General features: G+C 39.9%; 103 protein-coding genes, 2 tRNA genes and 3 rRNA genes (1 of these 108 only partly in view). 26 read left to right on the forward strand and 82 right to left on the reverse strand.

Annotated features, from left to right (window positions below; all coding sequences use genetic code 11):
- Positions 1-159: 159 nt before the first annotated feature.
- The 5 genes from rrf to X781_RS09490 form a co-directional block, all read right to left on the reverse strand.
- A 5S ribosomal RNA gene (gene rrf, locus X781_RS09470) occupies positions 160-275 on the reverse strand.
- A gap of 145 nt (positions 276-420) precedes the next feature.
- Positions 421-3321: ribosomal RNA gene (locus X781_RS09475) — 23S ribosomal RNA — on the reverse strand.
- Between the two features lie 312 nt (positions 3322-3633).
- A tRNA-Ala gene (locus X781_RS09480) sits at positions 3634-3709 on the reverse strand.
- 50 nt (positions 3710-3759) lie between these two features.
- Positions 3760-3836 (reverse strand) — tRNA-Ile (locus X781_RS09485).
- Positions 3837-3945: 109 nt separating this feature from the next.
- Positions 3946-5485, reverse strand: a 16S ribosomal RNA gene (locus tag X781_RS09490).
- The 16S, 23S and 5S rRNA genes sit together here with 2 tRNA genes alongside, the layout of an rRNA operon.
- 521 nt (positions 5486-6006) lie before the next feature.
- Between X781_RS09490 and tal the strand changes: the two genes are divergently transcribed.
- Complete coding sequence (gene tal, locus X781_RS09495) at positions 6007-6954, forward strand: transaldolase (protein WP_025236638.1); 948 nt, start codon at positions 6007-6009, stop codon at positions 6952-6954.
- Positions 6955-7022: 68 nt separating this feature from the next.
- On the opposite strand, the gene X781_RS09500 is transcribed toward tal, so the two are convergent.
- The 9 genes from X781_RS09500 to rlmKL all read right to left on the reverse strand — a co-directional run bounded on the left by X781_RS09500 (position 7023) and on the right by rlmKL (position 18229).
- Positions 7023-7340, reverse strand: coding sequence for a DUF2322 family protein (locus X781_RS09500; protein WP_025236639.1), 318 nt, complete (start codon positions 7338-7340; stop codon positions 7023-7025).
- A gap of 64 nt (positions 7341-7404) precedes the next feature.
- Complete coding sequence (locus X781_RS09505) at positions 7405-9492, reverse strand: TonB-dependent siderophore receptor (protein ID WP_025236640.1); 2088 nt, start codon at positions 9490-9492, stop codon at positions 7405-7407.
- 102 nt (positions 9493-9594) lie between these two features.
- On the reverse strand, positions 9595-11574 hold the full coding sequence (gene fhuB, locus X781_RS09510; protein ID WP_051411629.1) for a Fe(3+)-hydroxamate ABC transporter permease FhuB: 1980 nt from the start codon (positions 11572-11574) through the stop codon (positions 9595-9597).
- Positions 11568-12461 (reverse strand): iron-siderophore ABC transporter substrate-binding protein, encoded by an 894-nt coding sequence (locus X781_RS09515; protein ID WP_081732118.1) that lies wholly within the window; start codon positions 12459-12461, stop codon positions 11568-11570. Before X781_RS09515 ends, fhuB begins: the two co-directional genes overlap by 7 nt.
- Positions 12461-13225, reverse strand: a complete 765-nt coding sequence (locus tag X781_RS09520) for an ABC transporter ATP-binding protein (protein ID WP_025236643.1) — start codon at positions 13223-13225, stop codon at positions 12461-12463. The genes X781_RS09515 and X781_RS09520 overlap by 1 nt, the downstream gene beginning before the upstream one ends.
- 140 nt (positions 13226-13365) lie before the next feature.
- Complete coding sequence (gene nagA, locus X781_RS09525; protein WP_025236644.1) at positions 13366-14511, reverse strand: N-acetylglucosamine-6-phosphate deacetylase; 1146 nt, start codon at positions 14509-14511, stop codon at positions 13366-13368.
- Between the two features lie 76 nt (positions 14512-14587).
- Positions 14588-15382 (reverse strand): glucosamine-6-phosphate deaminase, encoded by a 795-nt coding sequence (gene nagB, locus X781_RS09530; protein ID WP_025236645.1) that lies wholly within the window; start codon positions 15380-15382, stop codon positions 14588-14590.
- A 166-nt stretch (positions 15383-15548) separates the two neighbouring features.
- On the reverse strand, positions 15549-16028 hold the full coding sequence (gene trmL, locus X781_RS09535; RefSeq protein ID WP_025236646.1) for a tRNA (uridine(34)/cytosine(34)/5-carboxymethylaminomethyluridine(34)-2'-O)-methyltransferase TrmL: 480 nt from the start codon (positions 16026-16028) through the stop codon (positions 15549-15551).
- 56 nt (positions 16029-16084) lie between these two features.
- Positions 16085-18229, reverse strand: a complete 2145-nt coding sequence (gene rlmKL / locus X781_RS09540; RefSeq protein ID WP_025236647.1) for a bifunctional 23S rRNA (guanine(2069)-N(7))-methyltransferase RlmK/23S rRNA (guanine(2445)-N(2))-methyltransferase RlmL — start codon at positions 18227-18229, stop codon at positions 16085-16087.
- A 204-nt stretch (positions 18230-18433) separates the two neighbouring features.
- Between rlmKL and narL the strand changes: the two genes are divergently transcribed.
- Positions 18434-19063, forward strand: coding sequence for a two-component system response regulator NarL (narL, locus tag X781_RS09545; RefSeq protein WP_025236648.1), 630 nt, complete (start codon positions 18434-18436; stop codon positions 19061-19063).
- A gap of 45 nt (positions 19064-19108) precedes the next feature.
- Here narL and X781_RS09550 read toward each other — a convergent pair whose 3' ends face one another.
- From X781_RS09550 to rbsD, 6 genes are all read right to left on the reverse strand, one after another.
- Positions 19109-20119, reverse strand: a complete 1011-nt coding sequence (locus X781_RS09550) for a substrate-binding domain-containing protein (protein ID WP_025236649.1) — start codon at positions 20117-20119, stop codon at positions 19109-19111.
- A 31-nt stretch (positions 20120-20150) separates the two neighbouring features.
- Positions 20151-21068, reverse strand: coding sequence for a ribokinase (rbsK, locus tag X781_RS09555; RefSeq protein ID WP_025236650.1), 918 nt, complete (start codon positions 21066-21068; stop codon positions 20151-20153).
- 94 nt (positions 21069-21162) lie between these two features.
- On the reverse strand, positions 21163-22041 hold the full coding sequence (gene rbsB / locus X781_RS09560; protein WP_025236651.1) for a ribose ABC transporter substrate-binding protein RbsB: 879 nt from the start codon (positions 22039-22041) through the stop codon (positions 21163-21165).
- Between the two features lie 22 nt (positions 22042-22063).
- Positions 22064-23032 (reverse strand): ribose ABC transporter permease, encoded by a 969-nt coding sequence (rbsC, locus tag X781_RS09565; RefSeq protein WP_025236652.1) that lies wholly within the window; start codon positions 23030-23032, stop codon positions 22064-22066.
- Between the two features lie 9 nt (positions 23033-23041).
- The gene (gene rbsA, locus X781_RS09570) at positions 23042-24538 is read right to left on the reverse strand and encodes a ribose ABC transporter ATP-binding protein RbsA (RefSeq protein WP_025236653.1); all 1497 of its coding nucleotides are present in this window, start codon (positions 24536-24538) and stop codon (positions 23042-23044) included.
- Positions 24539-24547: 9 nt separating this feature from the next.
- Positions 24548-24967, reverse strand: coding sequence for a D-ribose pyranase (gene rbsD, locus X781_RS09575; RefSeq protein ID WP_025236654.1), 420 nt, complete (start codon positions 24965-24967; stop codon positions 24548-24550).
- A gap of 231 nt (positions 24968-25198) precedes the next feature.
- Between rbsD and X781_RS12080 the strand changes: the two genes are divergently transcribed.
- Positions 25199-25459 carry a YfhL family 4Fe-4S dicluster ferredoxin gene (locus X781_RS12080; RefSeq protein WP_081732119.1) on the forward strand — a complete coding sequence of 87 codons (261 nt, stop codon included), beginning with the start codon at positions 25199-25201 and terminating at the stop codon, positions 25457-25459.
- A gap of 31 nt (positions 25460-25490) precedes the next feature.
- Here the strand turns inward: X781_RS12080 and ygfZ are convergent, their stop codons facing one another.
- The gene (gene ygfZ, locus X781_RS09585) at positions 25491-26378 is read right to left on the reverse strand and encodes a CAF17-like 4Fe-4S cluster assembly/insertion protein YgfZ (RefSeq protein ID WP_025236656.1); all 888 of its coding nucleotides are present in this window, start codon (positions 26376-26378) and stop codon (positions 25491-25493) included.
- 9 nt (positions 26379-26387) lie between these two features.
- Complete coding sequence (locus tag X781_RS09590) at positions 26388-27251, reverse strand: YicC/YloC family endoribonuclease (RefSeq protein WP_025236657.1); 864 nt, start codon at positions 27249-27251, stop codon at positions 26388-26390.
- A 129-nt stretch (positions 27252-27380) separates the two neighbouring features.
- Between X781_RS09590 and rph the strand changes: the two genes are divergently transcribed.
- Positions 27381-28097, forward strand: a complete 717-nt coding sequence (gene rph, locus X781_RS09595; protein ID WP_025236658.1) for a ribonuclease PH — start codon at positions 27381-27383, stop codon at positions 28095-28097.
- A gap of 83 nt (positions 28098-28180) precedes the next feature.
- Here the strand turns inward: rph and X781_RS09600 are convergent, their stop codons facing one another.
- From X781_RS09600 to X781_RS09615, 4 genes are all read right to left on the reverse strand, one after another.
- Positions 28181-28882 (reverse strand): LutC/YkgG family protein, encoded by a 702-nt coding sequence (locus X781_RS09600; RefSeq protein ID WP_025236659.1) that lies wholly within the window; start codon positions 28880-28882, stop codon positions 28181-28183.
- A 13-nt stretch (positions 28883-28895) separates the two neighbouring features.
- On the reverse strand, positions 28896-30305 hold the full coding sequence (locus X781_RS09605; RefSeq protein WP_025236660.1) for a LutB/LldF family L-lactate oxidation iron-sulfur protein: 1410 nt from the start codon (positions 30303-30305) through the stop codon (positions 28896-28898).
- Between the two features lies 1 nt (position 30306).
- On the reverse strand, positions 30307-31038 hold the full coding sequence (locus X781_RS09610; RefSeq protein WP_025236661.1) for a (Fe-S)-binding protein: 732 nt from the start codon (positions 31036-31038) through the stop codon (positions 30307-30309).
- A gap of 140 nt (positions 31039-31178) precedes the next feature.
- Positions 31179-32783: an L-lactate permease gene (locus tag X781_RS09615; protein WP_025236662.1), complete on the reverse strand. Its 1605-nt coding sequence runs from the start codon at positions 32781-32783 to the stop codon at positions 31179-31181.
- A gap of 289 nt (positions 32784-33072) precedes the next feature.
- Between X781_RS09615 and X781_RS09620 the strand changes: the two genes are divergently transcribed.
- Entirely contained in the window at positions 33073-33828 is a 756-nt protein-coding gene (locus X781_RS09620; protein WP_025236663.1) for an SIMPL domain-containing protein, read from the forward strand.
- Positions 33829-33877: 49 nt separating this feature from the next.
- Here the strand turns inward: X781_RS09620 and ychF are convergent, their stop codons facing one another.
- The 3 genes from ychF to X781_RS09635 form a co-directional block, all read right to left on the reverse strand.
- The gene (gene ychF, locus X781_RS09625; RefSeq protein WP_025236664.1) at positions 33878-34969 is read right to left on the reverse strand and encodes a redox-regulated ATPase YchF; all 1092 of its coding nucleotides are present in this window, start codon (positions 34967-34969) and stop codon (positions 33878-33880) included.
- Positions 34970-35083: 114 nt separating this feature from the next.
- The gene (gene pth / locus X781_RS09630; protein ID WP_025236665.1) at positions 35084-35668 is read right to left on the reverse strand and encodes an aminoacyl-tRNA hydrolase; all 585 of its coding nucleotides are present in this window, start codon (positions 35666-35668) and stop codon (positions 35084-35086) included.
- A gap of 71 nt (positions 35669-35739) precedes the next feature.
- Entirely contained in the window at positions 35740-36609 is an 870-nt protein-coding gene (locus tag X781_RS09635; protein ID WP_235068745.1) for a D-alanyl-D-alanine carboxypeptidase family protein, read from the reverse strand.
- A 203-nt stretch (positions 36610-36812) separates the two neighbouring features.
- Here X781_RS09635 and prfC point away from each other — a divergent pair, with 203 nt between their 5' ends.
- The 6 genes from prfC (at position 36813) to X781_RS09665 (ending at position 44317) form a co-directional block, all read left to right on the forward strand.
- On the forward strand, positions 36813-38393 hold the full coding sequence (gene prfC, locus X781_RS09640; RefSeq protein WP_025236667.1) for a peptide chain release factor 3: 1581 nt from the start codon (positions 36813-36815) through the stop codon (positions 38391-38393).
- Positions 38394-38473: 80 nt separating this feature from the next.
- Complete coding sequence (locus X781_RS09645; protein WP_025236668.1) at positions 38474-39235, forward strand: phosphodiester glycosidase family protein; 762 nt, start codon at positions 38474-38476, stop codon at positions 39233-39235.
- A 130-nt stretch (positions 39236-39365) separates the two neighbouring features.
- A complete protein-coding gene (locus X781_RS09650) occupies positions 39366-40949 on the forward strand; it encodes an ABC transporter substrate-binding protein (protein WP_025236669.1) in 1584 nt (527 codons plus the stop codon).
- Positions 40950-41177: 228 nt separating this feature from the next.
- Positions 41178-42110: an ABC transporter permease gene (locus X781_RS09655; protein ID WP_025236670.1), complete on the forward strand. Its 933-nt coding sequence runs from the start codon at positions 41178-41180 to the stop codon at positions 42108-42110.
- Between the two features lie 9 nt (positions 42111-42119).
- Positions 42120-42902, forward strand: coding sequence for an ABC transporter permease (locus X781_RS09660; RefSeq protein WP_025236671.1), 783 nt, complete (start codon positions 42120-42122; stop codon positions 42900-42902).
- Positions 42899-44317 (forward strand): ABC transporter ATP-binding protein, encoded by a 1419-nt coding sequence (locus X781_RS09665; RefSeq protein ID WP_025236672.1) that lies wholly within the window; start codon positions 42899-42901, stop codon positions 44315-44317. Before X781_RS09660 ends, X781_RS09665 begins: the two co-directional genes overlap by 4 nt.
- 42 nt (positions 44318-44359) lie before the next feature.
- Here the strand turns inward: X781_RS09665 and rlmB are convergent, their stop codons facing one another.
- The 4 genes from rlmB to ribF form a co-directional block, all read right to left on the reverse strand.
- Positions 44360-45103 carry a 23S rRNA (guanosine(2251)-2'-O)-methyltransferase RlmB gene (gene rlmB, locus X781_RS09670; RefSeq protein ID WP_025236673.1) on the reverse strand — a complete coding sequence of 248 codons (744 nt, stop codon included), beginning with the start codon at positions 45101-45103 and terminating at the stop codon, positions 44360-44362.
- Positions 45104-45156: 53 nt separating this feature from the next.
- The gene (gene pssA / locus X781_RS09675) at positions 45157-46524 is read right to left on the reverse strand and encodes a CDP-diacylglycerol--serine O-phosphatidyltransferase (protein WP_025236674.1); all 1368 of its coding nucleotides are present in this window, start codon (positions 46522-46524) and stop codon (positions 45157-45159) included.
- A 361-nt stretch (positions 46525-46885) separates the two neighbouring features.
- The gene (gene ileS / locus X781_RS09680) at positions 46886-49696 is read right to left on the reverse strand and encodes an isoleucine--tRNA ligase (protein WP_025236675.1); all 2811 of its coding nucleotides are present in this window, start codon (positions 49694-49696) and stop codon (positions 46886-46888) included.
- Positions 49697-49794: 98 nt separating this feature from the next.
- The gene (gene ribF / locus X781_RS09685; protein ID WP_025236676.1) at positions 49795-50757 is read right to left on the reverse strand and encodes a bifunctional riboflavin kinase/FAD synthetase; all 963 of its coding nucleotides are present in this window, start codon (positions 50755-50757) and stop codon (positions 49795-49797) included.
- 190 nt (positions 50758-50947) lie between these two features.
- Between ribF and nadR the strand changes: the two genes are divergently transcribed.
- From nadR to X781_RS09705, 4 genes are all read left to right on the forward strand, one after another.
- A complete protein-coding gene (gene nadR, locus X781_RS09690; RefSeq protein ID WP_025236677.1) occupies positions 50948-52222 on the forward strand; it encodes a multifunctional transcriptional regulator/nicotinamide-nucleotide adenylyltransferase/ribosylnicotinamide kinase NadR in 1275 nt (424 codons plus the stop codon).
- Between the two features lie 11 nt (positions 52223-52233).
- Complete coding sequence (locus X781_RS09695) at positions 52234-52926, forward strand: metallophosphoesterase family protein (RefSeq protein WP_025236678.1); 693 nt, start codon at positions 52234-52236, stop codon at positions 52924-52926.
- A 130-nt stretch (positions 52927-53056) separates the two neighbouring features.
- Positions 53057-53773 (forward strand): two-component system response regulator ArcA, encoded by a 717-nt coding sequence (arcA, locus tag X781_RS09700; protein ID WP_025236679.1) that lies wholly within the window; start codon positions 53057-53059, stop codon positions 53771-53773.
- Between the two features lie 17 nt (positions 53774-53790).
- Positions 53791-54309 carry a porin family protein gene (locus X781_RS09705; protein ID WP_025236680.1) on the forward strand — a complete coding sequence of 173 codons (519 nt, stop codon included), beginning with the start codon at positions 53791-53793 and terminating at the stop codon, positions 54307-54309.
- Between the two features lie 86 nt (positions 54310-54395).
- On the opposite strand, the gene serA is transcribed toward X781_RS09705, so the two are convergent.
- The 9 genes from serA to tsaA form a co-directional block, all read right to left on the reverse strand.
- A complete protein-coding gene (gene serA / locus X781_RS09710) occupies positions 54396-55625 on the reverse strand; it encodes a phosphoglycerate dehydrogenase (RefSeq protein ID WP_025236681.1) in 1230 nt (409 codons plus the stop codon).
- A gap of 36 nt (positions 55626-55661) precedes the next feature.
- Entirely contained in the window at positions 55662-56321 is a 660-nt protein-coding gene (gene rpiA / locus X781_RS09715; protein ID WP_025236682.1) for a ribose-5-phosphate isomerase RpiA, read from the reverse strand.
- A 68-nt stretch (positions 56322-56389) separates the two neighbouring features.
- Positions 56390-57724, reverse strand: a complete 1335-nt coding sequence (gene glmM, locus X781_RS09720; protein ID WP_025236683.1) for a phosphoglucosamine mutase — start codon at positions 57722-57724, stop codon at positions 56390-56392.
- A 15-nt stretch (positions 57725-57739) separates the two neighbouring features.
- On the reverse strand, positions 57740-59266 hold the full coding sequence (gene ilvA, locus X781_RS09725; protein ID WP_414625547.1) for a threonine ammonia-lyase, biosynthetic: 1527 nt from the start codon (positions 59264-59266) through the stop codon (positions 57740-57742).
- 124 nt (positions 59267-59390) lie between these two features.
- Positions 59391-59978: a peptidylprolyl isomerase gene (gene slyD / locus X781_RS09730; RefSeq protein ID WP_025236685.1), complete on the reverse strand. Its 588-nt coding sequence runs from the start codon at positions 59976-59978 to the stop codon at positions 59391-59393.
- Positions 59979-60080: 102 nt separating this feature from the next.
- A complete protein-coding gene (locus X781_RS12420; protein WP_200865312.1) occupies positions 60081-60221 on the reverse strand; it encodes a hypothetical protein in 141 nt (46 codons plus the stop codon).
- 74 nt (positions 60222-60295) lie between these two features.
- The gene (gene aqpZ, locus X781_RS09735) at positions 60296-60982 is read right to left on the reverse strand and encodes an aquaporin Z (RefSeq protein ID WP_025236686.1); all 687 of its coding nucleotides are present in this window, start codon (positions 60980-60982) and stop codon (positions 60296-60298) included.
- Positions 60983-61170: 188 nt separating this feature from the next.
- Entirely contained in the window at positions 61171-61926 is a 756-nt protein-coding gene (locus tag X781_RS09740; protein WP_025236687.1) for an SIMPL domain-containing protein, read from the reverse strand.
- A gap of 60 nt (positions 61927-61986) precedes the next feature.
- Entirely contained in the window at positions 61987-62724 is a 738-nt protein-coding gene (gene tsaA / locus X781_RS09745; RefSeq protein WP_025236688.1) for a tRNA (N6-threonylcarbamoyladenosine(37)-N6)-methyltransferase TrmO, read from the reverse strand.
- A gap of 59 nt (positions 62725-62783) precedes the next feature.
- Between tsaA and X781_RS09750 the strand changes: the two genes are divergently transcribed.
- Positions 62784-63692 (forward strand): 1,4-dihydroxy-2-naphthoate polyprenyltransferase, encoded by a 909-nt coding sequence (locus X781_RS09750; protein ID WP_025236689.1) that lies wholly within the window; start codon positions 62784-62786, stop codon positions 63690-63692.
- 76 nt (positions 63693-63768) lie between these two features.
- Here the strand turns inward: X781_RS09750 and X781_RS09755 are convergent, their stop codons facing one another.
- The 4 genes from X781_RS09755 to rpsU all read right to left on the reverse strand — a co-directional run bounded on the left by X781_RS09755 (position 63769) and on the right by rpsU (position 68951).
- A complete protein-coding gene (locus X781_RS09755) occupies positions 63769-64758 on the reverse strand; it encodes a DUF3298 domain-containing protein (protein WP_025236690.1) in 990 nt (329 codons plus the stop codon).
- A gap of 93 nt (positions 64759-64851) precedes the next feature.
- On the reverse strand, positions 64852-66723 hold the full coding sequence (gene rpoD / locus X781_RS09760; protein ID WP_025236691.1) for an RNA polymerase sigma factor RpoD: 1872 nt from the start codon (positions 66721-66723) through the stop codon (positions 64852-64854).
- A gap of 93 nt (positions 66724-66816) precedes the next feature.
- A complete protein-coding gene (gene dnaG, locus X781_RS09765) occupies positions 66817-68580 on the reverse strand; it encodes a DNA primase (RefSeq protein WP_025236692.1) in 1764 nt (587 codons plus the stop codon).
- Between the two features lie 155 nt (positions 68581-68735).
- The gene (rpsU, locus tag X781_RS09770; protein WP_006252283.1) at positions 68736-68951 is read right to left on the reverse strand and encodes a 30S ribosomal protein S21; all 216 of its coding nucleotides are present in this window, start codon (positions 68949-68951) and stop codon (positions 68736-68738) included.
- Positions 68952-69189: 238 nt separating this feature from the next.
- On the opposite strand from rpsU, the gene X781_RS09775 reads away from it, so the two are divergent.
- Positions 69190-70443 carry an O-antigen ligase family protein gene (locus X781_RS09775; RefSeq protein ID WP_038644023.1) on the forward strand — a complete coding sequence of 418 codons (1254 nt, stop codon included), beginning with the start codon at positions 69190-69192 and terminating at the stop codon, positions 70441-70443.
- 40 nt (positions 70444-70483) lie between these two features.
- Here the strand turns inward: X781_RS09775 and X781_RS09780 are convergent, their stop codons facing one another.
- From X781_RS09780 to X781_RS09835, 12 genes are read right to left on the reverse strand one after another with little or no spacing between them, the layout of a single operon-like run.
- Positions 70484-71755 carry a sugar transferase gene (locus X781_RS09780; protein WP_038644024.1) on the reverse strand — a complete coding sequence of 424 codons (1272 nt, stop codon included), beginning with the start codon at positions 71753-71755 and terminating at the stop codon, positions 70484-70486.
- A 3-nt stretch (positions 71756-71758) separates the two neighbouring features.
- Positions 71759-72568 (reverse strand): glycosyltransferase family 2 protein, encoded by an 810-nt coding sequence (locus tag X781_RS09785; RefSeq protein ID WP_025236695.1) that lies wholly within the window; start codon positions 72566-72568, stop codon positions 71759-71761.
- A gap of 10 nt (positions 72569-72578) precedes the next feature.
- Positions 72579-73343 carry a hypothetical protein gene (locus tag X781_RS09790; protein WP_025236696.1) on the reverse strand — a complete coding sequence of 255 codons (765 nt, stop codon included), beginning with the start codon at positions 73341-73343 and terminating at the stop codon, positions 72579-72581.
- Positions 73343-73984 (reverse strand): haloacid dehalogenase-like hydrolase, encoded by a 642-nt coding sequence (locus X781_RS09795; protein WP_025236697.1) that lies wholly within the window; start codon positions 73982-73984, stop codon positions 73343-73345. Before X781_RS09795 ends, X781_RS09790 begins: the two co-directional genes overlap by 1 nt.
- A 7-nt stretch (positions 73985-73991) precedes the next feature.
- A complete protein-coding gene (locus tag X781_RS09800) occupies positions 73992-75323 on the reverse strand; it encodes an oligosaccharide repeat unit polymerase (protein WP_025236698.1) in 1332 nt (443 codons plus the stop codon).
- A 1-nt stretch (position 75324) separates the two neighbouring features.
- Positions 75325-76218 (reverse strand): glycosyltransferase family 2 protein, encoded by an 894-nt coding sequence (locus tag X781_RS09805; protein ID WP_025236699.1) that lies wholly within the window; start codon positions 76216-76218, stop codon positions 75325-75327.
- A gap of 13 nt (positions 76219-76231) precedes the next feature.
- Complete coding sequence (locus X781_RS09810) at positions 76232-77482, reverse strand: O-antigen translocase (RefSeq protein ID WP_038644027.1); 1251 nt, start codon at positions 77480-77482, stop codon at positions 76232-76234.
- A gap of 5 nt (positions 77483-77487) precedes the next feature.
- Complete coding sequence (locus X781_RS09815; RefSeq protein WP_025236700.1) at positions 77488-78600, reverse strand: DegT/DnrJ/EryC1/StrS family aminotransferase; 1113 nt, start codon at positions 78598-78600, stop codon at positions 77488-77490.
- Between the two features lie 8 nt (positions 78601-78608).
- Entirely contained in the window at positions 78609-79454 is an 846-nt protein-coding gene (locus X781_RS12620; protein WP_025236701.1) for a WxcM-like domain-containing protein, read from the reverse strand.
- Positions 79451-80320 carry a glucose-1-phosphate thymidylyltransferase RfbA gene (gene rfbA / locus X781_RS09825; protein WP_025236702.1) on the reverse strand — a complete coding sequence of 290 codons (870 nt, stop codon included), beginning with the start codon at positions 80318-80320 and terminating at the stop codon, positions 79451-79453. Before rfbA ends, X781_RS12620 begins: the two co-directional genes overlap by 4 nt.
- A gap of 40 nt (positions 80321-80360) precedes the next feature.
- Positions 80361-81434, reverse strand: a complete 1074-nt coding sequence (gene rfbB / locus X781_RS09830; RefSeq protein ID WP_025236703.1) for a dTDP-glucose 4,6-dehydratase — start codon at positions 81432-81434, stop codon at positions 80361-80363.
- Between the two features lie 13 nt (positions 81435-81447).
- Positions 81448-82578, reverse strand: a complete 1131-nt coding sequence (locus X781_RS09835) for an LPS O-antigen chain length determinant protein WzzB (protein ID WP_025236704.1) — start codon at positions 82576-82578, stop codon at positions 81448-81450.
- Positions 82579-82727: 149 nt separating this feature from the next.
- On the opposite strand from X781_RS09835, the gene erpA reads away from it, so the two are divergent.
- Complete coding sequence (gene erpA, locus X781_RS09840) at positions 82728-83069, forward strand: iron-sulfur cluster insertion protein ErpA (protein WP_025236705.1); 342 nt, start codon at positions 82728-82730, stop codon at positions 83067-83069.
- Between the two features lie 56 nt (positions 83070-83125).
- Here erpA and yidD read toward each other — a convergent pair whose 3' ends face one another.
- The 3 genes from yidD to rpmH are packed head-to-tail and all read right to left on the reverse strand — an operon-like array spanning position 83126 to position 83946.
- On the reverse strand, positions 83126-83452 hold the full coding sequence (yidD, locus tag X781_RS12090; protein ID WP_081732120.1) for a membrane protein insertion efficiency factor YidD: 327 nt from the start codon (positions 83450-83452) through the stop codon (positions 83126-83128).
- The gene (rnpA, locus tag X781_RS09845; protein ID WP_081732121.1) at positions 83401-83775 is read right to left on the reverse strand and encodes a ribonuclease P protein component; all 375 of its coding nucleotides are present in this window, start codon (positions 83773-83775) and stop codon (positions 83401-83403) included. The genes yidD and rnpA overlap by 52 nt, the downstream gene beginning before the upstream one ends.
- Before the next feature lie 36 nt (positions 83776-83811).
- Complete coding sequence (gene rpmH / locus X781_RS09850; protein ID WP_005599701.1) at positions 83812-83946, reverse strand: 50S ribosomal protein L34; 135 nt, start codon at positions 83944-83946, stop codon at positions 83812-83814.
- A gap of 245 nt (positions 83947-84191) precedes the next feature.
- Here rpmH and hemH point away from each other — a divergent pair, with 245 nt between their 5' ends.
- Positions 84192-85151: a ferrochelatase gene (hemH, locus tag X781_RS09855; protein ID WP_025236707.1), complete on the forward strand. Its 960-nt coding sequence runs from the start codon at positions 84192-84194 to the stop codon at positions 85149-85151.
- A gap of 62 nt (positions 85152-85213) precedes the next feature.
- On the opposite strand, the gene spoT is transcribed toward hemH, so the two are convergent.
- The 10 genes from spoT to ptsH all read right to left on the reverse strand — a co-directional run bounded on the left by spoT (position 85214) and on the right by ptsH (position 96294).
- Positions 85214-87328 carry a bifunctional GTP diphosphokinase/guanosine-3',5'-bis pyrophosphate 3'-pyrophosphohydrolase gene (spoT, locus tag X781_RS09860; RefSeq protein WP_038644029.1) on the reverse strand — a complete coding sequence of 705 codons (2115 nt, stop codon included), beginning with the start codon at positions 87326-87328 and terminating at the stop codon, positions 85214-85216.
- Between the two features lie 106 nt (positions 87329-87434).
- Positions 87435-87716 carry a DNA-directed RNA polymerase subunit omega gene (gene rpoZ / locus X781_RS09865; RefSeq protein ID WP_025216583.1) on the reverse strand — a complete coding sequence of 94 codons (282 nt, stop codon included), beginning with the start codon at positions 87714-87716 and terminating at the stop codon, positions 87435-87437.
- Positions 87717-87817: 101 nt separating this feature from the next.
- Entirely contained in the window at positions 87818-88315 is a 498-nt protein-coding gene (locus X781_RS09870; protein WP_025236708.1) for a thioredoxin family protein, read from the reverse strand.
- A gap of 10 nt (positions 88316-88325) precedes the next feature.
- Entirely contained in the window at positions 88326-89339 is a 1014-nt protein-coding gene (locus tag X781_RS09875) for a LacI family DNA-binding transcriptional regulator (RefSeq protein ID WP_025236709.1), read from the reverse strand.
- Positions 89340-89384: 45 nt separating this feature from the next.
- Complete coding sequence (locus tag X781_RS09880) at positions 89385-90815, reverse strand: glycoside hydrolase family 32 protein (protein WP_025236710.1); 1431 nt, start codon at positions 90813-90815, stop codon at positions 89385-89387.
- Positions 90816-90875: 60 nt separating this feature from the next.
- Positions 90876-91799: an aminoimidazole riboside kinase gene (locus X781_RS09885; RefSeq protein WP_025236711.1), complete on the reverse strand. Its 924-nt coding sequence runs from the start codon at positions 91797-91799 to the stop codon at positions 90876-90878.
- 180 nt (positions 91800-91979) lie between these two features.
- Positions 91980-93407 (reverse strand): tRNA (N6-isopentenyl adenosine(37)-C2)-methylthiotransferase MiaB, encoded by a 1428-nt coding sequence (gene miaB / locus X781_RS09890; protein WP_025236712.1) that lies wholly within the window; start codon positions 93405-93407, stop codon positions 91980-91982.
- Between the two features lie 214 nt (positions 93408-93621).
- On the reverse strand, positions 93622-94122 hold the full coding sequence (crr, locus tag X781_RS09895; protein WP_025236713.1) for a PTS glucose transporter subunit IIA: 501 nt from the start codon (positions 94120-94122) through the stop codon (positions 93622-93624).
- An 80-nt stretch (positions 94123-94202) separates the two neighbouring features.
- Positions 94203-95924, reverse strand: a complete 1722-nt coding sequence (gene ptsI, locus X781_RS09900) for a phosphoenolpyruvate-protein phosphotransferase PtsI (protein WP_025236714.1) — start codon at positions 95922-95924, stop codon at positions 94203-94205.
- Positions 95925-96036: 112 nt separating this feature from the next.
- Positions 96037-96294, reverse strand: a complete 258-nt coding sequence (gene ptsH / locus X781_RS09905) for a phosphocarrier protein Hpr (protein ID WP_025216575.1) — start codon at positions 96292-96294, stop codon at positions 96037-96039.
- Positions 96295-96550: 256 nt separating this feature from the next.
- On the opposite strand from ptsH, the gene thiP reads away from it, so the two are divergent.
- The 3 genes from thiP (at position 96551) to X781_RS09920 (ending at position 100300) form a co-directional block, all read left to right on the forward strand.
- Positions 96551-98125 carry a thiamine/thiamine pyrophosphate ABC transporter permease ThiP gene (gene thiP, locus X781_RS09910; RefSeq protein WP_025236715.1) on the forward strand — a complete coding sequence of 525 codons (1575 nt, stop codon included), beginning with the start codon at positions 96551-96553 and terminating at the stop codon, positions 98123-98125.
- On the forward strand, positions 98122-98766 hold the full coding sequence (gene thiQ / locus X781_RS09915) for a thiamine ABC transporter ATP-binding protein (protein WP_025236716.1): 645 nt from the start codon (positions 98122-98124) through the stop codon (positions 98764-98766). Before thiP ends, thiQ begins: the two co-directional genes overlap by 4 nt.
- Before the next feature lie 109 nt (positions 98767-98875).
- Positions 98876-100300, forward strand: coding sequence for a sucrose-specific PTS transporter subunit IIBC (locus tag X781_RS09920; protein ID WP_025236717.1), 1425 nt, complete (start codon positions 98876-98878; stop codon positions 100298-100300).
- Positions 100301-100382: 82 nt separating this feature from the next.
- On the opposite strand, the gene map is transcribed toward X781_RS09920, so the two are convergent.
- Together map and X781_RS09930 are read right to left on the reverse strand one after the other, a co-directional pair.
- A complete protein-coding gene (gene map / locus X781_RS09925) occupies positions 100383-101186 on the reverse strand; it encodes a type I methionyl aminopeptidase (RefSeq protein ID WP_025236718.1) in 804 nt (267 codons plus the stop codon).
- 80 nt (positions 101187-101266) lie between these two features.
- On the reverse strand, positions 101267-101932 hold the full coding sequence (locus tag X781_RS09930; protein ID WP_025236719.1) for a 7-cyano-7-deazaguanine/7-aminomethyl-7-deazaguanine transporter: 666 nt from the start codon (positions 101930-101932) through the stop codon (positions 101267-101269).
- Between the two features lie 204 nt (positions 101933-102136).
- Between X781_RS09930 and X781_RS09935 the strand changes: the two genes are divergently transcribed.
- Positions 102137-102826, forward strand: coding sequence for a pirin family protein (locus X781_RS09935; protein ID WP_025236720.1), 690 nt, complete (start codon positions 102137-102139; stop codon positions 102824-102826).
- 76 nt (positions 102827-102902) lie between these two features.
- Here the strand turns inward: X781_RS09935 and hemB are convergent, their stop codons facing one another.
- From hemB to ubiE, 7 genes are all read right to left on the reverse strand, one after another.
- Complete coding sequence (gene hemB, locus X781_RS09940; RefSeq protein ID WP_025236721.1) at positions 102903-103922, reverse strand: porphobilinogen synthase; 1020 nt, start codon at positions 103920-103922, stop codon at positions 102903-102905.
- A 63-nt stretch (positions 103923-103985) separates the two neighbouring features.
- Positions 103986-104741 carry a twin-arginine translocase subunit TatC gene (tatC, locus tag X781_RS09945; protein WP_025236722.1) on the reverse strand — a complete coding sequence of 252 codons (756 nt, stop codon included), beginning with the start codon at positions 104739-104741 and terminating at the stop codon, positions 103986-103988.
- Complete coding sequence (gene tatB / locus X781_RS09950) at positions 104728-105378, reverse strand: Sec-independent protein translocase protein TatB (RefSeq protein WP_025236723.1); 651 nt, start codon at positions 105376-105378, stop codon at positions 104728-104730. The genes tatC and tatB overlap by 14 nt, the downstream gene beginning before the upstream one ends.
- A 3-nt stretch (positions 105379-105381) precedes the next feature.
- Entirely contained in the window at positions 105382-105618 is a 237-nt protein-coding gene (tatA, locus tag X781_RS09955) for a Sec-independent protein translocase subunit TatA (protein WP_025236724.1), read from the reverse strand.
- 110 nt (positions 105619-105728) lie between these two features.
- Complete coding sequence (ubiB, locus tag X781_RS09960) at positions 105729-107366, reverse strand: ubiquinone biosynthesis regulatory protein kinase UbiB (RefSeq protein ID WP_025236725.1); 1638 nt, start codon at positions 107364-107366, stop codon at positions 105729-105731.
- Positions 107366-107995 (reverse strand): ubiquinone biosynthesis accessory factor UbiJ, encoded by a 630-nt coding sequence (locus tag X781_RS09965; protein ID WP_025236726.1) that lies wholly within the window; start codon positions 107993-107995, stop codon positions 107366-107368. The genes ubiB and X781_RS09965 overlap by 1 nt, the downstream gene beginning before the upstream one ends.
- 2 nt (positions 107996-107997) lie before the next feature.
- A complete protein-coding gene (gene ubiE, locus X781_RS09970) occupies positions 107998-108786 on the reverse strand; it encodes a bifunctional demethylmenaquinone methyltransferase/2-methoxy-6-polyprenyl-1,4-benzoquinol methylase UbiE (RefSeq protein WP_025236727.1) in 789 nt (262 codons plus the stop codon).
- Positions 108787-109115: 329 nt separating this feature from the next.
- Between ubiE and corA the strand changes: the two genes are divergently transcribed.
- Positions 109116-110069, forward strand: coding sequence for a magnesium/cobalt transporter CorA (corA, locus tag X781_RS09975; RefSeq protein ID WP_025236728.1), 954 nt, complete (start codon positions 109116-109118; stop codon positions 110067-110069).
- 66 nt (positions 110070-110135) lie between these two features.
- Positions 110136-111938 carry a DUF4153 domain-containing protein gene (locus X781_RS09980; RefSeq protein ID WP_025236729.1) on the forward strand — a complete coding sequence of 601 codons (1803 nt, stop codon included), beginning with the start codon at positions 110136-110138 and terminating at the stop codon, positions 111936-111938.
- 43 nt (positions 111939-111981) lie between these two features.
- On the opposite strand, the gene X781_RS09985 is transcribed toward X781_RS09980, so the two are convergent.
- Positions 111982-112986: an ornithine carbamoyltransferase gene (locus tag X781_RS09985; protein WP_025236730.1), complete on the reverse strand. Its 1005-nt coding sequence runs from the start codon at positions 112984-112986 to the stop codon at positions 111982-111984.
- A 77-nt stretch (positions 112987-113063) separates the two neighbouring features.
- Positions 113064-113903: a PhzF family phenazine biosynthesis protein gene (locus X781_RS09990; RefSeq protein ID WP_025236731.1), complete on the reverse strand. Its 840-nt coding sequence runs from the start codon at positions 113901-113903 to the stop codon at positions 113064-113066.
- Between the two features lie 245 nt (positions 113904-114148).
- Here X781_RS09990 and X781_RS09995 point away from each other — a divergent pair, with 245 nt between their 5' ends.
- Positions 114149-115343: the 5' portion of an anaerobic C4-dicarboxylate transporter gene (locus X781_RS09995; protein WP_025236732.1), read on the forward strand. The gene runs 140 nt beyond the window's last position; 1195 of the gene's 1335 nt are visible here — the first part of the coding sequence; the start codon lies at positions 114149-114151; its stop codon lies off the right edge, out of view.

Consider the following 115343-nt stretch of genomic DNA (forward strand, 5'->3'; position numbering starts at 1 on the left):
ATGGTTATGGTTATGGTTATGGTTATGGTTATGGTTATGCTAAGATAAAAAACAAAAACCCCTAAGTATCTCTACTTAGGGGCTCTTTATGCCTTGTTTATTTATGTTTATATCTTCGTTCTTTTCTTCTGTCTCTTCCGCTTTCGCTTCAAATTAATAACCCGACGATGCTCTACTCTCACATGGCGAATCACCACACTACCATCGACGTTACTGTGTTTTACTTCTGAGTTCGGAATGGAATCAGGTAGAACCACAGCACTATTGTCGTCGGGAAAATCCGTTAAAATCTAAAAACAAGCTGTTACTTTGAGTATGCTTTCTCTGTTCGTCTTTTCTTTGTTTGTCTTCTGTTTAGTCTTTACTCTACTTCGCTTCTCGTCTTTCTCGCTTTCGCTTCCAAAAACACTTGAGCGTTGTATAGTTAAGCCTCTCGGGCAATTAGTACGTGTTAGCTCAACGTATCACTACGCTTACACACCACGCCTATCTACGTCGTAGTCTCCAACAACCCTTACAGACTTATAGTCTGGGAGAACTCATCTCTTGGCAAGTTTCGTGCTTAGATGCTTTCAGCACTTATCTCTTCCGCACATAGCTACTCGGCAATGCGTCTGGCGACACAACCGAAACACCAGCGGTGCGTCCACTCCGGTCCTCTCGTACTAGGAGCAGCCCCAACCAATTCTCCAACGCCCACGGCAGATAGGGACCGAACTGTCTCACGACGTTCTAAACCCAGCTCGCGTACCACTTTAAATGGCGAACAGCCATACCCTTGGGACCTACTTCAGCCCCAGGATGTGATGAGCCGACATCGAGGTGCCAAACACCGCCGTCGATATGAACTCTTGGGCGGTATCAGCCTGTTATCCCCGGAGTACCTTTTATCCGTTGAGCGATGGCCCTTCCATTCAGAACCACCGGATCACTATGACCTGCTTTCGCACCTGCTCGACTTGTCTGTCTCGCAGTTAAGCTTGCTTATACCATTGCACTAACCTCACGATGTCCGACCGTGATTAGCAAACCTTCGTGCTCCTCCGTTACTCTTTGGGAGGAGACCGCCCCAGTCAAACTACCCACCAGACACTGTCCGAGTACTCGTTCCGAGCACTTCGTTAGAACATCAAACGTTAAAGGGTGGTATTTCAAGGACGCCTCCAACAACACTGGCGTGTCATCTTCAAAGGCTCCCACCTATCCTACACATCAAAATTCAATGTTCAGTGTCAAGCTATAGTAAAGGTTCACGGGGTCTTTCCGTCTAGCCGCGGGTACACCGCATCTTCACGGCGATTTCAATTTCACTGAGTCTCGGGTGGAGACAGCCTGGCCATCATTATGCCATTCGTGCAGGTCGGAACTTACCCGACAAGGAATTTCGCTACCTTAGGACCGTTATAGTTACGGCCGCCGTTTACTGGGGCTTCGATCAGGAGCTTCTCTTTCGATAACACCATCAATTAACCTTCCAGCACCGGGCAGGCATCACACCCTATACGTCCACTTTCGTGTTTGCAGAGTGCTGTGTTTTTAATAAACAGTTGCAGCCAGCTGGTATCTTCGACCGGTTCAACCTTCACCCGCGAGGGGCTACAATCTACGCCGGCGCACCTTCTCCCGAAGTTACGGTGCTATTTTGCCTAGTTCCTTCACCCGAGTTCTCTCAAGCGCCTGAGTATTCTCTACCTGACCACCTGTGTCGGTTTATAGTACGGTTCAGTGTAATCTGACGCTTAGTGGCTTTTCCTGGAAGCGTGGTATCGGTTACTTCAGCACCGTAGTGCCTCGTCATCATCTCTCAGTGTTAATGGAAGACCGGATTTGCCTAATCTTCCCACCTACCAACTTAAACAGGGATATCCAACACCCTGATAACCTAACCTTCTCCGTCCCCACATCGCAATTACACCAAGTACGGGAATATTAACCCGTTTCCCATCGACTACGCTTTTCAGCCTCGCCTTAGGGGCCGACTCACCCTGCCCCGATTAACGTTGGACAGGAACCCTTGGTCTTCCGGCGAACGAGTTTTTCACTCGTTTTGTCGTTACTTATGTCAGCATTCGCACTTCTGATACGTCCACCAAACTTCTCAATTCAGCTTCTTCCGCTTACAGAACGCTCCCCTACCCAACAATGTATCCATTGATGCCGCAGCTTCGGTGACTAGTTTTAGCCCCGTTACATCTTCCGCGCAGGCCGACTCGACTAGTGAGCTATTACGCTTTCTTTAAATGATGGCTGCTTCTAAGCCAACATCCTAGCTGTCTAAGCCTTCCCACTTCGTTTCCCACTTAACTAGTACTTTGGGACCTTAGCTGGCGGTCTGGGTTGTTTCCCTCTCCACGATGGACGTTAGCACCCACCGTGTGTCTCCTATGCATTACTCTTCGGTATTCGCAGTTTGCATCGGGTTGGTAATCCGGGATGGACCCCTAGCCGAAACAGTGCTCTACCCCCGAAGGTATTCACATAAGGCTCTACCTAAATAGATTTCGGGGAGAACCAGCTATCTCCCGGTTTGATTGGCCTTTCACCCCCAGCCACAAGTCATCCGCTAATTTTTCAACATTAGTCGGTTCGGTCCTCCAATTAGTGTTACCCAATCTTCAACCTGCCCATGGCTAGATCACCGGGTTTCGGGTCTATACCTTGCAACTACACGCCCAGTTAAGACTCGGTTTCCCTTCGGCTCCCTTATTCAGTTAACCTTGCTACAAAATATAAGTCGCTGACCCATTATACAAAAGGTACGCAGTCACAGAATAAATCTGCTCCCACTGCTTGTACGCACAAGGTTTCAGGTTCTATTTCACTCCCCTCGCCGGGGTTCTTTTCGCCTTTCCTTCACAGTACTGGTTCACTATCGGTCAATCAGGAGTATTTAGCCTTGGAGGATGGTCCCCCCATCTTCAAACAGGATATCACGTGTCCCGCCCTACTTGTTGTTAGCCTAGTACCACAAGAATGTTTTCGGATACGGGATTATCACCTTCTACGATTGAGCTTCCCAGCTCATTCTCCTAACAAACTTGCTATCACTAACTGGCTCTTTCGCGTTCGCTCGCCGCTACTAACGAAATCTCGGTTGATTTCTTTTCCTCGGGGTACTTAGATGTTTCAGTTCTCCCGGTTTGCCTCATTATCCTATGTATTCAGATAATGATAGTAGATTCTTCATCTACTGGGTTTCCCCATTCGGATATCTTGGATTAAACGCCTCTTATCGACTCATCCAAGCTTTTCGCAGATTAGCACGTCCTTCTTCGCCTCTGATTGCCAAGGCATCCACCTTGTGCGCTTAGTCACTTAACTATACAACCTCAAATGTTTTCATTTAAATTTTCATTTAAATCAATCAAACGATTTTATTTGAAGCGATATTATTCAACTAAACACTTGAGTGCTTTTGTTCACTCAAGATTTTTTATACTCAGACTTTCAATTTATTCACTATTGCTTTTTGCTTTTTGCTTTTTGCTTTAGTGAACTTGAAAAATCTCTCAGTTTTTCAGCTTGTTTCTAAATTTTTAAAGAACATTAGACAATCGGCTTTCGCCTATCATCATACCTAAAATCGCAAAAATCTCGGTATTTTCTACCGCTTGCAACCTTAGGTATGATGATTGGTGGAGATAAGCGGGATCGAACCGCTGACCTCCTGCGTGCAAGGCAGGCGCTCTCCCAGCTGAGCTATATCCCCAATTCATCTTCCGTTGTTTTCACTCTTGCTCGGCTTTCGCATCGTTCGAGTGGTGGGTCTGAGTGGACTTGAACCACCGACCTCACCCTTATCAGGGGTGCGCTCTAACCACCTGAGCTACAGACCCAACGGATGACCTTCGGTTTTGTCTTTACTTTCATCTATCAAACAATCTGTGTGAACACTTGCTGTCGTTCTGGCTTTACGCCATCAAGCTCTCGCTTCTTGATTCTTGGTAAGGAGGTGATCCAACCGCAGGTTCCCCTACGGTTACCTTGTTACGACTTCACCCCAGTCATGAATCATACCGTGGTAAACGCCCCCCTTGCGGTTAAGCTATCTACTTCTGGTACAACCCACTCCCATGGTGTGACGGGCGGTGTGTACAAGGCCCGGGAACGTATTCACCGCAACATTCTGATTTGCGATTACTAGCGATTCCGACTTCATGGAGTCGAGTTGCAGACTCCAATCCGGACTTAGACGTACTTTGTGAGATTCGCTCCCCATCGCTGGCTCGCTGCCCTCTGTATACGCCATTGTAGCACGTGTGTAGCCCTACTCGTAAGGGCCATGATGACTTGACGTCATCCCCACCTTCCTCCGGTTTATCACCGGCAGTCTCCTTTGAGTTCCCGACCGAATCGCTGGCAACAAAGGATAAGGGTTGCGCTCGTTGCGGGACTTAACCCAACATTTCACAACACGAGCTGACGACAGCCATGCAGCACCTGTCTCAGAGCTCCCGAAGGCACACTCGTATCTCTACAAGCTTCTCTGGATGTCAAGAGTAGGTAAGGTTCTTCGCGTTGCATCGAATTAAACCACATGCTCCACCGCTTGTGCGGGCCCCCGTCAATTCATTTGAGTTTTAACCTTGCGGCCGTACTCCCCAGGCGGTCGATTTATCACGTTAGCTACGGGCACCAGACTCAAGGTCCAATCCCCAAATCGACAGCGTTTACGGCGTGGACTACCAGGGTATCTAATCCTGTTTGCTCCCCACGCTTTCGCACATGAGCGTCAGTACATTCCCAAGGGGCTGCCTTCGCCTTCGGTATTCCTCCACATCTCTACGCATTTCACCGCTACACGTGGAATTCTACCCCTCCCTAAAGTACTCTAGACTCCCAGTCTGAAATGCAATTCCCAGGTTAAGCCCGGGGCTTTCACATCCCACTTAAAAGTCCGCCTGCGTGCCCTTTACGCCCAGTTATTCCGATTAACGCTCGCACCCCCCGTATTACCGCGGCTGCTGGCACGGAGTTAGCCGGTGCTTCTTCTGTAGTTAACGTCAATTGATTGCTCTATTAAAACAATCACCTTCCTCGCTACCGAAAGAACTTTACAACCCGAAGGCCTTCTTCATTCACGCGGCATGGCTGCATCAGGGTTCCCCCCATTGTGCAATATTCCCCACTGCTGCCTCCCGTAGGAGTCTGGACCGTGTCTCAGTTCCAGTGTGGCTGGTCATCCTCTCAGACCAGCTAGAGATCGACGGCTTGGTGAGCCATTACCTCACCAACTACCTAATCTCACTTGGGCTCATCTTATGGCAGGTGGCCCGAAAGTCCCACCCTTTAGTCCGTAGACATTACGCGGTATTAGCTACCGTTTCCAGTAGTTATCCCCCTCCATAAGCCAGATTCCCAAGCATTACTCACCCGTCCGCCACTCGTCAGCAAAGAAGCAAGCTTCTCCCTGTTACCGTTCGACTTGCATGTGTTAAGCCTGCCGCCAGCGTTCAATCTGAGCCATGATCAAACTCTTCAATTAAAAGTTCAATCGCTCAATACTGCTGACATAAAATAATCACACTAATTTAAGTAAACTTAAAAAAGTTAAAATGAATTTCTAGTTAGCACCTATTAAGACTTCAAAATTAAAAAATATTTTCAAAATCAAGTCAATCAACAAGTGCCCACACAGATTGTCTGATAAATTGTTAAAGAACAAAATAAAACGACGCACCGGAATCAAACTTAATCTCTTCACAACAGTGCGTCGTTGTGTGGGGTGCATTATAGAGAAATCTAAAATGAACGCAAGTGTTTTTTGTAAAAAATTTAAAAAAAATCACCGCTTGTTGAATTTCTCGGCAATTTGATTATTCTGTTAGCTAAAAGTGATTATTTATGCACTAAATTTGCTTTAATCAGCATATCTGAATAAATCTCCGTCTAGTTATTTTATAAAAACGTGATCTATATCACAAAATTATTTACTCTTTTGAAGTTGTTACTGCTATTATTTGCAAACTTATTTTTCATTATCAACATCATATATAAGGAAGAAATATGAGCCAATTAGATGAATTACGAAAAGTTACTGTGGTCGTTGCAGATACAGGCGATATTGAGGCGATGAAGCTTTATAAACCTGAAGATGCGACAACCAACCCATCTTTAATTTTAAGTGCTTCTGCACTGCCGCAATATGCTCCATTAATTGAGGATGCAGTTACTTATGCAAAAGCACAAAGCAATGATAAAGTGCAACAATTAGTTGATGCAGAAGATAAATTAGCGGTAAACATTGGTTTAGAGATTTTAAAACTCGTACCGGGCCGAATTTCAACCGAAGTTGATGCTCGTTTTTCTTACGATACAGAAAAAACCATTGCAAAAGCACGCAAGTTAATCGCTTTATATAATGCGGCAGGCATTAGCAATGATCGCATCTTAATTAAAATTGCTTCTACTTGGCAAGGTATCCGTGCGGCAGAAGTATTAGAAAAAGAAGGCATCAACTGTAACTTAACATTGTTATTCTCTCAAGCTCAAGCTCGTGCTTGTGCAGAAGCTGGTGTTTACTTAATCTCACCATTCGTAGGTCGTATTTTAGATTGGTATAAAGCAAATGAAGGGAAAGAATATGCTCCGGCAGAAGATCCCGGTGTGATTTCTGTAACCAATATTTACAACTACTACAAACAATATGGTTACAAAACTGTAGTAATGGGTGCAAGTTTCCGTAATGTAGGTGAAATTGTTGAATTAGCAGGTTGCGACCGTTTAACTATCGCACCACCTTTATTAAAAGCATTACAAGAAAGCAATGAAACTTTAGTACGTAAATTAGAATACTCAGGTGAAGTGAAGGCTCGCCCAGCACCGATGACTGAAGCGGAATTCTATTGGGAGCATAACCAAGACCCAATGGCGGTTGAAAAATTAGCGGAAGGGATTCGTAAATTTGCTATCGACCAAGAAAAATTAGAAGCAATGCTTTCTGCAAAACTCTAACTTTTCAATCAGTTAAATAAGAAACCCACTTTAATCACTAAAGTGGGTTTTGTTTTATAGAATTAAGACTACTTAGCAATCGGCTCTAGGGTTAAAGTTAAATCTTCATCAACCACTTTGAATAGCAAATCAATATTAGGGTGCTTGCCGGGGTTATTTTTAGCATCTTCCACGTGTTCTGCAAACCACTCTAAACCTTGTTGAGCCGCACAAGCGGTCAATTTTCCATTAAATTTTGCAAATAGTGCGTTGTAAAGTTTCAGAGAACCTAATTTCCCTTCAATTGCCGGAATGTTGTGGATAAGTTCACCTTGCTCGTTCAGCACATTTAAGCCGGCAAGATGCTCGATAGCCGGAAAAGTGGCTAAAAAATCTTTAAATTGCATTAAATACTCCCTAGTAAAAAATAAAGGCAGACGTAAAGTCTGCCGATATTATATGGTTTTGTGGTTAGAATTTGTAGATTAGAGAAGCGTTAATTTTACGCCCTTCTCCAAAGAAGCAAGCATATGAGCAACCACTAATATATTTTTTATCTGATAAATTGGAAACATTTACACGAGCTTCCCAATTTTTGCTGAAATTATATTTTGCCATCAAATCTACTAATGTTCTCGCTGGTACACGAATATTAGCATTATTATAGCCATCAATTTCAGTTGGAGTCGTACCTGTATAGCGAATACCAGCACCGACAGTTAATCCCTCTAACGTTCCTTGTTTAAAGGCATAGTTTAAGAAAGCAGAGTAAGTATGATTTGGCTGTAACGGAGTTTCAGCTATAACTTTATTTTGTCTTAACCAGTTTTCCCAAGTTGTCGTCTGAGCAAATATGTAGGTATAAGCTAAAGAAGCACTTAATGAATCTGTTAAGTTAATATCGGCTTGCAGCTCCACACCACGGCTTTTTTGTTTTTCCACTTGAGCTGCAGTAGCGCTATCTCTGCTTGCAGCTAAAGCATTCTTTTCTTTGAGATCAAAATATGCAACAGAAATTGTACCATCAATAAAAGTTGGGAGATATTTAAAACCGACCTCATACTGTTTGCCTTCAAATGGTTTGTAAATTGTTGCACCATTTACTGCACTGTCTATTGCACCTGAAAGCGGCTTAAATGATTCTGAATAATTGAAATATGGGGCAATACCTAAATCAGTAACATAAATAATACCTGCATTATAAGTGGTATGAGCGACATTATTTTCTGAAGCTTTATTTTGAATATAGCTATTCCCTTTCACAAAATCTCGGCGTACACCCGTTGATAACGTTAATTTATCGTCTAAACGGAATTGGTTCTGTAAATAAAGACCTAATTGATGCTGCTTATCTTTATATAGAGGTATATCTGTTACTTCAACCGGTGCGTTCACAAGTTGATTAATATTATAAAATGCTGCTGGCCAAGGGAAATCATAAAAACCATTAGTATTGCTGTGTTGGTAGTCTGAACCAATTAATAATGTATTTGAAATACGATCAGCTTTCCATTCTTTACTCAAACGGCTATCAACAGAGTGTGTTCGAGTTCGACCATTTGCAGCTAAGAAACCTTTTTTTGCCTCAGTAGAACTTGCTCCAAGAGCGACTACATCGTAATTCATTCCATAGAAGTAAGTTACAAATTGATCTTTATCCGCTTGAGCAAAACGATAGTTTTGAGTAAAAGTAAGCTCATTATCAAACTTATGAGTAAATTCGTAACCAATAGAGTATTGTTTACGGTTCAAATAATTACCATCATTTAATCCATAATTAGTACGGCGATCAATGTTATTTGCTTTTAATACGACATACGGAGGGAAAAATGCAGTAGTTGGTACACCAACATCTTTTTGAGTGCTTGCTAATAATGTGAGATTAGTCTTATCCGTAATATCCCAAGCAAAACTTGGTGCAAAATAGTAGCTTTCTAAGAAAGTCTTATTTTGTTCGCCTTTACGATAATTATAATTTCCAACTACACGGTAGCGAATAGAATCACTCACTACACCACTATAATCAGCCCCGACACCACGCTCAGAACGATTACCCAAAGTAAATTGAACCTCTCCTTTTGCTTCCTTACTAGGACGTTTGCTGATTAAATTGACGATACCACCGGTTTGTGAAGAACCATAGGTTAAAGAATCTGCACCTTTAACAATCTCAATGGCTTCTAAGCCATAGAGATTTGGTTCCCAGCCAAAATAAGCATTTTTATAAGATGAAGTACCATCAATACGAGTAGACGCTTGTAAACCACGAATGTAGAACCAATCGTTAGTATCTAAGTCTGAACCATACATTTGGGTATAAATACCAGATTCATAACGTAAAGCTTCATCTAGCTGATGTGTAGCCCTCTCACTTAATTTCTCAGCGTTAATAACTGAAACGGATTTCGGCATCATATACTCAACCTTTCCTGTTTTCGCTACTGAACCGACCACTGACACTTCGTCAAGTTGAGCAACTTGTTCATTTGCAATAGCATTTTGTGCTATTGCAATCAGTACTGATTGCGTAATTGCGGTATAAATAAATGTTTTTTTCATTTCAACTTCCTTAAGTTATGATTAATTTGTGTAAAGCTGCGGCATTATAGTGATGAACACTTCACAAGTAAATGAAAAACAATCTCATTTAGTATTTTATGTTTATACTTTTCTCATCATTAATAAGAAATAGGTTCCGCCGATAAGCGTAGCAACTAAACCTGCCGGAACTTCATAAGGAAAAAGAATTTGTCTGCCAAACCAATCTGCTAGCACCATAATCCCTCCGCCTAACAGGGCAGACATCAAAATTTGCGGACGAGCCTTGCTGATGCCCCAAAATCTTGCCATTTGTGGCACCAATAAGCCGATAAAACTTAGTGGACCAATCACCAGCGTTGCCAGTGCGGTTAATAAGGCACTGAATAAAATTAAAATCCAACGGGTTTGCTTGAGGTTAAGCCCTAAGGCTTGTGCCATCGGAGATTGTAGTGCCAATAATTCCAACCAACGACTAAAAAGCAAACTTCCCCCTAGTAAGGCAAAACTAACCAACAAAAACAGCAAGGCAAATTCTGCATTAGCGGTTTGAGTTGAGCCGGATGTCCACGAAATAAGTTGATTTGCTCTCGGATCACCGCTGGCAATCGCAATACGTTGTAAAGTGTCAAATAAAGCGGAAAGGCTGATCCCAGTGAGTAAAACTTTTTCCGGCAACATTCCGTTTTTTTGGTTGATGATCGCAAGTACAAACAAGGTGATAAACGCCCCTAATACGCCGGCAATCCAAAAATATTCCGTCTGTTGGATGGGGAATAAAAACAGCACCGCCAAAATCCCCATTGATGTGCCGGACGAAACCCCAAGCAATTCCGGGCTTGCCATTGGGTTAAGTGTGAGGCGTTGTAAAATTACGCCGGCAATCGCTAACAAAATACCGACAGCCAAAGCCACCATCACTCGAGGGTAACGAATCTCCAACAAGCCACTGCCCCATTCACGATTAAAAGCCAATATCTCCAACCCATCAAATCCATTGCCGATAAAAAGGGCAATCAAAATGGAAAGCACAAATCCAGCTATCACTAAGCCGATTGCAAGCGGTGATATTTTGCGTAAATTTTGCAAATGCTGTTCTTGCACTCGCCCTGTGTGTGGCAAGGCTCGGAACATCAACCAAAGCAATAATGGCGTACCAAGCAACGCCGTTACCGCCCCTGTAGGCAAGCTGATGCCTTTAAAATAGGCTAACAGTTGCAGGCATAAATCCGTCACTGAAAGCAGTAATGCCCCTAGCACAAAAGCTCCGATTAACTTCCCTTTTAAGGTTCTGATGCCAAATTGACGAACCATCGTGGCCGCCGCCAAGCCGACAAACCCTAACATTCCGACCGCAGATACCACCGCCGCAATTAAAAATGCAGCAACTAATACGCCAATCAGCCGCAATTTTCCGACCGGCACACCCAGACTTTGTGCATTGCTGTCGTTCAAAGATAAAATCGTTAAAGGGCGAATCAGCATTGCCACAATCAACAACGCAGGAAGAGCTTGAGCCATCAGCCACAAGCTATCCCGCCAACTCTCTTGCACTAACGAACCCGCTCCCCATTGTGCTAGCCCTCGAGCTTCTTCAGGGTAAAATAGCAGCATCATTGCCGAAAACGAACCGAAATAGAGATTCACCACCAAGCCTGCCAAAATCAGCAGAAGTGAGGACATCGTTTTTCGCAAAGCAAGACTTAACACCAAAACCAGACTTAAGCCGGCACCCACCACAGCTACTAGGCTTGAGCCGTTTTCCAGCCATTTAGGGGCGAAAATAGCGGTTAGAAATAAAGCGAATTGTGAACCGCTGCTGATGCCGAGCGTATTATCTGAGGCGAGCGGATTCGCCAACACTTGTTGCAATAAAAGGCTGGCAAAACCGAGAATCCCACCCGCGAGCAACGCCATTGTGATGCGTGGCAAGGTGTAGCTTTGCACCAATAGCAATTCTACATTTTCGGTGGGCTGAAATAACGCCCAAAAGCTGATATCACTAGGTAACTGGGCTTTCAGTAAAATGGTAAATAATCCCAAAAAAATGACCGCTAGTAGGGGAAAATGGCAATTTGCCCCTACTAATCTTCTATTTACCAAGGTTCACCTCCGTTTAATAACCCATTTGCTAGGGTTTCCGCAAAACGTTGAGCGGACGGAATACCGCCAAAAGTCCAAACTTCAGGCAGAATGAGTGGATCTTTCGCCATCGCCAACTTTTGCCAAATAATGTTGTATTTCAAGGCTGAGGCAATATTTGCCGGATAGGGTTTAACCACCACAAATCGGCTGTTTGATGGCAATTTAGTGAGTTGAGTTACCTCAATCACTTCAAAGCCCCAATGATTTTGTGAGCCGTTCCACGCATTTTCAAAACCTAACTGCGAAAGCACCGCCCCAAAGGGGCTGTTTTTTGCGTAAATTCGCAAATGGCGAGTGTCGATAAACTGAACTAAGAGAATCGGGCGGTCTGTATAAGGCTGAACAAGCGGTCGAATTTGCTCGATTTTTTGCAAATAGCCTTGATAAAGTTGATGGAAAGCCAGTGGCTTGCCAATCAGCTCCGCTACCTTTTCCGAAGCGGTGAGAATGTTCTGCCACGCATCGCCCTCACGGTAGAAATCGACAATATCAATCTGTGGCGAAAATTGGGCTAACAGTGGCGTTACCGAGGCATAAAATCCGCTATTGATAAAGTGCAACGGTTGAGCCTCAAGGCTATGGGAAAGCATCAATAATTGCTCTGGGTTAGGTTGTAAGCGAATACCTAAATCCTTCACCGAATCCGGTAATGCCGGCTCTTTCACCCATTTTTGATAACTTTCCACATCGCCCACCGCAACCGGCTTTTCGCCGAAAGCAATCAACGTTTCTGCTACTGTCCAATCCAAAGTCGCAATGCCTTTTTGCGGTTCGCCGGCAAAGAGTGAATTTGCAAAAAAGAGAGAAAAAATAACCGCTTGTAATGTGTTGATTATTCGTTTCATCAATAAAAACTCACCGGTCTGTCAAGTTGAGGGTGCTTAATCACGTTCAGCTCAATATTATAAATTTCTTTGAGTCTGGCTTGATTGACGATCTCGTGTGCATTGCCTTGAGCCAATAATTTGCCGCTATGTAGAGCAATGAGATGATCGCAATAACGAGAGGCGAGATTGATGTCGTGGATCACAATAATAATCCCCAAATTCAGCTCGTGGGCGAGTTTTTGCACAAGTTGCATTACTTCCACCTGGTGAGCAATATCAAGAGCCGCAAGGGGTTCATCCAGCAGTAAGAATTGGCTTTGCTGAGCCAACAACATTGCCAACCAAATGCGAGAACGTTCACCGCCGGAAAGTACGTCCACTAGCTGATCGGCAAATTTTTCAGTGTGAGTGAGCGATAAAGCTCGATCAATCGCTGCATTATCTTCTTTGGTATTACGCCCAAATAAGCCATTCCAGGCATATCGCCCCATTGCAATCAGTTCACGGGCGGTAAGGTTGGTGGCTTGAGGTAAATGCTGTGGCAAATAGGCAACCTGTTTGGCAAATTCTCGGCTTGACCATTCGGTAATCTCTTTGTGATTAAAACTAATTTTGCCTGAAGAATAGGGGTTTTGTTTCGCCAACAATTTAATTAAAGTGGATTTGCCCGAGCCATTATGTCCAATTAAACCATAGACTTTGCCTCGCTCAAATTGTAGCGAGATCGGGTGAAGTAAACGCCGATTTGGAAGATCAAAGGTTACATTTTCAACGCTAAACACGTTTTTTCCTTAAACGATAAAATAAACTACGACAGTTTAGTTGAAAGCCATTAGCATTTAAATGCTTTTTTACATAGTACCTCAACAATACCTAAACAAAAAGGCTACACCTTGTGTAGCCTTCCATTCTCTCGTTTTCTTTACGAATGCCATTTAAGATGCCCGTTTACTGCTGTGGCTTTAACATTAAATTGGTTGTCGAAAATAGCTAAGTTAGCAATTTTGCCTTCCGCTAGCGAGCCGAGCGTATCGTCCACACCGATGGCTTTTGCAGGATAAAGGGTACTCATTCGGATCGCCTCATTCAGGCTGATGTCGCAATGTAATACTACGTTGCGGATCGATTCAATCATGGTGATCGCCGCACCGCCTAAGGCTCCAAATTCATCAAAGCATTTACCGTCTTTTACTGTGACTTTTTTGCCGACGAAAATAAAGGATTCAATATCGCTGCCCGCAGCGGCCACCGCATCGCTTACGATCACTAATTTATCGCCTTTGGCTTTTTTCGCAATGCGGATATTACCCCATTCCACGTGTAAGCCATCGCAGATAATTCCGGCGTAAATATCGCTGTCTAACACCGCACCGACTACACCACCTTCACGTCCGTTACTCACCGGCGACATCGCATTGTGTAAGTGGGTAGCAAAACCAGCCCCTTCAGCAATACGCTGTTTGGTTTTGACATAAGTTGCATTGGAATGCCCAATAGAAACAATTATTCCTGCATCATTAAAACGCTTGATATGATCAGCCGTTGGGTTTTCAGCAGCAATCGTTACTTTGGTAATCACATCGCCATTGGCACATAAGAAATCTAACATTTCCGGGCTGATTTCACGGATAAATTCCGGGCGGTGAACGCCTTTTTTCTCCACGCTTAAATAAGGTCCTTCAAAATGTAGCCCTAAGGCTTGGTTTTTATGTTTAGCGAGGTATTCACGCATAACCACCACCGCCTCTTTCATTCCCTCATCAGGCGAGGTAATAAAGGTTGGCAAATAGCTAGTTGTGCCTGAACGCAAGTTAGTTTCTTGCATAATTTCAAGGGTGCGGATGCTGATGTCTTCATTAAACATCACACCACCACAGCCGTTGAGCTGCAAGTCAATAAAACCTGCCGATAAATTCGCCCCGTTCAAATCCACTTTTTCGAGGGTTTGCGGTAAATGTTCTTCAAGAATGATGGATTCAATTTTGTCGTCTTTTACCACTAAAGCGTGTTGATACAACACCTCATCGCCTGTGTAAATCACACAATTTGTTAAGGCATAATGGTTCATATTTTGTTCCTTTAGATTGCAACAAGCGGTCGTTTTTGTAAAATTTTTTGCAAAAATTACCGCTTGTAATAACGCACTAACGTGCTACATTTTTCTCTAACTCTTTGAAATATTTAACTGTTTTAACTTTCAACTCTTGCGTTGCCGGTTCATCACACACCACAATACCACGGCGGTGTAATTGCAAGCAGCTGATGGTCCAAAGGTGATTTACTGCCCCTTCCACACAAGCCTGTAGTGCCAGAGCTTTATTATGACCTGTAACTAAAATCATCACTTCTTCCGCATCAAGCAATGTGCCAACGCCCACGGTTAAGGCAAATTTTGGCACTTGGCTGACATCATTATCAAAGAAACGAGAGTTTGCAATACGAGTATCTTCCGTTAATGTTTTGATACGAGTGCGGGAAGAGAGCGAAGAGGCTGGCTCATTAAACGCAATATGACCATCAACGCCCACACCGCCCATAAAGAGGTGGATTTTGCCGTAAGAGCGGATTTTCTCTTCATAACGTGCACATTCTGCGTCCACATCTTCCGCCATACCGTTTAAGATATTGATATTTTCAAGCGGTACATCTACGTGGTCAAAGAAATGTTTGAACATAAAGCTGTGGTAGCTTTCAGGATGTTCCTTAGGTAAGCCAACATATTCATCCATATTAAACGTTACCACATTTTTAAAGCTCACTTCCCCTGCTTGGTAGAGTTTAATTAATTCTTTATAGGTTTTTTCAGGGGTGCCGCCTGTCGGCAAGCCAAGTACAAAGGGTTTCTCTTTAGTTGGTTTGAATGCATTAATACGATCAACAATATAACGAGCAGCCCAAACACTCACATCTTGAGCAGTTTCTAACGGAATTAAACGCATAACATCTCCTTAAATTTTATTTTTGAGAAAAATACTTCATTTTTTTCATTTTAATGAAATATAACTTCAAATGCTATGTTTTATACGGTTTATTGTGATCTAGATCACATAAAATGTAAGCGGTTTAATTTTCGTAAAAAATCACAAAAATCAAACCGCTTGTCACTTAAATAGACTGAGCCGAAACCGCATTTTGGTAGCCAAACTGTCGCCACGCCTCATACACCACCACCGCCACAGAATTGGATAAATTCATACTGCGGCTGTCTTGGCACATTGGAATACGGATTTTTTGCGACATCGGCATTTCCGCCAATAATGGTTTTGGAATCCCTCGACTTTCCGGTCCGAACATTAAAAAATCGCCTAATTCATATTTCACATCACTGTGATTTTGCTCTCCTCGAGTGGTTAAAGCAAATAAGCGTTTCGGTTTGGCTCGTTCTAAAAAATCCTCAAAATTTTTGTATTTTTGGATATTCACAAATTCGTGGTAATCCAAGCCCGAACGGCGAAGTTTTTTGTCGTCCCAAGCAAAGCCAAACGGCTCAATCATATGCAAACGGAATCCGCAATTTGCACACAGGCGGATAATATTGCCGCTGTTTTGCGGAATTTCAGGTTCGTATAAAACAATGTCTAACATTTTACATTCCAGTCGAAAATGTAGGGGCAAAACATTTTTTGCCCCTACGCTAAATATTATAAATGCTTCACAATCCAACAATTATGAATCTGCGGATTACGCTCAAAATCAAGCGGTAGGGTTTTGTGCGAAATATTTTCCGCTTGCAAGCCCAACGCTGCCAAGCCGTCAAAATCCATTTTAAAACCCCGTTTGTTGTTGGAGAAAACGATAGTACCGTCTGCCGTTAAAATGCGTTTGAGCTGAGTCATCAGCTTAATGTGATCTCGTTGCACGTCCCAGCTATCTTCCATTCGTTTTGAGTTCGAGAACGTAGGCGGATCAACGAAAATCAGCTCAAAACTCTCACGGCACTCGGCAAGCCATTGCAAGCAATCCGCTTGGAATAAACGGTTGTTGCGAAGTGGTAAATTGTTCAGCTCTAAATTTTGCTCTGCCCAGTTCAAATAGGTGTTGGACATATCCACTGTGGTAGTCGATTTTGCTCCGTTTAGGGCGGCGTGGATCGTTGCCGAACCGGTGTAGGCAAACAGATTCAGGAAGTTTTTTCCTTTCGCCATTTCCCCCACCATTTTACGGGTTAAGCGGTGGTCTAAGAACAAGCCGGTATCCAAATAATCAGTTAAGTTCACCCACAGTTTCGCCCCGTATTCATTCACGAAGAAATAGTCGCCTTTATTAGCCAACTTCTCGTATTGATTTGTGCCTTTTTGTTTTTGGCGAACTTTTAGCACTAATTTATTGGTTTCCACGCCGGTTACATAAAGGGTGGCAGAAACTGCATCCAGCAAGCGTTGGCGGGCTTTTTGTTCATCAATACTTTTCGGTGCTTGGTATTCTTGCACCACGATGTGATCGCCATATCTGTCCACCGCCAAATTATACTCTGGCAAGTCGGCATCGTATAAACGATAGGCATCAATGCCCTGCTGTTTTGCCCATTTCTCGACTTTTTTGATATTTTTGGCAAGGCGATTGGCAAAGTCCGGTGCAACTTGAGCATTTTGCTCAAATTGTAAATTTTCATCCAAATCTGACCGCTTGTTATTTTCGCTGATCAGGTAATTTTTCTGCACACAGTCCAACGGACCGTTTTTCGCTTTGAATTGACGTGCCGAACGCAGACGCAAGCAGTTCAGCAACTCTGGCTCGCCACTAAAAATGGAGGCATTCCAGCCGGCAAATTGTTGTTTTAAGCGTTGTCCGAAAACCGAGTAAAGGGCGATTAATGCCGGTGTTGTACCTAAACGCTCACCATAAGGTGGGTTACACACTACTGTGCCAATCTGCTCGGGAATCGGATTCTTCAACGCTGCTACATCGCCTTGCAGCCATTGAATGAGATGATCCACACCGGCGTTTTTTGCGTTCTGTTTAGCTTTGGCAAGCACTCGGTGATCGAGGTCAAAGCCAAAGAACATCGGGGTTTCGGGCGAATTGCAATTCGCCACTACGTTATTAAATGCCTCGTCTAGCACCTCTTTCCAAACCGCTTGTTGATGTCCTTTCCACGCATTAAAGCCCCAATATTTACGGTGAAGTTGTGGAGCAATATTTGCCGCCATTTGAGCAGCCTCAATTAACAACGTGCCTGAACCGCACATCGGATCGACCAACGGTGTGCCTTTTTGCCAACCGGAACGTAGAATAATCGCCGCCGCCAAGGTTTCACGCAAAGGGGCTTTACCGGTATCTTCACGATAACCTCGAATGTGTAACGCATCGCCACTTAAATCAAGCGACACCACAAGATTTTCACGATCTAAATAGACGTGAATACGCACATCGGGGTTCTCTTTATCCACCGTTGGGCGAGCGAAACCTTTACGCTCAAAATAATCGACAATGCCGTCTTTCACTCGCATTGCTCCAAATTGGGTATTGCGGATTTCTCGGTTTGTGCCGTTGAAATCAATATAGAACGTATCCCGTGGGTCAAACAATTCTGTCCAATTAAATGAAACGATAGAGGCATATAAATCGGTATCGCTAAAAATTTTAGTGCTGATTAACGGCAATAAAATGCGAGAGGCTAAACGGCTGTGTAACAACGCCTGATAAGCCCCTTTTTGAGTGGTGGTGAAATGCACACCGCCTTGGGCGACTTTGCATTCTGCCCCGCAGATCTGCTCGAGTTCGGTTTTAAGCATTTCCTCAAAACCTCGGGCTGCGGTGGCGAAATAAGTAGTTTGATTTGTCATTATGGTTTTTCTCACAGAAAATTTTGCCCCATTATAGCCGAACAAGCGGTCTTTTTCTTGCAAAGTTTTGCAATTTCTTGATGAATTAAAAACTTAGCTAAGATCAAAAAAGAAGCATTTACTAAAATCGTAAACTTGCTATTTTGCAGTAATAATTGCAGAATTAACCGATTACGATTATGAAGAAAAAGAAAGGAGAAAGAAATGACAACTCCAACAACGATTTTATTAATTGATGATCACCCGTTAATGCGTCAAGGTATGCGTCAGCTATTGGAACTTGACGACCAATTTTCTGTAGTGGGCGAAGCCAGCAACGGCACAGATGGCATCAAACTTGCTCTACAACTTGAGCCGGATGTGATTATTTTAGACTTGAATATGAGAGGTATTTCCGGGCTAGATACCTTACGTTCACTGCGTTCTCAAGGCGTAGACGCTCGTATTATTATGCTAACGGTTTCTGATGAGCAATCAGACGTATTCGCCTTAATGGATGCCGGTGTGGATGGCTACTTACTAAAAGATACCGATACCCCGGAATTGTTAGATAATATCCGTAGAGCTGCCGCAGGTGAAGTCGTATTAAGCGAAACCGTTCGCCAGCACTTGTTAAACCGCCAACCGGAAAATGATCCGCTAAGCTGCTTAACCGATCGTGAGCTGGATGTATTGCAGTGGATCGCAACCGGTATGTCAAACAAACAAATCGCCGCCCAGCTCTTTATTTCCGAAGAAACGGTAAAAGTACATATCCGCAACTTGCTGCGTAAGCTCAATGTTCACTCCCGTGTCGCTGCAACCGTGCTTTATTTAGAACAACAGAAAGGCTAAGTTAAAGCATACAGAAGAGATAAAAAAATGCTGAATAACTTAACATTATTCAGCATTTTTGTTTATCTGATGAATGGAATCTCGTAATACTAACTCGGGTTCTAGCATTATAGTTTGAAAATCCTTTGCTTGAGAGCGTATTCGTTTTAATAAGGTTTCAACTGCAAGTTGCCCTAATTCCGCTTTGGACTGGCTGATGGTAGAAAGCGGTGGTGAGAGGTATTTTGCCAGTTCAATATCATCGTAACCAATAATTGAAATATCCTTCGGTATACTTAATCCGTGCTGCCAAATGGCTTGGTAAGCACCAAAAGCGATAGTATCACTACAGGCAAAAACCGCCGTTGGTTTTTTAGATTGAGTAAGCAAACTATTCATTCCTGCAAGCCCACCTGCAAAATCAAAATGGCTTTCAATAATCCAATTTGGGTTGAGTGGAATATTTGCCTCATATAACGCTTTTTTGTAGCCCTCTAAACGGTTTTTTGCCAATGATTTTTTCAGATTTCCGGTAATTATAGCTATGTCAGAATGCCCTGCATCAATCAAGGTTTTTGTTGCAAGATAGCCACCAGATGTTGAATTTTCAAAAATTTTATCCGCATTCAATTCCGTAAACCACCAGTCCACAACCACCATCGGCAGAGGAATATTTAGGCTCTCATCAGTATTCAATCTGGCATCACCACACATTAGTAGTAAGCCATCAACTTTACGTTGAATAAGTGTTTGTAAATGATGCTGTAAACGTTCCGCATCACCATTGGTGGTGGCAATAATCAGGTTGTAGTGATTTTGCTGACAATACTGCTCAACACCTGCCATCACTTCCGCAAAAAATGGGTTACTGGTGGCGGTAACCAGCATACCGATAGTTTTGGTTTCATTGACTTTTAGGCTGCGAGCCAATGCAGAAGGCGTATAATTCAGCTCTTTAACCACCTTCTGAACTTTTTCCCGAATTTCTTCACTCACAAAACGGCTGTTGTTGATGACGTGGGAAACCGTTGAGGTCGAAACCTGTGCGAGGCGTGCGATGTCCTTCATTGTTGCCATTTGCAAAATTCCTTAGAAAAACGACCGCTTGTTACTGCTTACTCAAAAAATCTAAGGCTTCTTGACGGCTTGGAATAGACGGCTGAGCTCCTTTTCGGGTTACGCTAATCGCAGCGGCTGCGTGTGCAAAACGAATTGCCTCATTAAGCGGTTTATCTTCTAACATTGCGGTAACCAATGCACCGTTAAAGGTATCTCCTGCTGCAGTCGTATCAACTGCATTAACACGAAAACCCGCTACAATTTCGCCTTGTCCGTTTTCACTCACAAAAACACCTTTTGAACCCAGTGTAATCAGCACTTTCTCAATACCTTTTTGGTGGAAGGCTTGAGCTGCCAGCTTCGCACTTGTTTCATCAACTACTTTTATACCCGTTAACATTTCCGCCTCTGTTTCATTTGGGGTAATCATATCTAGCAGGCTTAGTAGCTCATCAGGTAATGCTCTGGCAGGTGCAGGATTCAGCACTACTTGCGTGTTATTTTCTTTGGCGATTTTCGCTGCTTGAATAATCGCAGGTAAAGGGGTTTCTAACTGCATTAATAAGCAATCAGCTTGTGTAATTTCCGATTGAAATTCAGCCACAACGGTTTCATCTAAATGTCCGTTCGCACCTGCCGAAATCACAATACTGTTTTCGCCAGATTCTGCTACTTGAATCATTGCGATACCGGTCATTTCATTTGACACCGATTTAATCGGGCGAGTATTAATATCGTCTTTCTCAAACGCAGTTTTCATTGCTTTACCGATGCCATCATCACCAATGCAGCCGATAAAAGATACTTTTGCCCCAAGCCTAGCTGCCGCAACCGCCTGATTCGCTCCTTTACCGCCATAAGCAATGTGATAGCTATGCCCAGTCAAGGTTTCTCCCGGTTTAGCAAAATAGGGAACGGAAATAACGTGATCAGCGTTAATGCTGCCGAGTACGGTGAGATTTTTCATAGTAAGTCCTTAGTTGCCAAAATCTTTGCTTGCCCAGCACGGCAAAGCCGTACCGGGTTAAGCATAATTCAGCCCTTCTGGGGCTTTAAAGCGATTATTTTGTGATAACTTTTAAATCTACTGGGATTTTCGCTTCTACTTTTTCGCCTTTTAACACTTTGTCAGCAGTTTCCACGCCAAGTGAGCCGATTAAGTCTGGTTGTTGAGCGATAGTTGCCGCTAATTTACCACTTTCTACTGCTTTTACACCATCATCTGTGCCATCAAAGCCAACGATTAATACCTCTTTCTTCGCCGCACCTACTGCACGTAATGCACCTAATGCCATTTCATCATTTTGAGCGAAAATCGCTTGTACATCCGATTTACTCGCTAATAAGTTTTCGGTTACATTCAAGCCTTTTGTACGGTCAAAATCTGCCGGTTGGCTTGCTAATACATTGAATTTATGAGCATCAATCGCTTGCTTAAAGCCTTCTCCACGTTCACGAGCGGCTGATGTACCCGCAATACCTTCTAATTGGATCACTTTCGCACCCTCACCTAATTTCTGTGCGATGAAATCACCTGCCATTTTACCACCGGCTACGTTATCTGAAGCAATATGGCTCACTACATCGCCTTTTGCCGCACCACGGTCTAAAGTAATGACAGGAATTTTATTACGATTTGCAATTGCTACCGCATTTCCGACCGCTTCCGAATCGGTTGGGTTGATTAAAAGCACTTTTGCACCACGCACAGTTAAGTCTTCTACGTTAGAAAGTTCTTTTGCCGGGTCATTTTGTGAATCAAGCACCACTAATTTGTAGCCTAATTCATCCGCTTTCTTTTGAGCCCCATCTTTAAGGCTCACGAAAAATGGATTATCCAAAGTTGATACGGCTAATGCAATGGTATCTTTTGCTGAAGCCGTAGCGACAACAGATAAACTCAACATAATTGCTGAAGCGATAGTTGTTAATTTTTTCATAGAAAATCTCCTTTGAAGATGCTTACACTTTTTTAGTACCTAAATAATTATCAGCTAATACGGCTGCTAAAATCACCAACGCTTTAGCAATCATCTGATAATATGAAGAAATATCCAATAAGTTGAGAGCATTGTTTAAGAAACCGATAATTAATGCCCCAACTAATGTCCCCATTACACGCCCTTTTCCGCCCATCAGGCTTGTTCCGCCTACTACCACTGCTGCAATTGCATCTAATTCATAAGAAACGCCTGCTGTTGGCTGTGCAGAAGAAAGGCGTGAAGTTACAATTAAGCCTGCCAGTGCGGATAAAAAGCCGCTTACTGCAAAAACGAAAATTTTTATTTTATTAACATTAATTCCTGAAAGCTGAGTTGCTGATTCATTTCCACCTAAGGCATAAATATAACGACCGATCGGTGTATGTTTTAAGATATACCAAGCTATGGCGAACACGATTGCCATAATCCAAATTGGGAACGGAATACCGAATAAATAACCTGTACCAATGAAAGAAAACGCATCGGCTTGCTCAGAAAAACCTGTACTAATTGGTTTACCATCGGTATAAACCATTGTGATACCACGCAGTAATGTCATTGTAACCAACGTTGCAATAAAGGCTTGGACTTTACCTTTCGCTACAATCGCACCACTAATTCCACCAAAAGCTGTACCGAGTAATAATACTAATGGAATAACCAGGAAAATCGGTAATTCAGAACCGACTAAAGAGGCGGCAACCGCTCCTGTTAAAGCTAAAACAGAACCAACCGATAAATCAATCCCGGCGATTAAAATCACGAACGTCATTCCTACTGCAATAATCGCATTCACAGAAGTTTGGCGTAAAATATTGAGAATGTTATCTACACTGAAGAAATCGGGGTTAATCATTGAAACAATGATGATTAAAACAAATAAGGCAACAAAAGAGCGTTGCTCTATTAAAAATTTTCCTAGTTGAAATTTATTTGCTTGAGTTGTCATAAGAACACCTTAATTTAATACCGTATTTTTACCGATAGCTGCTGCCAACAATTTTTCTTGAGTTGCTTCTTCACGCAAAAATTCTGCACTAATTCTGCCTTCGTGCATCACTAATATGCGATCACTCATTCCAAGCACTTCCGGCATATCAGATGAAACCATTAAAATACTTAATCCATCTTTTTTAAACTCATTGATTAATTGGTAAATCTCTTTTTTCGCCCCAACATCAACACCACGCGTTGGCTCGTCTAAAATCAACACATTTGGACGAGTCATCAAGCCTTTGGCTATCGCCACTTTTTGCTGATTACCGCCGGAAAGTAGCCCGATTTGCTGATCTCGACTTGGTGTTTTGATGTTAAACATCAAGATAAAATCATCAACTGCCAATCTTTCTGCATCGTGTCGAATTGATCCACCTTTGGAGAAATGATCTAATGAAGTCAAAGACATATTTTCTTTTACCGACATTCCCAAAATCAGCCCATCGCCTTTACGATCCTCTGAGATATACACAATACCGTTATCCAATCCATCTTGCGGACACTTATTGGAAATCATTTTTCCTTTTAGCTCAATCGTACCTGCGGTTTTTGGTAATGCCCCATAAAGTACTTTCATTAACTCGGTACGTCCAGCTCCCATTAGCCCTGAAATGCCGACAATTTCGCCTTTATGTAACTGAAACGAAACATCATTCACACCACTTCCACTTAGGTTTTTCACATCAAGAAGTAGTTCGCCACGTTCTTGCTGTAGATGAGGATACTGTTCTTCTAAACGGCGACCAACCATCATTTCAATCAATTTATCTTCATCAATATCGGCAATCACTTGCTCTCCGATAAATTGACCATCACGAAGCACAGTAACATCATCGCAAATCTGGAAAATTTCTTTTAAACGGTGTGAAATATACACAATGCCTCGATTTTCTGCTTTCAGTTCGTGAATTACTTTAAATAAGGCTTCTGTTTCAGTATCCGTTAATGCATCAGTTGGCTCGTCCATAATAATCACTTTAGACTCAAAACTAAGTGCTTTGGCAATTTCCACCATTTGTTGCTCACCGATGGATAATTCAGAACAGAGCTGATGACTGCTGTGTTTCACACCAAGTCGAGCGAGTAATTTATCCGCCTCCGCATACATTTTTTTCCAATCAATCGATCCCCAAGCGGTTCTAAATTCACGCCCAAGAAAAATGTTTTCCGCAATGGTTAAATTACCGACTAAGTTAAGCTCTTGGTGGATAATGCTAATTCCAGCTTCTTGAGAATGTTTCGGACCTTTGAAAGTAACCTCTTGCCCCAAATAACTGATTGAACCCGCATCTTTACTGTAAATACCCGTCAATACTTTCATTAACGTTGATTTACCAGCCCCATTCTCGCCCATTAATGCCATTACTCGCCCGGAATACACAGACAGACAAGCATTACTTAGAGCTTTTACACCCGGGAAAGATTTATCAATCCCATTCATTTTTAATAAGGTTTCCATCATTCCACCTTAAAACGGCACGCCTGAATATAAAATAATGTTGGCATAAGGTGAACATTCGCCTGTACGCACAACGGCTTTGCTATAGTGAGTCTGCTCTTTAAAGATTTCGTGATTGACATAATCGACTTGAATTTTATTCTGTTGTGCTTGCTCAAGTTGAGCTAAACGCTCTAAAAGATCAGCTAAAATCTGTGGATTTTTTTGCTTAATTTCTTCCGCAATCAACACACGCTCAACAAAAAGCTCATCTACCACAACATCAAACGTCTGTAAAAAACTTGGCACACCGGCAGTTAAAGCTAAATCAATTCTCTCTACTTCATTTGGAATAGGTAATCCTGCATCACAAATAGTTAAACTGTCGGTATGACCCAGTGTAGCAATACTATGTGAAAGTTGTGCATTAAGATTTGTTGTTTTTTTCATCTCAATTTCCCTTTATTTCGCTTCATTATAATTGGAAAACACTCCATCGAAACGTTTCGATGAGATCATAAAAAATTTTTCCCCAACGATAAACAACCAAATTGCAAAAATGTGAAGTAGTTCAAATTATTTTGCTTTATAATAGGTAAAATCTAGTTACAAGCGGTCGATTTAGTAAAAAAATTTACAAATTCCACCGCTTGTTTAATTTTATTTTCTCCACACAAACTTATGGCTTTATTAATTACCCACAAATGTACCAACTGCGATATGTGCTTGCCCGAATGCCCGAATGATGCAATTTCGGTGGGCAATGATATCTATGTGATCGACCCCGTACTCTGCACGGAATGTGTCGGGCATTACGACAAGCCAACCTGCCAAAAAGTTTGCCCGATCACCAACTGTATTATTACAGATCCTGATCATATCGAAACCGAAGAGCAACTTTGGGAGCGATTTGTAATGATTCATCACCCGGATAAAATATAAAAAAACGGTCATATTACTATGACCGTTCCTTTTACTCGCTTTCTTCCAAACTATACGGCAGTTTTGCCATCTGCAAATTCACGCCATTTACTTTAAATTGACCATCGGGTTCTATCTCTTTATTCAGCACAACTTGAACCCATAACGTGCTGTCGTGTACTGAGCTCGATAATACTGTTCCTGTGCTTTTCCAGTTTTCTCCTAACTGCATTTCAACCGCTGAACTCGGTTCAGGTAGAGCAACTTCACCTTCAAATTTGCCCACAAGGGTAAATAACGCTCGTTTGTTTGCTCCACGATATTTCGCTCTCGCCACCGTTTCTTGCCCGATATAGCAACCTTTAGTGAAAGAAATCGCATTTTCCAGCAGCTGTAAATTTGCCGCTTGTGGAATCAGTTCAAACTGATTGGCTTTCAATAAAACAGGAATACCGTCTTGAATATCCATTAACGTCCAAAGTTGTCCATCTGCATTAGTTTCAAGTTGTTCACCCCAAACAATTGCTCGTTTTTGCCCTTGTGTAAGCATTAAAGCGGTCGTTTTTTCACTTAATTTTGCAAATGCTTCTTCGCCTGCCACGCCATAAATTGGGGTGTCTAATTCGGTGAAAGTAACTTTTGAGAACACCGCATATTTTTTTAATTGCGTTAGGGCTTCGGGCATCAAATCACGATGGATAATGGCAATAAATTTTTCAGTTTCCGCACGATACAAACGCAGTAACGCACTCATTTTGCCCTTTGGATCACAATGGCTGGTTAGCGTATGGCTGCCTACCTCAATTTTTGCGACATCACAGGTTAATTGTCCTTGTAGATATTTCTCTGCATCTACGCCTGAAATATCAATTAGACAATATTGGGAAAGTTGCATACGCAGTTCAGGGTAAGCTTGGCTCACTTTACAACTCAATGTCATATTTTGTTCCTATTCTAAATTCTGAATTTGCTCACGCATTTGTTCGATTAACACTTTAAGTTCCACCGCAGAATTAGTTACTTCTGCATTAATGGATTTTGACGCAAGCGTGTTCGATTCACGGTTAAGCTCTTGCATCATAAAATCTAATTTACGCCCCACTGCTCCACCTTTTTTCAGAATATTGGTGGTTTCTTTAACGTGGAGTTGCAAGCGGTCTAATTCTTCCGCCACATCCACACGTTGAGCAAGCAGCACCATTTCTTGCTCTAAACGTTGTGGCTCAAGCTGTAAATTCAGCTCATCAAAACGTTGCTGTAAACGCTCTTTCTGCCATTGCAGAATTTCAGGCATTAAGGTTTGTACTTTCGCTGCCTCAACAGAAATTGCCTCTAAACGCTGTTGAATTAAGGCTTGCACGTTTTCACCTTCTCTCGCACGCATCGCAATGAAATCAGCAAGAATTTGTTCAAAACCGTCTAATAGATCTTGGGTGATTTGGTCTAAATCTTGGCTTTCCGTATCCACCACGCCCGGAAAACGCAACACATCAACAAGATTGATTTCGCCCTCATTTGCAGTTTCTTTAATCCATTTAAGCGATTGAATCACCTGCTCGGCATAGCCTTTATTTAACGCAATTTCACTGTTTTGGGTTTTGCTTAAATCGATACGCAAACTACATTCTACCTTGCCACGGGTTAAAGCGGAACGTAGGCGTTCACGCAAAGTCATTTCAAGGTTGCGGAACTGCTCCGGTAGGCGGAAATAGGTTTCTAAAAATCGTTGGTTTACCGAGCGAATTTCCCACACTGCATTGCCCCACTCCTTTTTAATTTCTAAATGGGCAAAGGCTGTCATACTATAAATCATTGTTATTCCTTGTGTTTTTATATTATTGGGCGGAAAATATTCCGCCCCTACAAATCTTGCTAAAGAAAAATCACATTCTACTGTTTTCTTTGTTAAAATGGTAAAAATTTTAGCAAAAAGGAAAAGAAAATGCGTCCAAATAATCGAGCAAATAACCAAGTTAGAGAAATTAAAATTACCCGTAACTACACCCGTTACGCTGAAGGTTCGGTGTTAATTGAGTTCGGCGAAACCAAAGTGTTATGTAACGCCACGGTGGAAGAAACCGTGCCTCGCTTTTTAAAAGGTCAGCAACAAGGCTGGGTTACGGCTGAATATGGAATGTTGCCTCGAGCAACCCATTCTCGCACCCAACGTGAAGCGGCAAAAGGCAAACAAGGCGGACGCACAATGGAAATTCAACGCTTAATCGCCCGTTCTTTGCGTGCGGTAGTGGATTTAAAAGCCTTAGGCGAACGTACCGTAACGGTTGATTGCGATGTTATCCAAGCAGACGGTGGCACTCGCACCGCATCTATCACGGGGGCTTGCGTGGCATTATATGATGCAATGAATAAATTAGTGGCAAACGGCACATTGAAAACCAACCCAATGAAAGGTTTAGTGGCGGCAATTTCTGTCGGTATTGTAGAAGGTGAAGCCGTGTGCGATTTAGAATATGTGGAAGATTCCAACGCTGAAACCGATATGAATGTGGTGATGGTGGAAGATGGTCGTTTGGTAGAAGTACAAGGTACAGCCGAAGGTGAGCCGTTCTCTCACGAGGAATTACTGACTTTATTAGATCTCGCCAAACAAGGCATTGCTCAATTAGTGGATACTCAACATAAAGCGTTGGCAGAATAATCAGAAAATTTTGGCAAAAAAAGACCGCTTGCAAGCCTGTTTAGGGCTATACAAGCGGTCTTTTTTAGTCGATTTTTTGCAAATTACAAATCATCAATCACAAGGTAAATTTTATTCACCGGCCCGTGTACACCAACAACTTTAATCAACTCAATATCTGCCGTAGCTGATGGACCTGAAATGATATTAACACAAGATGGCATTCTTTCGCCGCGTTGTGCTTTTTCGTGCAGGATTTGAGCCAGTTGAGCAACACGAGGGAGTACAGTGCTTTTGCGTAACACTACCACCGATTTTTCAGGCAGTAAGCTTACAGAACGACCGAACTCTTTATCGGAAAATAACACAATACCACCAGACTCCGCCAAGCCATATTCGCCATATACTACGCCGATATTCGCATTTTGGGCTTTTTCAAAGTTGGTTTCTGATTGGTTATAATCCCAAACATAGCTGTCTTCGTATTTTGCTTGGATTGCTGAGGTGATACCAAGATCTTTTAAGCGTTGATCGTTATTGATGATCACACTTGCACCACCATATTTTTCGCAGATCTCAATGATGGTTTGCGGTAGATCCGCTTCCTTAGCTTCCACTACATCTGCCATCATTACACGAGCAAAGTCAATAAACTCTTGGCAAAGCTGTGGTTGAGCACGGTCAGTTAAACGGGTGATCGCGTGGTTGTTTTCCAACACAGGCATTGGCTCAGGCACATTTTGGCGTGGTCTGCCCATACGCTGTGCCAATTTATTTAAGAAATTTTCACGATTTTGTAAATCCATCTTAATTTTCCTCTTAACCTCTGTTGTTGAACCAATCACGGAAGCTCTCGCCCTCTGGTTGAGGTAAATCACGAGCTTTTGTCCATTCGCCTAATGCACCAAAATTCACAGGGGCTTTACCGTTTTTAATGAATTTGCTTGCGACTTTTGCCCCTACATTCATACCCACTTTCCAAAGTGTTGGGTGGGAGTTAGCAAAGTTGAAGCCGAAAATCGATAAACGTTCTGCCATTGGTGTTAAGCCAGCGTCCGCAATTTTCTCACGGTGTTTTAAGATGAGCTGAGCCAGTGGAATTTTTACCGGGCAAACACTATTACACGCCGTACAGAGTGAACAGGCATACGGTAACTCTTTAAACTCTTCATAGCCACTTAATAATGGCGAAATTACCGAACCGATCGGACCCGGATAGATAGAACCGTAACCGTGTCCACCAATTTGACGATAAGCCGGGCAAGTATTCAAACAAGCACCACAGCGGATACAGCGTAAAACTTCTTGGAACTCGCTTTCTAAAATTTTAGAACGACCGTTATCCACAATCACTAAATGGAACTCTTCCGGACCATCGGTTTCGCCTTCAAGACGAGGACCTGTTAGCCAAGTATTATAAGCGGTTAATTTTGCCCCTACCGCACTGCGGGCAAGCATTGTAATTAACACATCCACTTCTTTGAAAGTGGGTGCAATACGCTCCATACCCATTACCGCAATATGCGTTTTTGGCACAGTCGTTGCCATACGCAAGTTACCTTCGTTTGTTACTAAGCAAACAGAACCGGTTTCCGGCACAGCAAAGTTACAACCTGAAATGCCGATATCCGCTTCTAAGAAATCTTCACGGATTTTTTGGCGAACAAATGCCGTCATCTCTTCCGGTGTTTCTGAACCTTCATAGCCTAGCACATCGTGCATTTCTTGACGGATTCTATGGCGATCTTTATGGATTGCTGGAACAACGATGTGGGAAGGCTTATCACCCACAATTTGCAGTAAATATTCACCTAGGTCGGTTTCCACCACCTTAATGCCTTCTGCCTCTAAAACGTGGTTCATGCCGATCTCTTCGGTTACCATTGATTTAGATTTTACAATCTTTTTCGCGTTTTTCGCTTTCGCCACATTTTTGATGTAATTTGTTGCTTCTTCTGCTGTTTCTGCGAAGAAAACGTGCCCGCCGTTTTGAGTTACTTTTTCACTTAATTGGTAAAGGTAAGCATCAAGGTTGGCTAAAACGTGATTACGAATTGCTTTCGCATCATCACGCCACTCTTCCCAATTGCCTAACTCGTCCACCATACGCTGACGGTTTGCACCGATAGTTTCTTGAGCTTTTACTAAAGCTTTACGAACAACTTCATTATTAACCTGTTGTTCAACACGTTGCTTAAAAGGCAGGGTATTGGTTTGTAAATAAGACATATTATTTTCCTCCCTGCATTAACACTTCTGCAATGTGCATCACTTTGATCTCTTTGCCTTCACGACTTAAGCGACCACCGATGTTCATCAAGCAGCTTACATCTGCCCCGATCAAATAATCCGGTTCATCAGTATCAATATTCGATACTTTCTCTTTTACCATTTCACCGGAAATTTCTGCCATTTTTACTGAGAATGTACCACCAAAACCACAGCAGGTTTCTTGGTTTTTAATTGGTAATAACTCTAAGCCTTTTACATTTCTTAATAAGGTAATCGGCTCTTCCTTAATACCTAATTTGCGGAATAAACTACAAGACGGATGATAAACCGCCTTACCCGGTAGGTAAGCCCCCACATCAGTAACACCTAATTTATTCACAATAAAATCGGTTAAATCGTGAAAGCGATCGGCTACCTTCTTCGCACGCACCGCCCATTCAGCTTCACCGAAACGTTCAAAATGCTCAGGGTAGGTTTTAATCGCATAAACACAAGAACCCGCAGGAGCAACAATCGGGTAATCATTTGCTTCAAAGGTTTCTACCAAGTTTTTCATACCCGATAAAGCTTGCTTTGTATATCCACTATTAATTGCAGGTTGCCCACAGCACCCCTGCTTTTCTAAAAAGGTGATTTTACAACCTAATTTTTCCAATAAAAGTACGGAGTTTTTCGCAACCCTTGCTTTCATCACATCTGCAATGCAGGTTACATAGAAATTAACGTTCATAAAGAACCCCACAATAAAAATAAAAATAAGAATTAAACTCAGACTGCCCTTTTTAAGACAGAGAAAGGAAGGGCGATTTGCAAAACATCAGCAAAATCTGACCGCTTCCTTTTTATCTTCATTAGATATTAACTATCCGGTTACACATTATAGAAGATTGGTACTATTAATAGTGCAGCAACTGCGGCAATTACACCATATACAACCATCGGAACAACCGTTTTCTTAATGATAGTACCCTCTTGTTTTTCGATACCTGTTACTGAACATACCGCAACAATGTTATTGATACACACCATATTACCCATTGCACCACCTACAGATTGTAATGCTAAGATTAGGGTTACTGATAAACCAACTTGTTGTGCTGTTGCGTATTGTACTGTACCGAAGGTTAAGTTAGATACCGTGTTAGAACCTGAGAAGAACGCACCGATTGCACCTAAGAATGACGCAAATAATGTCCAAGATTGACCTGTGAACTCTGCAAAACTTCTACCGATAACTTGTACCATTGACTCTGAGCCACCAATCAACATTAATTTTACCATAATAATTGCACCTAAAAGGGCTAAAAATGGTTTTTTAACTTGGCTTAACGATGTACCGAAAATATCTTTGGTATTTCTAGCGGATACCGAGAAAATCGGTAAGCAGATTAATACCGTAATCACAAAAGGAATCAATGCCGGTACATAAAGTAACTTATAGCTGGTTGCAACGTTCGTGCCTAAAATATTTTTCAGTGCGAAAATCAAACCTTGGCTGATTTCAAAGTTAGCAAAACCTAGTGAACTTGCAATCCAAGTCGTCGCATCATTCAACCACGCTTTAAGTGGAAGTTGTTGAATACGGGTAATCACTAAGATGAAGATTAACAAACCTGTTGGTAATAATGCTTTTGCTACTTCACCAAAAGTTGCTTTTTCGCCTGCAAGATTATTCTCAGTTTTCGCTAAACCAATACCTGCATTTGCTACAAATACAGAAACCAATAAACCAATTGCACCTGCCACTAATGAAGGGAATTCATAGTTAAATTGAGCAATAATAAAGTAAGGCACAACACAAGCTAGAATACTAATGTAGATAAACACAATATTCTGACGAATTTCTTTCCAGCTTACAATTAAACGCAATGCCATAATTGGAATAATGAATGCCGCAATTGAGTGAATTAGAGCGGTTATAGAGCCGATTTCAAGCACTTGTGCATCACTTAATAAACCATCTTTTAATAATGGTCCCATACCGAACCACGTTGGCGTACCTACTGCACCAAATGAAACCGGTACAGAGTTCATCACTAACGCTAACATAGCTACTTGTAATGGTTTAAAACCTAAACCAACTAAGATTGGAGCCGCAATAGCAGCAGGCGTACCGAAACCGGAAGCACCTTCAATCATAAACGCAAATGCCCAACCGATAATCATTAACTGTGCAACCGGGTTTGGATTGATTGCACCCAACCATTTACGCATTGTGTTAGTTGCACCGGACACTTCAGAGAAACGATTAAATAAAATTGCACCGAATACTACAGTAATCGGCGTTAATACATCACCTAAACCTGCAATAATATTTGCAAAGACTAATGTAACATCGTTACCAAAATAGGTAAGTTGAAGAATAAAAATAAGTAAAGCTGTCAGTGGAAGAGCCACATAAGACGGCAACGCGTTGCGTTTTACCATTAAATAAATCAGTAAAACAATTGGGAAAATGCTCAGAAAAAGAGCCATAGAACACCTCATTTATGATTATAAAATGACCTGAGTGGTCGGACTGGTTAAGCATTCTACACATTAGAAAAAGCGATGTAACTAACTTGTTGTAAATTTGTGATCTAATTCAAATTTTTAGGGTGCGTATGATTAAAAAAAAGCCTAATTTTTTATAAATAACCCTCAAGAGTTATTCATTTGGAGCTTATTTTGCAAAATTTTTATAAAATTTAACCGCTTGTTATCTATTTTTACAATTCCATCAAGTATAATCAGTCGGAATTATTTTACTCTTTAAGGAAATGTTATGTCTTTAACCTCTAATAACCGCTATCTTGCCATTTTTGGTGTTATTTTAGCCATAGGTTTGATGGCAGCAGCCTTTATTCTTGGACATCAATTTAAAAATTTACAACAAACAGGTGTGATTACCGTAAAAGGACTTGCCGAAGCTGAGCATAAAGCGACACTAGGTACTTGGCGGGTATCTATTTTCGGTTGGGGCTTAACTTATAACGATGCGATGAAAGCTAATCAGCAAAACTTAAATCAAGCCGTTAAGTTTTTAAAAGAACAAGGTTTTTTGGATACAGAACGTGAAATTACCGAGCTTTCCGTGAATGAGAGAACAGAGTACTATGTAGATGAGTTTGGCAAAGATCGCTCTCGTCAAAATGGTTATAACGCAACACGTTCTATTGTGCTTTCAACCAAAGACCTAGCCAAATTACAAAACGGATTATCAAAAATCCAATTCTTACGGGCTGAAAACGAAGCCATTGATTTTAGCCAGCCCGATTATTATTTAGAGAATTTGGAAGAAATCAAACGTGATTTAATTGCTAAAGCAACCCAAGATGCCTACGTGCGAGCAGAAGAATTTGCCAAAACCAGCAATGTGAAAGTCGGCTTATTACGCTCCGCATCACAAGGTTCATTTGATATTAAATCAAGCCGCCCAAATACTGAAGATAGTGATGATAGCTACGGCGGCAGTTACGATACTTCAACCATCGACAAAAAAGTTCGCTTGGTGGTAACCATTCAATACGCAATTAATTAAACAAAAAAGACCGCTTGCAAGCGGTCTTTTTTCTACTGAATTTTACAAATTACACATTGAAACGGAAGTGCATTACATCGCCGTCTTGAACGATATACTCTTTCCCTTCCAAACGCCATTTACCGGCTTCTTTTGCACCGGCTTCGCCTTTGTTATCAATGAAATCTTGGTAAGCAATCACTTCTGCACGGATAAAACCTTTCTCAAAGTCCGTATGGATTACCGCCGCAGCTTTTGGTGCAGTTGCCCCTACTGAAACTGTCCAAGCACGCACTTCTTTCACGCCTGCGGTGAAGTAAGTTTGAAGATTTAACAACGCATAACCGGCACGAATTACACGATTCAAGCCAGGCTCTTCAATACCTAAATCTTGTAGAAATTCCACTTTTTCTTCGTCATCAAGCTCTGCAATTTCAGACTCAATCGCCGCACACACTGGCACAACCACAGCCCCTTCTTTTTCCGCAATTTCACGCACACGATCAAGATATGGGTTGTTTTCAAAACCATCTTCGTTTACGTTAGCGATGTACATTGTCGGTTTTAAGGTTAAGAAGTTGTAACCTTTAATGGCGTGCAATTCATCTTTATCTAACTCTACCGAGCGGATCATTCCGGCGTTTTCAAGTACCGGCAGAATTTTTTCCATAATGGATAATTCAAATTTAGCGTCTTTATCGCCACCTTTTGCACGTTTTTGTAAACGCTGAATCGCACGTTCGCAGCTGTCTAAATCCGCGAGGGCTAATTCGGTGTTGATAATTTCGATATCGTCTGCCGGGTCAATTTTGCCTGCCACGTGAACGATGTCATCATTTTCAAAACAACGCACAACGTGCCCGATTGCATCGGTTTCACGAATATTTGCCAAGAATTTGTTACCCAAACCTTCGCCTTTGCTTGCACCGGCAACTAAACCTGCGATGTCCACAAATTCCATTGTGGTTGGTAAAACACGCTCAGGTTTCACGATTTCCGCCAACGCATCTAAACGTGGATCCGGCATTGGTACAACCCCGGTGTTTGGCTCAATCGTACAGAATGGATAGTTCGCTGCCTCGATACCTGCTTTAGTTAATGCGTTGAAAAGTGTTGATTTACCAACATTCGGTAAACCCACGATACCACATTTAAATCCCATTTTTTGTTCCTTTAAATTACAAAATTTTGTGAAAATTTGACCGCTTGTAGGGGCAAATTGCAATTTGCCCTATCAAGGGTGAGAAGAGGGCGAATTGCAATTCGCCCCTACATTTTATGCTTTAAAACCATTTAAACGGTTAGTTGCCTTAACCATTCCGTCTTTAAATAAAATCTCTACGCAACGTGCAGCTTCATCCACCGCACTATTCAGTAATGTCTGATCACTCGGTGAAGGCTTACCTAAAACATAAGCAGCCACCATATCTTTATGCCCCGGATGTCCAATCCCAATTCGCACACGGTAGAACTCTTTATTATTACCAAGGGTGGCAATAATATCTTTCAAGCCGTTGTGTCCGCCGTGTCCACCACCTTTTTTCAACTTAACTGAACCGGGCGGAAGATCTAGCTCATCGTGAGCCACCAAAATTTCTTCTGGTTTGATGCGATAAAAATTTGCTAACGCTCCTACTGCTTTGCCACTTAAATTCATAAAAGTGGTCGGCACTAACAAACGCACTTCGCCTTGAGCAGTATTAATTTTAGCCACTTTACCGAAATATTTCGCCTCTTCTTTTAGGCTCACATTATACATTCGAGCAAGTTCGTTAATCAGCCACTCGCCTGCATTATGACGAGTCTCTTCATATTTTGCTCCGGGGTTGGCAAGCCCGACAATCAATTTAATTTCTGACACAATGTTGTCTCAATTCTCTAAATTAAAAGGCAATATTGTAGAGAAAAACCGCTATTTTCTCAAGGTAACCATTAATCATATTGTCTATACGGATTTGGCACACATTGATATTTCGCCAACATCGATTCAGTAAAATCGGTGCGTGAAGCAGCGTTATCATTGTTTAAACTTACCACACCAATTCGCTTGCCTCTGCAATCGCCTTTGGCAATAAAGGCTAAATTATAACCCGCCTCACGAGTGTAGCCGGTTTTGCTTACTAACGCTTGATAAGATTGAGAACGCACCATACTGTTAGTATTTTTCATTGAGAAATAGCGACCGCCTGCATAAACACTCACTAATGGTGAATTAGAAAGCTGCTGAATTTCAGGCTTACTTGCGGCATAACCCGCCAATTTTGCTAAATCAACCACAGTTGAAACATTATCCGCAGACAAGCCGGAACTATCGCCAAAGTAGGTTTGAGTCATTCCGATTTCACGGGCTTTGCTGTTCATTCGAGCCAAAAATTGGGCTTTATTTAAGTGAGTAGCGTGAGCCAGTGCGTGTGCCGCATAATTATCTGAACGCACTAACATCGCTTTTAATAATTCGCCACAGGCAATGTTAGTATTCTTTGGTAACGGGCTGGTTGTGCCTTTAATGAAATCCGCATCTGAAGGCAAAATTTGCGTTTGACAACTTGAGCCGTAGCGGTTTTCTTCCAAGAAAACGACTGCTGTCATCAATTTAGTTACGGATGCAATCGGACGAACTAAGTTAAAGTTCTTCCCTTCTAAAAATTTTTTCTGTTTTAAATCAAACACCACATAAGCTGAATTTTCAGTGGGGATATAAGCCGCTTTCGCTTTAATACGAGGGCTTGGTTTCTTTGCAGGTTGGGAAGAACAAGCACTTAGCACCATCGCCGCAATCAATACAGGAAGTAATTTTTTCATTATCAATATAATCCGAGAGTAAAAGTTCGCTATTCTACCCTGTATTGTGCCAAAGTTCAAAAAGCAAGCGGTCGTTTTCCTCTGCTTTTTTGCAATTTTTCGGAAAAATTTAACCGCTTGCCCTCTTGCCTCAAATCAGCGAAAATATCAGCGAATTTTCGGCGGTCTTTCCGCCCTTTTATCTTTAATTTATTGAGAAAAAAATGTCATATCCACAAGAAGTTAATAAACGCCGCACCTTTGCGATTATTTCCCACCCCGATGCGGGTAAAACCACCATTACCGAAAAAGTGCTTTTATACGGAAAGGCGATTCAAACTGCAGGATCGGTAAAAGGTAAAGGCTCGGCTCAACACGCCAAATCCGACTGGATGGAAATGGAGAAACAGCGTGGGATCTCGATCACCACCTCCGTGATGCAGTTCCCTTACAATGATTGCTTGGTGAACCTATTAGATACCCCGGGGCACGAAGACTTCTCGGAAGATACTTATCGTACTTTAACTGCTGTAGATAGCTGCTTGATGGTGATTGATTCGGCAAAAGGGGTTGAGGAACGTACCATTAAATTAATGGAAGTTACCCGCTTGCGTGATACGCCGATCTTGACCTTTATGAATAAGCTTGACCGTGATATTCGTGATCCAATGGAATTATTGGACGAAGTGGAAAGCGTATTGAAAATCAACTGTGCACCTATCACTTGGCCAATCGGTTGCGGTAAGTTGTTCAAAGGGGTTTACCACATTTATAAAGATGAAACTTACCTTTACCAAACAGGTCAAGGGCATACCATTCAAGAAGTCCGTATTATTAAAGGATTAGATAATCCAGAGTTAGATCAAGCGGTTGGCGATGATTTAGCCCAACAACTGCGTGATGAGTTGGAATTGGTACAAGGTGCATCACACGAATTTGAACACGAGGCTTTCATCAACGGCGAATTAACCCCGGTGTTCTTCGGAACAGCGTTAGGTAACTTCGGGGTAAACCACTTCTTAGACGGTTTAACTGAATGGGCTCCCGCTCCACAGGCTCGTGAATCTGACAGCCGTACCGTTGAGGCAAGCGAGGAAAAATTCAGCGGTTTCGTGTTTAAAATCCAAGCGAATATGGATCCAAAACACCGCGACCGAGTTGCCTTTATGCGTGTGGTTTCAGGTAAATACGAAAAAGGGATGAAGTTAAAACACGTCCGTATCGGCAAAGACGTGGTAATTTCTGATGCCTTAACCTTTATGGCGGGCGACCGTGCCCACACAGAAGAAGCTTACGCAGGTGATATTATCGGCTTACACAATCACGGTACAATCCAAATTGGCGATACGTTCACGCAAGGCGAAAACCTGAAATTTACCGGTATTCCAAACTTTGCCCCGGAACTGTTCCGCCGTATTCGCTTAAAAGATCCGCTTAAACAAAAACAACTGCTTAAAGGCTTAGTGCAACTTTCGGAAGAAGGTGCAGTGCAAGTTTTCCGCCCACTCATCAACAACGATTTAATTGTCGGTGCGGTCGGTGTGCTACAGTTTGACGTGGTGGTTTCCCGATTAAAATCGGAATACAACGTTGAGGCGATTTACGAAACGGTAAACGTGGCAACTGCCCGTTGGGTTGAATGTGGTGATGCGAAAAAATTTGAAGAATTTAAACGCAAAAACGAAGTAAACTTAGCCCTAGACGGCGGCGATAACCTCACCTACATCGCCCCAACGATGGTGAATTTAAACTTGGCACAAGAACGTTATCCTGATGTAACCTTCTTTAAAACAAGAGAGCATTAATCCTTTAATACAAGCGGTCGATTTTGCAGAAAATTTTGCAAACCGACCGCTTATTTTATCTATAAACGTTTATTTTTCCTATGAAACGCCTCTTAATCCTCTTATCACTACTCTCCTCTAGTTTCTCCTATGCTGAACATCAATGTATTGATTATTCCGATCAATCCCCTTTTCATATTACTCGGGTGGATTTGAACTGCAAAAATTTAGCTTTTGTCGGTTCGGAAAAAAGCGATAACGGCTCAACCGTGTCTGATTTTGCGAAGAAATATGAAACAGATGTTGCCATCAACGCCAACTTTTATTGGAAAGATAACACGCCGATTGGCTTGGTCGTGAGCCAAGGAAAGCGTTGGTCAAAATATGGCGATGTGCGTAATCGGGTAGTTTTCGCCTGCGATAAGGCAAATAAATGTAGCATTGAGGGGAAAAATACGCTCTCCAAACAAAACCCGAAATGGCAGGTGGCAATTAGTGGTTGGCATTGGTATAACGCCCAAAGCGGGAAATTTGAGTGTGCGGAAAATGATAAGGTCGGCTGTTCGCAAAGCATTTTTCACGATAAACACCCTCGCACTTTGCTTGGCTTGAACGAGCAGAAAAACTGGCTCTATTTGGTTGTGGTGGAGGGACGTCAATTAACCTTTGGTGGCGTTACCTTAGATGAGCTGGCTGAACTTGCCGGCAAACTTGAACTCACTAAAGCCATCAACCTTGACGGTGGCGGCAGTTCAACAATGGTCATTGGCAACAAGCGGGTTAATTCCTTGCCGATTTTGCAAAATGAGGAACGAAAAGTCGCCAACCATTTTGGGGTAAAAATAATTCCGGTGCAAAAATAGAGCTCATTTTACATACCGATTATTAAATAACCAATTAAAACACTCAACTTAAAAAACTCTACTTTTTTTATGGAAATATGCTAAAGTTCGCGGTTATATAGCCCCTTATTTTTTTATGGAGAAAAATAAAATGAAAAAATGGTTAATTCCATTAACGATGGCAGCATTTTGTGTTGCAGCTTGTGATGATAAAAATACACAAGCCAATGTAGAGAAACCGGTGGCACAGCCTGAACAATCGCAAAAAAATCCGGAAACTTTACCGCTTGTAACTGTTGTTGCCCCTTGGGAATTAAACAGTTTAGATTTAAACCAATCGGGCGTGATTTTCCAACGTATGAACATTGCTGAAACTTTAGTTGAAGCCAATCTTGAAGGTCAATTAGTGGAAGGTTTGGCAACGAAGTGGGAAAGTAATAATGATGCAACGGTGTGGACTTTCACCTTGCGTGATGCCAAATTCCATAACGGTAAGCCTTTAACCGCACAAGCGGTCGAAAAATCGTTAAAAATTGCACTTTCAAAACCGGGTGTGTTGCAAAAAGCCTTTATCAAAGAGATTAAAGCCTTAGAGAACAACCAAATTCAATTTGAATTAACGAAATCTTTTGTGCCATTTCCTTCTTTCTTAACCCACTACACCACCTTAATTTTGGCGGAAGACAGTTTTGATGAAAAAGGCGATGTAGCACAAGTAATCGGCACTGGGGCATTTAAAGCAACGAAAATTGAAGCTCCACAAAAATTAGAAAGCGTTCGTTTTGATGAATATTGGGGCAACAAGCCACAACTTCAGCAAGCGAATTATTTAGCCAGCAGCCGTAGTGAAACCCGTACGTTAATGGCACAGAGCGATCAAACCTCGTTAGTGTTTAATTTAGATAAAGCAAGCGTGGCTCGTTTAAAAGCTGATCCAAATTTGCAGCTTATCAATACCTCTATTGCACGCACGACTCAACTTAAAATGGATGTTGCGAAACCGTTCTTTAACGATTTGGCAATTCGCCAAGCCTTATCTCAAGCAATTAACCGCAAAGCGATTGCTGAGCAAGTATTGAAAATCCAAGACGGTATGGCAGATCAAATTTTACCTAAAGCCTTTGCCGACTGGCGTGTTGCAACAGCAGAATCAAGCCTAAGCCACGATGAAACTATTGCAAAAATTAAGGAAAATTTGACCGCTTCCGGTTATGAATATAACGCAGAAGGCAAATTAACCAAAGAGGGCAAGCCGTTTACTTTCACTTTAAGAACTTATTCAGATCGTCCTGAATTACCGATTATTGCGACCATTTTACAAGCTGAATGGAAAAAAATCGGGGTTGATATCAATGTGTCCGTCGGTAACTTCAGTGAAATTCCACTAGGACATCAAAATGGCACTTTAGAGATGGCACTTTATGCATTCAACTATGCGAAAACACTCGATCCATTCGCCTTGTTAGTGCAAGACTTTGCCAACGGTGGAAGCGATTGGGGAACAATGAACTGGCGTAATGACAGCCTAGATCAAGCTCTAAAACAACTTGAAACAGAAATCGATCCTGAAAAATCGAAGCAATTAAAACAGCAAGTGAGCCAAATTATTCACGATGAATTACCGATTATTCCGATTGTGTACGATCAACAAACTGTTGTAGGGCATCAAGGCATTAATGGTTTGACACTTGACCCATTTGAAAGACGTTTTTATTTGGAAAAACTAAGTAAATAACCGCTCGTACTTCGCCAATATATACTGCCAAATCTCCCCCTCCCCTCTTTGCTAAAGAGGGGTGATAGATCTCCAGTGAATTTTAAATTCAAGTCCTTCATTAGGATAATTAAAATAGAGATAAAGTATAAATTTATATCCGATAGTCCCCCTCTTTAGCAAAGAGGGGAGGGGGAGATTTGGCAGTAGAAATTAACGAAGAAAAGAGTATAAATAGAAAATTATCCTATGCTAAAAATCCTACTCCGCCGCCTTACTCAGTTGTTATTAGTCGTCTGGTCAGTCGGCACATTAACTTTCATTATTACCCGCCAACTGTCGGGCGATATGGCATACCGTATTGCCGCCAGCCGTTATGGTTACGACCAAGCCGATAGTATGGCTGCTGAAGCGGTGCGAGCCGAGTTAGCGTTAGATCAGCCTTGGTGGCAAAGCTATTTCAGTTGGTTAGGCGATTTATTGCAGTTTAATTTAGGTAAATCGTTGGTAACAGGCGATCCTGTCTGGGCTGAAATTCAACATCAATTCGGACATACCTTAAGCCTTGCAATTGTGGCACTTATCTTGGCAATCCTTATTGGTCCTCCACTTGGATTACTCGCCGCTCGCAAACCAAACGGTTTTTTTGACCGCTTGACACTCATTTTCAGCACGCTGTTCCGCTCTGTGCCAGCCTTTATTATCGCTATCGGCTTAATTACGTTATTTTCAGCTCAACTAAAATGGTTGCCTGCTGGCGGATATGGTAGCTGGCAGCATTTTATCTTACCTGCCTTAACCCTTGCGATTGGCTTGAGTGCGGTTTCGGTGCGAGTAACCCGCTCTACGATGGTACAAGTGAAAAATGCAGAGTTTTACCAATTCTCGCAATTAAAAGGGCTAAGCCGCTGGAAAACTTTTGTGCGACACGGTTTACCAAACATCGCCGTCCCCGTTATTGCCTATCACGCAGTCCAGCTTGTCTATTTAATTGAAGGTGTTGTGGTGGTAGAAAGTTTATTTGCTTGGCCCGGCAGTGGACACGCATTGGTTCACGCCATTATTGCCCGTGATGTACCGATGATTCAAGGTACAACCTTAGTAATGGGTGGATTATTTGTTGTATTAAACACTCTTGCCGATCTGCTCAGTGCTTGGATTGACCCACGAATTAAGCGATAGGATATCAAAATGAAAATCTCAACTTCACAATATTTGGGCGGCACGATCCTACTTATTATGCTCGGGTTCGCCTTTTTACAGCCTTATTTTTACCCGATGGATATCGGCTTTCAAGATTTAGCCAATACGCTTTCCAGCCCAAATGAATTAGCGTGGTTCGGCACAGACCATCTCGGCAGAGATATGCTTGCCCGACTTTCCTCTGCTATTCGCCTCTCTTTCGGCTTATCGCTGTTTAGCGTATTTTGTGCCTTAGTGGCAGGCTTGATTACAGGCATTATGGCAGGCTTTTTTGGTGGCTGGATCGACCGCATTTTCAGTTTTATGTGTGATTTAGTGATGGCATTACCGGGCTTATTACTGGTATTACTCTTTGCCGCACTCTCTCCGGGTTCGTTCTGGACACTTTACTTAGGGATTTCATTGGTAATGTGGGTGGAATTTTTCCGTGTGATCCGCTCAATCAGCTCGACAATGGCAAACAGCTCAGAAATTCAAGCCTCTCGCTTAATGGGAATGGGCTGGCTTTATAGCTTCAAACGCCATTTATTACCTCGTTTACTGCCAATGATCGCCACATTATCTGCCTTTTCACTCGGCAACGCGATTTTAGCTCTCGCAACACTCGGCTTTGTAAGCGTGGGGTTACGCCCACCTACAGCGGAGCTCGGCTTAATGATGACAGAGCTCTTCCCTTATTACTACGAAGCTCCATTGATCTTTTTACAACCGGTAGTTGCCGTATTTTTGATGGTGCTTAGCCTACAATTATTATCAGGGAGAGTGAAATAATGTTACTAGAAATTCAAAATGTAAGCGTACAGACCAAAGAAGGTATAACGCTGGTTCAACCTATTTCACTTTCACTGCAACAAGGCAAAAATATTACCATTTTAGGCGAAACGGGTTCAGGCAAAAGCCTGTTAATTCAAGCCATTATGGGTGCTTTACCTGAAGAGCTTATTGCAAGCGGTCAATTTTTTGTTGAAACTTGCAAAATTGATTTTAACCAACAATCTGAGATTGAAAAAATGTGGGGCAAAACCTTAGTAATGCTGCCACAAGAGCCTCGCCGCTCGCTAAATCCAATTATGGAAATTGGTAAGCAATTATGGGAAAGTTTTCACTATGTGGCTGGAAAATCTTCGCCTCAAGCAAAAACCGAAAGCCAAGCCTATTTGACCAAACTCGGTTTAGGTGAATCGGTTGAAAGCTACCCTCACCAACTTTCGGGCGGAATGGCTCAACGTGCATCTTTCGCAATTGCAACTGCTGCGGGTGGAAAAATTTTACTGGCAGATGAACCGACCAAAGGGCTTGATCCAATTAGCAAAGGCAAAGTGATTGAACTGTTAAAATCCGCTTACCAAAATGGTGGTGGTTTATTAACCATTACCCACGATATTGAAGTTGCCGAACAACTCGGTGGCTACATACTGGTAATGAAAAAAGGCGAGCTGTTGGAACAAGGCGAGGCGGAAGCACTATTAAGCAATCCACAACACCCTTATACCCAAGCCTTAATTGCCGCTGATCCAAAACATTGGCAGCCATTGCAAGATTTGCAAAATTTGAGCCAAAAACAACCGCTTGTCTCGGTTAAAAACCTGAGTGTTGCTCGAGGTAAGAAAACCTTGTTTAGCAATCTCTCTTTTGATTTACACAAAGGCGAAGTGCTAGGCATTGTGGGGCATAGTGGTATTGGAAAAAGCTCCCTTGCCGATGTGTTATGTGGTTTGCTAAAACCAAAATCGGGCGAGGTAAAATGGCACAGCCAAAGCCACAAAAAGCACCAGGTATTAAAGCTCTACCAAGATCCGCCCGAGGCATTTGCCCCGAATGTGAGCTTGCAAACGCTATTGGACGATGTGATTAACAAACACAAGCTCGATCGCCTACCGATTCCAAGTTTATTAGAGCAACTCTCGCTTAACCCGGAAATTTTACAACGCAGTGCCGAAAATGTGTCGGGTGGCGAGCTACAACGTGTGGCGATTTTAAGAGCGTTATTGCTCGACCCTGTGCTGCTGTTTGCTGATGAGGTAACTTCTCGACTTGACCCTATCACGCAGCAAGAAACGATTGAATTGCTGATAAACCAATGTCGAGCCAGAAATTGTAGCTTGATTTTGGTGAGCCACGATCCTTATTTAATTGAGAAATCGTGTGATACAGTGATTAATTTGGAAGATTATTTAGATAAGTAATCAAAATAGGGGCAAATAATGTGATATGCCCCTATTTTTTCACTATTTTGCTGCTAGCTTTTGGCGAACAATTTCAAACAAGCAAACTCCTGTTGCAACCGATACGTTCAGAGATGACACAGAACCAGCCATTGGAATGCTGATGAGTTGATCGCAATGTTCACGGGTTAGGCGACGCATTCCGTCTCCTTCTGCCCCCATCACTAAGGCAATTGAGCCGGTTAATTTCGCTTCATAAATGCCCGATGTGGCTTCACCTGCTGTGCCAACAATCCAGACGTTGTGGCGTTCTTGCAAATCACGCATTGTACGGGCAAGGTTGGTAACTCGAATTAACGGCATCACTTCTGCTGCTCCACACGCCACTTTACGGGCGATTGAAGTCAATTGAGCAGATTTATCCTTCGGTACAATAACCGCATCTACACCGGCTGCATCCGCAGTACGTAAGCACGCACCAAGATTATGTGGATCAGTTACACCGTCTAAAATAAGCAAGAGTGGATTTTGCTTTTGGCTCAAAATTGCCTCTAAATCGTGCTCATTTAACTCTTTTTGTGGCACAACACGGGCAATAATGCCTTGATGTACTTCGCCTTGCGATTTATTATCTAACGTTTGGCGGTTTACTTGCTGAATGGAAACACCCAAGCGTTGTAGCTCGTTTAACAACGGCAGTAATCTTTTATCTTCACGTCCTTTAAGCACAAGTACTTCAATTAAACGCTCCGGAGCATTATCTAAAAAGGCTTTCACTGCGTGAATGCCATAAATTTGTTCACTCATATTTTTCCTTAATAATTGGGCGAACACATCGGTTCGCCCCTACATTAAATGTTTTACAATAACATCTTCACAATTTTATCGAGTTTCACTCTACCAAATTTTTTCAGCAATTTACGCACATTTTCAGGGTAATCTGTCAGCACTTCTAAATCGCTATAATGGCTTAAAACCTGCGTATGTTGGCGAATTTGGCTCAACTCCATTTCCGCTTTTTCACTTAGCTCTGCTTTCGGGTCAGAAATTAAAATCGCATTTTCAGCATCTAAACGCCACGCACGCGGATTTAAATTATTCCCTGTGAGCAAAATATAGCGGTTATCTACCCAACCCCCTTTAAGGTGGTAGCTATTTTCGCCATCTTTCCACAAACGAATAATAAGCTGTTGATTTTGAATATAAAAATCTAACCGTTTTGCGAAAGCTCGCAAATTCTTTTCATACAAATAAGGCAGAGCTGATGCCATCGTAAATTTTTCATCAGGCTTGGTATAGAAATCATTAGCGGTTTTATCGCCCACAATAATTTCCACTGATTTGCCGTTTGCCAGCAACCATTCAATACGAGTTCTTAACGAAAGCGGAAAATTAAAATAAGGCGTGCAAATCGTTAATTTTTGTTCTGTTTGGTAGAACAACGCCTCAATAACTTTGTTGAGCTGATTTCTACGACGTCCTAAACCAAATAATGGCGAAACCAGCAAATCGTCGCTTTTCGCAATACCGTTGAATTGATACTGCTCTCGCCCTAACTGCTTACGGAATGCTTTAATCTGTGAACGGATTTCAATAGTTTTCGGACGATTCGTCGTATCTAAACGGCTTACCACCCTGCTCGATAAAATATGTTGTTGAATAAATTCTACCCAACTATCTGCTAAGGCTTTATTTTCAATAACGTGATAGCGGTCGTAGCGATAGCGGTCTAACTGATGCAAATAAACGTTGTTGATACTTGCTCCGCTATACAAAATCGTATCGTCAAACACAAAACCTTTTAGGTGCAATACGCCAAACACTTCTCGCCCATTAATCGGCACGCCGTAGAACTCGATTTCTTGTCCTTCAGGGAGATTTTGTTCAGCTTTAACTTTCGTGTACCAATCAGCATTCGAGAGACTTTCCGCTTCACCAATACGTCCACGTTGGGCTCTATGCCAATCGACCAAGATTTTAATCTCTAAAGCCGGATTGCTTCGTTTCGCATTATAAAGGGCAGCCAAAATTTCTTGCCCCGCTTCGTCCTTTTCAAAATAAAGTGCTGTCAAATAGATTCTTTTTTTTGCCGTTTGAATCAGCTGTAAAATTTGCTGTTTAAACGCTTGGCTTGAACTAAGAAAAATCACCTGTTCCGCCTGCTGTGGCAAGAAAGGTAAACTTTCTATCAGCTTTTCAGCTTTGCGTTGTTTATTCAAAATTAACATTAATGATTCCCGATTTTTTTAATGACTGCCGACTATTTTACACCGAAATGATTAATAAAGCGATTTTACATTAACGGCACTCGTAACTTTCAGGACTATTTGTTCTTGAGATATTTGGTTTTGTCAATTTCGGTTTGGTAAATATAGGAAAATTTGAGCTGTTAGCATCACTCTGGAGAAAAGGCGATTGCTGTTTGAGCAAACTTTGAGATAAATGACAGGAAAACAGTGATTTTTTTCATTTTTATAGCGAGGCAAGCGGTTGTTTTCTAGGAAAGTTTTGCAAATTTTAAGATAGGTGTCTATCTATTAGTGAAAAAACTAAAGCAGGGTTTCCCCTGCCTTAAAATACATTGAATGATTACGCAAACAAACGTTTTTCACCACTGCCTGCAACATTTTCCACACAGCGTCCACATACTTCTTTGTGGCCTGCGTGCGTGCCGATGTCGGTTGCATAGTGCCAGCAACGAGGGCATTTTTCGCCATCTGCATTTTCCACTTTCACCGCCAAACCGGCTAATTCGCCTTCGGCAATATCAGCTTCAGCGAGTGGTTTTACAATTGCTTGTGAAGTAATTAATACAAAACGTAATTCATTACCAAGTTGCTCTAATAATGGAAGAATATCATCATTCGCGTACACCGTAACTTTCGCTTCTAAACCTGCACCAATAATTTTGTCTTTACGAGCTTGCTCTAACACACGGTTTACTTCAGCACGCACTTTTAAAATTTGTTGCCAGTAAGCATCATCTAATTTATCTTGCTCAGTTAGGGCAAACAAGCTGCCGTAAAACTCTTCAGTGAACACAAATTCACTTCTGCCTTCAATTTGTGGTAAATAGCCCCAAATTTCATCTGCAGTGAAAGATAAAATTGGTGCAATCCAACGCACAAGAGCTTCTGCAATGTGCCATAACGCTGTTTGGCAACTACGGCGGGCAAGGCTGTCCGCTTTGGTGGTGTATTGGCGGTCTTTGATGATGTCGAGGTAGAATGAGCCCATTTCAATCGAGCAGAAACGCATTAAGCGTTGTACCACCGTGTGGAATTGGTAGTTGTCGTACGCCTCTTTGATCTCGTTTTGGGCATCTAAGGCACAGCTCACTGCCCAGCGATCAAGTGCGATCATCTCTTCCGGCTTAACTAGATCACGTTTCGGATCAAAACCGTTTAAGTTTGCCAATAGGAAACGTGCGGTGTTACGGATACGGCGATAAGATTCGCCCGCACTGTTTAAAATGTTGTGCGATACCGCAATTTCACCGGTGTAGTCAGTGCTTGCCACCCATAAACGCAGAATATCTGCCCCGTTTTTGTTCCAAACTTCGCTTGGTACAATCACGTTACCGAGCGATTTAGACATTTTTCTGCCTTTTTCATCAACGGTAAAGCCGTGGGTTAAAACCTGTTTGTAAGGGGCTTTACCGTTAGTTGCGGTAGAAAGCATTAATGAAGACATAAACCAACCACGGTGTTGATCTGAACCTTCCAAATACATATCCGCTGAATTGCCGTTAAATTCAGGGCGTTGCTCCACTACTGAGGCATAGGTTGATCCTGAGTCGAACCACACGTCTAAGGTATCCGGCACTTTGCGGTAATCTTTCGCTTCTTCGCCAAGCAGTTCTGCTGGGTCTAAATCCCACCACGCTTGAATGCCTTTTTCTTCAACACGTTTAGCCACTTCTTCAATCAATTCTAAAGTGCGTGGGTGCAATTCTTCTGTTTCGTTGTGAACGAACATTGCCATCGGCACGCCCCAAGTACGCTGACGTGAAATACACCAGTCTGGGCGGTTTGCAACCATCGTATCAATTCGTGCCTCGCCCCAAGATGGGATCCAACGTACAGATTTGATTTCGCCTAATGCTTGCTTGCGTAAACCTTGGGTTTCCATTCCAATAAACCATTGTGGAGTTGCACGGAAAATAATAGGGGTTTTGTGTCGCCAGCAGTGTGGGTAGCTGTGTTTGATGCGGGATAATTTCAGCAATGCCCCCACTTCTTGCAGTTTTTCCACGACTTTTTCGTTCGATTCAAATACGCCTAAGCCGGCAAAGAATGGCGTATCCGCTTTGAATTTACCGTCATTGGAAATTAAGCCTGCCATTTCAATTTTATATTTGCGAGCCACCACAAAGTCGTCCGCACCGTGGTCAGGAGCGGTGTGAACCAAGCCAGTACCACCGTCTGTGGTAACGTGGTCGCCGAAAATAAACGGCACGCTATAATCATAGAATGGGTGATTAAAGCGTAATAATTCTAAGTTTTCGCCTTTGGTTGTGCCTAAAATTTCAAATGATTCAACGCCGGCAGCTTTTGCAACATCTTCAACTAAATCGACCGCTAGTACCACACGCTCATCTGCTAATTGTACTAAGGCATATTCAAGTTCAGGGTTAATCGCAATCGCACGGTTAGACGGAATCGTCCAAGGGGTAGTTGTCCAAATTACCGCTGATAATTTGCCCTGACCTTGTGCATTAAATTTAGCCGCTACTTCCGATTCATCTACCGCATTAAAACGCACATAAATAGATGGCGAAACTTTATCTTCATATTCCACTTCGGCTTCAGCTAATGAAGATCCACAATCTAAACACCAGTGAACCGGCTTAGAACCTTTGTATAAATGACCGTTAGCAATCACTTTACCTAAAGTGCGGATAATATGAGCTTCAGTATCAAAATTCATTGTCAAATAGGGATTGTCCCAATCGCCTAGAATACCTAAACGCATAAAGTCCGCTTTCTGACCATCTACTTGCTCTTTGGCATAATTACGGCAGGCTTGGCAGAACTCAGCCGCTGAAATTTTTTCATTCGGCTTACCGACAATGCCTTCTACTTTTAACTCAATCGGCAAACCGTGGCAGTCCCAACCCGGCACATAAGGCGTATCAAACCCCATTGCAGTTTTTGATTTGTTGATAATATCTTTAAGAATATGATTTACAGCGTGCCCCAAATGGATATTACCATTTGCATACGGAGGACCATCGTGCAGAATAAAGGTTTTACTACCTTTTCTTGCTTCACGCACTTTTTGGTATAAGTTTTTGTCATACCAATTTTTCAACATATCTGGTTCACGCTTGGCTAAATCACCACGCATCGGAAAGCCTGTTTCAGGCAGGTTAAGGGTGTTTTTGTAATCAACTGTCATTTTGTTTTCCAATTTTAATAAAATCTCGGGGTTGTAGGGGCAAATTGCAATTTGCCCCTACGATATCTCTTCCAAATGAAATAAGCTAAATTGCATAATTACTTTGCAAATTTCTCAAAAAATTCAACCGCTTGTAGGCGATCTTTTTCAATCTGTGCTTTTAATGCCTCAAAACTCTCAAACTTTGTTTCATTACGAATTTTTTGCAGAAAAACGACCTCAATTGCTTCGCCGTAAATGGAGGCATTAAAATCAAAAATATGCACTTCTAATAACGGCTTTGTACCGTTAATGGTTGGGCGGTTGCCGACATTCGCAATGCCGTTGTAGCTGCCTTGTTTCGTGTTTACTTTCACCGCAAATACACCTTGAATAGGTGTAACTAAACGGTTGAGCATAATATTGGCGGTTGGGAAACCAATGGTTCTACCGAGCTTATTGCCGTGAGCAACACGCCCGTGAATTGAGTAAGGCTTACCTAATAATGTTTCGGCTAAGGCTAAATCGTTATTTTGCAAAGCCTCTCTCACTAATGAGCTACTAATTCGCTCTTCATTTAGGCTGTGAGTATGGCTTTCTTCCACCGCGAAACGGTATTTCAGCCCTGCATTGCGTAAGGTGTCAAAATTGCCAGCACGTTGTGCACCGAAACGAAAATCGTCCCCTACGCTTAAATAACGAACTTTGAGCCGTTTTGCTAATAAATCGCTAATAAAATCGTCTGCGGAAATTTGAGCGAACTTTTCACTAAAACGAACGCACAACACGAAATCCACTCCGGCTTCGGCTAAATATTTCAGCTTATCACGCAATCGCATTAACCTTGCAGGCGGTGTGCAAGCGGTCAAATTTCCACTTTTTTTTGCAAAAAATTCGCGAGGCTGAGGTTCAAATAGCATTACCACCGAAGGTAAATCTAAGTCTAAGGCTTTATCACACAAACGACTTAAAATGTTTTGGTGTCCGATATGTACGCCATCGAAATTTCCAATAGAAAGAACACAGCCTTTGTTTAAAGCACTATATTTATCTAAATTGTGAAAACCTCGAATGAGCTGCATAAAAATATAAACCGTTTTATGAGTAAAAATTGCTGTGATTATAGCGAGAAATCAACAAAAAAGGAAAAAAAATCCTATGTGTTATCAATTAATGCACGAATATCACATCAACATAGCTTTTTTCGTATAAAAAGATATTCAAATGCTACATTTTGCTATATGATTGCAACCAAAAATCGGGGGAATAACTATGGCAAATTTTGCTTATCTTCAACAAAAACGTAAACAACTTAAACTTAAAGTCAATGATATTTGTGAACAAGCCGGTGTAACGCGAGCCTATTTTAATCAGCTAGTGAGCGGTAAAATTAAAAATCCGAGTGCAAATAAACTAAAAGCATTGCATTCGGTTTTAGAAATTGTCGAAGATAGCAACCAGCGTGCCGGTGTCATTTTTGGTAAATTTTACCCTATTCATACAGGTCATATTAATATGATCTATGAAGCATTCAGTAAAGTGGATGTATTACACGTTATCGTTTGTACCGATTCCGAACGTGATTTACGCCTTTTCCAGCAAAGTAAAATGAAACGTATGCCAACTAACGAAGACCGTTTGCGTTGGGTACAGCAGATCTTTAAATATCAGCAAAAGCAAATATTTATCCACCATTTAGTCGAGGATGGCATTCCAAGCTACCCGAACGGGTGGGAAGGCTGGTCAGCTCGTGTGAAAGAACTGTTTGCTGAGAAAAACATCAATCCAACCATTGTGTTTAGTAGCGAAGTTCAAGACAAAGAGCCATACGAAAAATATTTGGGTTTAGAGGTTCAGTTGGTTGATCCTGCTCGTGAATCGGTTAATGTTTCTGCGACTCAAATTCGTAATAATCCGTTCCACTATTGGCGTTTTATTCCGAAAGAAGTTCGTCCGTTCTTTGTTAAAACCATTGCGATTTTAGGTGGTGAAAGCAGTGGTAAATCAGTATTGGTCAGCAAATTAGCGAACGTGTTTAATACAACTTCCGCTTGGGAATATGGGCGTGAATTTGTGTTTGAGCAACTAGGTGGCAATGAGCAAGCAATGCAATATTCTGACTATCCTCAGATGGTGCTAGGGCATCAGCGTTATGTTGATTATGCGATGAAACACGCTCACAAAGTGGCAATTATTGATACCGATTACATTACAACACAGGCATTTTGTATTCAATATGAAGGAAAAGCCCATCCATTCTTAGATTCAATGATTCGTGAATATCCGTTTGATGTAACGATTTTACTGTCAAATAATACCAAATGGGTTGCAGACGGTTTGCGTAGTTTGGGTTCTAAAAAGCAACGCCAACAATTCCAACAATTATTGAAAAAATTACTGGAAAAATACCGTATTCCTTATATTGAAATTGAATCGCCAAGTTATTTAGATAGATATAATCAGGCAAAAGAGGTTGTTGAAGCAATCTTAAATGAAGAGCCAATCCCACTACAATTTAAACAATATAACCTTAACGATTCAGAGTAACGGAATACAAGATGATACTTTTTGCAGGTGATCCGCACGGTAGCTACGAGCATCTTTACCCTGTTTTACAACAACAAACAGAGAAAGTGTCTCTAGTTATTCTAGGTGATCTCCAACTCACGACTCCCGATGAATTAGATAAACTTTCCCAACATTGCGATATTTGGTTTATTCACGGTAATCACGATAGTAAAACTGTTGCTGCCTTTGATTCTGTTTGGAATAGCCATTGGAAAGAACGCAATATTCACGGCAAAGTAGTGGAAATTCAAGGGGTAAAAATTGCGGGGATTGGCGGTGTGTTTCGAGGGCATATCTGGATGCCACCGAATCGACCTATGTTTTTTGACCCTATTCATTTTTGCCAATATACTCCGCAAGAGAAAATTTGGCGAGGAGGAGTGCCACTAAGACACCGTTCTTCTATTTTTCCTTCAGATTTTGAAGCATTAGAAAACGAAACAGCTGATATTTTAATTACGCACGAAGCACCTAAGCCACACCCACAAGGTTTTGCAGTAATTAACCAACTGGCTAAAAAATTAGGGGCAACTAAGATTTTTCACGGACATCATCACGATAATTTTCATTACGACAATAAAAATTCTAAATATGGTTGTCATATTTATAACATCGGTTTTCGTAGCCTTGCCGATATTGACGGTAATTACTTAATTTTAGGTGTTGATGATAGAGAGAAATAGCTAAAAATTTGATTGAATTAAACAAATTGTCATTTTTATTCTTTCCATTTAGAAATTTATAAGTAGAATTTGAATAATTTGTAACATAAAGGTTATAAACAGAATTTATAATTAGATCAGAGGTTAAAAAATGAAAATCCCACAAATCTTAATTGTTGAGGATGAATTAGTCACAAGGAATATGCTCAAAAGCATTTTTGAGGGTGAAGGTTATCAAGTATTTCAAGCATCTAACGGCGAAGAAATGCACACAGTATTGAATGCTCAAGAAATCAATCTTGTGTTAATGGATATCAACTTACCGGGTAAAAACGGCTTAATTTTAGCTCGTGAAATTCGAGAGAACCGTAAATTACCTTTAATGTTTTTAACCGGTCGTGATAACGAAATTGATAAAATTTTAGGGTTAGAAATTGGTGCTGATGATTACATTACTAAACCGTTTAACCCACGCGAATTAACTATTCGTGCTAGAAATTTACTTCAACGCACAATGGGCGAAAAAAATGAAGCAAAAGAGCAATCCGATGTGGAACGTTATCGCTTTAACGGCTGGACATTAGATATTCACAGCCACAGCCTTATTAATCCTGAAGGTGAAGCAACGAAATTGCCACGTAGTGAATTTAGAGCGTTATTACATTTCTGTGAAAATCCGGGTAAAATCCAAACTCGTGAAGATTTACTGAAGAAAATGGCAGGACGTGAATTAAAACCTCACGATAGAACCGTTGATGTAACAATCCGTCGTATTCGTAAACATTTTGAAGATCACCCAAATACACCGGAAATGATCGTAACTATTCACGGAGAAGGTTATCGCTTCTGCGGTAATATTGAATCTTAGTCAAAGAGGAGTCATATATGAAGAAATTAACTATTGCAACACTTGCTTGCTTATTCTCCGCAAATTTATTTGCAGCCCCGGTTGGTAATACATTTACCGGTGTTGGCGTAGGTGTTGACGTAACAACGACCAAGTACAACGTAGATGGCGTAAAAGGTAAAGACTCAACAGGTCCGGTCTTAGTTGTTGATTACGGTATCGATCAAGGCAATAACTTTGTAGGTGTTGTGCAAGGTAAAGCAAAAGTAGGCAGCACTAAAGTATTTAGTGATGTAAAACAAAAAAATAAATATACCGTTGCTTATCAACAAGGTTATCGTGTTGGTTCAGACTTACTTCCTTATGTAAAAGTTGATGCAAGCTCAACTAAAGTCGGTAACGAAACTTATCGTGGCTTCGGCTTTGGTACAGGGGCAAAATATGCTGTATCAAGCGATGTAGAACTTACTGCAGAATACACCCGTGATAACTTAAAACGCAGTGGTACAAAATTAAGAGGCAACTCTTTCACAGCAAATGCCACTTATCGTTTCTAAGCATAAATTAATCGGTTGTAAAATTTTTTAAAAATATGACCGCTTGTAACAAAAGAGCCTGAATATTATTCAGGCTCTTTGCTTAATTAGTAAAGTACACGTGCTCGAATTGTGCCTTCAATTACTTTTAAGCGTTGTAATGCATCATCAACATTATCACATTCCACATCGATCACGACATAACCAATAGTTGGGTCGGTTTGTAAGTATTGTGCTGCAATATTTACATTTAGATCCACAAAGATTTGGTTGATCTGATTTAAGATACCCGGACGATTTTCGTGAATATGTAATAAGCGTTTAGCTTGATTATGAATCGGTAATGAAACTTCCGGGAAGTTTACAGCAGTTACAGTTGAGCCATTATCTGAATATTTCACAAATTTATTCGCTACTTCCGTACCAATATTCGCTTGTGCTTCAGAAGTTGATCCTCCGATGTGTGGCGTTAAAATCACGTTATCAAACTTACATAATGGTGATACAAACGGATCGTTAATTGACGCTGGCTCTTCTGGGAATACGTCAATTGCCGCACCACGCAATGTGCCGGCTTCCAAACGGGCTACTAACGCATCAATATCAACCACCGTACCGCGAGCCGCATTAATTAATACCGAACCTTCTTTTAATTGAGCAATACGTTCTGCACTCATTAGGTTTTTGGTAGAATCGATCTCCGGAACGTGTAATGAAATCATATCGCAAGTTGAAAGTAGATGCTCCAACGTCGGCACTTGCTGTGCATTACCAAGCGGTAGTTTATTTTCAACATCGTAGAAATAAACTTGCATACCGATTGCTTCAGCAAGCACACTTAACTGCGAACCGATATGTCCATAACCTACAATACCTAGTTTTTTGCCACGCACTTCATTTGCACCGGCAGCAGATTTATTCCACACCCCACGATGCACTTCAGCATTGGCAGTCGGTACTTTACGCATTAATAAAATCATTTCTGCAAGCACTAATTCTGCAACAGAGCGAGTATTTGAGAACGGTGCATTGAATACCGGAATACCTCGTCTTTTCGCCGCACTTAAATCAACTTGGTTTGTCCCGATACAGAAACAACCAATCGCAATTAATTTCGGAGCTTGAGCCAGCACCTCTTCTGTTAAAAAGGTACGTGAGCGAATACCAACAAAGTGTGCATCTTTAATTGCATCAATTAACTCTTGACCATCAAGTGCCTTCTTATGTACTTCAATATTGGTATAACCCTCCGCTAAGAGTACATCAATTGCATTTTGATGCACGCCTTCAAGTAGAAGAAATTTAATCTTTGATTTATCCAAAGAAATTTTAGCCATTTTTTGCTCCTAGTATTATGTGTTTGCGATAATAAATTATTCTAATATAACTGCACCTTCAGGTGTGCCAACAATAGTAACATTAGCATAACGCTGTGCGAAAATGCCATTTGTAACAACACCTGCAATATTATTGATTGTATGCTCCATTTTCAACGGTTCGATAATTTTAAAATTATGTACATCTAAAATCACGTTGCCATTATCGGTTACTACACCTTCACGATATTCCGGCGAACCGCCAAGTGCCACTAATTGACGAGCCACATAAGAGCGAGCCATTGGAATAACTTCTACCGGTAATGGGAAAGTTGAACCTAAAACGTCCACTTGTTTTGAGCTATCAACAATACAGATAAATTTTTTAGCCAACGAACTGACAATTTTCTCACGAGTTAATGCTGCACCACCGCCTTTAATCATTGCTCCTTGAGGTGTGATTTCATCAGCCCCATCAATATAAATATCAAGCTCGCTAACTTCATTGGCACTAAAGACTTCAATGCCGATATCACGCAGGCGTTCTTCTGAGGCTTTTGAAGCGGCAACTGCTCCTTTAATTTCATCTTTCATTGAAGCGAGAGCATCAATAAAGCAGTTTACCGTTGAGCCACTACCCACGCCTACAATCGTATTCGGTTTTACAAATTTTAATGCAGCTTGAGCTGCAATTTTTTTCATTTCTTGTTGATCCATTTTTTGCTCCTTTTAAACAACAAGCGGTCATATTTTGCAAATTTTTTACAAAATATAACCGCTTGCGATTAATTACGTTTTACTGCTTCAACAATTTCTTCTGCACAGCTTTGTGCGAGTTGCCCATCTTCGCATTCTACCATTACACGAATTAATGGCTCAGTACCTGATTTACGCAATAAAATACGCCCTTTACCCGCCAAACGTTTTTCTACCTCAGCGGCAACGGCTTTCACGTCATCGCTTTCAAGCGGATTTGCAGCACCTTTCTCAAAACGAACATTCAATAGCACCTGAGGGAATAGCGGTACAGCTTTTGCTAAATCATTGAGGCTTAATTTATGGCTTACCATAGCGGCTAATACTTGAAGTGAAGCAATTACGCCATCGCCTGTTGTATTTTTATCTAATACAATGATATGCCCTGAGTTTTCACCACCCAATTTCCAGCCTTTCTCTTTAAGTTGCTCTAGTACATAGCGGTCACCTACGTTCGCACGAGAGAATGGAATCGCTAACTGTTTTAATGCTAACTCCAAGCTCATATTACTCATTAATGTGCCAACTACCCCACCTTGTAATTTACCTGAGCGAAGAGCTTCACGGGCTAAAATAAAGAGAATTTGGTCACCATCAACTTTATTGCCTAAATGATCAACCATAATTAAACGGTCGCCATCACCATCATAAGCTAAACCAACGTCTGCTCCTGCTTCAATCACCACTTTTTGCAGGGATTTAATATCCGTTGCTCCGCATTTTTCGTTGATGTTTAAACCATCTGGCTTCGTACCAATCTCAATTACCTCTGCACCTAACTCACGCATTACACTTGGTGCGATATGGTAAGTTGCACCGTTGGCACAATCTACTACGATTTTATAACCTTCAAGGCTTAATTCAGATGGAAAAGTTCCTTTACAAAATTCAATATAACGCCCAGCAGCATCATTAATACGGCTTGCACGCCCTAAATTTGCTGAATCGACACAATCCATTGGCTGATCAAGCATTGCTTCAATCGCTTCTTCGATTTCATCAGGCAATTTTTCGCCTACTGATGAAAAGAATTTAATCCCATTATCATAATATGGGTTGTGAGAGGCTGAAATCACAATACCTGCTTCAGCACGGAAAGTACGGGTTAAATAGGCTATCGCAGGAGTAGGCATTGGACCAACAAATACTGCCGATAAACCAGCTGCAGTTAAACCCGCTTCAAGTGCAGATTCCAACATATAACCTGAAATACGAGTATCTTTTCCGATTAGTACCTTTTTTGTGCCTTGTGTTGCCAACACTTTACCCGCTGCCCAACCGAGCTTTAAGGCAAATTCAGGAGTAATCGGAAATTTACCTACTTCTCCACGCACACCATCTGTGCCGAAATATTTACGAGCCATTTTAATTCCTAACTTTTATTTCAAAAAATATTGATATGCAGGGCTATTGCTGACATTTTGGAAACGATAGCCAAGCTGTTCTAAATGTTGATTTAATTCTACTTCATCGCCTTGATTTAGTGCAAATGCAGCGAGAATATCACCATAATCTGCCCCGTGAGCACGGTAATGGAACAAAGAAATATCCCAATTTGTGAGCATTTGCAAGAATTTCAGTAACGCCCCTTTCTGTTCCGGGAATTCAAAACTATAAAGCTGTTCATTTTTGATAGAGGCCGCTCTACCACCAACCATATAACGAATATGAGTTTTAGCAATATCATCATCCGACAGATCCGTTACATCATAGCCATTTTGCTGTAGCTCTTTAATGATTTCTAACTTCTCTGCCGAACCGGAAATTCTTACGCCAACAAATATGCACGCATTTTGATCATCGGAATGACGATAGTTAAATTCAGTTACCGCACGATTACCTAAAATCTCACAGAAAGTTAGGAAACTGCCTTTCTGTTCAGGGATGGTTACCGCCAGTAATGCTTCACGTTTTTCGCCGATTTCACAACGCTCAGAAACAAAACGCAAAGTATGGAAATTAACATTCGCCCCGGAAAGGATACAAGCTAAATTCTTTTCTTGTAATTGGTGCTGTTTTACATATTTTTTTAAACCAGCCAATGAAGTTGCCCCCGATGGCTCTGAAATGGCACGCACGTTTTCAAAAATTAACTTCATTGAAGCACAGATTTCATCATTATCCACCAACACAACATCATCAACATATTGCTGACAAAGGCGGAAGGTTTCATCGCCAATTCGGCGAACCGCAATACCATCGGCAAATAAGCCCACACGCTCTAAATCGGTTGGCTGACCATTTTTCAATGCGTAATACAAACAGGCGGAATCTTTAGACTCTACCCCAATAACTTTAATATTTGGTAAAACTTGCTTAATGAATACGGCAATTCCTGCAATTAATCCACCACCACCAACAGGAATGAAAATATAATCTAAGTCCGGCTTTTGCTGCACTAATTCCAAACCGATAGTGCCTTGTCCTGCAATTACCGCTGGGCTGTCAAACGGGTGAATAAAGGTCATCCCCAATTCAGTTGAAAGCTCAATCGCTTTTGCTTTAGCTTCATCGAAGTTTGCACCATAGAGCAATACCTCACCACCATAACCACGCACTGCATCAACTTTGATTGCAGGGGTATTTTGTGGCATTACAATCAGGGCTCTTAAACCTAAATGTTTTGCTGAAAGTGCCACACCTTGAGCATGATTACCGGCGGAAGCGGCAATCACACCGGCTTCTTTTTGTGCTTTAGATAGATTAGAAATCATTGCAAAAGCACCGCGCAATTTAAAACTATGCACAGGCTGACGATCTTCACGTTTAATAAACACATTATTGCCTAAACGTTCAGACAGTTTTTCCATTTTTTGCAGAGGGGTAACTTGGGCGAGATCATAAATGTTCGAGCTTAAAATCGAACGTAAATAATCTACAGATTCGTTTTGTTTGGTTTCACTCATCATTTGAAAGGTTATATTTTTATAAAGACATTGGTAAATTTTCTAAGAAATTGGACCGCTTACCATTAGCTTTAATCGATATTTTAAAATAGATCTCCCTCCAGAAAGGAGGGAGAAATAAGAATTAGTGATGACCGCCGCAACCACAACCACCGTGATTATGGTGATGGTCGTGATCGTGTCCGCCACAGCAGCCTGCGTGATCGTGATGATGATCGTGTCCGCCACAACCACAACCGTGCTCGTGTCCACCGTGAACGTGTCCGTGTGCAATTTCTTCTGCGGTTGCTTCACGCACGCCAACTACTTCTACAGAGAATAATAACTCTTGACCGGCTAACATATGGTTGCCATCAACCACAACTTCATCGCCGTCCACTTCAGTAATCACAACAGGTAATGGACCTAAGTCTGTGTCTGCAATAAAACGCATACCTACTTCTAGTTCATCTACGCCCATAAATACGTCTTTTGGCACACGTTGAACCATATTATCATTATATTCGCCATAACCTTCTTCCGGTTTTACACGTACTTCAAATACATCGCCAACCACTTTACCTTCAAGGGCTTTTTCTAAACCTTCCACTAAGTTGCTATGACCGTGCAAATACTCTAAGGGTTGATTTACCGGAGCTTCATCAACCAATACGCCGTCTTGGGTACGCACTTGGTAAGCAATGCTTGGTACTAAATCTTTTGTAATTTTCATATTGAATCCTTTATCCACGTTTAGTTAAAAATAACAAGCCATTGTAACGCTTTATTTTATATTTGCAATCTATCCGCGAATTTTAACCGCTTGTAATAGTTATTAATCGACAATATCGGGGGTTACCGCATCAACAACATCTACCGCCGTACCGACTACGCCGCCCACAACCGAAGTAACTAAGCAACCACTTAACAGTACTGCTGCAAAAATCACACTACCTAATTTAATTAACATTTTCATTCTTAATCTTTCATATAAATAAAAAGCAGCCCTAACCAATAATGGCTAGGACTGCATAGAACTTTATGCTAAAATTATTTTTCATCAGCGATGAAACGGTAAGCTAATGCACCGATAATTGCACCTACGATCGGAGCAACCCAGAACAACCATAATTGTTCAATCGCCCAGCTTCCTTGAAATAACGCCACACCTGTTGAACGTGCAGGGTTTACCGAAGTGTTAGTTACCGGAATGCTGATTAAGTGGATTAAGGTTAAACCTAAACCGATTGCAATCGGGGCAAAACCTGCCGGAGCACGTCTGTCTGTTGCCCCCATAATAATAATTAAGAAGAATGCCGTTAATACTACTTCAATTAATAACGCTGCCATTAAGCTATAACCGTGCGGAGAATGCTCACCATAGCCATTGCTTGCAAAACCAGCGGTAGCATCAAAAGTTGGGATACCTGAAGCGATAGTATATAACACCGCACCGGCTGCAATTGCACCAATAACTTGAGCAACAATATAAGGTACTAAATCTTTCGCATTAAAACGACCACCCACTAATAAGCCAATTGACACCGCTGGGTTAAAATGACCGCCAGAAATATGCCCTACTGCATACGCCATTGTTAATACTGTTAAACCGAAGGCTAATGATACCCCTGTGTAGCCAATACCTAGCTCAGGGATCCCCGCCGCTAATACCGCACTACCACAACCACCAAACACTAACCAAAATGTACCGAAAAATTCAGCAAAATATTTTTTCATTTTTAATCCTTACCCATTAGGGTGAACAACACATAAGCGTTTTGCTTTCCAAAAATGCCAATAAATAACTAAATAAAAATATGAGTATTATGATAAACCATAAATACTCATATCAATGCTTAATAGTATAGACAGATTTATTCCTAAATTTAAAGTAAAAATACAAGTCTATACAAATCTATACAATTCTATTCAAAATCAACGCTGCCCGAAGCAACAGCCGAAATTGTCGTTTTACCTGCTTCTAACGGCATATCTGCAGATTTCCCCATTGCGGCTTGTTCTGCTGCATACATCGCACTTGCCATACGAGGAGAGCCATACTCATAACAGCCATCGCTTGGTGTTTGCAGATTAACCATACTTAGTCGATATTTTTTCGCCCCTAAAGCTTTTTGAATAATTTCCGCTTTATCTTGGAATTTTTTAATGACTTCAAGTAGCATCTCTTCTTCCAATGATGCAACTTTCTCAGGCGATACACCAAAGTAAATAGATTGGATTGCCACGTCTTTACCTAAATTTTCTAACACCTCAGCCATAGCGTTGAAATCTTTACTTTTCAAGCTCACACTACCGTAAGCTTGCCAACCGTCAATGTTCCCTTTGTTATTGTAATTGGCGTTATTGCTAATGCCTTCCGCTTGCACCTCAATAGCAGGATGTTTTTTTGCCAGTTCCAGTACTTGATTCAAATTTTGCGAAATACTTTTTTTCAGTTCAGATAATGACTTCCCTGATTTTTGGCTATAAACTGTTGCCTGCATTAAATCTTGTTCAACGCTACGAGTTACTTTGGTTGAGAAACTAAAGTTTGAGGCTTGTTTTTTCTCTACCGAAACAACCGTACCGGCAGGGGCTGCCTCTGTGGTAGCCGTTTCAGCAAAAGCCGTTACCGTTGTTAGTGCAAGCGGTAGAAGTGTGAGAAAATTTTTCAATTTCATAATTAGTCCTTAAAGGGATAAAATTCACTTATTAGATATCCCCACTTTCAGAAAGTTCATTTACTCAATCGAAAGGACGAACACTTGCTCACCTTGTTCTATTTTCCAGCGAATATTATAGCCTGCAAGGTTCATACCATAAATTCTATCGGATACTTTCCCTTGTTGATAAGCCGGTCGGGGGTCTTGTGCAATTACCTCACGAATAAAAGTAAGTGGCTGCTCAATGCCAAATTGAGCAAAGTTTTGGCAAAATTTGACCACTTGTTGAGCTTCTTCACTAAATACAACAGATAGTTTCTGCTCCGGTTTTTCTTGTGCAAAGCCCGATATTGCCTCAGCTTCACTATCCGCATAGGCGATGTAAGGTTTTATATCCAAAATCGGCGTGCCGTTTACTAAATCCACACTGCCTAATTTCAGATAAACGTCGCCGTTCTCAACCACCACAGCTTCTAGTCTCACTTTTGACAAGCCCAATGGATTAGGGCGATGAGTCGCACGGCTGGCAAACACACCGATACGCTCATTCCCACCTAAACGAGGTGGTCTAACCGTAGCGTGCCAATCTCGCTCAGGAATATGATGAAACTGAAAAATCAGCCAAATATGGCTAAATTGTTCCAAGCCTCGCACCGCATCGGGCGTGTTGTAAGGCGGAAGGAAATGCAAAATGCCTTTTCCTTCCGCTACCAAATTGGGCTGGCGAGGCACGGAAAATTTTTCATCGTAAGGGCTTTGCATAATACCGATTGGATTGATCTGGATCGGATTTAATTGTTTTGGGGTAGAAGTCATCGGGATTTTTTCTGATAAAATGACGGAGATTACTCATTATTTTAAACGAAATATTATTTATGAACAAAAATTCCCTTTTTTCGATTTGGTTTACCACTGCTCGCCCAAAAACTTTGCCGCTGGCGTTAGCATCAATTATTGTCGGCTCGGCACTGGCTCATTGGGCTGGAAAATTTGATTTTATTACGACATTATTGGCTTTTATTACGACTATCTTGCTACAAATTCTCTCTAACTTCGCTAACGATTACGGCGACCACGTGAAAGGTTCCGACACCAAAGAACGAATCGGACCGCTTCGAGCCATTCAGCAAGGAGCAATTAGTGGCGAGCAACTAAAAAAAGCGGTGATTATTTTAAGTCTGCTCTCTTTTATTTCAGGCGTAGCATTAAGTGCTTATGCCTTTGAGAGCATTCAAGACTTGTTCTTTTTTATTGGGCTGGGTGTGGTGTCCATTGTTGCTGCAATCACTTACACCGTCGGCAAAAAGGCTTACGGTTATCTAGGATTAGGTGATCTATTTGTGCTGATTTTCTTTGGCTTTGTAGCGGTTATCGGCGTGTTTTACCTGCAAGCTCATAGTGTACCATCAATAATTTTACTACCTGCTTTCGGCTGCGGATTACTCTCGGTTGCGGTATTAAATATCAATAATTTGCGTGATATTAACCAAGACAGACAAGCCGGCAAAAACACGCTGATTGTGAGAATTGGCAGCCAAAACGGGCGAAAATACCACGTTGCGTTGTTGGTACTAGCGGTTATTTCTTATCTGATTTTTGCTATTTCGGAATTTGAACATTGGTACAGTTTCCTGTTCTTACTCGCTGTACCGTTGCTCGCAAAACACGCACGTTTTGTTTATCAACACCAAGATCCAAAAGAGCTTTACCCAATTCTAGGACAAATGGCAGGCTTGGCATTAATCACTAACTTGTTGTTTAGCTTGGGGATTTTGTTGGGGTAAGTTGCAAAATTTCAACAAAAATAAACCGCTTGTAATAAAGAATTACAAGCGGTTGTTTTTTAACTTGAATTTACAATTAGTTCTCCAGTTCTTCTGCAAAGACCCCATCTTTTTCACCACGTTGATAATCTGAATTGAGTAACTTATTGATACTATACCAATCCGCTTCAACCTCTATATCGCCTTCTGCGTAAGCACCCAATTCGTATGGAGGATAAACAAAGGCAATCCCTTCGGGGGTGAAATAGAATTGGTCAGAAATACGGAACTCTTTTTTATCTCCAAATCCATTATATTTACCATTTTCATCCACTCGCTCACGGCTGTAATTTTCCCAAAGGAGCTCTTTCAGTTGGGATTGATTTTTTGGGCTGATTAAATCATTTAAGCCAATGACTGCTTTTTTAGCTAAATCGACATTAATGTATTGCGTATGGTGCATTCCGTGAGCACCACCTGTGTAGCTATAATGTGTCATCAAAAAAGTAGCGATATTATTGCGTTGCCCCATAAAAGTACTATGAATATGCTCATCATAGCCAATTGTAGGCTCTGTTTTCGTACTTTCCAGTAAACCTTGATAAACCTCTTCACGGTGCTTTTTAAACTCTTCTTCGGTGGGATTTTTTAGCTTTCTACCTTGTTCTTCATTGTGATCATAAACCTGATTAATCAACAGTTGATTGAGCCAATCAAAATTTGTTTTTGGAAGCGTAACAATCGAACTCACCGTACTTTCTTCTATTGCAAATTCTTCTTTTGGATCAACTTTATGTTTAATCACATCTTTTTTATCGAAGATTTTCACAATCTCAACGTTTAATGCGGTGTTTTGTTGGGCTTTCTCTAGTTCTGCTTTTAATTTTTCATTCTCCGCTTTCACACCTGAAAGTTCAGCAACTTCTGCTTCTTTTTTTGCCAAGTCTGACTGGGCATTTTTTAATTCTGTGCCTAAGTGAACAATCTGTTTTTCGGCTTCTAATACCGTTTGTGTCATTTTGCCGTCTTCACAACCCGCAATTACAAATACTGAGCTAATTAAAAGTGCTAATAGTGATTTATTCATATCTCTCCCTCTTGTAAAAAATTTAAGAAAAACAACCGCTTGTTGTTCATCTTAAAACAAAAACCCCTGTACCACAAGGCACAGGGGAAATCATTAATCGTCTAAGAAACTGCGTAAGGTTTCTGAACGGCTCGGGTGGCGTAATTTACGCAACGCTTTTGCCTCAATCTGACGAATACGCTCACGGGTTACATCAAACTGTTTGCCCACTTCCTCAAGGGTGTGGTCGGTGTTCATATCAATACCGAAACGCATACGCAATACTTTCGCTTCACGAGGCGTTAAACCTTCTAACACTTCGTTGGTTGCCATACGCAAGCTCTCAGCGGTTGCAGAATCCAATGGTAATTCAAGGCTTTCGTCTTGAATGAAATCGCCTAAATGTGAATCATCATCGTCGCCGATTGGAGTTTCCATTGAAATCGGCTCTTTGGCAATTTTCAATACTTTGCGGATTTTATCTTCCGGCATTCCCATACGTTCTGCCAACTCTTCCGGTGTGGCTTCACGCCCCATTTCCTGTAAACATTGGCGAGAAATACGATTGAGTTTGTTGATGGTTTCAATCATATGCACCGGAATACGGATGGTACGAGCCTGATCCGCAATCGAACGGGTAATTGCCTGACGAATCCACCAGGTTGCATAGGTTGAGAACTTATAACCACGACGGTATTCAAATTTATCCACTGCTTTCATCAAACCGATATTTCCCTCTTGGATTAAATCCAAGAACTGTAAACCACGATTAGTGTATTTTTTTGCAATGGAGATAACTAAACGTAAGTTCGCTTCCACCATCTCTTTTTTCGCACGGCGGGCTTTTAGCTCACCATTAGAAATACGACCGCCAATCTCACGGATTTGAGCAATGGTTAAACCTGACGTTTGTTCTAAATTTTGTAAATTTGCGATATTAACACGAATGTTATCTACATAATTTGCAAGTTTTGGTGCAGCATTTTTCTTTGCATTAATCGCTTTTTCAATCCACGCTTCACTTAATTCGTGCCCTTGGAATGCTTTTAAGAAATCGGTTTTCTTCATACCCGAATATTCAACCGCATAACGCTGAATTTGACGTTCTTCCGCACGCACTTGCTTCATTAGTTTTTGCATAGTGGCAACTAATAAATCAAACTGTTTCGGTACTAAACGGAACTCACGGAAAATATTCGATAAAATTTCGATCTGTTCTCTTGATTTTTTGTTAGTACGACCGTGTTTTTGAATACATAACAACACTTTCTCGTGTTGGCTGCGTAATGCTTCAAATTTTTCTCGTGCTAATTCAGGATCGATTGAGCTGTCATCGCTGCTGTCTGAGCTGCTATCACTTTCTTCGTCTTCATTTTCGTCATCTTCAACATCGGCTACCGTATCTGACTCTTCATCATCATCAAGATCTACCTCTAATTCTTCCGTAACTTGCTCTGATGCATTCGGATCAACAAAGGCTGTAACTAAATCAGAAATACGCATTTCACCCGATTCTACTTGGGTGTAACATTCTAAAAGTCCGACTAAAGCTTCCGGGTACTCTGCAATCGCACATTGCACTTCATTGATACCGTCTTCAATACGTTTTGCAATATCGATCTCGCCTTCACGAGTTAAAAGCTCCACTGTACCCATTTCACGCATATACATACGCACCGGATCAGTAGTTCTGCCTAGCTCTGATTCTACGGTTGAAAGCACTTTCGTAGCTTCTTCTACCACATCTTCATCAGCGATATTCTCAGCCAGGAGTAAATCATCCGCATCAGGGGCAACCTCTAAGACTTGGATCCCCATATCATTGATCATCTGAATAATATCTTCGATCTGCTCTGCATCTACTAACTCTTCAGGTAAATGATCGTGCACCTCAGAAAGCGTTAAATAACCTTGTTCACGCCCTTGTGTAATCAAAAGTTCTAACTGGGATTGCTGTTCTAATTGTTGATCTGCTTGATTTTCCATAGTTTATCCGTTTATTTTGCGAGCAAAAAATAGTAATGGATTATACCACTAAATTCAGCTTGGCTTGGTAAATTTGCAAAAAATTTATGAATCTTAACCGCTTGTTATACGATTTTGCTCTAAAAAAAAGTACTCTTTTTTCTCATCGTCAGTTAAACCCACCGTTCGGTCTTTGGCAATTAACTCTTCTTTTCGTAATTCCACTAATTTAGCATAAAGAAAATCGAGCGTTTCAATAAAGGTGGTTTCAACGTTTTCCGGCAACACTAAATGTTCCCAACTTGCGAGTGTTTCAACGATTTTATATTGGGGATGTTCTCGATAATGTTCAAGTATCCCCCCCATACTAATGCCGGCATTTTGTTGACAAATCGCTACAATATCCGTTAATAATTCAAAACCCGGCTCTTTTAAGGCTTTTAGAGAACTCACATCCGGTACAAATTTCACTAAATGTGGGTTTTGCAATAATAACGCTATCAGCAATCGCATTGGCGTTCGCTTGATTTTAACGGCTTGATGAGCCGCTCTCTCTTCTGCTTTTTTATTCGGTAATAATGTTTCTATCTGTGTTGGATCGAGAATGCCTAACTTCTGCCCTAAAATATTGCGTAAATAAACACGCAACATTTCACCCGGAATGCGGTTAATCAGCGGTACGGCTAAAGCTGCCAATTTGGATTTTCCTTCTTTTGAGGAGAGGTCCACATCAGCAAGTAAACTATCAAACAAGAAATCACTCAGAGATTTGGCATTCTCTGCCAAATATTGATCAAAACCGGCTTTACCTTGCGAGCGAATGAAAGTATCTGGATCTTCGCCATCAGGCAAGAAAATAAATTTGAGCTGACGACCGTCTTGCAAGTATGGTAGAGCATTTTCTAATGCTCGCCACGCTGCATCTCGTCCGGCTCTATCACCATCATAGCAACAGATAATCTGCTCAGTGCAGCGGAACATTTGCTGAATTTGCTCACCTGTAGTGGCTGTACCTAATGAAGCCACAGCATTATCTACTCCAAATTGAGCCAGAGCCACTACGTCCATATAACCTTCCACTACAAAGAGATAATCAGGGTTTTCATCCACTTTGAGTGCTTGATATAAACCGTAAAGCTCACTACCTTTATGGTAAATTACCGTTTCAGGCGAGTTCATATACTTCGCACCTTGCTCATCATTTGGCAACACTCGCCCCCCAAAGGCGATCACACGTCCACGCTTATCCCGAATAGGGAACATTACCCGATTGCGAAATTTATCGTAAATTCGACCGCTATCATTTTTAGTTAAGATCCCTGTATCGAGCAATTTTTGTGTTTCTTCAGGCGATTGCCCAAAAGTACGTAATGCCGCATCAAAGGCATTAGGAGCAAAACCAATTTCAAAACGTTCAATAATCTCCGCCGATAAACCACGCTGTTGCAAATAACTTTGTGGCTCAATTTGATGGGTAAGATTTTGCTGATAAAACTTCGCTACCGCCTCCATCAACTCATAGAGATTACGCTTGGTTTTAAAATTCGCTTGCGGTTTACCATCACGACTAATGATATTTTCTCTCGGCACTTCTAGCCCGTGCATAGCCGCAAGCTCTTCAATTGCCTCCGGAAATTCTAATTTTTCGTAATCCATCAAAAAAGTGATGACATTACCGTGAACGCCACAACCAAAGCAGTGATAAAACTGTTTCGACTGGCTTACCGAAAATGAAGGGGTTTTCTCGTGATGAAAAGGACAACAGGCTTGATAATCTCGTCCTGCTTTTTTGAGCTTGACCCGACTGTTGATGACCTCAACAATATCAGTACGAGCGATGAGATCATCAATAAACGAACGTGGAATTGTGCCTTTCATTGATTGCCTCCTGCTCTTTGAATGATACAAGCGGATAATTTATCGTAAAATTTTACCAAAATATGACCGCTTGAAATAGAAACGTTAAAAACACCAAAACCGTGAGCCTAAAAGGAATCACGGTTTCGATATATTTTTGCTAATTAGCGAACTAATTAGTATAAACGTGTGTTGCGTGCGTTCTCACGGAAATTACGTTTAGCGTGGCGTTTAGCAAGTGATGCTTTTTCACGTTTACGAATTGTAGTTGGTTTTTCGTAGAATTCACGAGCACGAACTTCTGCTAAGATACCTGCTTTTTCGCAAGAGCGTTTGAAACGACGTAATGCAACGTCAAATGATTCATTTTCACGAACTTTAATTACTGGCATATGCCATCACCTCAGAAAAATAGATTAAATTATTAACCGCATACAATTTTGGCGGCATAGAACAAAAAAGGTAGTGCATTCTACCTCAACAAAAAAGCAAAGTAAAGAGCAGATTAAGGCTGAAATGCTAAGTTTATTGCATACAAATCAGAAACAAATTTATCTTAAAAAAGAGATGGATAGGTCTAAAGCTATTAGGATAAAATAAGTATGTTTTTTATTGCTTAGGTAAATTTTTATGTTGTTAAATTTCAGAAAAATAGAAAAAAACCATATCATTTTTTTCTCTAACATATTGATTGCATTATTTTTTGTAACTATTTTAACCTTTAAAAAAGGTTACAGCTATGTGCCAATAACACTTGGTACTATCGCTACCTTGACTTTCTTATACTATCGCTTAAAACTCAAAATAAAGTGGCAGTGGGATCAAGAAGACAAATACCTAATTTTTGCACTCATTGCCTATTTTTTCACTTTTGTGCTATCTATCATTTTTAATGGTGATGGAATTAGGATAATTGATAATCCAAGCAGGATATTACTCTTCATTCCATTGATTTTTTTCTTTGCTCTTTACCCAATTAAAAAAAATGTACTCTTTCACTTCATACCAATTGGTTCATTTATTACAGGGATATTAGCGATTTACCAGAAGTTTTTCCTAGAATTACCAAAACCATTTCCTGGGATGATGAGTATCCAAGCGGGGGATATTGCTATCTCATTAGCGATGTTTAGTATAGTTATTTCCCTATATTGGTTTAGTATAAATAAAAATGGACTTGGTATTTTATATATAGTATTTTCAGCATTTGGGTTAGTTGCAAGTATCCTTTCTGGAGCTAGAGGAGGCTGGGTTTCTTTTCCATTCTGCATTCTTTTCATTTTAGCCTGCTATTATAAAAATCTTAATAAGAAGGCTCTATTATTAATCATATCTATATTCACTATTTCTATTTTAATATTTATTACAAGAGCTGAATTTGAATTCGCAGAAAGATATAGCTCCGCAAAAACAGATGTAAAAAATTATTTTGAAAAAGGAATAAAAAATTCTTCGCAAGGAGCTCGCTTAGATATGTGGGAAAATGGGATTATCGCGATCAATGAAAAGCCATTGCTAGGTCATGGTAACTTAGGATATGACCAGTTCAGAGATAGGCAAATAAGAGCTCAAAAAATGGCAGAGACCAGCTCATTTAATAGTCTCCACAATCAATATCTAGAAGCATTTGTTAAAAGAGGAATTATTGGCTTTACAGCCTTAATGGTAATTTTAATTGTCCCATTGGCCATTTTTATACAGCGTCTAAAAAGCAATAATAACTATACTAAAAGCATTGCTGTATTAGGAATAGTGCATATTATATCACATATGTTCTTTTTCTTAACTCAATCTTTCTTTACTCATACTTCAGGTACAATATTCTATTTCTTTATGCTAATTTTGTTATATCATGCGATCAAGCAGAAAGAAAATATCAATTAAAAATAAAGGCAGAATTTACTTTCTGCCTTTATTTATTTTCTTACCTTGCACCAAACCCTGTCAGCATTGTTTTTAATGTTTTAAAAATAATTAAAATATCCAACCATAGAGAAAAATTTTTGATGTAATAGAAATCGTGTTCGACTTTCACACGAGTATCATCAACATCAGCTGCATAGCCGTGTACAACTTGCGCCCAGCCTGAAATTCCCGGTTTCACAATATGGCGATAATTATAAAACGGGATTTCTTCCTCAAATTTATCAACGAAAGCTTTCTGTTCCGGACGCGGACCAATTAAACTCATATCACCTTTTAACACATTAAAAAATTGTGGTAGTTCATCAATACGTGTTTTTCGGATAAATTTACCAATGCGAGTCACACGCATATCTCCGCTTGAGGCAAATTGTGCCCCATCTTTTTCAGAATCTTTGCACATACTTCTAAACTTATAGATGCGAAACTCTTTACCACCTTGACCAACACGGTTTTGGATAAACATTGCCCCACCTTCACTTTCCAAACAAATAGCAACAGCGGTGATAGCCATAATTGGCAATGTAATTGGGAATGTCAGCACAATAAGAGAAATATCTATAACACGTTTGATTAAAGAATAAATTGGCGAAGGGAGTAATGACCCCAAATCATTTTCATACATATGATGAATTTTCACACGTCCCGTCAGTGATTCTTGTAACTGGCGAACATTGTAAACAGGGATACCATTTAAAGTACATTTCGCTAAAAACTTTTGCCAATCTGCTGATAATTCAGAAGAATGGAGATCAGCAGCAATCGCATTAATCCTCTTCTCTCCTAATTTAGGCTCAGTTAATTCAACCCAATCTACATTTTCAATTTGATTTAACGCTACAGCCTTCCCAAGTGAAATATAAGCAATTTTAGATACAATCCAACGTCTAGAGACAAAGTAACCGATAAAGCAAAATAGCATTGTTAATACAAAACTAGTACCTAACAGCATATTTGAATAATCTAAACGGAATAGTGTTAATACCATAAGTACAATAAAATACCACGCAATTACAGTTGAAAACACAAAGCTAGCCGATTTATTCCCTGGATATTTAATTAGTACTCTAAGTGTAATTGCAATCATCACAAATGCTAACGAAGTTGCAACAAGGGTATTGGTACGAGTCTCCATTAAGTTAAATCCACCACCCCAAAAATAAAGAGCGGGTAATAAACTAGAAAAAATAATGCCTAGAATACTTTGTATCGTAGTACTAAAAAATAGTCGCTCGTACCAACGAGAGTGGCGTTTCTTTTTATAAATTTCCATAAACTATCCTTTTCTTAACTTTTTATAAACCTTACCCAATAAGGATTTAGGTAATAATCGAGGCAATGCTCTCATTATAAAATAAATAGTAGCGACACTAGCTGATTGTAATTTCAACAGGCTTTTCAATTGTGCTAATTGTAACTCGCTTTTAATATAATCAAACCCTTTACGACGAGCATACATAGCAGTTCCACTTCTCACTTTTACTAGAATCTCCGGTAAATTATATACTTTATATTGCTGTGCAATTACTCTTAGCCAAAGATTATAATCTTCCATATAAAGATGATGTTGATAACCACCCACTTGCTCAATAACAGATTTTTTATAAGCAGTTGCCATATGATTAAATGGGTTTCTCAATAAGGCGGACGAATAAATTTCCTCACAACTTACCGGCACCCTCTTAATACCGAGAGAACTTGACATTGTTTCATCAAATTCCTCAACTTGCGTGCTAAATAAAACCACCTCAGGGTTTTCCTGAATAAATTTAACCTGTTTTTCAAAGCGTTCAGACAAGCAAATATCGTCTGTATCCATTCGAAATACCCACTCATTAGAACAATGCTTCAATCCTTCATTTAATGCTTGTCCCAATCCTACATTCTGTGGTAGGCGAACCACAACAAGCGGTAATTTTTCTGCAAAATTTTGCACCACTTGCTCTAAGCTTTCCGAGATTACTCCATCAAACACTATAACTATTTCACTTGCAGGTAAAGTTTGAGCTTGCAAAGAGTGCAAGCTCTCTTCCAAATAAGCGGGCTGCTCTTTATAGTATAAGGACATAAGAACTGAAAAATTCATATAAACCCCATCATCTAAATTTCTTAACAACAAATAAATATAATAATGTTCTATACACTAAAAAATACAAAGCAAGAACATTAAAAAATTCAGAATAAGGTAAAGAATCAAAATATCCCAATATATAAATCAACATTACTAAAAAAATATAATACTGAACCCTAAATTTATCAAAATTATCAATCTTAAGATAGTGACTAGTAAAAAATCTAGCTTTTGTTGCAAAATCTAATGTATTGCAGAGTGGATATAAAAGCCAAGATACAAACAAAAACCCCAAATCACCAAGCATAAAAACATAAACACCAAAATATTTAAGTATTAACAATAAAGAATAAAGAATAATATTAAACTCATTTCTGATAGAGTTATAAACAACATACACAAGAAGAATAGATAATGAATTTAATAAAATAAAGATAAAATATTCCTTATACAGACAGAATACCATAACATTTGAAATAACAACCCATAATAATCTTATCGAATAGATAAATTTCTTGTTTTTTTCATAAAATACATGCTCCTGCTGAGATAACCTTAAAGTAGGGTTATTTTCTTTCTTCACTAACTCAGCATCATTATAAATATAACCTAACTCATAGGCTGAAAAAGTCGCCAATAGTAGTAAAAAATACAGCATAAACCCAGCATTCATCATATAAAAATATACGACATATGTAGGGATAATATATGTAAATATCCAAGCAAACTTTGCAGACTTACCTACTAATCTCGTTCTAAATAAGTAATAAAAAGGAATATAAAAAAACATTAATCCTCCATTATAAAACCAACACTCAAGCCATTTTCATTCCAAAATTTCATATTTTTCTTATTCGATAAAATCGTATGATTCTCGCTCTGCCTAATCAAATCCAAATCTGTCTTATTATCTGTTATAACCCAGAAAGGCTTATGTTCATTTTTAAAAAGGTCGACCTTAGTATGAAGCAAATCTTTTCTTAGTTTTCCAGTACAAATACCATTAATATATTCTAGTTCTGAAGCGTAAAAACTGGAAACGCCCAAATTAAGAGCTACCGCCTTTACGATACAATCCAAACTAGCGGAGCATAACAAGATCGTACCACCTTTATCTCTAAGTGATTGATTCAAAAAGTCATGGGAAAACGCTATCTTCTTTTCTGAAAGGATATATTCCACATACTCTCTTGCTGCATCTTCAAGTTGACTTTTTGTACTACCCTTTAAAGAAAAAATGTACAATGCCCTATAAATATCCATACCAACCATTTTTCCAATTAAAATTAAAAGAATTTTAACAACTTTATTATCTAAAATACCTAGATATAACTTCTTGCTTTTACTTTGAGAAAAAAAACAAATGAAATCAAATGTCGTATTTGCTTTATATAAAGTCCAACAAATATCAAATATATACTTTTTATCCATTCTAAACCTACCCACGAGAATTATTCCCTATAAAAACATAGTTAATAAAACCCAGATATAATAACATTAAACTAATGACTACAAACCCGTCAACAATCAAAGAAAATCCTGAAGTAGGGGACAATAGCAATATATAGGATTTATTATACATATAAGAAAAAAACATAATAAATAGAATATTTTTCCTATTTTTATCTCGATAAATTCTCATTTTTATTTTATTGATAAAACCAATATATATTCCTATGGCTAGGACATATAGCACCCCAAATAATACCCCAAAATGAACGTAGGCATCTAAATCAAAATGTTCAACACTTCCCCCAGATAAACTATCAGGATAATGATATAACCAAATTGCTCTACCAACAGAAATACTTTCTTTAACACCAGTTAAACTTTCTGTTAACGATCCACCAATCAAAGGTCTAAGAAATAGATTTGACCAACTTGATACTTGATATTGAACAATATCTATAATGCCATCTGGTAAGGATAAATAATACATATCAGCATTTGCGACGATTCTGAGTAATAAAGCCTCAAACCATACTGGATAATCAGTATACTTACTAACCATACCTGTGTCAGATGCCATCCTGTCAAGGAAATATGCGACATAGACAAGAACTGCAAAACTAATAATAAGTAATAAAAAAAACCTTTTTAAGGTGAAAATCTTAAACGATATAGAGTAATAAAGAATAATACTAATAAAAGCAGTATATATAGACTCTATAATAGCAAATTTAGCACCATTTATAAAAGATGAGGCTATAGAAAATAATAACAAAGCAATATATAAACCCCATGACCTTTTATTAAATGCTATTATAGCAGCGTAAGCAATTATAAATAATCTTATGACATCCATATACCTTGAAATAATGCCCAGCCCGCCAGAATTTGCTTCAAATCTAGAAATAAAAAATACTGAAAAATCCACTTTAGAAATATAAAAAATCAATAACAAAAAATAAATTGATATTAAAAATGATATTTCTCTCTTTGGAAAGTTAACATTGGAAGAAAAGAAACGAAATTTATATCTATACTTAAATATAGAAACTTGATAGCCTAACCAAATGCCAAAAGATATGACTATATAATAGAGTAAAATGATATAAAAGTAGTCAGTAGATATATAGCTATTTAAGAATAAGAAAATTACAATAGCATAAGATGTCCCAAATGTGAATATCCAAAAGAAATTTATGGAATCGATGAGTACACCTAAATTGAATCTACGAACTTGATATAACAGAACACCTGAAATAAGAGCAACTAAAAATAGACAATATAAGCCTTTTTCAAATATATCAACAAGTATGTGACCCATATCATCTGTTCTCTTTCATAAAACCATATGGAAGAATATTTTTTATAAGCACTATTGGAAACCTCTTCCTGAAAATAATTTTTGGCTCTTTAAGAACGCTTTGAACTAAATAACCAAAAGATTTCTTTTTATCAAATGCAGCAGCATCAGAAGAGATAGATAGATATATATCCCCTAGATATTTATCATAATCCTTAGTAACGAGCTTAATAATATCAATTTTTTCCATCATAAGATTCATATTTTTTGAAGTATTTTTTTCATGCCGTCTATAATCACAAATTATATCTCCAATCACTGCTATTGTAGAACCATCTTGCGTTAATTTTAAATAGCTATACCAATCTTCCAATCTAATCTCAGGATGATATTTACCAATCTTACGCAAAGCATCTAGCCTTAACATCTGTGTTGGTGCGGGAAGAGTGTGCTCAAATCTTGCTATTTCATCAAAAACGTAGTAATGTGATTTTGGATAAATAGTTCTAACAACTTGACTATCATCGTCAATTTGATTAATACCTCCAAATACAGCCACCACATCCGTATGAGTTTCTAGGAACTGAACCTGCAATTCAGTTTTATATGGCAACATCTTATCATCTGATGCTATAGCACAAAAATATTTTCCACGACACCAGTCAATTGCTTCATTAAGCGTTTTGCTTAAGCCTTTATTCTCTCTATATCTGAACTCAAAACGAACAAATCGATTCTTACATTTCTCAATTAACTGATTGATCTTTTCAACAGAATGATCTCTTGAACCATCATCAATAATAATTAACTCAATATTCTGATATGTTTGATCTATCACACTCTGAATACACTCCTGCACATATCTTTCATGGTTATAGCATGGGATAACTACAGAAACTAATGGCATATTACTCATTTTTATTTACCTTTTATAATTTATTTAAAACCTTAAATATGAAAAGTCCTACTACCATCAAATATAAAGTATAATTAATAAGATGTGCTAAACTTACACCTTCAAACCCTATTAAATTTACAAAAAGTATTGATAATAAAACGCTTGATATAGAAAAAACAACTTCTGTAATAACAAATAACTTTGTCATCGCCTTACTAAGCATTAAATATGCAAGAATCCAACTTCCTATCTTAACGATATCCCCCAATATCTGCCAAAAGAAGAGTTCTCTCATTGGCAGAAACTTATCGGAAAAGAGTGTAATAATAATCCAATCTTTTAATATAAAAACTGTTACGCCGCCTAATAATGCCAATGGAAAAATATATTTGTACGCAAGAAAAATTTCTTGTTTGATTTTATCAACTTCTTTTAACTCTGAAAGCCGAGGTAAATAATATACCCCCAATGTTGTTGTTACTAACATTAAATAAGCACCGCTAAAGCGTACCATTGCTTCCCAATAGCCGGCATATTCATTACCATATTCGTATGAGAGATATTGGCGAATAACCATTTGTGAAACAGGTACACAAACAGCACTTACCACTGCCATTAAAGCAAAAGATGCAAATTTTCTTGCAATACCTTTATCTAAATTGCCAAACAGCTCTTTCCAACTAAACCAGCTTGCTTGGTTACAAATAAAAAATGTAATAAAGAAAGCGAGTGATTGGTATATTGCAAGTGCAACTAATGCTCCATATAAGCCAAATTCAATGACTAAAACTGCAGTAATAGCTAATGAAATCAAGCTACCCGATATATTAGCTGCAACCAATCTTTCGATTGCTTTTTTACCGTTTAATATAGCAAGAAAAAGTGTATTTAGATTAAAAAATAGTAGAAAAACAGCAAACCATATAAACACTGATTCATAATCGGAGTTATTGAATATAACGACTGAAAGTTTCTCTCTCAATAAAAAGATTAGGCCACCGCCAACCAAACTAAAAAAGAAGATAATACCCGTTGCAGTTTGCCAGATTGTCCTCTGTTTTTCTGGTTGCTCATAATATTCTGCGGTATATTTTACCACCGCAGTATTAATTGCATTACCGGAAAATACGGTAACCATCTGAATAAAATTTTGGAATTGTCCGATTAATGCATAACCACTAGGACCTACATAAACTGCCAGAATTTTATTCAGAATAAACATAGTTGCTGTCTTAATTAAGACAGCAATACCATTTAAGGCGCTAGTTTTAAATAATTTCATAGGTCTTATTTAAATTGATTACACAATTCTATAACTCTATTTGCCTCATCAAATGTCATCGTTGGGCTGATTGGTAAACTTAATACCTCTTGATGAATCTGTTCAGATATTGGGAAACTCAAATTATTCCATTCCTTATAAGCTTGTTGCTTATGTGGTGGAATAGGATAATGAATCAACGTTTGCACCCCATTTTCTGATAAAAATGCTTGTAAAGCGGAACGATTTGCACAACGAACCACAAATAAATGCCAAACGTGTTGTTTATATTCTTCTGCATTTATATCATTGAGTGGCAAAATAATGTTGGGATTTTTAATCTTACTTAAATAAATTTGAGCGATTTTACGTCTATGCTCAGTTTCTTTATCTAAATACGCTAATTTTACATCAAGCATTGCTGCTTGAATCTCATCTAAACGGCTATTTACACCCGGTACTAAATTTTCATATTTTTTATGAGAACCATAATTGCGTAATGCTTTCAACATTTCTGCTAATTCATCGTCATTAGTCGTAATCGCACCTGCATCCCCTAATGCCCCTAAATTCTTACCAGGGTAAAAACTAAACCCAGATGCATGCCCCCAGTTCCCAACTTTTTTACAATCAATCTCCGCACCATGAGCCTGTGCTGAATCTTCTAATACCAATAGATTATGCTCTTTAGCAATATTCATAATTTCTGGCATAGGGGCAATTTGACCATATAAATGCACAGCCAAAATTGCTTTTGTTTTTTCAGTAATTGCTTTTTGCACATTCTGTGGACAAAGGTTATAAGTATTTAAATCAGGCTCAACCAATACTACCTTCAACTTATTTTCTGTGATTGCTAAAATACTTGCGATATAGGTATTAGCAGGGACAATAACTTCATCCCCCTCTTTTAGCTTACCTAGTTCTTTCCAGGCTCTTAAGGTTAAAATCAGTGCATCTAAACCATTCGCCACACCGATAGTATGTTTTACACCACAATATTTTGAAAAGTTTTGCTCAAATTTTTCAAGATATTTTCCTGTAATATACCAACCTGAATCAATCACATCAGTACAAGCATTTATCAATTCTTGACGATATTGTGCATTAATTGCTTTTAAATCTAAAAATGGAATCATATTTACCTCTAACCTTTTATTCTTGCAGGATTGCCAATTACAGTCGTATTATCAGGAACATCCTTAGTTACCACTGCTCCTGCACCAATCATTGCATTTTTCCCAATATTAATACCAGGTAATATAGTTGCATTAGCACCTATACTTGCACCATCTTCAATAACGGTTTCTAAAAACTTTTCAGGATATATTTTCGAGCGTGGTCTTTTATCATTTGTAAAAGTTACATTAGGCCCTATAAAGACATTATTGCCAATACGAATTCCATCCCACACAAAAACACCTGACTTCACTGTCACATTATTACCAATCACCACATCATTCTCAATTAAGGTGTGTGCACATATATTGCAATTACTTCCTATAATTGCATCTTTTAAAATAACACTATATTGCCAAATTCTTGTATTTTGACCAATTTTTTTTGACTGTACATCAGACAGAGAATGAATAAAAGGCTTATTAACTTCTTTTAAGAAATCATTATAATCACGAATATAATCACTCTCGCTATAGTAATCACTTGCCAAGACTAACAGTACACAATCATCAGAAAAATCATGCATTTCTCGCCAAACCAAATTCTCTATAAGTAATCCGCGATTGGGACTATCTAGTAAGATTGTTTCCTTTTCCTTACCATTATCTAACTTAACTTTACATTGCCCTTTTACACAAATAAGCACCTGTGACAAATTCTTATGTGCATGAAATCCCCTTGGTTTATTTTGCGTATTAAAGATATAATAAATACGTTTAACTTCAAATGGGATATTCTTAGTAGATTCAATAGAAACTAAGCCACCTCTTTCATCTCCCAAATCTGGCAGCTCAATAAAATTCACTAAACTCATTTTTCATTTACCAAAGATAATAGATATTTCCCATACTCATTTTTTGCCATAGGCTGAGCAATAGATTTTATTTGTTCATTAGAAAGCCAACCATTTCGCCAAGCAATCTCTTCTAAACAAGCGACTTGCAGATTTTGCACATGTTCTATCGTTTTAACGAAAGACGATGCTTCATGTAAGCTATCGTGCGTTCCCGTATCAAGCCACGCAAAGCCACGACCAAGCAACTGAACATTTAGTGTTCCGTCATTGAGATACATCTCATTAAGCGTAGTAATTTCGAGTTCTCCTCTTTCTGAAGGCTTAACCTGTTTTGCAAACTTGACCACTCGATTATCATAAAAATATAACCCGGTTACTGCCCAATTTGATTTTGGTTTAGCAGGTTTTTCTTCTAATGATAGTGCTTTAAAGTTTTCATCAAATTCGACAACGCCAAAACGCTCCGGGTCTTTCACTTGGTAAGCAAATACGGTTGCACCGCTAGATTTCTCAGCAGATTGTTTGAGCATTGGGGTGAAGCCTTGCCCATAAAAAATATTATCTCCAAGTACTAAGCAGACACTATCGTTACCAATAAAATCCTCACCAATTAAAAATGCCTGTGCTAAACCATCAGGACTTGGTTGAATAGCATAGGATAGCTTGATCCCAAAATCTGAACCATCACCTAATAAACGTTTAAAGCTCTCATTATCTTCAGGGGTTGTAATGATCAATATCTCTTGAATACCCGCTAACATTAAGACCGAAAGTGGGTAATAAATCATCGGTTTGTCATAAACTGGTAACAGTTGTTTTGAAACCCCTCTGGTAATAGGGTAAAGACGAGTGCCTGAACCACCCGCCAAAATAATACCTTTCATGATTTTCCTTGCAAATTTTTCTGAAAATTTGACCGCTTTGTCACTTAATACCCAAGCGTTCACGATTATAAGAGCCGTCTAATACTCTGCTCCACCACTGTTTATTATTCAAATACCACTCGACCGTTTTACGAATTCCACTTTCAAAACTCTCTTGTGGTTTCCAGCCCAGTTCACGTTCAATTTTACTCGCATCAATTGCATAGCGGACATCATGCCCCGGTCGATCAGTCACAAAAGTAATCAAATCCTCATATTTAGCCACGCCAGCAGGTTTATTTGGCACAAGTTCTTCGAGTAAGTGACAAATGGTCCTAACAACCTCTATATTGGCTTTTTCATTATGACCACCAATATTATAGGTTTCCCCCACTTTGCCTTCTGTCACCACTTTGTATAACGCCCGAGCATGATCCTCAACAAATAGCCAGTCACGAATTTGCTGCCCGTTACCATAAACCGGCAATTTTTTACCTTCTAAGGCATTTAAGATCATTAAAGGAATCAGTTTTTCAGGGAAATGGTAAGGACCATAATTGTTAGAGCAATTTGTTACGATAGTTGGCAAACCATATGTTCTCAACCAAGCACGGACTAAATGATCACTTGCCGCTTTTGACGCGGAATAAGGACTAGATGGCGAATAAGAGGTTGTTTCAGTAAAGAGTGCTGTTGTGCCTTCCAAATCACCATAAACTTCATCTGTTGAAATATGGTGAAAACGGAAATTTGCCTTTTTCTCTTCCTCTAAGCCATTCCAATAAACACGAGCTACTTCTAATAAAGTGTAAGTGCCAATGATATTTGTGTGAATAAACTCACCTGCATTATCAATAGAGCGATCAACATGGCTTTCTGCCGCCAAGTGCATTACTGCATCAGGCTGATATTTTTCAAATGCTTGTTCTAGTCTAGCTTTATCACAAATGTCTATCTGTTCAAAAATATACCTTGGATTATTCTCAACCTCTCTTAAAGATTCTAAATTACCAGCATAAGTTAGCTTATCTACATTTATAACCCTATCTTGAGTGTTATTAATAATATGCCTTACGACAGCAGAGCCAATAAAACCCGCACCACCCGTAATCAGAATTGATTTATCACTTAACATAAATGTTCCTTACTTACTTATTAGCCTTTTCTTTGCTAACAAGAGAATTAAATAATACGAATAAGCATCCTAATACACCACCAGCTATGACACCCAATAATAAAATAATTACTGTCTTAGGCTTATCTTTATTTATAGGATAATCTGGCGAAGCCTGGTAACGGTATGCTTTTGTTTTTACAGTCTTGGCTTTCTCCAGTAAAGGCTCTAATTGCTCAATTTGATAATCAATTTGATAATAACGAGGCGGATAAACAATACCTTTCTCACTAGCAACATCAATTTGTGCTTTCAAGTATTTTTCCCCTAACATAAATAAGTAGGAACCATCTGCTAATTTAGAATCAGAAAGAGGAATTTTCGTATCACTTAAAGCCGCTGCAATATTTGCTGTATCTGATTGATTAAAAACTTTTGAATATTCTTTAACACCTGCCTTTTGGGCTGTTTCATAGGCTTTATTTAAGTTTTCTAACTGTATCGATTTATTAACAGATAAATCTTCCTGAATTAACGATTTTTCATATTGTAATGAAGTAAGTACATTTTGGAAATCAACTAAAAAATCGTCTAACTCAATAGCAAATGCTCTGTGATTGATGTATTGAATCAACTCACCAAGAGTATCTTGTGCCTCTATCGGTGTTTCTGCAGAAAAAGATACTGTACGCCCTATTGCATTAGGATCTTTCTTTGCATCAGGAATTATAAAACTAGTATTTTCATTACTCAGCTTGAATAAAACTGCACGCTGTTCTCTATCCTCTTTTCCTTCAACTAATTTTTTATATACGTTAGAAGCGATAAAAAACTCATTTTTAGTATCTTGAGATTGTGCCAATCGATTAAAATTGTTGAACAACCTCGCAGATAATGCATTTGGGTCAATAGGATCTACACGCAAAATTCGATTATACTCTCGACGAACACTTAAGTACTCTCCTAACTCTGTCAATTTCGGTGCAATAACTGTTGCTTTAGAAGTCCATTGCTCTTTTGCAGTAAAAGCATAAATACCCGCTAGTAGGGTAGTAATAAAAGTAGTTAAAATAATCCAAACTTTTTTATCCCATAAAACACGGATAATCTCAATTAAATCAATGTCATCTGAGCTTTGCTTAGTTTCTCTTAATGAACCTGCCATAATTTCCTCTAAATTTAAGTATTTATCTTTTGACGATTATACACTATTTCTTACCGAACTATGCTATATCTTTACTTTCTTTTAAGATTGCGCTTCCACTTCAATTATTAGATAATACCCCCCAAAGTTAAAATTTGATCTAAAACAAAATGAACGATATCCAAATTCCTTTAATCTTTACTGATGCAGCAGCTCGTAAAGTGAAAAACTTAATTGAAGGTGAAGACAACCCGAATCTTCGCTTGCGTGTTTATATTACAGGTGGGGGCTGTAGTGGTTTCCAATATGGCTTTACCTTTGACGATCAGGTCAATGACGGTGATTTAACCATTGAAAACCAAAATGTCGGTTTGGTAGTCGATCCGATGAGCCTTCAATATTTAATTGGCGGCACAGTAGATTATACCGAGGGCTTAGATGGTTCTCGCTTTGTGGTTACTAATCCAAATGCGAGTTCAACTTGTGGTTGTGGCTCTTCTTTTAGTATCTAGTAAAAAAACCGCTAAATTTGACCGCTTGTATCAAACGAAAACCGCCTAAATAGCAATTATTTAGGCTGTTTTTTGTTGCTTTGACATTGGCAACAGCAAGGCGGAACAGGATCTTCCCCTCCTTCACTCATCGGGTTACAACGTAAAATCCGTTTAAAAGCGAGATACCCTCCTTTGATTGCTCCGTGAATTTTAATTGCTTCAACGGCATAAGTTGAGCAAGTCGGATAAAATCGGCAGCGAGGTCCAATCAATGGGCTGATTGCATAGCGATAGAAATAGATAGGCAGCAAGAGTAATCTTGCCAATAAACTGATGCGTTTTGGCTCGCTTATTGATTGCTCTGAGCAGGCTTTTTGCTCAGACGGATGTGCCTTGCCCATAGTTTTTCCAGTGTCTCGAAAAGCGTTGCGTTGTCTAATTTGCCAATTCCACCTTTTGCCACAAATACAAAATCAAAATTGGGTAATTCGTGCTGTTGTAAGCGAAAACTTTCTCTTACAATGCGTTTAATACGATTGCGATCGTGAGCTCGTTTTAGATGTTTTTTAGCAACAGTTAAACCTAGACGAGGATTATTTAATGTATTCTCTCTCGCAAGAAGGGTCATTTGAGGGGTGCTGGCTCGAAGAGGTTCTTCAAACACCGCTTTAAATTGAACGGGAGCTAACAAACGCAGCTCCCGAGAAAAATTTAGCTTCTTCACACTTAATTAGAAAGGTGTTTTGGCTGAGTTCTGCAATTATGCAGATAAAGATTTACGACCTTTAGCACGACGACGTGCTAATACTTGACGACCGTTTTTAGTAGCCATACGAGCACGGAAACCGTGTGTACGAGCACGTTTTAATACTGATGGTTGAAATGTACGTTTCATTGCTTATCTACCTAAATATATTTAAAAAGTTGGCATACAAAATGTTTCTGCCAAACAAGGACCATAAAAAAGAGTTGCAATTCTACAGGCAAACAAAACAAAAAGCAAGAATCAATCTAAGTACAAATCAGATTGTTTGCAAAGTTTTTGAAAAATACGACCGCTTGTAATAATCGCAGAAATTTATATTTCTTTATGGCATAATCGCTTCATACTCATTTAGTTATAAATTTTGGGAATATACTATGAACCAGCAAAAAATCGGTATTTTGTTAGCCAATTTAGGCACGCCAGATGAGCCTACAGCCCCTGCCGTTAAGCGTTATTTAAAGCAATTTTTAAGCGATCCTCGTGTTATCGACTTACCTAAAGTGAAATGGCAGGCGATTTTAAATTTTATAGTGTTACCAAAACGCTCACCAAAAGTTGCAAAATTATACCAATCGGTTTGGAGTGAAGAAGGCTCGCCGTTATTGGTTATTTCTCGTGAGCAACAACGTTCCGTTCAACGTTATTTTGATGCAAAAGGTAAAAATGTAGTAGTGGAATTGGGGATGTCTTACGGTAATCCAAGCATCGAAAGTGCGACAGACAACTTAATCAAACAAGGCGTTGAGCGAATTATCGTGCTTCCTCTTTATCCACAATATAGCAGCACTACAACTGCGTCGGTATTTGATGCTTTCGCAAACGGTTTAAAAGCTCAGCGTAAGATTGTGCCGTTTGATTTTATTCATAGCTATCATAACGATCCACTTTATATTCAAGCCTTAGCGAATTCTATACAGATTGAACAAGATGAGCTGTTACTCTTCTCTTTTCACGGCATTCCAAAACGTTATGAAGATGAAGGTGATTTTTACTCAAGACATTGCTATGAAACCGCTGAATTAGTGGCAGAAAAATTAGGTTTACCAAAGCATAAATGGCTTTTATCTTTCCAATCACGTTTTGGCGATGAAGAATGGTTACAGCCTTACACCGATGAAACGCTTGAAGGCTTTCCAAAAAAAGGGGTGAAAAAAGTCGCCGTAGTTTGTCCGGGCTTTTCGGCGGACTGTTTAGAAACCTTGGAAGAAATTGCAGAAGAAAACCGTGAGAACTTTGAACACGCAGGCGGGGAATCTTATCGTTACATTCCTGCATTAAATGCAAACGGTGATCACATTAGAGCTTTAGTGAAATTGATTGAAGCAAAGATGTAAGAAATAAAATACAAGCGGTTAAATTTTATGAAAATTTAACCGCTTGTTACTTAGCTTATTACCTATTTACGAGCAACTTTTACCACACCATTAATGCTGGAAAGTTTGCGTAAAATCGCCTCAAAATGAGCTTTGTCGATAACGGAGATTTGGAATATCACTTGATAGACATTGCCCTCTCTTGCTTCACTATGAATACTGCCGATATTACTGTCCATCTTCGCAAAAGTTGAAGTAATGGCTGCCAACACACCCGGTTCATTCATAATATCTAACACGATTTCAGTTTCAAACTTGATGGCTTTCTCTTTCGCAACTTCCCACATTACAGGAAGATAATGGCTTTGATCGATAGCGTAATCTTTCACATTTGCACAACAAGTATTATGAATAACCAAGCCTTTGCCTGAACTAACGTAAGCGATAATGTCATCGCCCGGTATCGGTAAACAGCATTTCGCAAAACTGATAAGATGATTTTCAATACCTTCAATTTTTATTGGTTGATTATTTTCCGGGTTACCATCAGTATCAATTTGTAATGTTTCACCCGATAAGCGTTGAGCGATCACGCTGCTCATCTGATTACCTAGCCCGATTTCAGACAGCAAATCATCAAAGGTGGCTAAACGCAACTCATCTAATACAGGCTGAATGATTTCTGGCTTGAGTTCATCAATAGAATTCAAATTCATCACACGAATTAACTGGCGTTTGCCTAATTCAATGGCTTCATCGTGTTCTTGATTTTTAAGGAACTGTCGAATTTTTGCACGAGCCTTACCCGTTACGACAAAGTTCAGCCAAGAAGCTTTTGGTCGTTTGCCCTGCTCGGTAATAATTTCAATCGTCTGCCCTGTCCGTAAAGGCTCAGTAAGTGGATATGGATTGCGATCTACAAGTGCACCAACACAACGATCACCAATACCTGAGTGAACCGCATAGGCAAAATCAATCGCTGTTGCATTCGCAGGCAGTTCCACAATACGCCCTTTCGGGGTAAAGACGAAAATATCATCCGAGAAAAGATCAGATTTCACGCTATCAATAAACTCTGCTGAGTTGCCCGCACTGTTTTGCAATTCAACAATACTTTGTAACCACTGCTGTGCTTTCAACTGCATAGTAGTATTGTGTGGACTTTCACCCTCTTTATAACGCCAGTGAGCGGTAACTCCCATATCTGCCATTTTATCCATATCTTCGGTACGAATTTGTACCTCAACCGGTACACCGTGCGGACCAATCATTGAAGTATGTAACGATTGATAGCCATTTGGCTTCGGTACTGCAATATAATCTTTCACACGTTTCGGGCGAGGTTTATACAATGCGTGCATCTGCCCCAATACGCGGTAGCAATTATCCACATTTCCTACTACCACACGGAAAGCGTAAATATCTAAAATGGAATGAAAATGCTGATCTTTCTGACGCATTTTTTGATAAATCGAATAGAGATGCTTTTCACGCCCATAAACTCGAGCTTCAATTTTTACATCCTCTAAACGCCCTTTAATATCATCTGCAATGCGTTGAATAAGCTCTTTACGATGACCTCTGGCACTCGCAATTGCCATTTTTAATACACGATAACGCTGTGGGTGCATTGCCTCAAAGCCGAGATCTTCTAGCTCATTTTTAATATGCTCAATACCTAAACGATGGGCTAACGGGCTATAAATTTCCAATGTTTCTTTTGCAATACGGCGACGTTTGTCGGGGCGAAGTGAACCTAAGGTTCGCATATTGTGAGTACGGTCGGCGAGTTTTATCAAAACAACACGAATATCTTTCGTCATCGCCAAAATCATTTTGCGGAAATTTGCCACTTCGGCTTCTTGACGGGTGCGGAATTTTAACTTATCAAGCTTAGAAACGCCCTGCACAATATCGGCAACGCTCTGCCCAAATTCAGCGGCAAGCTCTTCTTCGGTGTAAGGTGTATCTTCAATCACATCGTGTAGGAGGGCGGCAATCACGGCTTCGTGATCTAATTTCATCTCAGCAATGATAGAAGCCACTGCAACAGGGTGGGTGATGTAAGGCTCTCCGCTTGAGCGTGTTTGCCCCTCGTGAGCATCGCGTGCAATCACATAGGCACGTTTAACACGTTCGATTTGCTCACTCGGCAAATAGCCCTGAATAATTCGATCTAAAGGTTCAAAAAGATACACGTTATACCTCAACAGAAATAAAAATGGACAACGAATTTGCAAATTTTTAGGAAAATCCTACCGCTTGCAGACCCAATTGCCCATTCTCTCTTGACGAAAAATAAAATTACGCTTCGTTGCTCATTTCAGTTAAAAACGAAATCGCTTCTTGTTCTGCCGCTTCTTGTTTAATAGACTCGTGGTTTTCTAACTGATCCATAATATCAGTGGTAATTAAACCTTCTTCAATTTCACGCAATGCGATAACGGTTGGTTTATCATTTTCTTCAGGCACAAGTGGCTCACGCGTGTGAAGTTGTAATTGTCTTGCACGACGTGCAGCAATTAAGATTAAATCAAAACGGTTGCCAATTTTCTCCGCTGCTTCTTGTACGGTTACACGAGCCATAAATTTACTCCAAAGATATATTCATTTTTATTCATAAAAAGATTGCAGATTATACAGAAATTAGGTAGGTTCTGCAATTATGGTTGGAGGAATTTAGGTAATTATTTAACTTTGGTTAAAACCGCCAACAATTCTTTCTCAACCTCTTTTCCTAATTTTCCCATTCGGAAATCAGCAATTAATTGATCGGATTGCTCTGGCTGCTCTTCAATTTTATCTTTTAAAAATTGAGGAAATTCAGATAACACAACTTCAGCCTTACCACTACTTACATCAAAAATCGTGGGAATTTTTTGCTCAGAAATGACCGCTTGTAGCTGTTCATCGTGCTTAAATTGTTTTGCTTCTTGGGCTTCTTTACAAAAAATATACTCAACCTTGATGTTTGGATTAAGTTTTGCCATTCGTTGAAAATAAGCGACTACTTCGACACAATCAGGGCAATGCGGTTCTGCCATCACAAGCCAATCGCCTTGCACGCCAATGGATTTCAGCTTCTCTTCGGTTTCCGGTTCTAGTTTTACCTCAATATAGACTTCTAACTGATTTTCACGATCTTCATCGCTATTAAATTCTAAATATTCGTAAAAATGTGCCATAACTTTCCTTTTAAATTGATTTCCGCCATAAAATTTCACAATCCACTTTCACACTATCCACTTTCTTTTGAGCTAATCTTTGCTGAATTAAGGCAAATGTTTGCTCAGCGATCTGCTGATGATCTTGCTTTATCGAGTGAATATGAAACGGCAATGCATTCAATAAATGATGATCGTCAAAAGTAGCTAAATGGAGTTCTTGGGTTAAGAGTTTATCCATTTGTCGATGCTCGGTTAAATAACGCATCACCCCCTCAAGCAAGGTAAAAGAGGCGGTAAATACTGCTTCAGGCAGTCGTCCTAACTTTTCTACAATCTGCGAAAACATCTGATAACCCGATTCAGGCTGATAATCTTTGTGCAGCAACCAATTTTCATCAAAATCCAAATGCGACTGCATCAATCCTTCACGAAAGCCTTTCAAACGATTTTGGCTCGGTGAGAGCGAGAGCTGACCGCCCAAATAGAAAAATTCTGTTGGCTGATAAGCTCTAACCATATTTTCCACCAACATACTGATGGTTTCAGTATCATTACTGGTTATAGATGGCACATCTAGCCCGGAAATATAACGGTCTAGCTGTAACATTGGGGTATATTGAGTAATACTTTTATAGTAACTCGGCTCGTGGTGAGTAGGTGCGGTAATGAGCAAATCTACCTGCCTATCTAACAAACGTTCTATCGCTTTTTTCTCACCTTCAAAGCTGTCGTCAGAGCAAGCAATTACAAGCTGTAGCCCGTTATCACGGCATAATTTTTCCAGCGTTTTGGACGTTAAAGCAAAGCCGTAGTTGGTTAAATCAGGAATGACCAAACCAATAACATTCGTGCGTTGAGCTTGTAAGGACTTTGCATACACATTGGCTCGATAGCCGTGTTTTTGGGCGATCTCTTTTACTTTTTGGCAAGTTTCAGGTTTAATTCTAAAATCATTGCCCCGCCCATTTAAAATCATACTCGCGGTGGTTTTAGACACACCGCTTAACTCTGCAATATCGCTTAGCGTTAAGCGTTTTTTCACACTTTCTCCTTTTTATCATTTTGGGGCTTTCCCGCCCACTTTGTTTTATTCTACGCTAATTGGTATTACTTTTGCTACTCTCGCTTGGAGAGGGCGAGAGCTTTTCACGCTATTTTCACGGTTAGCGATAAAGAAACGAGAGGTCAGCACTTTTTCGCCACCATTGAGGAAAATTTCCACCACCGAGCGGTCAAAGAAAATATCCAGCGTATCTAATTTTTCGATTTTACAATGACGAACCGTACCAAACTTTTCCATTAACTCTGTTTGCTCACTTTGGCTGCGATCTAAGCTAAATACACCGTTTTCAAAACGGATTGTGAGCTTTTGCCCTTGTTCATTGCTGAAAAAATCTAATACAAGCGGTTGATTTCCTACCGAAATTTGCAAATAGGCAGTATCTAAATCATCAATTGCAACATTTTCTGACATTTCGACCGCTTGTTGCTCGCCTAAATTCACAATGGGTTGTTGCACCACTTTACCGTTTTGTAAGGAAAGTTTGCGAGGCATTGTCAGCATTGAATGCCATTGGTATTTGTCGGTTGGATAAGTGAGATCCGGTAAGCCTACCCAGCCAAACATAATGCGATCCGAATTTTCCACCGTTTGTGGTGCGTAAAAATCGAAGCCGTAATCTAATTCTTCAATATGCTCGGCATTGAGACTATTACCATTTAACTGCCCCACCGCATAAGTGGCGTGATAGTTATTTTGAAATTGATGGCTTTCACGCAGTTTACCCTGTGGCGACCAAACAAACAGATCTTTTCCACCAAGCCTAAATAGATCCGGGCATTCCCACATAAACACATTGCTATTATCAAAACCATTCACATCAAGTTCGGCAACTAAACGAGGTATGTCATTTAGATCATTCATTTCATAAATTAACGCCGTACCCGTTAAATTTTCACGTTGAGCTCCAAGTACAAAACGAATTTTTCCTTCCGCTGTAATGTAAGGTTTCGGATCACGTACGTGTTCGGTATAACCTGTAGGAGCTTGGTCAATAATGCAACGTTTTTCAAGCAATTTGCCTGAAGTATCAAAAATCGCAATATTTTGATGTGGAACTCGAGCGTTATCAGAAGGGCGGCGGGTGTTACCCGTATAGAAAGCCACGATTTTTCCTTGCCATAAAATCGCTCCACCAGAATAGCAACCGTGTGATTCAAACAATTCATCGGGGATTAATAACTCCCCTTTTTCAAAGGTTTGAAAATCTTCGGTCATAAAATGTTGCCAATGCTTCATTCCGTGCAATGCACCGTAAGGAAACCATTGAGCAAAGATGTGGTAGTTCTTGCCATCAAAAAGTAAACCGTTTGGGTCATTGAATAAGCCTGTTTCAGGGGCAAGATGGTAAGTTGGATAGAAATTAAGATCAGAAAGTACGGTTTGGCGAAGAGTATTTAATTCGCCTTCGCTTTGAGCGTGTAGGCTTTTGTATTTGCCGTTATTAAAAATGTACATAGGATGTTCCTCAATAAATAACCCCTCTCTCTGAAAAATCAGGGAGAGGGGAAAATAAAACTATTCCGTCAGAAAAGCTTCTAATTGAGCTTTATTCGGCAGAGCCGACATCGCCCCTTTTGCAGTGGTGGCTAACGCACCGGAGGCATTTGCTTTGCGGATAACCTCAACTAGAGCAGTTTCATCTTTCCAATCCGGCGTGTTGGCTAAACCGGCTAATAATCCGCTGACAAAAGCATCGCCAGCCCCTGTAGTATCAACAGGTTTTAATACTTTACCCGCCACAATTTGGCTCTTACCGTTGAAGTGGTAAGTTGCCCCATCTTTACCTAAGGTGATGATAATTAATTTTTCAGGATATTGTGCCGTAATTGTTTTGGTCGCCTCTTCTAAAGAATCGGTATCGGTGAGTAATGTCAGTTCTTCTTCCGAAAATTTGAGAATATCTGCCATTGAAACCACTGAATTGACTACCGATTTCATTTCATCAAGGCTTTTCCAGAGGGATTCACGCAAATTTGGATCAAATGAAACATAACCGCCCGCTTGTTTTACTCGGCAAATCGCTTCAATGGTAGTAGAACGTGATGGGTCATTAATTAAGGCAATTGAACAACAATGTAAGAAATCACCTTGACTAAATTCAGGTAAATCGCCAATTTCTAAAAATTGGTCTGCACTTGGATTAACCATAAAGGTAAAACTGCGTTCGCCATTATCTAAGCCAACTACAACGGTTGAAGTGCGGTGATTGTCATCTAAAATCATATTCTCGACAGAAACATTTTCAGCTTGTAGCACCTCACGCATAAATTTACCAAGCGGATCGTTACCCACTCGCCCGATAAAACCTGCTTCAACGCCTAAACGAGAAACGCCTACCGCCACATTTGCCGGTGCACCACCTGCACATTTTAAATAGTGATTTTCGCCATCTGGAATTAAATCTACAACGGCATCGCCTGTTACCCAAATCTTGCTCATAATTTTTTCTCTTTATATCATTCAACTTTTAGCTAAAACGATTTAGCTATGAATTATTATAAATTGTAAGCGGTTCAATTTCACTTACTTTTTGCATTTTAAGATGCCTTAAATTGCAAAAAAATCTAAAAAAATAACCGCTTGTATTATAGCTACAAGCGGTCATAAAACGTAATTTTTTTACAGATTGACAACGTATTTGCCAACACCTAACTCGTCTTCTTTACGAGTGCGGGCAATCACGCTTTCGGCTGATTCCACTACGCGTAATCCCATTTCCTCTTCCGTGCGGATTACCTCGCCACGCAGGGAGTTGGTATAAACATCGGTGATTTTCACATCAACAAATTTGCCAATCATATCCGGCGTACCCACAAAATTCACCACACGGTTGGTTTCTGTACGTCCTGTGAGTTCCATTAAATCTTTTTTCGATGGACCTTCTACCAAAATACGTTGCTCAGTTCCAAGCATTGAACGGCTAAACTGCATTGCTTGATGGTTAATGCGTTGTTGTAGACGTGATAAACGCTCTTTTTTCTCCTCTTCTGAGACATTATCAGGCAGATCTGCCGCCGGTGTACCCGGACGAGCCGAATAGATAAAGCTAAAGCTCATATCAAAGTTTACTTGCTCAATGATTTTCATTGTTTGCTCAAAATCTTCTGCCGTTTCACCCGGGAAGCCGACAATAAAGTCTGAGCTGATTTGGATTTCAGGACGAACTTCACGCAATTTGCGGATAATCGCTTTATACTCTAATGCAGTGTGATTACGTTTCATCATCGTCAACACTCGGTCTGAGCCACTTTGAATCGGTAAGTGTAAGAAACTGACTAATTCAGGCGTATCACGGTAAACCTCAATAATATCATCGCTAAATTCAATCGGGTGGCTGGTGGTATAACGCAAGCGGTCAATACCATCAATCGCCGCCACTAAACGTAGCAATTCTGCAAAAGTACAAATACCACCATCGAAAGTCTCACCACGATAAGCATTTACGTTTTGACCGAGTAAATTTACTTCACGCACACCTTGAGCAGCAAGTTGTGCAATTTCAAATAATACATCATCTACCGGGCGTGAAACCTCTTCACCACGCGTGTAAGGCACAACGCAGAATGAGCAGTATTTGTTACAACCTTCCATAATTGATACGAAAGCAGTTGGACCTTCCGCTTTCGGCTCCGGTAAGCGGTCAAATTTCTCAATTTCCGGGAAAGAAATATCCACAATTGAGCTTTTACCGCCACGAATTTGGTTAATCATTTCAGGTAAACGGTGTAGGGTTTGTGGTCCGAATACAATATCAACATAAGGAGCACGATCACGAATATGCTCGCCTTCTTGCGAAGCAACACAACCACCCACACCAATGATTAGGTTTGGTTTGTCTTTTTTCCAGTTTTTCCAACGACCAAGCTGAGAGAATACTTTTTCTTGTGCTTTTTCACGAATAGAACAAGTATTCAGTAATAAAACATCTGCATCTTCCGGATTTTCAGTTAGCTCAAAACCGTGTGTAGAGTTGAGTAAATCCGCCATTTTAGACGAGTCGTACTCGTTCATTTGGCAGCCCCAAGTGGTAATATGTAATTTAGCCATAGTTAAAAAATAATAGATATATCAATTAGTTAGAAAAGAAAAGCGTAAAGTAATTTATTGTTTTGTACTCAAAATAAACCCTTTACGCAAAATTTGTGGCATATTTTACCCTGTAGCCTATTTTTTATCTAGAAATAATCTGCATAAATCTGATATTCAGCAAATAAAAAAGCCACGATTTTTTAATATCGTGGCTCTATTCATTATTTTAGCATTATTTTGTTAAGGTTAAAACAACGCTTTCGCCTGCAACAACTTGACCGTTTAATTTAGATAAGTTGCTGATTTCGTCCATATTTGAAATCACGATCGGTGTTAAAACAGATTTTGCTTTACCTTCAAGTAAGACTAAATCAAATTTAATGATTGGGTCGCCTACTTTTACAGTTTGACCTTCTTGAGCTAAACGAGAGAAGCCTTCGCCTTTTAGTTCAACGGTATCAATACCAAAGTGAACGAATAACTCAACGCCTTCTTCTGATTCAATGGAAAATGCGTGGTTAGTTTCAAAAATCTTACCGATTGTACCATTTACCGGTGCAACAATCGTATCACCAGCAGGACGAATTGCCACACCGTCGCCTACGATTTTCTCAGAAAAAACTACATCCGGTACATCTTCGATATTGACAATTTCACCGGTTAATGGTGAATAAATTTTGATTTCTTGGCTCTCTTTTTGTTTTGAACCGAATAATTTATCAAATAAACCCATCTTAAAATCTCCCTCAGATATTACAGAATTCCCGTATATTTTATACGAGAATTTTGTATTTGTATGCTAAATAATTGAAATTAGTTTAATTTTTGATAAAACGCATCAACTAAACGTTCAATATCCGCAGCCGTTGGCTGAGCAAGGGCTTCATCAGCGAGTGCTTTTGCATCGGCAAAATTAATTGAACGAATGAGTTTCTTAACGTGCGGCACAGAAATACCGCTCATACTGAACTCATCTAAGCCCATACCAAGCAATAATGCCGTTGCACGTACATCGCCAGCCAGCTCGCCGCACATACCTGTCCATTTACCTTCTGCGTGTGAAGCATCAATCACTTGCTTGATTAAGTTTAATACTGATGGGCTTAATGGATTATATAAGTGAGCGATAATCTCATTACCGCGATCTACCGCAAGCGTATATTGAGTTAAATCGTTTGTACCGATACTAAAGAAATCAGCTTCTTTCGCCAGGTGGCGAGCATTTACCGCAGCTGATGGCGTTTCCACCATAATACCGAGTTTTAAATTTTCATCGAATGAATGACCTTCATTACGTAATTGATCTTTTAACTCTTCAACGATTGATTTTAATAAGCGGATTTCCTCTACCGAAATAATCATTGGGAACATTACCGCTAAATTACCAAAGGCAGAGGCACGCAATACCGCACGTAATTGAGTATCTAAAATTTCACGACGGGTAAAACCAATACGCACAGCACGCCAGCCTAAGAACGGGTTCATTTCTTTTGGTAAATCAAGGTACGGTAATTCTTTATCGCCACCAATATCCATAGTACGAAGAATCACCATCTTATCGCCCATCGCTTCTACAATTTCTTTGTAAGCTTGGAATTGCTCTTCTTCACCCGGCAGTTGAGCACGATCCATAAATAAAAATTCGGTACGATATAAACCAACCGCTTCGCCACCGTTACGCAATACGCCATCTACATCACGGATTGTACCGATGTTACCCGCCACATCAACTTTATGACCGTCTAATGTTTGAGCCGGTAATTCTTTTAATTTAGCTAACTCTTCTTTTTCAGCCTTTAATTTCTCTTGTAAGGCTTTAAATTCTGCAATTTTTTCTTCTGATGGGTTTAAATGGACTTCGTTGTTAATCGCATCTAAAATTAAGAAATCACCGGTTTTGACTAAAGAAGTAACATTATTCGTACCCACAATGGCAGGAAGTTCTAATGAACGAGCCATAATCGAAGTATGAGAAGTACGACCACCAATATCCGTAATAAAGCCTAATACTTTATCTAAATTTAATTGTGCCGTTTCAGAAGGGGTTAAATCGTAAGCCACTAAAATGACTTCATCTTGAATATCGCCTAAATCTACAATATTCATATTTAAAATATTACGCACTAAACGATTGCCGATATCACGAATATCACCCGCACGCTCTTTTAAATATTCATCATCAATTTCCGCAAGCATTGCCGCTTGCATTTCAATCACTTTACTTGCTGCAACATCAGCCGTAACAAGATTATCACTCAGGTAACCCAGAATTTCTTCTTCAAGCTCTTCATCTTCTAAGATCATTAAATGACCTTCAAAAATCGCTTCTTTTTCCTCACCCAACGTTCGGCGGGCTTTCTCTTTAATAGCTGTTAATTGTACTGCTGCTTTTTCACGTCCTTCAAAGAATTTCGCTTTTTCAGTCTCAACTTCGCTTTCATCAATTTTGCGAGTATTTAATACAATTGGCTCTTCTTTTAAAACCAATGCTTTTCCAAATACTGCACCGGGGGAAGCTGCGATACCTGTAATCATAATCGTGTCCTTATGTAAGACGATAAATCGTCTGGTGTTGCATAGCAAAACACTTTATTGCAACGTTTCGCTGCAATAAAGTGGTATAAATTTTAATCCGAGAGTAAAAAAATTATTCTAAAGTAGGAATCAAATCAACTAAGAAATCAACTGCTTTTTGCTCATCTTCGCCTTCAGCAGAAATAGTGATTGTAGTACCTTGAGTTAAACCCAATGTTTGTAATTTAAATAAGCTCTTTGCACTTGCACTTTTACCTCCGGAAGCAACGGTAATATCAGATGCAAAGCCTTTAGCTGCTTTAACAAATTCAGCTGCCGGACGAGTGTGTAAACCATTCGGAGCTGTGATAACAACATCTTTTGAGTACATAATGTATTCCTCTTATAAATTGAAAGTTAAAAAAAATGTTTTAATCAAATCGATTTCGCTCGCAACTTTACTACAAATTCAAATTAAACACACGCTAAAAAAATGAAAAACTTGTTGCGTTAACCTAAAAAATTGCTATTTTTTTGAGCTAATTTAAAAATCATTTGTCAAATATCAAGATTCTAGCATACTGCCAAATGGAAATGTTACAATAATTTCCACACGACTTTTCCTTAATTTTCAACATTGGAGCAATATGCTTGGCAAATTAACCAAAACAACAGCGTGGTTTATCTACTTTGGCATTATTGCACTTTATGGCTTTAGCTTATGGGCATTGTTCGGATATCAACAAAACAACACTTTGATTTCCGGTACTGATGTACTGCAAATTCTCGCTTATAGTTCGCTTCAAGCTATCCTTTCTGCCGTCATTTCACTTATTTTAGGCGGTCTTTTAGCAAGATCTTTTTTCTATTTAGACTTTAAAGGCAAGCAATCACTTTATAAAACCATCTCTTTTGTTTGGGCATTACCTTCACTCGTCATTATCTTTGCGGTCATTGGTGTATTTGGCAATTCAGGCTGGCTGGCACAATTTTTTCACTCTATAGGCTTGGAATGGCAATTTAATTTATATGGTTTACACGGCATTATTATTGCTCACAGCTTATTCAACATTCCTTTTGTGATGAAATATTACATCAGCGGATTAAACCTTATCCCAAGTAGCCGTTTCCAACTTGCCTCTCAATTAAATGTAAAGGGCTGGAATTTCATCAATATTGTAGAAATACCTGTTATCAAAACGCTGTTTCCTTATATTTTTATGACAGTATTTCTCGTTTGCTTTACCAGCTTTCCGATAGTATTAATGCTCGGTGGCAGCCCGAAATACAGCACGCTTGAAGTGGCTATTTATCAAGCGGTTACTTTTGAGTTTGATTTTGCAAAAGCGATTATCTTAATCGCGGTACAATTTGTTGTAGGTATCGGCTTACAATTTGTGATGAGCCGAATGTCTACTTCAGCATTGAAGCAACTGAAGCAACAACCTAACCGAGTAGAGATTTGGAAGCCAAAGCCCACTGGTGTAGCAAAATTGCTTTTACAAGCGGTCATTTTTTTGCAAAGTTTTGCAATAATTCTACCGCTTGTAAGCGTGGTTTGGGCTGGCATTAGTGTGTCAAAACTCAGTGAGCGATTGCTCAATCCGGCATTATGGAAAGCGGCACAGTTCTCTTTGGTTTTAAGCCTGATTGCCTCTTTTGTCGTGATTGGGGTGAGTTATCTTATTGCCTTAGAAGCCCGCCAACTACTTTATAAAAAAGCCAAAATCGCCCACAGCATTTTAGGCAGTGTAGCAATTTATCCGTTAGTGCTCCCCATCTTTTTGTTATCCGTTGGTTTATTTATTTTACTGATGAATCAAAATCTCTCCCCAGCGGAGTTGTTAGTTTTAGTTGGTGTATGCAATGGCTTAACGTTGCTACCTTTTATCTACCCGATGCTCTTTTCTGCGATGTGGAATAGTTTAACAAGCCACGATAAACTGGCTCACAGCTTAGGGCTAACAGGCTTTCAACGCTGGTGGATTGTGGAAAAAACACAGCTAATTCGACCGCTTGCAACCGCCTTTGCATTAGCATTCTCTTCAAGTTTAGGCAGTTTCACCGTGATTGCCTTTTTTGGCAATCGTGATTTTAGTTCGCTACCCTACTTGCTCTATCAACAACTCGGAAACTACAGAACCGAAGATGCCGCCGTTACTGCATTAATGCTAATGTTATTCGCCTTGCTGCCGTTTTTATGTATAAAGGACAAAATATGATAGAACTTGATCTTCACTTTACTTATGAACAGATGAAAATGCACTTTCAACTTTCCGCTCATAAAGGCGAACGCATTGCGGTAGTTGGTGAGAGCGGTGCAGGTAAAAGTACATTGCTCAACCTAATTGCCGGATTTGAAAAAGCTGAAAAAGGCGAATTGTTCTTAAATCAAGAAAATCATACTCACACTGAAGTAGCACAACGCCCCGTTTCTATGTTATTCCAAGACAACAATATTTTTCCACATTTAACCGTAGAGCAAAATATTGGGTTAGCCCTTGTGTCAAGCCTCTCACTTAATGAAGAGCAGAAATTGCAAGTCAAACAAATTGCCCATCAAATGGGGCTTGAGGAATTTTTACACCGACAAGCTGATCAACTTTCAGGCGGACAAAAGCAACGTGTTGCACTTGCTCGCACACTCTTGCGTGATAAACCGATTTTATTGTTGGACGAACCTTTTTCTGCCCTCGATCCAAAACGCAGAGAGGAATTGCAACAAATCGTACTGGAAATTTGTCAAAGCCGAAATTTAACTTTGCTGATGGTAACTCACCAATTAGAAGAAAGTTTGTTTTTGTTTAATCGGGTGATTACAGTTTCAAATGGGAACATTATTTCTGATCTCTTCCCTATTTAGCAAAAATGTGATCTTAATCACAAATTTAGAAAAATTTTCAATCTTTCCTTTTTTAGCTAAACCGTTTTAGTTAAAATATCGGTGTTCAATTACACAAAAGGTACTAACTATGAATTATGCAAAAATTGCCGAGCAAACGATTGCAAAATTAGGCGGAAAAGAAAACATTACAGCTCTTGCCCACTGTGCAACTCGTTTGCGTTTAACTATTGCTGATGAATCAAAAATTGATAAAGAAGGCATTGAAAATATTGAAGGCGTAAAAGGTCAATTCTCTACTTCAGGTCAATACCAAATTATTTTTGGTTCAGGCACAGTAAATGAAGTACACGCCCAAATGCAAAAACAGATGGGCGGTTCAGATATGAGTACCTCCGATGTTGCAGCGGCGGCAGCGGCAAATCAGCCGTTGTTACAACGCTTAGTGAAAGGCTTAGCGGATATTTTCGTACCAATCATTCCGGCAATTGTGGCGGGCGGTTTGTTAATGGGTATTCACTCAATGCTTACTGCGGTTGGCTTCTTCTGGGAAGGTGAATCTGTGGTAAGCCGCTATCCTGCTATCGCAGATTTAGTGGATTTCATTAACACCGTTGCCAATGCACCATTCGTATTCTTACCTGTACTTCTTGGTTTCTCCGCAACTCGCAAATTCGGTGGCAACCCATTCTTAGGGGCTGCTCTTGGTATGTTATTAGTTCACCCGGCACTTGCGGACGGTTGGAACTATGCAAAAACCTTAATGGAAGGAAAAATCACATATTGGAATGTATTTGGTTTAGAAATCGAAAAAGTCGGCTATCAAGGCACTGTTATTCCAACAATCATTTCTGCGTGGGTATTAGCAACCCTTGAAAAAACCTTCCGTAAATTTGTGCCGAGTTATTTAGATAACCTTGTTACGCCAATGATGTCATTATTCATCGCAGGTATTTTAGCATTTACCGTAATTGGTCCATTCGGACGTGAAGCAGGTTCAGCAATCTCAGCAGGTTTAACTTGGTTATATGACAGCTTAGGCTTTATCGGTGGAGCAATTTTCGGAACATTCTATGCTCCGATCGTAATTACCGGTATGCACCAAACCTTTATTGCGGTAGAAACGCAATTATTAGCTGAAGTGGCACAAACCGGTGGTACATTCATCTTCCCAATTGCAGCAATGTCTAACATTGCACAAGGTGCGGCTTGTTTAGGTGTGGCGTTCGCAATGAAAGATGCTAAAGTGCGTGGCTTAGCTGTTCCGTCCGGTATTTCAGCATTATTAGGGATTACAGAACCTGCAATGTTCGGGGTGAACTTGCGTTATCGCCAAGCGTTCATCGCAGCAATGATCGGCTCAGGTTTAGCAAGTGCATTTATCGCATTCTTTAATGTAAAAGCCATTGCCTTAGGTGCGGCTGGTTTCTTAGGTATTCCATCAATCAAACCGGATAGCCTTGCAATGTACTCTGTAGGTATGGTGATTTCATTTGTTGTCGCATTCACTATTTCAGCTGTGTGGGTAAAACGAGCACAAGCTAAAGCAAAATAATTATAACTAGCTGATAATAAAAGGGATTAAGTTAAAACTTAATCCCTTTTGCTATTACAAGCAGTCATTATTTCTCAAAATTTTACACATTTTGCATCACACGACTAATTCGCCCGGCTTGAATTTCTTCATCACGAATTGTTAGCACTTCACAACCGTCTTTAGTTACCACAATTTGATGTTCGTATTGAGCAGAATGACTGCGGTCTTTGGTTTTTACTGTCCAACCATCGCCCATTAAACGGATCTCTTTTTTCCCTGAATTAACCATTGGCTCAATGGTAAAAACCATTCCCTCTTTTAACACAACACCGCCATCGTCTGCTGCATAATGCACGACTTGCGGCTCGCAATGGAACTCGGTGCCGATACCGTGTCCGCAATATTCACGCACAACAGAGAAGCCCTCTTTTTCCACATACTTTTGAATTGCGGTGCCGATCTCTTTTAAGCGGATACCTGCTTTTACCGTACGAATGCCGATGTAAAGGGATTCTTGAGTAACTTCCATTAAGCGTTGATCACGCACGCTTGGCTCGCCTACCACATACATCATTGAATTGTCGCCATAGTAGCCATCTTTAATTACCGTTACATCAATATTTAGAATATCGCCTTTTTTCAGTTTTTTATCATCACTCGGAATACCGTGGCAAACCACTTCATTTAGCGAGATACATACTGATTTTGGGAAGCCGTGATAACCAAGACTCGCAGAAGTTGCACCGTTTGCCAAAATATAGTCGTGGCAAATTTTATCTAATTCACCTGTACTCACACCTTCTTTAACATACGGCGTGATCATCACCAGCACATCTGAGGCTAATTTGCAGGCTTCACGTAATTTTTGGATTTCTTCTTCATTTCTTAATGGAATATTACTCATTGTTTTGTTCTCTAAATATAAAAAATTATGGGGATTATACCTTTTTTCGACATAATCCCCAAACCCTCACAGAATAATTTCTATTTCAAATCTAATTTTTTCATAATGAAATTTAATACAACACCATAAAGCGGCAAGAACAGTAATAAACTCACAAAAAGTTTAAACGCATAATCTACCGACCCGATGGTAAACCAATGTTCCGCCATATATTCATCACTACTTTTATAGAACGCCACTGCGAAAAAGACGAAAGTGTCAATTAATGTACCGAAAATAGTCGAACACATTGGAGCAAGCCACCAGCTTTTGCCTTGACGTAAACGGTTGAATACAAAAATATCCAGAAATTGTCCAACCACATAGCCACTAAAACTGGCTAATGCAATTCGGAAAACAAAAAGATTAAATTCAGATAAAGCAGCAAAGCCTTGAAATTCGGTTTCAAAGAACAACACTGAAATGATGTAACTAATAAGCAACGCAGGCAACATTACGAGAAAAATAATTTTTCGAGCCAGCTCAGCCCCAAACACTCGCACAGTTAAATCGGTAGCTAAGAAAATAAACGGGAAAGTGAAAGTTCCCCAAGTAGTCGGAATCACCCAATCAGTAAATGGCACTTTTATTTCAAACGTAATCTGCACTAAATAGTTACTGATGGTAATAATAAAAATGTGGAAAAGGGAAAGTAAAATCAGCGAACGAAATTTGCTTTCGTCCGAAAAGTAAGTATTAAGATTCATATTGTATCCTTTTTAGTTAAACAACAACTTGAGGTAAGGGAACTCAAGGGGGCGTAATCATAACGTTTTTTAAGGAAAATGCAAGCGGTTCTTTTTTGCAAATTATTTACCAATAGGAAACAATCAATCTATAAAATCACTATTTATCTATTTTAATAACAGAGTAAACTATTCATAACAAAACACACAAATAAGGAATATATTATGTTACAACTTAGAAAAGCACACGAACGTGGCAACGGATCTTTCGATTGGCTTGAGAGCTATCACACTTTTTCATTCGCCAATTATTACGATCCAAAGCATATCCATTTTTCCCATTTACGCGTGATTAACGAGGACTTCATCGCCCCAAATTACGGTTTTGGCAAGCACCCACACGACAATATGGAAATCTTAACTTATGTATTAAGTGGGCGTGTCGCTCACGAAGACAGTATGGGCAATAAAACTGAAGTGAAAGCCGGTGAATTTCAGATTATGTCGGCAGGTACTGGGATTTTCCATTCTGAAGTAAACCCATCTTCGGAAGAAACGCTACACCTTTACCAAATTTGGATTATCCCAAATCAAAAAAATGTTACACCACGCTACAGCCAAGACAAATTTGCACCGAAAGAAGGGGCAACGTTGATTCTTTCATCAAACGCAGAAGATGGCTCATTCAAAATTTATCAAGATATGAAATTGTGGCGTTACCAATACCCAACAACAAAAACAGAGCAAGTTACGCTTAACCGCAACCGCAGCTATTGGTTACAAGTAGTAAGAGGAAATTTAACTGTAAACGGCGTTGAGCTAACCACAAGCGATGCCTTAGGCATTCGCCAAGAAAACTTGTTAGAAATTAACGCTCAAGACGACGTAGAATTTTTACTGTTTGACTTAGTATAAATAATGGGTGTAAATAAGATACAAGCGGTTAAATTTGTAAATTTTTTTGCAAATCTAACCGCTTGTCGTTCATCAATTATTTTGATTGTGCATCTTCATATAACCACTTCGCCACACGTTTCGCGAAATAGGTTAAAATACCGTCTGCTCCTGCTCGTTTGAAGCAGAGCAAGCCTTCCATAATGCACTCACGCTCTTTTAACCAACCGTTTTGAATTGCTGCCATATGCATCGCATATTCGCCTGAAACTTGGTAGGCAAAGGTTGGCACACCAAAGTTTTCTTTTACACGCCACACCATATCCAAATAAGGCATACCCGGTTTTACCATTACCATATCCGCCCCTTCTTGAATATCCATTGCGACTTCGTGTAAACCCTCGTTACCATTCGCAGGATCAACTTGATAGGTGTATTTATTACCGCCTTTTAAATTGCCGGCAGAACCTACCGCATCACGGAATGGACCGTAGTAGTTTGAGGCATATTTTGCGGAATACGCCATAATTTGGGTGTTGATAAAACCGTTAGCCTCTAACGCCTCACGGATTTCGCCGATGCGTCCGTCCATCATATCACTTGGAGCAACAATATCTGCTCCTGCTTCTGCGTGTGATAACGCCTGTTTTACCAGCACTTCAGTGGTAATATCGTTTAATACATAACCCGTTTCATCAATAATGCCGTCTTGCCCGTGCGTGGTAAATGGATCTAAGGCGACATCAGTAATCACACCTAGCTCTGGGAATTTTGCTTTTAATGCACGCACTGCACGCTGAGCTAAGCCTTCAGGGTTATAAGCCTCTTCTGCCATTAGCGATTTTTTCGCATCGCCCACCACAGGGAAAAGAGCCACAGCAGGTACACCATATTTCACAAGCTCTGCTGCTTCAACTAAAAGTTGGTCGATAGTTAAACGCTCTACACCCGGCATTGAAGGCACTTGCACACGCTGATTTTCACCTTCAATCACAAACACAGGATAAATTAAATCATTTGCAGTTAATTGGTTTTCTGCCACTAAACGGCGGCTAAAATCGTGTCTGCGTAAACGACGCATACGGCGTAGAGGGAATTGAGATTGAATTACTTGCATTTTAAATTTCCTAAAAAGAATAAAGGCACAGCCACAGGTGCTATGCCTTTTTTAACAAAATTATTACTGTGCAACCTGCTCTGATGCGTCATCATCGTCTTTCGGACGATAGAATTTGGCACACAACACACCGACTTCAAACAACAAACACATTGGGATTGCTAATAAGGTTTGAGAGAAAATATCGGGTGGCGTGAGAAACATACCAATTACAAAAGCAGCCACGATAATATACGGGCGTTTTTCTCTTAAATCTTCAGGTGTAGTTACACCCGCCCAGCATAATAAAATGATTGCCACAGGCACTTCAAAACAGATACCAAATGCCATAAAGATGGTTAAAACGAAATCTAGATAGCTACTGATATCGGTTGCCATTGTTACCCCTTCCGGGGCAGTTGAGGTTAAGAAGCCGAAAACTAATGGGAATACCACATAATAAGCAAAAGCCACACCGCAGTAGAACAACAAGGTGCTTGAAACCAATAGTGGGTAAACTAAGCGTTTTTCCTGCTTATACAACGCAGGGGCAACGAAAGCCCAAACTTGGTACAAAATAAAAGGCACAGACAAAAACACCGACACAACAATGGTCAATTTAATTGGTGTAAAAAACGGCGTTGCAACATTGGTTGCAATCATCGTTGCACCTTCAGGCAGGTTCTCTGTTAAAGGAGTTGCCAATAGGGTATAAATATCGTTTGCCCAATAAACTAAGCAACAAAAAACGACTAAAATACAAATAAAACAACGTAATAATCGGTTTCTGAGTTCAATCAAATGCGAAATCAGCGGTTGAGATTCATCAACTTCTGCCATACTCTGCCTCCGATTTCTTCGCTGTTTCCGTTGTAGTTGTAGCCGGAGTTGCTAAATCGTCATCTGGTGGGTAGTAAGCCGACATATCCACCAGTGCTTCTTCCATTTCAGCTAATTCTGCAATTTCATCCGGCGATAATTCGCTTTCTGCTTTAGAAGCAGGTAATTGCTCAGATAAATCATCAACTGCAAGCGGTTGATTTTCTACTGTTTTTTGCAACTCTTGAGCTTCTAGCTCTTGGCTTTCCTGCTCAATTTTTTGTTGGATTTCTGCTACCTGCTCATCGCTCAGTTTTGGTACTGTTGCCGATGTTGCAGCATTATTATCAAACTCATTTTTTGCAGAATTAATCGAATCTTGCAACTGAGTCGCCGAGTTTTTCAAATCTTCTACGGTTTTACTCAATTCAGGCGAAAGGGAACTCAAATTAAGCTCTTCCGCCTTTTTAATGCTGTCTTTTAATTCCTGCAATTTAAGTTCTTGAGCTAATTCATTTTGCACGTTTGCGGCTAAACCTCGAATTGTACTCACCCAGCCCATCACGGTTCTAATCGCAATCGGCATACGTTTTGGACCTAGTACCACTAAGCCCACAATCATAATCAGTACTAATTCAGAAAAACCTACATCAAACACGAATTAAACCTGCTCTTTATCTTTTACAACGGTTTGTTGCTCTGTTGAAACTCTTTCTTTCACTTCAACTTTTTCAACGTTATCAAATCCCGCATCTTTTTTCTCATCAGACATTGCTTTTTTGAAGCCTTTTACTGATTCACCTAAGTCAGAACCTAAAGTACGTAATTTCTTTGTACCGAAAAGTAACACGATGATTGCAACCACAATCAGAAGTTGCCAAATACTAATACCACCCATAAAAACTCCTTTCATTTAATTGGGAATAAATAAAGTAAAACTCCATTCATTATATGTTACTTTGACATATAAAAAAGGGATTTTGCAAAAAATTTATAAAAAACGACCGCTTATTTGCGTTGGCTCAAAATCAACGCCAGCGGAAATATGGTTAATAATGACACACTCAGCCACAGAGGCAAAGATTCAAATTTCCAAAATGTGCCGAGGATCACAATTAGCGAAATCGACAGCGTAATAAAACGGCTATTTTTGCTTGAATTTTGGTCTTTTAAACTCTCATTAATTTCCGCCAATCTAAAGTTGATCTGTTTCTGTTGCTGCAAGGCTTTAAACATCGCCTCAGGAAATTCGGCAAAATGTTCACGATATTGCGGCAAACGCTGCTTAATATCCCGAATCATCGCTTTTACGCCCACCTGCTCATTCAACCAATTTTGTAAAAACGGCTTTGCAGTTTGCCATAAATCGAGCTGTGGATACACCTGCCTGCCCAAGCCCTCAATATAAAGTAAGGTTTTTTGTAACAGCACCAACTGCGGCTGCACTTCCATATTAAATTCTCGAGCCACATTAAACAGATTCAGCAAAACGTGTCCAAATGAAATTTCAGACAACGGCTTGGCAAAAATCGGCTCGCAGACTTCACGGAAAGCTTGTTCAAATTTATCAATATCGGTATCTGGCGGTGTCCAGCCTGATTCCACGTGCATTAAGGCAACACGGCGATAATCACGGTTAAAAAACGCCACAAAACTTTCCGCCAAATAGCGTTTATCGTTATGGTTTAGCGTGCCGACAATACCACAGTCAATACCGATATATTGCGGATTGTGCGGATGTTCACGGCTGACAAAAATATTGCCGGCGTGCATATCTGCGTGGAAAAAGCTATCACGAAACACTTGGGTGAAAAACACTTGCACACCACGTTCGGCAAGTAATTTCATATCTGTTCCATTTACTTCAAGCTCGGCAATATTGGATACAGGAATACCGTAAATCCGCTCCATCACAATCAGATTTTTATGGCAGAAATCTTGGTACATTTCCGGCACATAGAGCATTTCACTGTTTTCAAAATTAGCTCTCAGCCGAACAGCATTGTGCATTTCTTTGCGTAAATCCAGCTCGTCTAAAATTGTTTTTTCGTACTCTCTAACCACTTCGACCGCACGCAAACGCTTGCCATCATTTGATAATTTTGGGATCAGTTGAGCAATTTTATACATTAGCTCCAAATCCGCTTTGATAACAGGTTCTATGCCCGGTCTAATCACTTTCAGCACCACATCTTTGCCTGCAAGCGGTTGATTTTGATTAAATTTTGCCGTGTGAACCTGAGCAATCGAGGCAGATGCCAACGCCGTTTCATTAAAATTTTCAAACCACGTTTCGAGAGAACCACCTAATGCTTGCTCCATAATTTGACGAGCAACTTTACCCTCAAACGGCTCTACATTGTCTTGCAACAAGGCAAGTTGATCGGCAAGCTCCGGAGCAAAAAGATCACGGCGAGTGGCAAGCATCTGCCCTAATTTAATCCAAACCGGTCCAAGCTCTTGCAATGCCAAACGTAAACGCACGCCATAAGGTTTTTCACTATGCTGATTTTTAACCCAAAACAACGCTCTACGCCCTAATTTCATTTTGCGGGTAATCGGCAGATTAGGAATGGCTTCATCAATGCCATAGCGGAGAAAAGTGTGGATAATTTGATAAAAACGCCGAATATTTTTAAATTGCATTAATGAATTCCTAATTTTGCGAATTTTTGCTCTAATTTGACCACTTGTTGTGCCAATTCTTCGACCTGATCGTAAAAATTCACCGCTTGCAGGCGATGAACGAGCACAGGGCGTTCTTGCATTAAATTATCAACCAAATGTTGGTTATTTAGCTCGAACTGAGATTTAATTTTACCTGCCATCTTTTTCGCAAAATCGGTTGAAGTTTGTGCTAATACATCACCAATAAAAGGGGAAAGCAACTCCGCAGGGTCTTTTTCTAACTGCTCAAGTAACGTGGTGAAATGTTGCAACACCTGAATATCGCCATTTATCACGAGCGATTTATTATTGATTAAGTCGGTGAGTTTTTGTTTATCTGCCAGTTTAGGGAGTGTTTCAAACGCCAATTGTACAGAACAATCTGGCTCGCCTTCATAGCTACCTAGCCAATCTGTTCGATTTTCACCAAACAGGATAAAAAAATCCATTTTGGGAGAAGTTAGTTCAGTTTTAAGCACTTTCCCTGTTAATTTACGTAGGTTAGGCTCAATATGTGGTGAGCGTTTAAGTAACGCATTAAATGCCGTTTCAATCAACCCAAAAGCAAATTGAGGAAACATCAATTGTTGTTTAAGTTCATTTAACATCGCTAAAATTTATAACCTCTGTGTAACGCCACAATGCCTGCACTTAAATTATAGTAATTCACGCTATCAAAGCCGGCGTTTTCCATCATTACTTTCAGCTCGTCTTGTTTTGGGTGCATACGGATAGACTCTGCCAAATAACGGTAACTTTCTGCATCATTCACCACCACTTCACCCACTTTCGGCAAAATATTGAAAGAATAGAAATTATAAAGCTGACTGATCGGATCAATAATCGGCTTTGAGAATTCCAATACAAGTAAGCGACCGCCCGGTTTTAGCACGCGGAACATTGAACGTAGGGCTTTGTCTTTGTCGGTAACATTTCGCAAACCGAAACTAATCACAATGCAATCAAAGGTGTTATCGGCAAACGGCAAACACTCTGCATTTGCCTGCACATAGCTCACATTACCTACTACACCTAAATTGCGTAGTTTTTCCCGCCCGACTTCAAGCATTGAGCTGTTGATATCCGCTAAAATCACTTCGCCTGTTTCGCCCACAATTCGGGAAAATTTTGCGGTAAAATCCCCCGTACCACCGGCTAAATCCAGCACTTTTTGCCCTTTACGAACACCACTGCAATCAATGGTAAAACGCTTCCACACACGATGGATACCAAATGAGAGCAAATCATTCATTAAGTCATATTTACCTGCCACCGAGTGAAACACATTCGCCACGAGCTGCTGTTTTTCTTCTTTAGCAACGGTTTTAAAACCGAAGTGAGTGGTTTCTGTAGCTTGGTCTAATTTTTCAATTTGTTCTGGTTGCTGAACGTTATTCATAGCTCATTCTCTTTCATTAAAATTTAGGTGTAACCATAGCAAAAAAGCGGTCATTTTTCCTTAATAATTTGCAAATTTCATCAAAAAAATCACCGCTTGTAGCATTGCCAATTTTCCAAGCAAACCTCCGCTTACTTGACTAAAAAACCTAAATTCTGTAACATTCGCACATTATTTTTTCTTGAGGATTACACATTTTGGACAGTCATAGTCGATACTTAACTCTTTAACCTATCTTGTCTAACCTCAAATTACCGACAAGATCGGGAATACTCGCCTAGTATCTTTGTTCCTTTTTGTCCTAGCCTCCTAACCATTCGGAGCTTAATATGATCCGTGCTTTTGGACTGGATAACGCACGCTTAGTCAGCGTTGATGAAACTAACCCAACCCTGCTCAATGATGCAATATGGATCGACCTCATCGACCCTTCTGAAGCTGAAAGAAGCGTGTTAGAAAACCGTTTAGACCAAACCCTTGCTGAAGAACACGAATTAGAAGACTTAGAAGCTTCTGCACGCTTTTTTGAAGATGAAGACGGCTTACACTTGCACTCATTCTTTTATTGTTTAGATGATGGTGGCTATGCGGATATTGCTACCGTTGCCTTTACTATTCGTGATGGGCGTTTATTCACGTTTCGTGATCGAGATTTACCGGCATTTCGCCTGTATCGTATGCGTTCACGCCGTGAAAAATTAATTGACAGTAACGCTTATGAATTGTTGCTCGACTTATTTGAAACCAAAATCGAACAGCTGGCAGACGTAATTGAGGAGGTCTATGCGAATTTGGAAAAATTAAGCCGTGTGATTTTAGACGGTAAACAAGAAAAAGATAACTTTAACGATGCACTTTCTCGCTTAACTGAATTTGAAGATGCCAGCTCAAAAGTGCGATTATGTTTGATGGATACCCAGCGAGCCTTAAGTTTCCTATTGCGTAAAACACGCTTACCGAATAACCAGCTTGAGCAAGCTCGAGATATTATGCGAGATATTGAATCCCTACAACCGCACAATGAGTCATTATTCCAAAAAGTAAACTTCTTAATGCAAGCGGCAATGGGTTATATCAATATTGAGCAGAACCGCATTATGAAATTCTTCTCGGTGGTGTCGGTGATGTTCCTGCCGGCAACCTTAGTAGCCTCCACTTACGGAATGAACTTTGAATTTATGCCGGAATTGGGCTTTAAATATGGTTACCCAATGGCGATTGGTTTGATGATTATCGCCGCCTCAGCTCCTTATCTTTACTTTAAACGTAAGGGTTGGTTATAAAAGAAAACCTATAGTTTTATAAACTATAGGCTTTCTTATTCTCTCACAATTGGCTAGGAAATATTTATGTTTGATAAATTAAAACACTTCGGCACTATGGTAAAAAATGCCATTATTCAGCACCCGATTGAAATTTTATTCGTAACCTATGTAACATCAATATTGCTGCCTTATGGGGGCGAATATAATTCATTAAAAACTTTTCAAAACTTAATTGCCCTTGCTCCAATTTGCTTTATAGTGCTTTATTTAGCACGCAGCACCAAAGCTTATTGGCTTTTAATTCTGTTGCCGATTGCAATTGCCTTGTTTTTTACTGAAATCAAACTTGAACTTATTAAAGATTCCCGTTATTGGGCTGTAATGCTTTGTACTTTCTTATGTTTAATCAGCCAACATTGGCATAAAAATAATACATATTTTGTCCGTGAAACGGTCAATAAATTAGTAAATATTGGCTTTGCTTTTGTATTAGCAACGATTATTTTTGCAGCATTAAGTGCGATTACATTTGCCATTACCAAGCTATTTAACCTCAATAGTTATGATTACTCTCTATTCGAACGGTTCTGGATATTTTCTATTGTTTGGGCTTTCCCTGTTCTATTTCTAACACTTGAACACCAAAGATCTGCGGATGACTCCACCTATTTAAATCGAGTCGGTGAAATGTTACTAAACTGGATTTTATCGCCGGCGTTAATTATCTATACCACCATTATTTATGCTTATGTGGTTTATATTATTATCCGAGGCGAAATGCCAAATGGCGTGGTGGCAAACGTTGCATTCCCCTATTTAACTATTGGTTTGGCAATACAAGCGGTGCAATTATTGCTACAAAATGCAAAATGGCAGTGGTTCTATCGTTACTATGTTTATTTAGCCTTATTGCCACTCGCTTTAGTGTGGTATGCCATTTACATTCGCCTAAGCAATTATGGCTTAACTGAAGCCCGTATTTATTTAGCGATTGGAGCTATTACTTTATCCATCTGTTATGGATTATTACTAGTACAACGTTTCGCTCAATACCGCTTATTCTCTGCGGTTTCGATTGCAGTCATTTTGATTTCAGTATTTGTTTTAGACCCACAACAAATGGCGATTAAAGACCAAACCCAGCGTTTAGATCGCTATTTGAAAGAACATAACTTGCTAGATAAGAATAATAAAATCGATAAAGAAGCCGTATTTAAACATAAACAATCACTAGACGATAACCGTGCTGAAATTGAACGTTTTAATTCAATGGTAAGTTATGTTGCAAGAGAATTTCACTCTGAAAAATTTAAAGAAAAATATGGTATTGAGTCATCTTATGAACTGATTAGCGAGAGAGATTATAATGAGAATCCACGCATCTTTGAAACCTCTGATCTCAGCCCTATTCGCTTAACCAAAACCGATATGGAAAATGTAAAAGAGTTTATTGTTCTTGAGAGAAGGTTTTATCGCCCAACCCATATCTATACTCGAAGAACCGAAGAAGATAGAAATCAGTGCCAAACGTTAATCTATCAAGGTTATGATTTTACCACTAATGAATTTAATGCGGATAATTATACCAAAACCGCCCAAGCCTGTGATGAAATAAAAGCCCCGACGGAGTTTATCATTGCCTTTAAAGGCATTGAGCCGGAAATTCAATTTAATATAGACGATGAAGTGCGAAAAATTTTTGATAAGCATAATTTAGACATTACGCAAACGCATCAATATGAAGTTTTGGAAAACATAAAATCCGATCTACTTAACATTGATTTAGGCAGTGCGGTGTTATCACTGAGCGATATTCGACTTCAGTTTGAAGATAATATTGGCTATATGGTAGATAATTTCAGTATGAAATATTTGATGTTTAAATAACGAAAAAGCGAATTATTTTTTAATAATCCGCTTTTAATTTCAACTAAGCCAAGCTTGCCACCATCACCGCTTTAATCGTGTGCATTCGGTTTTCTGCTTGTTCAAATGCGACATTCGCGGGTGATTCAAACACCTCTTCGGTTACTTCAATGCCATTTGCTAATGCAGGATATTTTTCAGCGATCTCTTTACCAACTTTGGTTTCACAGTTATGGAATGCCGGCAAGCAGTGCATAAATTTCACTTTTGGGTTGCCGGTCAATTTCATTAATTCAGGCGTTACTCGGTAAGGCATTAATAAATCAATACGCTCGCCCCAGCTGTCTAACGGCTCACCCATTGAAACCCACACATCGGTATGCACAAAATCTACACCTTTAACGGCTTTCTCAATGTCTTCAGTTACGGTAATTCTTGCCCCTGATTCCGCTGCAAATTTTTGGCACATTTCAACTAAAGCTTCTTCAGGCAATAAGGCTTTCGGAGCACAAATCCGCACGTCCATTCCCAATTTTGCACCGATTAATAGTAATGAATTCCCCATATTATTTCGGGCATCGCCAATATAAACATAGCTGATTTGGCTTAACGGTTTTTCGCAGTTTTCAATCATCGTTAAAACATCGGCAAGCATTTGGGTTGGGTGGAATTCATCGGTTAAACCATTAAACACCGGCACGCCTGCATAATCGGCAAGCTCTTGAACTACGGATTGTTTAAAGCCACGATATTGAATTGCATCATACATTCTACCCAGCACGCGGGCTGTATCTTTCATTGATTCTTTATGCCCGATTTGCGAAGAGGTTGGATCAATATAAGTAACGTGAGCCCCCTGATCGTAAGCCGCCACTTCGAAAGCACAGCGGGTACGGGTGGAGGTTTTTTCAAAAATTAACGCAATATTTTTGCCTTTTAACTTTTGCTGTTCTGTGCCTGCATATTTCGCACGTTTTAAATCACGAGCCAAGCCTAATAAAAAGCGAATTTCACGCTCGGTGTGATTTACTAAACTTAATAAATGTCTGTTTTTTAAGTTAAACGCCATTTTGTTTCTCCCTGTAAACATTAAAATAAAATATGCAAAATTATTGCATAATAATTCAATCGATAGCAACTAAAATTTTACGGTAAATAAAATTCTCCTTTACCCACTAAAATTGCTTTACCGCCAACGAAGATAGTGTGCTTCTCATCAACACTTAAAGACAAACGGTTCGGTCTATCTATTTCATCACCTTGAGAAATAATGACATTCAACGGTGTTAGCCCTTTTGCAATATGCCACCCGCCCAAATTTGCCGCAGCTGAGCCTGTTCCCGGATCTTCCACTACCGCACCTTGTGCAGTAAAAAACAAGCGAGCTTTTACTTTATCTCCTATTCTATGCCAAATATAGAGACTATCTTTAATGGCTCTATTACCTATAAATAAATTTGCATTTATTTTGCAATTTTCGACCGCTTGTGGGGAGGATAACTCAATCAACAACTGCTCTACGCCGGTGTTTACATAGCAAGGTTCACAAGCGATATCGCTAATCTCAAGTCCTAAAATATCGGCACATTCGGCACGGCTTAGAGGGGTACTTTCCAACTTTGCTCCATTTTTTAATGCAAAGGTAACTTCATTATTTTTATGTTGAATTTCAACCAAACCTGCATTGGTTTCAAGAAGGTATTCATCAAGCAAATTGAGTTTTGAACGTAAAACGAAGGCTGCACCAATGGTTGGGTGTCCTGCGAAAGGCATTTCATAATCAGGCGTAAAAATTTTGAGTTTTTTGACCGCTTGTAAATAGGTAGGAGATTGAATAAAAACGACTTCGGAAAGATTAAACTGACGGGCGATAAGCTGCATTTGGCTATCCTCTAATCCATCTGCTTCATAAAATATCGCAACTGGATTGCCACCAAAATAGCTTTGTGCGAAAACATTAATTAATGAGTAAAAGTAGCTTTTCATAACACCTTTTAAAATGAATAATTATTCATTTTGGTTAAATTTTTGTTCCGCAAATTCTATCAGAGCAACCGTTTGCCTTCAAGTGTGTTATCTATTAATTGCTTAGTAATCTATTTTTCTAAAAAAGAAATTAAATTTTCATCAAACCACCTCTTTAGAGTTAGTAATTTTTGATTTATTTCAAAGTTTAAAAAAATAATTCGAGTATACTTATTTCCAGTGATTATTTTTAAATTGAGGTTCTTATGCTTTATGCAGAATTTTTGCTTTTATTAGCATTTTTATACGCTGGTAGCCGTTATGGTGGTATCGGTTTAGGGGTTGTGTCAGGTATTGGTTTATTCGTGGAAGTTTTCTTCTTAGGAATGCCGCTTTCCGCTCCGCCAATCAGCGTTATGTTAGTGATTTTAGCCGTTGTAACCTGTGCTTCTATCCTTGAAGCGGCTGGCGGTTTAAAATTTATGTTGCAGATTGCAGAACGCATTTTACGCAACAACCCTAAACGTATTACGTTCTTAGGTCCGCTTGTTACCTATGTAATGACGTTGATGTTAGGTACAGGGCATTCTGTTTACTCAATTATGCCGATTATCGGCGATATTGCCTTAAAAAATAAAATCAGACCGGAACGCCCAATGGCAGCCGCCTCTGTAGCCTCTCAATTAGGGATTACCGGTAGCCCGTTATCTGCTGCGGTTGCTTATTATTTAACTGAAATTACTAAATTACCGGGCTTTGAAGGCGTTACGCTTTTAAATGTGGTAGGGGTAACTATTACCGCAACTTTCTGCGGTGTCATTGCGATGTCTTTATATAGCTTACGTCGCGGTAAAGAGCTTGAGGACGATCCTGAATTCCAACGTCGTATGCAAGATCCGGAATTACGCAAACAAATTGAACAAACCAGTGCAACTTCGTTAGATGAACAATTACCGGCAAGTGCGAAAAACTCAGTTTATCTATTCTTAGCTGCAATTGCGACTATTGTAGTTATTGCAATGATTCCAAGCATTAAACCAACAGTAGCTGCAACAGGCAAAGTAGCCGGTATGGATCAAATTATCCAAATTGTAATGCTTACGTTTGGTGGTTTAATCTTAATCTTAACTAAAACCGATCCGAAAAAAGTGCCAAATGGTGTGGTATTTAAATCAGGTATGGTTGCCGCAATTGCAATTTTCGGTATTGCGTGGATGAGCGATACCTACTTTACGCACGCAATGCCGGCATTTAAAGCAGGTGTGATGGAAATGGTTCAAGCCCAACCTTGGACATTTGCTTTCGCAATGTTTGCTGTGTCTGTGGTGGTAAACAGCCAAGCGGTAACTGCAAAAATGTTATTACCGGTGGGGATTGCAATGGGCTTACCGGCTCCGTTATTAGTGGGTTTAATGCCTGCAACCTATGCTTACTTCTTTATCCCAAACTATCCGTCAGATA

The organism is Mannheimia sp. USDA-ARS-USMARC-1261, assembly GCF_000521605.1.
In the GTDB taxonomy this organism is placed as follows: domain Bacteria; phylum Pseudomonadota; class Gammaproteobacteria; order Enterobacterales; family Pasteurellaceae; genus Mannheimia; species Mannheimia indoligenes.

What these genes read in the sequence shown, in the direction of transcription:
- tal (WP_025236638.1), top strand. Translation starts at nt 6,007, where the DNA reads ATGAGCCAATTAGATGAATTACGAAAAGTTACTGTGGTCGTTGCAGAT.
- X781_RS09500 (WP_025236639.1), bottom strand. Translation starts at nt 7,340, where the DNA reads ATGCAATTTAAAGATTTTTTAGCCACTTTTCCGGCTATCGAGCATCTT.
- X781_RS09505 (WP_025236640.1), bottom strand. Translation starts at nt 9,492, where the DNA reads ATGAAAAAAACATTTATTTATACCGCAATTACGCAATCAGTACTGATT.
- X781_RS09515 (WP_081732118.1), bottom strand. Translation starts at nt 12,461, where the DNA reads ATGAAACGAATAATCAACACATTACAAGCGGTTATTTTTTCTCTCTTT.
- nagA (WP_025236644.1), bottom strand. Translation starts at nt 14,511, where the DNA reads ATGAACCATTATGCCTTAACAAATTGTGTGATTTACACAGGCGATGAG.
- nagB (WP_025236645.1), bottom strand. Translation starts at nt 15,382, where the DNA reads ATGCGTTTAATTCCGTTAGAAACTGCTCAAGATGTGAGTGTTTGGGCT.
- trmL (WP_025236646.1), bottom strand. Translation starts at nt 16,028, where the DNA reads ATGTTAGACATTGTTTTATACGAACCTGAAATTCCGCAAAACAGCGGC.
- rlmKL (WP_025236647.1), bottom strand. Translation starts at nt 18,229, where the DNA reads ATGACAAATCAAACTACTTATTTCGCCACCGCAGCCCGAGGTTTTGAG.
- narL (WP_025236648.1), top strand. Translation starts at nt 18,434, where the DNA reads ATGACAACTCCAACAACGATTTTATTAATTGATGATCACCCGTTAATG.
- X781_RS09550 (WP_025236649.1), bottom strand. Translation starts at nt 20,119, where the DNA reads ATGGCAACAATGAAGGACATCGCACGCCTCGCACAGGTTTCGACCTCA.
- rbsK (WP_025236650.1), bottom strand. Translation starts at nt 21,068, where the DNA reads ATGAAAAATCTCACCGTACTCGGCAGCATTAACGCTGATCACGTTATT.
- rbsB (WP_025236651.1), bottom strand. Translation starts at nt 22,041, where the DNA reads ATGAAAAAATTAACAACTATCGCTTCAGCAATTATGTTGAGTTTATCT.
- rbsC (WP_025236652.1), bottom strand. Translation starts at nt 23,032, where the DNA reads ATGACAACTCAAGCAAATAAATTTCAACTAGGAAAATTTTTAATAGAG.
- rbsA (WP_025236653.1), bottom strand. Translation starts at nt 24,538, where the DNA reads ATGGAAACCTTATTAAAAATGAATGGGATTGATAAATCTTTCCCGGGT.
- rbsD (WP_025236654.1), bottom strand. Translation starts at nt 24,967, where the DNA reads ATGAAAAAAACAACAAATCTTAATGCACAACTTTCACATAGTATTGCT.
- X781_RS12080 (WP_081732119.1), top strand. Translation starts at nt 25,199, where the DNA reads ATGGCTTTATTAATTACCCACAAATGTACCAACTGCGATATGTGCTTG.
- ygfZ (WP_025236656.1), bottom strand. Translation starts at nt 26,378, where the DNA reads ATGACATTGAGTTGTAAAGTGAGCCAAGCTTACCCTGAACTGCGTATG.
- X781_RS09590 (WP_025236657.1), bottom strand. Translation starts at nt 27,251, where the DNA reads ATGATTTATAGTATGACAGCCTTTGCCCATTTAGAAATTAAAAAGGAG.
- rph (WP_025236658.1), top strand. Translation starts at nt 27,381, where the DNA reads ATGCGTCCAAATAATCGAGCAAATAACCAAGTTAGAGAAATTAAAATT.
- X781_RS09600 (WP_025236659.1), bottom strand. Translation starts at nt 28,882, where the DNA reads ATGGATTTACAAAATCGTGAAAATTTCTTAAATAAATTGGCACAGCGT.
- X781_RS09605 (WP_025236660.1), bottom strand. Translation starts at nt 30,305, where the DNA reads ATGTCTTATTTACAAACCAATACCCTGCCTTTTAAGCAACGTGTTGAA.
- X781_RS09610 (WP_025236661.1), bottom strand. Translation starts at nt 31,038, where the DNA reads ATGAACGTTAATTTCTATGTAACCTGCATTGCAGATGTGATGAAAGCA.
- X781_RS09615 (WP_025236662.1), bottom strand. Translation starts at nt 32,783, where the DNA reads ATGGCTCTTTTTCTGAGCATTTTCCCAATTGTTTTACTGATTTATTTA.
- X781_RS09620 (WP_025236663.1), top strand. Translation starts at nt 33,073, where the DNA reads ATGTCTTTAACCTCTAATAACCGCTATCTTGCCATTTTTGGTGTTATT.
- ychF (WP_025236664.1), bottom strand. Translation starts at nt 34,969, where the DNA reads ATGGGATTTAAATGTGGTATCGTGGGTTTACCGAATGTTGGTAAATCA.
- X781_RS09635 (WP_235068745.1), bottom strand. Translation starts at nt 36,609, where the DNA reads ATGAAAAAATTACTTCCTGTATTGATTGCGGCGATGGTGCTAAGTGCT.
- prfC (WP_025236667.1), top strand. Translation starts at nt 36,813, where the DNA reads ATGTCATATCCACAAGAAGTTAATAAACGCCGCACCTTTGCGATTATT.
- X781_RS09645 (WP_025236668.1), top strand. Translation starts at nt 38,474, where the DNA reads ATGAAACGCCTCTTAATCCTCTTATCACTACTCTCCTCTAGTTTCTCC.
- X781_RS09650 (WP_025236669.1), top strand. Translation starts at nt 39,366, where the DNA reads ATGAAAAAATGGTTAATTCCATTAACGATGGCAGCATTTTGTGTTGCA.
- X781_RS09655 (WP_025236670.1), top strand. Translation starts at nt 41,178, where the DNA reads ATGCTAAAAATCCTACTCCGCCGCCTTACTCAGTTGTTATTAGTCGTC.
- X781_RS09660 (WP_025236671.1), top strand. Translation starts at nt 42,120, where the DNA reads ATGAAAATCTCAACTTCACAATATTTGGGCGGCACGATCCTACTTATT.
- rlmB (WP_025236673.1), bottom strand. Translation starts at nt 45,103, where the DNA reads ATGAGTGAACAAATTTATGGCATTCACGCAGTGAAAGCCTTTTTAGAT.
- pssA (WP_025236674.1), bottom strand. Translation starts at nt 46,524, where the DNA reads ATGTTAATTTTGAATAAACAACGCAAAGCTGAAAAGCTGATAGAAAGT.
- ileS (WP_025236675.1), bottom strand. Translation starts at nt 49,696, where the DNA reads ATGACAGTTGATTACAAAAACACCCTTAACCTGCCTGAAACAGGCTTT.
- ribF (WP_025236676.1), bottom strand. Translation starts at nt 50,757, where the DNA reads ATGCAGCTCATTCGAGGTTTTCACAATTTAGATAAATATAGTGCTTTA.
- nadR (WP_025236677.1), top strand. Translation starts at nt 50,948, where the DNA reads ATGGCAAATTTTGCTTATCTTCAACAAAAACGTAAACAACTTAAACTT.
- X781_RS09695 (WP_025236678.1), top strand. Translation starts at nt 52,234, where the DNA reads ATGATACTTTTTGCAGGTGATCCGCACGGTAGCTACGAGCATCTTTAC.
- arcA (WP_025236679.1), top strand. Translation starts at nt 53,057, where the DNA reads ATGAAAATCCCACAAATCTTAATTGTTGAGGATGAATTAGTCACAAGG.
- X781_RS09705 (WP_025236680.1), top strand. Translation starts at nt 53,791, where the DNA reads ATGAAGAAATTAACTATTGCAACACTTGCTTGCTTATTCTCCGCAAAT.
- serA (WP_025236681.1), bottom strand. Translation starts at nt 55,625, where the DNA reads ATGGCTAAAATTTCTTTGGATAAATCAAAGATTAAATTTCTTCTACTT.
- rpiA (WP_025236682.1), bottom strand. Translation starts at nt 56,321, where the DNA reads ATGGATCAACAAGAAATGAAAAAAATTGCAGCTCAAGCTGCATTAAAA.
- glmM (WP_025236683.1), bottom strand. Translation starts at nt 57,724, where the DNA reads ATGGCTCGTAAATATTTCGGCACAGATGGTGTGCGTGGAGAAGTAGGT.
- ilvA (WP_414625547.1), bottom strand. Translation starts at nt 59,266, where the DNA reads ATGAGTGAAACCAAACAAAACGAATCTGTAGATTATTTACGTTCGATT.
- slyD (WP_025236685.1), bottom strand. Translation starts at nt 59,978, where the DNA reads ATGAAAATTACAAAAGATTTAGTACCAAGCATTGCTTACCAAGTGCGT.
- X781_RS12420 (WP_200865312.1), bottom strand. Translation starts at nt 60,221, where the DNA reads ATGAAAATGTTAATTAAATTAGGTAGTGTGATTTTTGCAGCAGTACTG.
- aqpZ (WP_025236686.1), bottom strand. Translation starts at nt 60,982, where the DNA reads ATGAAAAAATATTTTGCTGAATTTTTCGGTACATTTTGGTTAGTGTTT.
- X781_RS09740 (WP_025236687.1), bottom strand. Translation starts at nt 61,926, where the DNA reads ATGAAATTGAAAAATTTTCTCACACTTCTACCGCTTGCACTAACAACG.
- tsaA (WP_025236688.1), bottom strand. Translation starts at nt 62,724, where the DNA reads ATGACTTCTACCCCAAAACAATTAAATCCGATCCAGATCAATCCAATC.
- X781_RS09750 (WP_025236689.1), top strand. Translation starts at nt 62,784, where the DNA reads ATGAACAAAAATTCCCTTTTTTCGATTTGGTTTACCACTGCTCGCCCA.
- X781_RS09755 (WP_025236690.1), bottom strand. Translation starts at nt 64,758, where the DNA reads ATGAATAAATCACTATTAGCACTTTTAATTAGCTCAGTATTTGTAATT.
- rpoD (WP_025236691.1), bottom strand. Translation starts at nt 66,723, where the DNA reads ATGGAAAATCAAGCAGATCAACAATTAGAACAGCAATCCCAGTTAGAA.
- dnaG (WP_025236692.1), bottom strand. Translation starts at nt 68,580, where the DNA reads ATGAAAGGCACAATTCCACGTTCGTTTATTGATGATCTCATCGCTCGT.
- rpsU (WP_006252283.1), bottom strand. Translation starts at nt 68,951, where the DNA reads ATGCCAGTAATTAAAGTTCGTGAAAATGAATCATTTGACGTTGCATTA.
- X781_RS09775 (WP_038644023.1), top strand. Translation starts at nt 69,190, where the DNA reads ATGTTGTTAAATTTCAGAAAAATAGAAAAAAACCATATCATTTTTTTC.
- X781_RS09780 (WP_038644024.1), bottom strand. Translation starts at nt 71,755, where the DNA reads ATGGAAATTTATAAAAAGAAACGCCACTCTCGTTGGTACGAGCGACTA.
- X781_RS09785 (WP_025236695.1), bottom strand. Translation starts at nt 72,568, where the DNA reads ATGAATTTTTCAGTTCTTATGTCCTTATACTATAAAGAGCAGCCCGCT.
- X781_RS09790 (WP_025236696.1), bottom strand. Translation starts at nt 73,343, where the DNA reads ATGTTTTTTTATATTCCTTTTTATTACTTATTTAGAACGAGATTAGTA.
- X781_RS09795 (WP_025236697.1), bottom strand. Translation starts at nt 73,984, where the DNA reads ATGGATAAAAAGTATATATTTGATATTTGTTGGACTTTATATAAAGCA.
- X781_RS09800 (WP_025236698.1), bottom strand. Translation starts at nt 75,323, where the DNA reads ATGGGTCACATACTTGTTGATATATTTGAAAAAGGCTTATATTGTCTA.
- X781_RS09805 (WP_025236699.1), bottom strand. Translation starts at nt 76,218, where the DNA reads ATGAGTAATATGCCATTAGTTTCTGTAGTTATCCCATGCTATAACCAT.
- X781_RS09810 (WP_038644027.1), bottom strand. Translation starts at nt 77,482, where the DNA reads ATGAAATTATTTAAAACTAGCGCCTTAAATGGTATTGCTGTCTTAATT.
- X781_RS09815 (WP_025236700.1), bottom strand. Translation starts at nt 78,600, where the DNA reads ATGATTCCATTTTTAGATTTAAAAGCAATTAATGCACAATATCGTCAA.
- X781_RS12620 (WP_025236701.1), bottom strand. Translation starts at nt 79,454, where the DNA reads ATGAGTTTAGTGAATTTTATTGAGCTGCCAGATTTGGGAGATGAAAGA.
- rfbA (WP_025236702.1), bottom strand. Translation starts at nt 80,320, where the DNA reads ATGAAAGGTATTATTTTGGCGGGTGGTTCAGGCACTCGTCTTTACCCT.
- rfbB (WP_025236703.1), bottom strand. Translation starts at nt 81,434, where the DNA reads ATGTTAAGTGATAAATCAATTCTGATTACGGGTGGTGCGGGTTTTATT.
- X781_RS09835 (WP_025236704.1), bottom strand. Translation starts at nt 82,578, where the DNA reads ATGGCAGGTTCATTAAGAGAAACTAAGCAAAGCTCAGATGACATTGAT.
- erpA (WP_025236705.1), top strand. Translation starts at nt 82,728, where the DNA reads ATGAACGATATCCAAATTCCTTTAATCTTTACTGATGCAGCAGCTCGT.
- yidD (WP_081732120.1), bottom strand. Translation starts at nt 83,452, where the DNA reads ATGGGCAAGGCACATCCGTCTGAGCAAAAAGCCTGCTCAGAGCAATCA.
- rpmH (WP_005599701.1), bottom strand. Translation starts at nt 83,946, where the DNA reads ATGAAACGTACATTTCAACCATCAGTATTAAAACGTGCTCGTACACAC.
- hemH (WP_025236707.1), top strand. Translation starts at nt 84,192, where the DNA reads ATGAACCAGCAAAAAATCGGTATTTTGTTAGCCAATTTAGGCACGCCA.
- rpoZ (WP_025216583.1), bottom strand. Translation starts at nt 87,716, where the DNA reads ATGGCTCGTGTAACCGTACAAGAAGCAGCGGAGAAAATTGGCAACCGT.
- X781_RS09870 (WP_025236708.1), bottom strand. Translation starts at nt 88,315, where the DNA reads ATGGCACATTTTTACGAATATTTAGAATTTAATAGCGATGAAGATCGT.
- X781_RS09880 (WP_025236710.1), bottom strand. Translation starts at nt 90,815, where the DNA reads ATGTACATTTTTAATAACGGCAAATACAAAAGCCTACACGCTCAAAGC.
- X781_RS09885 (WP_025236711.1), bottom strand. Translation starts at nt 91,799, where the DNA reads ATGAGCAAGATTTGGGTAACAGGCGATGCCGTTGTAGATTTAATTCCA.
- miaB (WP_025236712.1), bottom strand. Translation starts at nt 93,407, where the DNA reads ATGGCTAAATTACATATTACCACTTGGGGCTGCCAAATGAACGAGTAC.
- crr (WP_025236713.1), bottom strand. Translation starts at nt 94,122, where the DNA reads ATGGGTTTATTTGATAAATTATTCGGTTCAAAACAAAAAGAGAGCCAA.
- ptsI (WP_025236714.1), bottom strand. Translation starts at nt 95,924, where the DNA reads ATGATTACAGGTATCGCAGCTTCCCCCGGTGCAGTATTTGGAAAAGCA.
- ptsH (WP_025216575.1), bottom strand. Translation starts at nt 96,294, where the DNA reads ATGTACTCAAAAGATGTTGTTATCACAGCTCCGAATGGTTTACACACT.
- thiP (WP_025236715.1), top strand. Translation starts at nt 96,551, where the DNA reads ATGCTTGGCAAATTAACCAAAACAACAGCGTGGTTTATCTACTTTGGC.
- thiQ (WP_025236716.1), top strand. Translation starts at nt 98,122, where the DNA reads ATGATAGAACTTGATCTTCACTTTACTTATGAACAGATGAAAATGCAC.
- X781_RS09920 (WP_025236717.1), top strand. Translation starts at nt 98,876, where the DNA reads ATGAATTATGCAAAAATTGCCGAGCAAACGATTGCAAAATTAGGCGGA.
- map (WP_025236718.1), bottom strand. Translation starts at nt 101,186, where the DNA reads ATGAGTAATATTCCATTAAGAAATGAAGAAGAAATCCAAAAATTACGT.
- X781_RS09930 (WP_025236719.1), bottom strand. Translation starts at nt 101,932, where the DNA reads ATGAATCTTAATACTTACTTTTCGGACGAAAGCAAATTTCGTTCGCTG.
- X781_RS09935 (WP_025236720.1), top strand. Translation starts at nt 102,137, where the DNA reads ATGTTACAACTTAGAAAAGCACACGAACGTGGCAACGGATCTTTCGAT.
- hemB (WP_025236721.1), bottom strand. Translation starts at nt 103,922, where the DNA reads ATGCAAGTAATTCAATCTCAATTCCCTCTACGCCGTATGCGTCGTTTA.
- tatC (WP_025236722.1), bottom strand. Translation starts at nt 104,741, where the DNA reads ATGGCAGAAGTTGATGAATCTCAACCGCTGATTTCGCATTTGATTGAA.
- tatA (WP_025236724.1), bottom strand. Translation starts at nt 105,618, where the DNA reads ATGGGTGGTATTAGTATTTGGCAACTTCTGATTGTGGTTGCAATCATC.
- ubiB (WP_025236725.1), bottom strand. Translation starts at nt 107,366, where the DNA reads ATGCAATTTAAAAATATTCGGCGTTTTTATCAAATTATCCACACTTTT.
- X781_RS09965 (WP_025236726.1), bottom strand. Translation starts at nt 107,995, where the DNA reads ATGTTAAATGAACTTAAACAACAATTGATGTTTCCTCAATTTGCTTTT.
- ubiE (WP_025236727.1), bottom strand. Translation starts at nt 108,786, where the DNA reads ATGAATAACGTTCAGCAACCAGAACAAATTGAAAAATTAGACCAAGCT.
- corA (WP_025236728.1), top strand. Translation starts at nt 109,116, where the DNA reads ATGATCCGTGCTTTTGGACTGGATAACGCACGCTTAGTCAGCGTTGAT.
- X781_RS09980 (WP_025236729.1), top strand. Translation starts at nt 110,136, where the DNA reads ATGTTTGATAAATTAAAACACTTCGGCACTATGGTAAAAAATGCCATT.
- X781_RS09985 (WP_025236730.1), bottom strand. Translation starts at nt 112,986, where the DNA reads ATGGCGTTTAACTTAAAAAACAGACATTTATTAAGTTTAGTAAATCAC.
- X781_RS09990 (WP_025236731.1), bottom strand. Translation starts at nt 113,903, where the DNA reads ATGAAAAGCTACTTTTACTCATTAATTAATGTTTTCGCACAAAGCTAT.